General features: G+C 72.3%; 73 protein-coding genes and 7 pseudogenes. 47 read left to right on the top strand and 33 right to left on the bottom strand.

All coding sequences use genetic code 11. From position 1 onward, the window contains the following. The 3 genes and pseudogenes from ACWC0C_RS37510 to ACWC0C_RS37500 form a co-directional block, all read left to right on the top strand. Positions 1-117, top strand: a pseudogene (locus ACWC0C_RS37510) (dihydrolipoamide succinyltransferase); the annotation flags it as partial. Positions 118-175: 58 nt separating this feature from the next. After that, positions 176-874: a hypothetical protein gene (locus ACWC0C_RS37505; RefSeq protein WP_450868811.1), complete on the top strand. Its 699-nt coding sequence runs from the start codon at positions 176-178 to the stop codon at positions 872-874. Positions 875-1,087: 213 nt separating this feature from the next. Next, the gene (locus ACWC0C_RS37500; protein ID WP_450868800.1) at positions 1,088-3,340 is read left to right on the top strand and encodes a DEAD/DEAH box helicase; all 2,253 of its coding nucleotides are present in this window, start codon (positions 1,088-1,090) and stop codon (positions 3,338-3,340) included. 70 nt (positions 3,341-3,410) lie between these two features. On the opposite strand, the gene ACWC0C_RS37495 is transcribed toward ACWC0C_RS37500, so the two are convergent. Further along, entirely contained in the window at positions 3,411-3,821 is a 411-nt protein-coding gene (locus ACWC0C_RS37495) for a DUF6221 family protein (RefSeq protein ID WP_450868798.1), read from the bottom strand. Beyond that, positions 3,818-4,576, bottom strand: a complete 759-nt coding sequence (locus ACWC0C_RS37490) for a PaaX family transcriptional regulator C-terminal domain-containing protein (RefSeq protein WP_450868797.1) — start codon at positions 4,574-4,576, stop codon at positions 3,818-3,820. The genes ACWC0C_RS37495 and ACWC0C_RS37490 overlap by 4 nt, the downstream gene beginning before the upstream one ends. A gap of 63 nt (positions 4,577-4,639) precedes the next feature. Here ACWC0C_RS37490 and ACWC0C_RS37485 point away from each other — a divergent pair, with 63 nt between their 5' ends. After that, positions 4,640-6,340 carry a DNA alkylation response protein gene (locus tag ACWC0C_RS37485; protein ID WP_450868796.1) on the top strand — a complete coding sequence of 567 codons (1,701 nt, stop codon included), beginning with the start codon at positions 4,640-4,642 and terminating at the stop codon, positions 6,338-6,340. A 178-nt stretch (positions 6,341-6,518) separates the two neighbouring features. Then, positions 6,519-8,504, top strand: a complete 1,986-nt coding sequence (locus ACWC0C_RS37480) for a HEAT repeat domain-containing protein (RefSeq protein WP_450868794.1) — start codon at positions 6,519-6,521, stop codon at positions 8,502-8,504. 252 nt (positions 8,505-8,756) lie between these two features. Here ACWC0C_RS37480 and ACWC0C_RS37475 read toward each other — a convergent pair whose 3' ends face one another. Continuing rightward, positions 8,757-9,347 carry an Rv1733c family protein gene (locus tag ACWC0C_RS37475; RefSeq protein WP_450868793.1) on the bottom strand — a complete coding sequence of 197 codons (591 nt, stop codon included), beginning with the start codon at positions 9,345-9,347 and terminating at the stop codon, positions 8,757-8,759. Between the two features lie 306 nt (positions 9,348-9,653). Here ACWC0C_RS37475 and ACWC0C_RS37470 point away from each other — a divergent pair, with 306 nt between their 5' ends. The 4 genes from ACWC0C_RS37470 (at position 9,654) to ACWC0C_RS37455 (ending at position 13,581) form a co-directional block, all read left to right on the top strand. After that, positions 9,654-10,742 (top strand): WD40/YVTN/BNR-like repeat-containing protein, encoded by a 1,089-nt coding sequence (locus tag ACWC0C_RS37470; protein ID WP_450868808.1) that lies wholly within the window; start codon positions 9,654-9,656, stop codon positions 10,740-10,742. 87 nt (positions 10,743-10,829) lie between these two features. Beyond that, positions 10,830-11,507: a uracil-DNA glycosylase gene (locus tag ACWC0C_RS37465; RefSeq protein WP_449199632.1), complete on the top strand. Its 678-nt coding sequence runs from the start codon at positions 10,830-10,832 to the stop codon at positions 11,505-11,507. After that, entirely contained in the window at positions 11,504-12,478 is a 975-nt protein-coding gene (locus ACWC0C_RS37460; RefSeq protein ID WP_450868791.1) for an N-acetylglucosamine kinase, read from the top strand. Before ACWC0C_RS37465 ends, ACWC0C_RS37460 begins: the two co-directional genes overlap by 4 nt. Positions 12,479-12,654: 176 nt before the next feature. Next, positions 12,655-13,581: a sirohydrochlorin chelatase gene (locus tag ACWC0C_RS37455; RefSeq protein ID WP_449199630.1), complete on the top strand. Its 927-nt coding sequence runs from the start codon at positions 12,655-12,657 to the stop codon at positions 13,579-13,581. A 106-nt stretch (positions 13,582-13,687) separates the two neighbouring features. On the opposite strand, the gene ACWC0C_RS37450 is transcribed toward ACWC0C_RS37455, so the two are convergent. Further along, positions 13,688-14,716, bottom strand: coding sequence for a lactonase family protein (locus ACWC0C_RS37450; protein ID WP_450868806.1), 1,029 nt, complete (start codon positions 14,714-14,716; stop codon positions 13,688-13,690). A gap of 147 nt (positions 14,717-14,863) precedes the next feature. On the opposite strand from ACWC0C_RS37450, the pseudogene ACWC0C_RS37445 reads away from it, so the two are divergent. After that, positions 14,864-15,178: pseudogene (locus ACWC0C_RS37445) on the top strand (HoxN/HupN/NixA family nickel/cobalt transporter); the annotation flags it as partial. On the opposite strand, the gene ACWC0C_RS37440 reads toward ACWC0C_RS37445, so the two are convergent. From ACWC0C_RS37440 to ACWC0C_RS37425, 4 genes are all read right to left on the bottom strand, one after another. Continuing rightward, complete coding sequence (locus ACWC0C_RS37440) at positions 15,179-16,117, bottom strand: L-tyrosine/L-tryptophan isonitrile synthase family protein (protein ID WP_450868790.1); 939 nt, start codon at positions 16,115-16,117, stop codon at positions 15,179-15,181. Positions 16,118-16,257: 140 nt separating this feature from the next. Next, positions 16,258-17,520 (bottom strand): cytochrome P450 family protein, encoded by a 1,263-nt coding sequence (locus ACWC0C_RS37435; RefSeq protein WP_450868788.1) that lies wholly within the window; start codon positions 17,518-17,520, stop codon positions 16,258-16,260. Positions 17,521-17,531: 11 nt separating this feature from the next. Beyond that, positions 17,532-19,358, bottom strand: coding sequence for an asparagine synthase (glutamine-hydrolyzing) (asnB, locus tag ACWC0C_RS37430; RefSeq protein WP_450868787.1), 1,827 nt, complete (start codon positions 19,356-19,358; stop codon positions 17,532-17,534). A 17-nt stretch (positions 19,359-19,375) separates the two neighbouring features. Continuing rightward, on the bottom strand, positions 19,376-20,830 hold the full coding sequence (locus ACWC0C_RS37425; RefSeq protein WP_450868786.1) for an MFS transporter: 1,455 nt from the start codon (positions 20,828-20,830) through the stop codon (positions 19,376-19,378). A 290-nt stretch (positions 20,831-21,120) separates the two neighbouring features. On the opposite strand from ACWC0C_RS37425, the gene ACWC0C_RS37420 reads away from it, so the two are divergent. Then, positions 21,121-21,336 (top strand): heavy-metal-associated domain-containing protein, encoded by a 216-nt coding sequence (locus ACWC0C_RS37420; RefSeq protein ID WP_450868785.1) that lies wholly within the window; start codon positions 21,121-21,123, stop codon positions 21,334-21,336. 56 nt (positions 21,337-21,392) lie between these two features. On the opposite strand, the gene ACWC0C_RS37415 is transcribed toward ACWC0C_RS37420, so the two are convergent. The 10 genes from ACWC0C_RS37415 to ACWC0C_RS37370 all read right to left on the bottom strand — a co-directional run bounded on the left by ACWC0C_RS37415 (position 21,393) and on the right by ACWC0C_RS37370 (position 30,836). Further along, the gene (locus tag ACWC0C_RS37415) at positions 21,393-22,208 is read right to left on the bottom strand and encodes an ABC transporter ATP-binding protein (protein ID WP_450868783.1); all 816 of its coding nucleotides are present in this window, start codon (positions 22,206-22,208) and stop codon (positions 21,393-21,395) included. After that, on the bottom strand, positions 22,205-23,275 hold the full coding sequence (locus ACWC0C_RS37410; protein ID WP_450868782.1) for a FecCD family ABC transporter permease: 1,071 nt from the start codon (positions 23,273-23,275) through the stop codon (positions 22,205-22,207). The genes ACWC0C_RS37415 and ACWC0C_RS37410 overlap by 4 nt, the downstream gene beginning before the upstream one ends. 2 nt (positions 23,276-23,277) lie before the next feature. After that, complete coding sequence (locus tag ACWC0C_RS37405) at positions 23,278-24,357, bottom strand: ABC transporter substrate-binding protein (protein ID WP_450868781.1); 1,080 nt, start codon at positions 24,355-24,357, stop codon at positions 23,278-23,280. A 193-nt stretch (positions 24,358-24,550) separates the two neighbouring features. Next, the gene (locus ACWC0C_RS37400; RefSeq protein ID WP_450868780.1) at positions 24,551-25,165 is read right to left on the bottom strand and encodes a sigma-70 family RNA polymerase sigma factor; all 615 of its coding nucleotides are present in this window, start codon (positions 25,163-25,165) and stop codon (positions 24,551-24,553) included. A 167-nt stretch (positions 25,166-25,332) separates the two neighbouring features. Next, positions 25,333-26,022, bottom strand: a complete 690-nt coding sequence (locus tag ACWC0C_RS37395; protein WP_450868778.1) for a hypothetical protein — start codon at positions 26,020-26,022, stop codon at positions 25,333-25,335. A 216-nt stretch (positions 26,023-26,238) separates the two neighbouring features. Continuing rightward, positions 26,239-26,760, bottom strand: coding sequence for a copper chaperone PCu(A)C (locus tag ACWC0C_RS37390; RefSeq protein WP_450868776.1), 522 nt, complete (start codon positions 26,758-26,760; stop codon positions 26,239-26,241). Next, positions 26,757-29,012, bottom strand: coding sequence for a heavy metal translocating P-type ATPase (locus ACWC0C_RS37385; RefSeq protein WP_450868775.1), 2,256 nt, complete (start codon positions 29,010-29,012; stop codon positions 26,757-26,759). Before ACWC0C_RS37385 ends, ACWC0C_RS37390 begins: the two co-directional genes overlap by 4 nt. Then, positions 29,012-29,254 (bottom strand): hypothetical protein, encoded by a 243-nt coding sequence (locus ACWC0C_RS37380; RefSeq protein WP_228617538.1) that lies wholly within the window; start codon positions 29,252-29,254, stop codon positions 29,012-29,014. The genes ACWC0C_RS37385 and ACWC0C_RS37380 overlap by 1 nt, the downstream gene beginning before the upstream one ends. A 202-nt stretch (positions 29,255-29,456) precedes the next feature. Then, the gene (locus tag ACWC0C_RS37375; RefSeq protein WP_450868772.1) at positions 29,457-30,197 is read right to left on the bottom strand and encodes a YcnI family copper-binding membrane protein; all 741 of its coding nucleotides are present in this window, start codon (positions 30,195-30,197) and stop codon (positions 29,457-29,459) included. Positions 30,198-30,236: 39 nt separating this feature from the next. Next, positions 30,237-30,836, bottom strand: a complete 600-nt coding sequence (locus tag ACWC0C_RS37370; protein ID WP_450868770.1) for a hypothetical protein — start codon at positions 30,834-30,836, stop codon at positions 30,237-30,239. 351 nt (positions 30,837-31,187) lie between these two features. On the opposite strand from ACWC0C_RS37370, the gene ACWC0C_RS37365 reads away from it, so the two are divergent. Next, positions 31,188-31,397 carry a hypothetical protein gene (locus ACWC0C_RS37365; protein WP_228617533.1) on the top strand — a complete coding sequence of 70 codons (210 nt, stop codon included), beginning with the start codon at positions 31,188-31,190 and terminating at the stop codon, positions 31,395-31,397. Positions 31,398-31,585: 188 nt separating this feature from the next. Next, complete coding sequence (locus ACWC0C_RS37360; protein ID WP_450868768.1) at positions 31,586-33,028, top strand: PepSY-associated TM helix domain-containing protein; 1,443 nt, start codon at positions 31,586-31,588, stop codon at positions 33,026-33,028. A 90-nt stretch (positions 33,029-33,118) separates the two neighbouring features. Here ACWC0C_RS37360 and ACWC0C_RS37355 read toward each other — a convergent pair whose 3' ends face one another. Beyond that, positions 33,119-33,349, bottom strand: coding sequence for an ArsR/SmtB family transcription factor (locus ACWC0C_RS37355; protein WP_450868809.1), 231 nt, complete (start codon positions 33,347-33,349; stop codon positions 33,119-33,121). On the opposite strand from ACWC0C_RS37355, the pseudogene ACWC0C_RS37350 reads away from it, so the two are divergent. From ACWC0C_RS37350 to ACWC0C_RS37315, 8 genes and pseudogenes are all read left to right on the top strand, one after another. Then, positions 33,267-33,553: pseudogene (locus ACWC0C_RS37350) on the top strand (HoxN/HupN/NixA family nickel/cobalt transporter); the annotation flags it as partial. The gene ACWC0C_RS37355 and the pseudogene ACWC0C_RS37350 overlap by 83 nt on opposite strands. A 236-nt stretch (positions 33,554-33,789) precedes the next feature. Continuing rightward, positions 33,790-34,266: a Fur family transcriptional regulator gene (locus ACWC0C_RS37345; RefSeq protein ID WP_450868767.1), complete on the top strand. Its 477-nt coding sequence runs from the start codon at positions 33,790-33,792 to the stop codon at positions 34,264-34,266. Positions 34,267-34,274: 8 nt separating this feature from the next. Then, the gene (locus ACWC0C_RS37340; RefSeq protein ID WP_450868766.1) at positions 34,275-34,484 is read left to right on the top strand and encodes a hypothetical protein; all 210 of its coding nucleotides are present in this window, start codon (positions 34,275-34,277) and stop codon (positions 34,482-34,484) included. Between the two features lie 44 nt (positions 34,485-34,528). After that, on the top strand, positions 34,529-35,545 hold the full coding sequence (locus ACWC0C_RS37335) for a CobW family GTP-binding protein (RefSeq protein ID WP_450868765.1): 1,017 nt from the start codon (positions 34,529-34,531) through the stop codon (positions 35,543-35,545). Beyond that, entirely contained in the window at positions 35,542-36,429 is an 888-nt protein-coding gene (locus ACWC0C_RS37330; RefSeq protein ID WP_450868763.1) for a WD40 repeat domain-containing protein, read from the top strand. Before ACWC0C_RS37335 ends, ACWC0C_RS37330 begins: the two co-directional genes overlap by 4 nt. Then, positions 36,422-36,550, top strand: a complete 129-nt coding sequence (locus ACWC0C_RS37325) for a hypothetical protein (RefSeq protein ID WP_450868761.1) — start codon at positions 36,422-36,424, stop codon at positions 36,548-36,550. Before ACWC0C_RS37330 ends, ACWC0C_RS37325 begins: the two co-directional genes overlap by 8 nt. Then, on the top strand, positions 36,547-36,948 hold the full coding sequence (locus ACWC0C_RS37320) for a (2Fe-2S) ferredoxin domain-containing protein (protein ID WP_450868760.1): 402 nt from the start codon (positions 36,547-36,549) through the stop codon (positions 36,946-36,948). Before ACWC0C_RS37325 ends, ACWC0C_RS37320 begins: the two co-directional genes overlap by 4 nt. After that, positions 36,935-37,297 carry an ArsR/SmtB family transcription factor gene (locus ACWC0C_RS37315; protein WP_450868758.1) on the top strand — a complete coding sequence of 121 codons (363 nt, stop codon included), beginning with the start codon at positions 36,935-36,937 and terminating at the stop codon, positions 37,295-37,297. Before ACWC0C_RS37320 ends, ACWC0C_RS37315 begins: the two co-directional genes overlap by 14 nt. A gap of 24 nt (positions 37,298-37,321) precedes the next feature. On the opposite strand, the gene ACWC0C_RS37310 is transcribed toward ACWC0C_RS37315, so the two are convergent. Continuing rightward, positions 37,322-37,615 carry a hypothetical protein gene (locus tag ACWC0C_RS37310; protein WP_449201815.1) on the bottom strand — a complete coding sequence of 98 codons (294 nt, stop codon included), beginning with the start codon at positions 37,613-37,615 and terminating at the stop codon, positions 37,322-37,324. Positions 37,616-37,870: 255 nt separating this feature from the next. Between ACWC0C_RS37310 and ACWC0C_RS37305 the strand changes: the two genes are divergently transcribed. The 7 genes from ACWC0C_RS37305 (at position 37,871) to ACWC0C_RS37275 (ending at position 43,740) form a co-directional block, all read left to right on the top strand. After that, the gene (locus ACWC0C_RS37305; RefSeq protein ID WP_450868756.1) at positions 37,871-38,830 is read left to right on the top strand and encodes an ATP-binding protein; all 960 of its coding nucleotides are present in this window, start codon (positions 37,871-37,873) and stop codon (positions 38,828-38,830) included. Positions 38,831-38,869: 39 nt separating this feature from the next. Beyond that, on the top strand, positions 38,870-39,262 hold the full coding sequence (locus ACWC0C_RS37300) for an SCO5389 family protein (RefSeq protein WP_450868755.1): 393 nt from the start codon (positions 38,870-38,872) through the stop codon (positions 39,260-39,262). A 313-nt stretch (positions 39,263-39,575) separates the two neighbouring features. Next, entirely contained in the window at positions 39,576-40,553 is a 978-nt protein-coding gene (locus ACWC0C_RS37295; protein WP_450868753.1) for a metal ABC transporter solute-binding protein, Zn/Mn family, read from the top strand. Positions 40,554-40,562: 9 nt separating this feature from the next. Next, positions 40,563-41,504, top strand: coding sequence for a metal ABC transporter ATP-binding protein (locus ACWC0C_RS37290; protein ID WP_450868752.1), 942 nt, complete (start codon positions 40,563-40,565; stop codon positions 41,502-41,504). Further along, on the top strand, positions 41,491-42,402 hold the full coding sequence (locus ACWC0C_RS37285; protein ID WP_450868751.1) for a metal ABC transporter permease: 912 nt from the start codon (positions 41,491-41,493) through the stop codon (positions 42,400-42,402). Before ACWC0C_RS37290 ends, ACWC0C_RS37285 begins: the two co-directional genes overlap by 14 nt. After that, on the top strand, positions 42,399-43,268 hold the full coding sequence (locus ACWC0C_RS37280; RefSeq protein ID WP_450868749.1) for a metal ABC transporter permease: 870 nt from the start codon (positions 42,399-42,401) through the stop codon (positions 43,266-43,268). The genes ACWC0C_RS37285 and ACWC0C_RS37280 overlap by 4 nt, the downstream gene beginning before the upstream one ends. 13 nt (positions 43,269-43,281) lie before the next feature. Beyond that, positions 43,282-43,740, top strand: a complete 459-nt coding sequence (locus ACWC0C_RS37275; protein ID WP_450868747.1) for a Fur family transcriptional regulator — start codon at positions 43,282-43,284, stop codon at positions 43,738-43,740. Positions 43,741-43,775: 35 nt separating this feature from the next. Here the strand turns inward: ACWC0C_RS37275 and ACWC0C_RS37270 are convergent, their stop codons facing one another. After that, complete coding sequence (locus ACWC0C_RS37270; protein ID WP_450868804.1) at positions 43,776-44,486, bottom strand: cation transporter; 711 nt, start codon at positions 44,484-44,486, stop codon at positions 43,776-43,778. Positions 44,487-44,500: 14 nt separating this feature from the next. After that, positions 44,501-44,701: pseudogene (locus tag ACWC0C_RS37265) on the bottom strand (helix-turn-helix domain-containing protein); the annotation flags it as partial. Between the two features lie 64 nt (positions 44,702-44,765). Between ACWC0C_RS37265 and rpmF the strand changes: the two are divergent. The 4 genes from rpmF to infA all read left to right on the top strand — a co-directional run bounded on the left by rpmF (position 44,766) and on the right by infA (position 47,312). Then, positions 44,766-44,936, top strand: a complete 171-nt coding sequence (rpmF, locus tag ACWC0C_RS37260) for a 50S ribosomal protein L32 (protein ID WP_369394388.1) — start codon at positions 44,766-44,768, stop codon at positions 44,934-44,936. Between the two features lie 6 nt (positions 44,937-44,942). After that, on the top strand, positions 44,943-46,124 hold the full coding sequence (locus ACWC0C_RS37255) for a GTP-binding protein (protein ID WP_450868745.1): 1,182 nt from the start codon (positions 44,943-44,945) through the stop codon (positions 46,122-46,124). A gap of 175 nt (positions 46,125-46,299) precedes the next feature. Next, positions 46,300-47,022 (top strand): GNAT family N-acetyltransferase, encoded by a 723-nt coding sequence (locus tag ACWC0C_RS37250; protein ID WP_450868744.1) that lies wholly within the window; start codon positions 46,300-46,302, stop codon positions 47,020-47,022. A 65-nt stretch (positions 47,023-47,087) separates the two neighbouring features. Next, on the top strand, positions 47,088-47,312 hold the full coding sequence (gene infA / locus ACWC0C_RS37245) for a translation initiation factor IF-1 (protein ID WP_450868743.1): 225 nt from the start codon (positions 47,088-47,090) through the stop codon (positions 47,310-47,312). Between the two features lie 104 nt (positions 47,313-47,416). On the opposite strand, the gene ACWC0C_RS37240 is transcribed toward infA, so the two are convergent. Beyond that, positions 47,417-49,486 (bottom strand): putative Ig domain-containing protein, encoded by a 2,070-nt coding sequence (locus ACWC0C_RS37240; protein ID WP_450868741.1) that lies wholly within the window; start codon positions 49,484-49,486, stop codon positions 47,417-47,419. Between the two features lie 487 nt (positions 49,487-49,973). On the opposite strand from ACWC0C_RS37240, the gene ACWC0C_RS37235 reads away from it, so the two are divergent. Next, positions 49,974-51,548, top strand: coding sequence for a YibE/F family protein (locus tag ACWC0C_RS37235; RefSeq protein WP_450868739.1), 1,575 nt, complete (start codon positions 49,974-49,976; stop codon positions 51,546-51,548). 331 nt (positions 51,549-51,879) lie between these two features. Here ACWC0C_RS37235 and ACWC0C_RS37230 read toward each other — a convergent pair whose 3' ends face one another. Together ACWC0C_RS37230 and ACWC0C_RS37225 are read right to left on the bottom strand one after the other, a co-directional pair. Continuing rightward, entirely contained in the window at positions 51,880-53,373 is a 1,494-nt protein-coding gene (locus ACWC0C_RS37230; RefSeq protein ID WP_450868738.1) for an FUSC family protein, read from the bottom strand. Between the two features lie 202 nt (positions 53,374-53,575). Continuing rightward, a pseudogene (locus ACWC0C_RS37225) lies at positions 53,576-54,259 on the bottom strand (FUSC family protein); the annotation flags it as partial. A gap of 228 nt (positions 54,260-54,487) precedes the next feature. Between ACWC0C_RS37225 and ACWC0C_RS37220 the strand changes: the two are divergent. The 3 genes from ACWC0C_RS37220 to ACWC0C_RS37210 all read left to right on the top strand — a co-directional run bounded on the left by ACWC0C_RS37220 (position 54,488) and on the right by ACWC0C_RS37210 (position 57,234). Next, complete coding sequence (locus ACWC0C_RS37220; RefSeq protein WP_449201714.1) at positions 54,488-54,964, top strand: Lrp/AsnC family transcriptional regulator; 477 nt, start codon at positions 54,488-54,490, stop codon at positions 54,962-54,964. A gap of 20 nt (positions 54,965-54,984) precedes the next feature. Further along, complete coding sequence (locus tag ACWC0C_RS37215; RefSeq protein ID WP_450868737.1) at positions 54,985-55,680, top strand: HAD family hydrolase; 696 nt, start codon at positions 54,985-54,987, stop codon at positions 55,678-55,680. A 90-nt stretch (positions 55,681-55,770) separates the two neighbouring features. Beyond that, positions 55,771-57,234 (top strand): MFS transporter, encoded by a 1,464-nt coding sequence (locus ACWC0C_RS37210; RefSeq protein WP_450868735.1) that lies wholly within the window; start codon positions 55,771-55,773, stop codon positions 57,232-57,234. A gap of 466 nt (positions 57,235-57,700) precedes the next feature. Here the strand turns inward: ACWC0C_RS37210 and ACWC0C_RS37205 are convergent, their stop codons facing one another. Beyond that, positions 57,701-58,474: a LysR substrate-binding domain-containing protein gene (locus ACWC0C_RS37205; RefSeq protein ID WP_449201717.1), complete on the bottom strand. Its 774-nt coding sequence runs from the start codon at positions 58,472-58,474 to the stop codon at positions 57,701-57,703. Positions 58,475-58,556: 82 nt separating this feature from the next. Between ACWC0C_RS37205 and ACWC0C_RS37200 the strand changes: the two genes are divergently transcribed. The 8 genes from ACWC0C_RS37200 (at position 58,557) to ACWC0C_RS37165 (ending at position 75,651) form a co-directional block, all read left to right on the top strand. Further along, positions 58,557-58,958 (top strand): DUF5997 family protein, encoded by a 402-nt coding sequence (locus ACWC0C_RS37200; RefSeq protein WP_450868733.1) that lies wholly within the window; start codon positions 58,557-58,559, stop codon positions 58,956-58,958. Between the two features lie 121 nt (positions 58,959-59,079). Further along, positions 59,080-59,934 (top strand): DUF4132 domain-containing protein, encoded by an 855-nt coding sequence (locus ACWC0C_RS37195; protein WP_450868731.1) that lies wholly within the window; start codon positions 59,080-59,082, stop codon positions 59,932-59,934. Next, positions 59,931-64,931, top strand: coding sequence for a hypothetical protein (locus ACWC0C_RS37190; protein ID WP_450868729.1), 5,001 nt, complete (start codon positions 59,931-59,933; stop codon positions 64,929-64,931). Before ACWC0C_RS37195 ends, ACWC0C_RS37190 begins: the two co-directional genes overlap by 4 nt. Positions 64,932-65,562: 631 nt before the next feature. Beyond that, a complete protein-coding gene (locus ACWC0C_RS37185; RefSeq protein ID WP_450868728.1) occupies positions 65,563-66,732 on the top strand; it encodes an AAA family ATPase in 1,170 nt (389 codons plus the stop codon). 164 nt (positions 66,733-66,896) lie between these two features. After that, positions 66,897-70,838, top strand: coding sequence for a DUF5682 family protein (locus ACWC0C_RS37180; RefSeq protein WP_450868802.1), 3,942 nt, complete (start codon positions 66,897-66,899; stop codon positions 70,836-70,838). Continuing rightward, a complete protein-coding gene (locus ACWC0C_RS37175) occupies positions 70,835-72,733 on the top strand; it encodes a hypothetical protein (protein WP_450868726.1) in 1,899 nt (632 codons plus the stop codon). The genes ACWC0C_RS37180 and ACWC0C_RS37175 overlap by 4 nt, the downstream gene beginning before the upstream one ends. A gap of 531 nt (positions 72,734-73,264) precedes the next feature. Then, positions 73,265-73,750 (top strand): response regulator transcription factor, encoded by a 486-nt coding sequence (locus tag ACWC0C_RS37170; RefSeq protein WP_450868725.1) that lies wholly within the window; start codon positions 73,265-73,267, stop codon positions 73,748-73,750. 281 nt (positions 73,751-74,031) lie between these two features. Then, positions 74,032-75,651, top strand: a complete 1,620-nt coding sequence (locus ACWC0C_RS37165) for a hypothetical protein (protein WP_450868724.1) — start codon at positions 74,032-74,034, stop codon at positions 75,649-75,651. Here ACWC0C_RS37165 and ACWC0C_RS37160 read toward each other — a convergent pair. The 3 genes from ACWC0C_RS37160 to ACWC0C_RS37150 all read right to left on the bottom strand — a co-directional run bounded on the left by ACWC0C_RS37160 (position 75,644) and on the right by ACWC0C_RS37150 (position 81,211). After that, positions 75,644-78,073 (bottom strand): NB-ARC domain-containing protein, encoded by a 2,430-nt coding sequence (locus tag ACWC0C_RS37160; protein ID WP_450868722.1) that lies wholly within the window; start codon positions 78,071-78,073, stop codon positions 75,644-75,646. The two genes, ACWC0C_RS37165 and ACWC0C_RS37160, sit on opposite strands and share 8 nt — an antisense overlap. Positions 78,074-78,268: 195 nt before the next feature. Beyond that, a complete protein-coding gene (locus ACWC0C_RS37155) occupies positions 78,269-79,720 on the bottom strand; it encodes an amidase (protein ID WP_450868720.1) in 1,452 nt (483 codons plus the stop codon). 474 nt (positions 79,721-80,194) lie between these two features. Next, complete coding sequence (locus ACWC0C_RS37150) at positions 80,195-81,211, bottom strand: DNA-directed RNA polymerase subunit alpha (protein ID WP_450868718.1); 1,017 nt, start codon at positions 81,209-81,211, stop codon at positions 80,195-80,197. Between the two features lie 218 nt (positions 81,212-81,429). Here ACWC0C_RS37150 and ACWC0C_RS37145 point away from each other — a divergent pair, with 218 nt between their 5' ends. Beyond that, complete coding sequence (locus ACWC0C_RS37145; RefSeq protein ID WP_067316111.1) at positions 81,430-81,651, top strand: hypothetical protein; 222 nt, start codon at positions 81,430-81,432, stop codon at positions 81,649-81,651. An 845-nt stretch (positions 81,652-82,496) separates the two neighbouring features. Beyond that, positions 82,497-83,681, top strand: a complete 1,185-nt coding sequence (locus tag ACWC0C_RS37140) for a type III polyketide synthase (protein WP_450868716.1) — start codon at positions 82,497-82,499, stop codon at positions 83,679-83,681. A gap of 131 nt (positions 83,682-83,812) precedes the next feature. On the opposite strand, the gene ACWC0C_RS37135 is transcribed toward ACWC0C_RS37140, so the two are convergent. Then, complete coding sequence (locus ACWC0C_RS37135) at positions 83,813-85,975, bottom strand: SpoIIE family protein phosphatase (RefSeq protein ID WP_450868715.1); 2,163 nt, start codon at positions 85,973-85,975, stop codon at positions 83,813-83,815. 183 nt (positions 85,976-86,158) lie between these two features. On the opposite strand from ACWC0C_RS37135, the pseudogene ACWC0C_RS37130 reads away from it, so the two are divergent. Further along, positions 86,159-86,242: pseudogene (locus ACWC0C_RS37130) on the top strand (chloride channel protein); the annotation flags it as partial. 64 nt (positions 86,243-86,306) lie between these two features. Here ACWC0C_RS37130 and ACWC0C_RS37125 read toward each other — a convergent pair. The 3 genes and pseudogenes from ACWC0C_RS37125 to hisC all read right to left on the bottom strand — a co-directional run bounded on the left by ACWC0C_RS37125 (position 86,307) and on the right by hisC (position 88,749). Further along, positions 86,307-87,173: a polysaccharide deacetylase family protein gene (locus ACWC0C_RS37125; RefSeq protein WP_450868713.1), complete on the bottom strand. Its 867-nt coding sequence runs from the start codon at positions 87,171-87,173 to the stop codon at positions 86,307-86,309. Positions 87,174-87,256: 83 nt separating this feature from the next. Further along, positions 87,257-87,349, bottom strand: a pseudogene (locus ACWC0C_RS37120) (YjbQ family protein); the annotation flags it as partial. A 278-nt stretch (positions 87,350-87,627) separates the two neighbouring features. Continuing rightward, the gene (hisC, locus tag ACWC0C_RS37115; protein WP_450868711.1) at positions 87,628-88,749 is read right to left on the bottom strand and encodes a histidinol-phosphate transaminase; all 1,122 of its coding nucleotides are present in this window, start codon (positions 88,747-88,749) and stop codon (positions 87,628-87,630) included. Positions 88,750-89,062: the final 313 nt, after the last annotated feature.

Raw genomic sequence — 89,062 nt, 5'->3', positions numbered from 1 at the left:
CGCCTGATGCGGCTGCGCGCCCAGGCCAAGGACTCCTTCGCCGCGCGCGAGGGCGTCAAGCTCTCCCCGATGCCGTTCTTCGTGAAGGCGGCGGCAGCCGCGGAGCGGCGGCCACCGACCGCACGGCCGCCACGGGCGCCGTCAGCAGTCCGACCACCACGGCCCTCCTCAGAGCGTGGTCCGGGCGGGTCGCGCGGTGGGCCCCAGCGGACCGGTGTGCGCCCTGCCCGCCGAGGCTTTGGTGCCGCGCGTGGTCCGGGCGGTACCGGATGACCTGGTGCTACCGGATGACCGGCTGCTCGCGGGGGACGTGCCGCTGCTGGACTTCCGGGTGCCCCTCGTCGTCCTCGTGCTGCCGGATGAGGTGCTGCCGCTGGATGACCGGCTGCTCGCGGGGGACGTGCCGCTGCTGGTCTTCCGGGTGCTTCTGGCCGTCCCGGTGCTGCGGGAGGTCCCGCTGCCGCCGGACGCCTTGCTTCCGCCGGACGTCTCGGCGCTTGCGGATGTCCTGCTGCTGCCGGATGTCCGCGCGCGTCCGGATGCCTTGCTGCCGGACGGGGCATGGGCGGGTTCGGAACCAGCCTTCCCGCTGTCGGCCGGATGCGGGGGCCGGGGCTGGGTGAGCCAGGCCACGGCCGCGCCGGTGAGGGCGACGGGCCACTCCACCACGCCGGCGGCACCGAGCATTCCGGCCCCGGCGTACACCGCGATGCGCCGTCCGCGGGGCGAGACCACGCCGACCTTGTCCAGTGTTTCCTCCGCGGCCCTGGTCACCGTCCCGGCGCCGGGCACCCTGCGCAGCGCCGAAGCCGCCCCGCGCAGGGGCGCCGTGAGGGCCGACGACTTCTGCTCAGCCATGACTCTCCTCGGATGAGATCCCTCAACGTGCCTCACCGAGTGCCCGCCATCGCGCAGGTCATCCCCCGTTTGTCCCATTAGTCCCCGGCTTGGTCCCCTGCTTGGTCCCCGGCTTTCCGGGTAGTCCCCTCTGCCCCGCGCGAGGACCCCGTCGCCTCGTGCGGGGGCGCCGCACGACGGGCGGGAGTCCGGCCCGGCGATGGGAGGATGTGGCGCTAGGGAGGGGCGGATGGGGCGCAGGGAGCGGGAGGCGGTCGCGCAGGCGGCCCGGCTGTACGAGGCAGCACGGTCGCTGGCCGAGGACCACGGCAAGGCCGTCGAGGCGGTACGGGCGGCGCTGCAGCCGATCCAGGACGCGGCGGTGGAGCAGGCCCTCGACGCCATCCCCGTGACCCGGCTGCAGGACGCCACGGGCGGACGGCTGCGGCTGGGCGGTGTCGACAAGAGCGGACTGCACACGGTCCGGCAGGTACTCGACGCCGGTCCGTACCGGTTGCGGCAGATCCCCGGGGTGGGCCGGCGGACCGCGGACCAGATCGTCGCGGCCGCACGACAGCTGTCCGACGCCGTGCACGACAACGTCGCCGTACACATCGACGTCGACCGGCCGGAGCCGCGGACGAGCGCGCTCGTCATGGCCCTGCAGGTGCTCGTGGAGGCGGGGCCGCAGGCGCGGCGCGCCGTCGACGCGGCCGCCGCGCTGACGAACCGGCTCGGACCGCTGCTGGCCGACGCCCGGCCCGCCGCCGGGCGCCTGAGCATGCTGGTGGCCGGGCGGGACAGGAAGGCCCGCGCGCTGGAGGCGGTCGAGGAGCTGCGGACGCTGCTTGCGGAGGCGGCGCAGGCCGGCACCCCCGAGGCTCTCGCGCAGGCGTCGGTGGACCTGCTGCGCAGGACGTCGACGGACCTCGCCGCCTGGGTGGACTTCGAGCTGCGCTCCGCCGAGTACTACGGCCTGCTCACCGAGATCTCCGGGCGCGCCCCGGACACGGCCGCCGCCGAGGGGTTCCTGCCCGACGGCATCGCCGAGCGGGTGCGGGGCCAGCAGCTCGACGACTCCCGGCTGCGGGTGTCGCTGCGCGGCTATCAGGCGTTCGGCGCCCGCTTCGCCCTGGCGCAGCGCCGGGTGATCCTCGGCGACGAGATGGGGCTCGGCAAGACCGTCCAGGCCATGGCCGCGCTGACGCATCTGGTCGCCGAGGGGCAGAGCCACTTCATGGTCGTCTGCCCGGCGAGCGTCCTGGTCAACTGGACGCGGGAGATCGAGGCCCGCACCTCGCTCCACGTCACTCCGCTGCACGGACCGGACCGGCACGACGCGTTCGCCTACTGGAAGGGGCGGGGCGGCGTCGCCGTGACGACCTTCGACACCCTGCGCGGGTTCCCGCTCCCGGGCGGAGGGGAGATCGGCATGCTGGTGGTCGACGAGGCGCACGCCGTGAAGAACCCCAAGACCCTGCGTTCCCAGGCCGTCACCCAGTGGGCCGGGCACTGCGCACGGGTCCTCTTCATGACGGGCACGCCGATGGAGAACCGGGTCGCCGAGTTCCGCAATCTGGTCCGGATGCTCGACCAGGCGGTGGCGGACCGCATCGGCGACCATGCCGGAGTGCCCGGCTCGGTGGCCTTCCGGAAGGCGGTCGCGCCCGTCTACCTGCGCCGGAACCAGGAGGATGTGCTCGCCGAACTGCCCGCCCTGCAGCAGACGGACGAGTGGGAGGAGCCGAGCGCCTCGGACGAGGAGGCGTACCGGGAGGCGGTGCACTCCGGCAACTTCATGGCGATGCGCAGGGCCGCGTACGCCCGCCCCGAGAAGTCCGCCAAGCTCGTCCGGCTCCGCGAGATCGTGCAGGAGGCGGGGGAGAACGGGCTGAAGGTGGTGGTCTTCTCCAACTTCCGTGACGTCCTGGGCGTGGTGGGGAACGCGCTCGACGCCGGTGAACGGGCCGGCGGCCCTGTTGTCGGCCCGCTCACCGGGAGCGTGCCGCCCGAGCGGCGTCAGCTGCTCGTCGACGAGTTCACCGCCGTGTCCGGTCCGGCGGTGCTGCTGGCGCAGATCCAGGCGGGGGGCGTCGGACTCAACCTCCAGGCCGCCTCCGTCGTGATCATCTGCGAGCCCCAGATCAAGCCGACCATCGAACAGCAGGCGGTGGCGCGGGCCCACCGCATGGGCCAGGTACGGCCGGTCCGGGTGCACCGTCTCCTGGCTCCGGGCGGCGTGGACGAGCAGATGGTGGAGATGCTGAAGCGGAAGGCCCGCCTGTTCGACGCCTATGCCCGCCGCAGCGAGACGGCCGAGGCGACCCCGGACGCCGTCGACGTGTCGGACACGGAGATGGCGCGCCGGATCGTCGCGGAGGAACAGGCACGCCTGGGCTTCGCGACCGGAGACCTCGGTGACGAGTCCGCCGAGCCGCCCCCGGACGACCTCCCCGCTGCCGAAACCGGCGAAGTCGCCGACAGCGGCTCTTCCCCGCCGTAGCCCTCGCAGACCGCCTCGCCCTCGGAGACCGCCTCGGCCCCCTGCGGGGACCACCGGTCGACGACAGGGCCTAGGGGCGCCAGGAGTCGTCGTATCCGGGATCGGCGGCGAAAGGCAGGGCGAGCAGGCGCAGCGTGATGCAGGGCGAACGGGGGCTCGCTTCCTCGCGGCAGGTGCGGCACCGGCCGTCGTCCTGCATCCGGTGCTCCTCCAACAGCGCCCGTTTCGCCTCGAGTTCGCGCAGCACCCGGGCCGGATCGTGCCGGGCCACATGGGTGAGCAGCCGCACGGGGTCGTCGGCGCCGAACTGCACCATCGGCGTGTGCGTGACCCGGCCGTCCCAGGAGGTGAGCACCTGCTCGATCTCGTCCGCCATGACGCCCCAGGCCGCGCCGGGCGCACCGGTGATCGCGTCCCGAGCCACCCGCTCCTCCTCCTGGAACCGGTCGCGCAGGAACCGTTCGAGGGCCGTCGCCGTCATGCGGCGCGCTCCCTTCGCCCCACCGACGCGGCCAACTCCCGCTGGTATCCGGCGTAGTCCGTGCGCAGGGCCTCCCCCGGCCAGTCGGCGGGGAGGAGTCCGGGTGGCAGGACGGGGTCGGTCAGCAGGTGGCGTACGGCCGCGGCGTAGGCGGTGAGGCGTTCCGCGGGGCTGCGGGCAGCGGCCGTGTGAGCGAGCAGCGTCCGCGCGGTGGCCGCCCAGGTGTCCAGTTGCCAGAGCCGGGCCGCGAGATCGGGCGCGGGCTCATCGGGTCGCGCCGTGTACGTCCGGGCGACGGGGGCCAGCGCGCCGGGCAGGGCGCGGTCCAGGTTGGCCGGGCGCAGCCACACGCCCTCGCGGAGTTCGGCCAGGCGCAGGGTGGTCAACCGGGCGCGCAGGTCGGCGCGTTCGGCCGGGCCGCGGCCGGTCGCCGTGACCACCACCATCTCCCAGTCGCCGTCCCACGCGCGCGTGCCGGGCCGCAGCGCCTCGTCCTGGCGCCGCTGGCGGGCCAGCAGCCGGTCGCTGAGCCGGTAGACGCCGTCGGTGCGGCGCAGGTCCCCCGCGGTCACCATCCGGCTCAGCGCGGCCCGCAGCGTGGAGCCGCCGACGCCGAACGGCTCCACCAGCCGGACCAGGTCCTTCACCGGGAGTTCTGCCGGGTGCGCGCCGAGGAGCAGGCTGAGCACGACCGACCGCGCGGACAGCGGCCGCAGACCCGCCTCCTCCGGTTCGGGCAAGACGTTCATGCGCATGGGCACGTACTGTACGTGCACCTCCTTGTTGCATTCTTGCTACGACCGCAGCGAGAGTGCAACATGCTTCCTATGGTCTCGATTTCCGCGCAGTCACCATCACCGTCGCCATCGCAGCCGCTGCCGCAGCCGCCGTACGCCACCCACGACGTCACCAACCAGCCCCCGCCCCTGGCTCCGTACGACGCCTCCGACGACCCGGCGCTGCTGGAGGGGCTGCGCCGGGAGGGCGCCGAGTGGGCCGAGGACGGCATCCGGCGCCTGGGGGTGCGCGCCGGCAGCGCGGAGGCGCAGGAATGGGGTGAGCTGGCCAACCGGTACGAGCCGGTCCTGCGCACCCACGACCGCTACGGCAACCGCGTCGACGAGGTGGACTTCCACCCCAGCTGGCACCACCTGATGCGCACGGCGGTCGGCGAGGGCCTGGCCGGCGCGCCCTGGGCGGACGACCGTCTTGGCGCCCATGTGGCCCGTACCGCGGGCGGACTGGTGTGGGGGCACACGGAGGCGGGGCACGGCTGCCCGACCTCGATGACGTACGCCGCCGTACCCGCGCTGCGGGCACAGCCGGATCTGGCCAAGGTCTACGAACCACTGCTCACCAGCCGGGAGTACGACCCTGAACTGCGCGTGCCCACCGGGAAGCCGGGACTGCTCGCGGGCATGGGCATGACCGAGAAGCAGGGCGGCTCGGACGTCCGGACGAACACCACCGTGGCCACGCCCACCGGGGAGGCCGGGGTGTACACGCTGCGCGGGCACAAGTGGTTCACCTCGGCGCCGATGTGCGACGTCTTCCTGGTGCTCGCGCAGGCCCCGGCCGGGCTCTCCTGCTTCCTGGTGCCGCGCGTGCTGCCGGACGGCAGCCGCAACACCTTCCGCATCCAGCGGCTGAAGGACAAGCTGGGCAACCGCTCCAACGCGTCCTCCGAGCCGGAGTTCGAGCGGACCGTGGCCTGGCTGGTGGGGCCGGAGGGGCGCGGCGTGAAGACCATCATCGAGATGGTCAACTGCACCCGTCTCGACTGTGTGATGTCCACGGCGACCCTGATGCGCAAGACCCTGGTCGAGGCGGGCCACCACGCCCGGCACCGCAGCGCGTTCGGCGCCCGGCTCCTCGACCAGCCGCTGATGCGCAACGTCCTGGCCGACCTCGCGCTGGAGTCGGAGGCGGCGACGACGCTCACGCTGCGGCTGGCCGGCGCGGCCGACCGGGCGGTGCGCGGGGACGCCGGGGAGCGGGCCTTCCGGCGGATCGCCACCGCCGTCGGCAAGTACTGGGTCACCAAGCGGGGCCCCGCGTTCACCGCCGAGGCCCTGGAGTGCCTGGGCGGCAACGGCTATGTCGAGGACTCCGGCATGCCCCGGCACTACCGGGAAGCTCCGCTGCTGTCGATCTGGGAGGGCTCGGGCAACGTCAACGCCCTCGACGTGCTGCGCGCCCTGGGCCGCGAACCGGACACCGCCGAGGCCCTGTTCACCGAACTCGCCCTCGCGCGCGGGGCGGACGCCCGCCTGGACGCGGCCGTCGCCGGGCTGAAGGACCAGTTGGCCGAAACGGACCAGGTAGGCGCCCGCAGGCTGGTCGAGCGGATGGCGCTCGCCCTGCAGGCCTCCCTGCTGGTCCGGCACGCCCCGCACCCGGTCGCGGACGCCTTCTGCGCGAGCCGGCTGGGCGGCGACTGGGGGCACGCGTTCGGCACGCTGCCCGCCGGGACCGGCCTCGACGTCATCCTGGAGCGGGCCCTGCCCGGCCTGAACTGACCCCTCCCGCCGGGCGGGTACGGTCCACGCGCGCCGCTCCGGCCGGGCGTGCGCGGGCCGCTCGCACCCTGGCCGGTGAGAGCCGACGGATCGCACACAGTCAGCGCGTGGTTCCGTACCGTTGTCAGTGCCGTGGTGCACACTCGCGATCAGGTGGCACTCGTCTGGGGAGGACAACGTGTTCACGGGGATCGACGAGGTCGACTGGGCCTCGCTGCGGCACGCGTACGGCAGCGCGGAGGACGTGCCCGGATGGTTACGGGCGCTAGCCTCCGCGGACACCGTCGAGCGGGCGACCGCGCTCGACGGGATGTACGGCGCACTGCACCACCAGGGGAATGTGTACGACTCGACGCTGGCCTGCGTCCCGTTCCTGCTCTCGCTCGTGGCCTGCGAGGAACTGCCGGACCGTGGCGGCATCGTGGAACTGCTGGTCGGCATAGGCGCGGAGAGCGCGCACGGGGACCGGCGGGCGCGGGAGGCGGTGTGCGCGGGCGCCGAGGTCTTCGTCCGGCTCGCCGGGGACCCGGACCCGGCGGTGCGCCGGGCGGGCGCCGGGGCCCTGGTGCACTTCCTGGCCGGGCCCGAGCGGGTCCTGGACGTGTTGCGGCAGCGGCTGCGGGCCGAGCGGGACGACCGTGTCCTGCGCGCCCTCACGGAGGCGCTCGGTCTGTTCGTCCGCCGGTATCCCGCGCACGCCGCCGCCGCGGTGGAGCTCCTGACCGAGCAGAGCTTGCCGCCGTACGCCCCGGAGCTGCGGCTCGCCGCGCTCGGCCAGCTCGCCCTCGTCGCACCCGCCCGGCTGCCCGCCGACCTGGTGCCGACGGCGGTCCGGCTGCTGCGGGAGCGCTCCGCGCAGCGCACCCGGGTGCGCGAGCCCTGCGCCGCCGACACCCTCGTCGGGCGGCTACGGCGGCTGCGCCCGTCGGATGAGGAGGGCTCCCGTCTGCTGGGCACCCTGCACAGCGCGCTGGGCGACCGCGTGGACGACCGGAGCGCGCTCCTCGGCGGGCAGTTGACCAGCCCGGACCCGGTGGACCGGTGCAACGCCGTGTGGCTGGCGGCGGCGTTGCTGCGCGGCTGGCGCGGAGACCACAGCGCGACCGTCGGGCTGCTCGGTGCCCAACTGGACGCCGAGCAGGACCGGTTGCGGGACGCGGCTGTCACCGTCCTGTCCGAGCTGTTCACGCTGGCCGCGCCCGCCGCGGACGACCTGTACGCACTGGTGTGGGCCCGGCCCGACCTGTGGACGCACCGCCTCGAGCGCGGCTCCCCCACGCTGGGCGGTCCGCTCAAGGCGCTGGCCAGGAGCGGCGATCCGCGCACGGTCCCGCCCCTGGCCCAGCTGCTGGCCGGTCCGGCCACGCCGGCGGACCTGGGGTTCGAACTGGCCCACCTGGGCGCCGCCGCGGCCCCGCTCGCGCCCGCGATACGGCACCGGCTCGGCCGGATCCCGCTCGACTCCCCCTCAGCCGCCCGGCTCGCCGCCCCGCTGCTGGCCGCGGTCGGCGCCGTGGGGGACGAGGAGGCGGTGCCCGAGGTGCTGCGGCTGCTGTCGGGCGCTCCCGGCGGACTGGGGGCGCGCGACGCGATCGTGGCCCAGGTCGTCGGGACGCTGGAGGCCCTGGGCGCCGCTGCTCATGCGGCACCCGTCCTGCGCACGCTCCTGCACACCCGGCACGCCGCCGCCGCGGCCGGCGCGCTGTGGTCGGCACGGGAGGACGCCTCCGCCGTACTGCCCGTGCTGCTGCAGGAGTTGACCCAGGGTGATCCGGCGAGCCGGTGCCTGGCCGCCGGGCAGCTCGGCAGACTGGGTCCGGCCGCACGCGCCGCGCTGCCCGCCCTGCGCCGGATGGCCTGCTCGTGGCCGGCGCAGGGGCGGGTGTCGGCCGCGTGCGCGCTGTGGCGCATCGACGCGGATCCGGATCCGGTCCTGCCCGTGTTCCGGACGGCCTGGGCCCAGGACCCGCACACCCGCCGCCCGATCGCCCACTGCCTCACCACGATGGGCCCGGCGGCCGCGCCGTTACGGCCCCTGGTGGCGGCGGAACTGGCCGCGCCGCGCCGCCATCTGCCCCACGCGAGCGGATTCGGCGGCCGCCGCGCCGTACCGGAGGACGAAGAGCTGCTGAGAGCGTGCCGGGAGGTGCTGGCGGTGCTGTAGGGGCGTCACGGCGGGCACTTGCCGGAGCCGGTGAGTTCGGGGGCGAGACGGTCCTGAGACCTGGTCCTGGGAGTCGGCCCGCTGGATACCGCCGACGAGGGCCTGGCCGGCGGCGTCCAAGGCCCGAACACGGGCGACCTCCTGGACGGGGTCGAAGCCCGGGCCGGCGGGGCCGGCGTGCCGGAGGGGCGCGTCGCCGTACGACAGCGGCCCGCTCCCTGGGCCGGACGGGCGCCGGGCCGCCGGCCGTGGTCAGACCATGCGTCCCCACTGTGGTCCGAGCCGTGCCCATTCCGTGTCCCAGGCGTCCATGCGGCGGCGTTCCAGGCGGCCGCGCAGGGCGAGGCCGCTGACGAAGGGAACGGCTGCCGCGGTCACGCCCACCAGGCAGCCGATCAGGCTGCCGCGCAAGGCGGCCTGGGAGGCGGAGGCGGGTCGGTTGGCGAGGTGGCCCTGGGGGTCGGTCCAGACGGTGACCGGCGTGCCGGCCTTGCTGCCGGGCTCCACCCGGACCTGACCGGTGTGGGTCGAGCCGTCGGCCACGGTCCAGCGCACCTTGGCCCAGACCCGTTCACCGGCGGAGGCGTGGTGGTGCAGGGGGGTGGTTCCCGGGGCCCGTCCGACGACGCGGGCCACGACGGGGCGCCAGTCCGCCCGCTCCCGCGCGAGTCCGTGCTCCACCGACCGGGCCGCCAACAGGCCGGCCGTGACCCCCGCCAGGACGGTCAGCAGCCAGGCGCCGAGCACCACCCAGGCCTCCACCACATCGGCCCGGCGTTTGAGCGGGTTGCGCCGCCAGCGCCACAGCCACACCTTCGGACCACGGAACGCCTTCAAAGGCATCCTCCTCACGAGCGCACCGACCGGCCGGACCGCCCTCCCATACGCGGGAGATCGCTCCGCTGCTCACGACGAGCCGTCTGACCGACGGTCGCACGAGACACCCCTCTCGCGCAGGCGCATGCCCCAACGGGCCCCGGCCGATCTTCGTCACCTGCCGACGACACCGCCGTGACCTGCGAGAACGTGCACTCCAGGGGAGAGTGTCAGTGGTGGGGTGCAGACTGGCCGATAACTGACGACTACCTGTCTCACGACTACCTGGACGAACACGACTACCTGGACGAAGGCGTCCCGGAGGTGATCGGCATGACCGAGGTACTGCTGGCGGTGGGCACCCGCAAAGGCCTGTTCATCGGGCGGCGGAGGGGCCACGGCTCCTGGGAGTTCGACGACAGCCCGTATTTCAACGCACAGGCGGTCTACTCGGTCGCGATCGACACCCGCGAGAACCGGCCACGGCTGCTCGCGGGCGGCGACAGCGCGCACTGGGGACCGTCGGTCTTCCACTCCGACGACCTCGGCCGCACCTGGACCGAACCGCCGCAGCCGGCCGTCAAGTTCCCCAAGGACACCGGCGCTTCCCTGGAGCGCGTCTGGCAGCTGCACCCGGCCGCCGCCGAGCCCGGCGTGGTCTACGCGGGCACGGAACCGGCGGCGCTGTACCGCTCGGAGGACCGCGGCGAGAGCTTCGAGCTGGTCCGGCCGCTGTGGGAGCATCCGACGCGCTCGAAGTGGGTGCCGGGCGGCGGTGGTGAGGGCCTGCACACGGTGCTCACCGACGCCCGCGACCCCAAGACGGTGACCGTCGCCGTCTCGACGGCCGGGGTGTTCCGCTCCACCGACGGCGGCGCGAGCTGGGTGCCGTCCAACTCCGGTGTGTCCGCGGTGTTCCTGCCGGATCCGAACCCGGAGTTCGGCCAGTGCGTGCACAAGATCGCCAAGGACGCGGGCGACCCGGACCGGCTGTACCTGCAGAACCACTGGGGGGTGTACAGAAGCGACGACGCGGGCGCGCACTGGACCGACATCGGCGCGGACCTGCCGTCCACGTTCGGCTTCGCGGTGGCCGCCCATCCGCACCGGGCGGACACGGCGTACGTCTTCCCGATCAACGCCGACGCGGACCGGGTGCCCGCCGAGCACCGCTGCCGGGTCTTCCGCACCACGGACGCCGGCCGGACCTGGGAGCCGCTGTCCGCCGGGCTGCCGGAGGAGGACCACTACGGCACGGTCCTGCGGGACGCCCTGTGCACGGACGACGCCGACCCGGCGGGTGTGTACTTCGGCAACCGCAACGGCGAGGTGTTCGCCTCGGCCGACGACGGCGACAGCTGGCAGGAGCTGGCGGCGCATCTGCCGGACGTGCTGTGCGTACGGGCGGCGGTGATCGGCTGAGCCGCATGGCCGGGCCGCAGGGTCGTCCGGGTCGGGCTTCGGCCATGGGTTGATCACCCGCCTGTGTACGGCAGTAGGGTTTCGCCCGTGGCACCACGACCCTTGCATGAAATCGTCGAAGCAGGCTGGGCGAAGGCCCTGGAACCCGTCGCCGGACGGATCGCCGGGATGGGCGACTTCCTGCGCACGGAGATCGCCGCGGGACGCACCTACCTCCCGGCCGGACCCAACGTCCTGCGGGCCTTCCAGCAATCCTTCGACGACGTACGGGTCCTGATCGTCGGTCAGGACCCGTATCCGACCCCGGGACACGCGGTGGGCCTGTCGTTCTCGGTCGCGCCCGAGGTACGCCCGCTGCCGCCCAGCCTGATCAACATCTTCCGCGAGCTGAACAGCGACCTGGGACTGCCCCAGCCGGCCAACGGCGACCTCACGCCGTGGACCCAGCAGGGCGTCCTGCTGCTCAACAGGGCGCTGACCACGGCTCCGCGCAGCCCGGGCGCCCACCGCGGCAAGGGCTGGGAGGAGGTCACCGAGCAGGCGATCCGGGCCCTGGCGGCGCGCGGCAAGCCGCTGGTGTCCATCCTGTGGGGCCGGGACGCCCGCAATCTGCGTCCGCTGCTGGGCAGCCTGCCGGCGGTGGAGTCCGCGCACCCCTCGCCGATGTCGGCCGACCGCGGTTTCTTCGGCTCGCGTCCGTTCAGCCGAGCCAACGACCTGCTGATCCAGCAGGGCGGCCAGCCCGTGGACTGGCGTCTGCCGTGACCATCCCCGGTTATCTGGCGGTGGACTCGGGAGGCTCGGGTCTGCGGGTCGCCGTCGGTGTGCCGGGCCGGGCGCCCACCGCACGGCGGGAGTCACGGGAACCGGTCCGCACGGGTGCGCGGGGCATCGATCCCGCCCATCTGATGGCCCAACTCGTCCCGCTGGCCCGTGCGTCCGCCGCCGAGGCCGGTGTGGCGGAGCTGGGCACCGCGGTCGTCGGCGCCGCCGGATTCGCCTCCCTGGGCGACGCCCTGCGTGCCGAACTGCCGGGCGCACTCGCCCGCGAACTGGGCGTACGGCGCGTGGCGCTCGCCGCCGACGCCGTCACCGCGTACGTCGGCGCCCTGGGGCCGTGTCCGGGCGCGGTGCTCGCCGCGGGCACCGGCCTGATCGCGGTCGGCACCGATCTGAAGGCGTGGCGGCGGGCCGACGGCTGGGGTCATCTGCTCGGTGACTGCGGCAGCGGCGCCTGGATCGGACGGGCCGGTCTGGAGGCGGCGCTACGCGCCCACGACGGCCGGGACGGCGGCTCGGCAGCGCTGCTGGCCTCGGCGGAAGAGCAGTTCGGCCCCGTGGGTGGTCTGCCGGGGCAGCTCTACCCCCGCTCCGACCGGCCCGCCGTACTGGCCTCCTTCGCGCCCCGGGTGGCCGCGTGCGCCGCGCACGACCAGGTCGCCGAGGGCATCCTGCACACCGCGGCCCGGCACATGGCCGAGTCCGCCGCGGCCGTCTGCCCGGCCGACGGGGCGCCCCGAGTGGCGCTCACCGGCGGCCTGTTCCGCCTGGGCGACCCCCTCCTCGTGCCGCTGGGCGAGGAGCTGGCGGCTCGGCTGCCGCACGCGGTGCAGGTGCCGGCCGAGGGCGATCCCCTGCACGGCTCGGTACGGATCGCGAGCGACCTGGCGGCCGGCTCGTTCACCCTGCCGGGTGAACCGACCATGCTTCACGTGGTCCCCGCGGCGAGCGAATGAGACACCCGCAAAAGCGGATAGTTCCCCCTTGTGGCCCCTTTGTCAGCCCATGTTCCCGGCACATGACCACAACACGTGTCGCGGTCGCGTAACTCATCAGACAAATCCGGACGGATACCGCTCACCTGCACCCTCCCCGAACGGAGTAACCCGCAAAGCCAGTAACATGCGGCGCCATGAGCTCCCCCACTGGACCCGAGTCCGGCCTGCCAGTACGAATGCCGCGACCCCGCCAGCCCGGACGGCACCGCCGACCGGAACCGCTGGTGGCTCCCGAGGGCGCGCCCGCGCTCGCCCTCGCGGTGCCCGGTGCGCCCAGCGCCGCCGCGCGCGGCCTCGCCGAGGAGGTCGTGAGCATCGCCCGCTCCGAGCTGCCCGGCCTGGACGTCCGGATCGGGTACCTGGACGGGGACGACGCCGAGTTCCCCTCGCTCCGGTCCGTGCTGGTGCGCGCGGCCGAGGAGCGCACGGCCCGCTACGAGCAGGCCGTCGCCGCCGGGGTCGAAGGGGTCAAGGAGCCCGACGGCCCGGTCGCCGTCGTCGTCCCGCTGCTGGCCGGTCCGGACAGCGCCCTGCTGCGCCAGATCCGCCAGTCCGTGATGGACAGCCGGGTCGCCGCCGATCTGACCGATGCCCTCGGCCCCCACCCGCTGCTCGCCGAGGCGCTGCACGTGCGGCTGTCCGAGGCGAGCCTGGCCCGTGCCGACCGTGCGCGCCTGTTCACGGTGGCCACCGCCGCCGACGGCATCATCCTGGCCTCCGTGGGCGGCGAGGAGGCCGTACAGGCGGCCGGGATCACCGGCATGCTGCTCGCCGCGCGCCTGGCGGTACCGGTGATGGCGGCGGCGCTGGACCAGGAGGGCTCGATCGCCTCCGTCGCCGAGCAGCTGCGTGCCTCGGGCTCGCAGCAGCTGGCCCTGGCGCCGTATCTGATCGGCCCGGAGATCGACCCGGCGCTGCTGGCGGCGGCCGCCCAGGAGGCGGGCTGCGCCACGGCCGAGGCGCTCGGCGCCTACCCGGCGATCGGCAAGCTCGCCCTCGCCAAGTACACGACGGCACTGGGCATCGCCCCGCAGCAGCCGCAGGGCATGCCCGTCCGCTGACCCACGCCGGCACCCCAGGCACCCGTACGACACAGGGCCCGCTCCACACCCCGGAGCGGGCCCTTCGCCCTTCGTACGCCCTTTGTGCGCCCTTCGTGCGGAGCACTCAGCCGAAGACGACACACGAGGCCGCAGGGACCGGCACGGAGCCGTCGTAGCGGGGCAGTCCTGTCGCCTCGTCCACGGTGAACCAGGTCACGTCGCCGGAGCGCTCGTTGGCCACGTACAGGTAGCCGTCGTGCTCGGCGAGCGCGCGCGGCCAGTTTCCCCCGCAGGTCACCGCGCCGATGAGCCGGAGTCCGTCGCCGACGACGGCGAGGACCGACAGGATGTCCTCGCCGCGGGTGGCGGTCCACACGAAGCGGCCGTCGGGCGAGACCACGATCCCGGACGGATAGGCGTCGCCGGCCGGCGCGCCCGGCAGCACAGGGACCTCCGTCAGCGGCTTCAGGAAGGCGCCGGCGGCGTCCCAGCGGCAGACGGTCACCGTCGGGGTGAGTTCGTTGACGACGTAGGCGTGCTCGCCGTCGGGGTGGAAGGCCAGGTGGCGGGGGCCGGAGCCGGGACGCAGGGCGATCTCGCGGTGCAGGACGGGGACACCGTCCGCGAGGGAGCACACCCGTACCGAGTCGGTGCCGAGATCGACACTGACGGCCCACCGGCCGCTCGGGTCGGGCTGCACCTGGTGGGCGTGCGGGCCGCGCTGGCGCCGGTCGTGCGGGCCGGAGCCGGTGTGCTGGAGCCGTCCGGAGGGCTTGGCGGCGAGCGTGCCGTCCGGGCGCAGGGGTACGGCGGTGACGCTGCCGCAGCCGTAGTTGGCGGTCAGCACATGCCCGGCGTACAGGCCGAGGTGGGTCGGGCCGCTGCCGTCCACGGGCACGGGCGGACCGGCGAGCTCGGGGTGGTCACCGGCGACGCGGTAGGCGGCGACGGCGCCCGCGGCCGTCTCGCTGACGGCGTAGAGCATGCCGCCGTCCGGGGCCAGGGCGAGATACGAGGGGTCGGGGACGTCGTCCGCGGCGGCGCGCAGGGTGAGGGCGCCGTCCGGCGCGACCTCCGCGGACACCAGACCGGGTCCGCCCGCCGCCGTGAACGAGCCGATGAAGGCCCGGCGCCTGCCCGGCGCGTCGTCCAGTGCCACCGCTGTCCCCTCTCGGTCGAGGCCGTCCGGGCCCGACGGTAGCAGCCGATCAACAGCGGTCTAGACCAAGAGGGGGGTGTGGAGGGGCGGTTCTTTCCCACACACCCTCCCGCCCCGGCACCGCGGCCCCGGCACCGCCCCGCGTTCTCCAACCCGGTGCGCAAGGTGTTCTACAACCTCACGATCACCGGCCTGTCCATCGCCGTCGCCTTCTTCGTCGGCACGATCGAGCTGGTCGGCGTCCTGCACGACAAGCTCGGCCTCGACGACGACGTCACCGGCTGGATCTCGGGCCTGGACCTGGACAACGTCGGCTACGTCATCGTCGGTCTGTTCGTGGTCGTCTGGGCCGTGGCCATCGCCTACTGGCGCCTGGCCAAGGTCGAGGAGCGCTGGAGCACCCGTACCGCGGACACCGGCGACGGCACAGTGGCCGTCGCCGTGACCCCGGCCTGATCAGTTGTGCTCGAAGTGGCTGGGCCTGCCGTCGCGTTGGATCAGCCGGCCCAGTCGAGCCGCCGTCGCTCGGGGCATGAGCGTCCAGGTGCCGTCGGCGCGGTGGAGTGCGGCGGAGTGCCAGGGGGTGGTCCAGGCGTCGGGGGCGTCAAGGAGGCGGATGCCGAATTTCGGCGCGCCGACGGGTTGCGGGTGGATCGAGAGGCGTACGGCGTGGGTGTGGTGCTCGGCGATCAGGTCGCCCCAGGCACGGCTGCGCTGGATGACGCCGTAGGCGCGTTGCCGGCATGCGCGTTGGAGGGCGGAGCGGGTGCCGGTCCAGTCGGCGGTGTCCTCGACGAGGAAGCGCGTGATGCCCCGGTAGAGGGCGAGGGTCTGGTCATCGGTACGGGCCTCGGCACGCAGAGCGTCCAGCGTGGGGGCGTGGCGGTCGTGGACGTGGGCGCGTTTCGTGTCGTGCGGGAGGTCGCCGAGGATGTCGCGGAGGTCGAAGACGGACAGTCTGTCCAGGCCCAGTCGGGCTATCTGTATTCGAAGGTCGTCGGCGTACGCGTCGATGTGGTGGTCGGGGACGTGGATGAGGTCGCCGAAGACGTGGCCGTCGGAGCAGATGATCACGCGCGCGCCGGGCGGATAGATCCGCTCGATCTCGGTGCACAGGGTGTTCAGGAACGTCAGGGAGAGGCGTTCGCCCTGGTCGGGGAGGTGGCCGAGGACCTTGGCCGGGTTGGGGGACTTGCAGGGGAAGGCGGGCAGGGTGAAGACGATGGGCGCGCCCTCGCGTACGAAGTCGGCGATGCGGCGCAGCTGATGGGGGAATGCTTCCGCAGGGACGGGAACGGGAGCGGGATCGGTCGTGCGGTGATGCGGCAGGAGCAGGTTGAGGATCTCGGTGCCGATGCGGGTGGGGAGGGCGTCTGACGCAGTCGTCAGGGGCATGTCGTTCCTCCTGCAGTACGAGGGCATGTCGATATGGCGCCGTGGCGGGAATGCACGCCAGGCGCCAGTGGTCAGCGGGTTTGGGTCAGCCGAGACCGGTCCGGCCGGTGTGGCCGGACACGGTCAGCGTTACGTCGGTGTCAGAGGCGTCGGTCGTAGCCGACGGGCAGGCTGTTGGTGCCGCGACCGAGGACGGCGGGGATCCACTCGATGTCCTCGGCCTTGATGGCGAGATGCAGGCCGGGCAGCCGGGTGAGCAGGGCGCCCAGGGCGATCTGGAGTTCGGCGCGGGCGAGGGCGGCGCCGGGGCAGAAGTGGATGCCGTGGCCGAAGGCGAGGTGGGGGTTGGGGGTGCGGTCGAGGTCGAGGGTGTCGGGGTCGGGGAAGCGGCGCGGGTCGCGGTTGGCGGCGCACAGGGACACGATCACGGAGTCGCCGGCCGGTACCTCGGTGCCGTGCAGGTCGCTGTCCTTGTCGAAGAAGCGCCAGGTGGTCAGTTCGAAGGCACTGTCGTAACGGAGGAGTTCCTCGACCGCGCGCGGCAGCAGGTCCGGTTCGTCGCGGAGCCGGGCCAGTTGGTCCGGGTTGCGGAAGAGGGCGATCAGGGCCGTGGTGATCTGGTTGGTGACCGGTTCCTGGCCGGCGACGAGGAGCTGGAAGATCATGGAGTCCAGCTCTTCCTGGGACAGTTCACGGCGGTCGCGTGCCACGACCAGGCGGCTGAGCAGGTCGTCGTCCCAGTGTTCGCGCTTGTGGGCAACGACGTCGGCGATGTAGCTCTGCAGGCCGTGCAGACGCGCCTCGTACAGCGGGCGTCCGGGGTCGGTGGGGCCGACCGGCTGGACGACCTTGCCCCAGTCGCGGTCGAAGTGGGCCGCCAAATCCTGTGGAAGCCCGATGACTTCGGCGAGGACCTGGAAGGGGAAGTGGGCGGCGAAGCCGGTGACGAGGTCGGCGGGGCCGGTTTCGGGCAGGGCGTCGATCAGGGCGTCCGCCAGTTCCTGGAAGCGGGGGCGCAGGCTCTCGATCCGGCGTGGGGTGAAGGCGTCGGTGACGAAGCGGCGCATGCGCGTGTGCTTGGGCGGGTCCTGGTGGAGGAGGTGGACCTGGAGCTGGGAGTGCTGGGGCTCGGGCATGATCGAGGCGCGGGCGCGCCAGCGGTCGTTGCCGCGGTCGTGGTTCTTGCCCAGGCGGTCGTCGTTCAGCGCGGCGTGGGCGGCGTCGTAGCCGGTGACGAGCCAGGCTTGCACTCCGCTGGGGAAGAGGACGCGGTGGACCGGGCCGGCCTCGCGCATCTGCTCGTACAGGGGGTAGGGGTCGGCCTTGTAGGGGCAGCCCATCAGCGGGACCGGGTCGGGCAGGACGTCCGGATCGGTGCCGGGCATCGGTTCCTGGAGGGTCATGCGGAGGCTCCTCAGAGGGCGAGTTCGGGGCGGTGGTGGTCCAGCCACAGGGCAAGGTCGACGACGCGTTCCAGGCGCAGGCGGTGGCCCCACTCCAGTCGGTCGGACGGGGTGTCGAGGCAGGGCTTGATCCGGGTCTCGTCGGCCAGCGCCCGGACCTGTTCGATGGCCAGCGCGTCGCGGGCCATGTCCTGCAGGCCGCGGTTGTAGTCGGGGTGGTGGGTCGCCGGGTAGTGGTTCTTGGGCCGGTACAGCACCGAGTCCGGGGCAAGGCCGGTGCCGACGGCACGCAACAGGCTCTTCTCGCGGCCGTCGAAGCTCTTCAGTGCCCAGGGCGTGGAGAAGGCGTACTCGACGAGCCGGTGGTCGCAGTACGGGACGCGCACCTCCAGTCCCTGGGCCATGCTCAGCCGGTCCTTGCGGTGGAGGAGTTGGCGCAGCCAGCGGGTGAGGGATAGGTACTGCATCTCGCGTTGCCGGTGTTCGGCGGGGCTCTCGCCGTCGAGGTGCGGTACGGCGGCCAGCGCGCTGCGGTAGGTGTCGTCGCGGAACTCGCCGATGCGCAGGTCCAGTTCGGGATTAAGCGGCATTGCGGCCTCGTCGCCCGTCACCAGCAGCCAGGGGAAGGTCTCGGCCGCCAGAGCCTTCGGATTGTGGAACCAGGGGTAGCCGCCGAAGACCTCGTCGGCCGCCTCGCCGGACAAGGCGACGGTGGAGTGCTGCCGTATCTCGCCGAAGAGCAGGTACAGAGAGGTGTCCATGTCGCCCACCCCGATCGGCGAGTCACGCGCCACGACGACCGCCTTGCGGTGCTCGGGGTCGAGCAGGGCTCGCGGGTCGAGGACGACGGTGCTGTGGTCGGTGCCGATGAAGGCGCCGGCCTCGGTGGCGAACGGGGTGTCGTGGCCGGTGCGCAGGACGTCGCCCGTGAATTGTTCGGCCTGGTCGCTGTAGTCGACGGCGTAGGAGCGGATCCTCGCCTCCGTCCCCTCTCGCAGTCGTAGTTCGTCGGCGAGCAGCGCGGTCAGGACGGTGGAGTCGATGCCGCCGGAGAGCAGGCTGCACAGGGGGACGTCGGCCTCCAGTTGGCTGCGGGCCGCCGCGCCGACCAGCGTACGGATCCGCTCCACCGTCATTTCCTGATCGTCGGCGTGGTCCCTGGCCTCGAGCTGCCAGTAGCGGCGTTCGCGGATGCCGTCCCGGTCAAGGACCAGCAGGCCCCCGGGTTCGACCTCCCGGACCCCGGACCACACGGTCGGCCCGGTGTTGAACAGCAGGCTGTACGCCTCCCGCAGCCCGTCGGCGTCCACGCGGGGCTGGATCTCGGGGTGGGCGAACAGGGCCTTGGGTTCGGAGGCGAAGGCGAGGCCGCCGTCGACGGCGGCCCAGAACAGCGGCTTCACGCCGAGCCGGTCACGCACCAGCAGCAGCCGTTGCGCCCGCTCGTCCCAGACGGCGAAGGCGAACATGCCCTCCAGGTGCTCGGCCACCGCCTCGCCCCATTCGGCGTAGGCCCGCAGGACCACCTCGGTGTCGCTGCGCGTGCGGAACACATGGCCCCGGCCACGCAGCTCGGCCCGGAGTGCGTGGTGGTTGTAGACCTCGCCGCTGTAGGTGAGCACGATGTCCGGCTGCTCGGGGCGATCGGGCATCGGCTGTACGCCGCCTTCGAGGTCGATGACGGCCAGGCGGCGATGGCCGATCGCTGCGCGTTCGCCGAGCCAGATCCCTCCGGCGTCGGGGCCGCGGGGCGTGAGGGTGGCGGTCATGGCCTCGATGACCGGGGCTTGGGTGCGGGCGTCGTGGTGGAAGGACGCCCAGCCGGTGATTCCGCACATACGGGTGACTCCTTGGCTCAGGGACGGGCGGCGGAAGCCGCGTCGGTGGTCTTCTCCGGCACAGCGGCCGGGCGTCGGGCGGGCAGTGCCAGCAGAGGTACGGCGAGGCAAGCGGCGGTGGCGGCCACGACGAGTCCGGCGTGCACGCCGTTGGCAGCTCCGGCAAGGCCCCAGGCGGCGGTGGCCAGGGCTGGGCCCAGGGTGAAACCGAGGCTGCGGGCGAGCTGGACGGTCGAGCCGACGGTCGCGGTCCGCTCCGGCGGGGCGGCACCCATGACCAGGGCCTGGGTCGGGCCGCCGTTCAGCCCCATGCCGATGCCGGCCAACGCCAGCCGCCAGGCGACGTCCAGCGGTGACCAGTCGCCGCCCAGCGGAACGAGGAGGAGCAGGCCGGCGGCGGTGAGCGCGGCGCCGGTGACCGCTGTCGGGCGGGCGCCGATGGGGGTCCCCCCGCTCGAGCGGAGCCGAGAGTGGGGGAGGTCGGCGAGGCGTCCGCCGAGTGGTCCGGCCAAGCCCATGCCGAGCGGGAAGGCGAGCACGGTGAGCCCGGTGGTCGTGGCGCTGACGCCGTCGTCGCGTTGGAGATGCAGGGCGACGACGTAGTGCATGGCGGCGAAGCCGGCCGCGAGCGCCAGTACCGCCCCGTGTGCCCGGAACAGCCCCGAGACACCCAGCACGCCGGTCACCGGACGGCCGCCCGGACCACGCAGCCACCACCACAGCGGCGGGGCTGCTGCGAGCGCGAGTACCAGCCACGCCGGACGGTCCGAGGCCAGGGTCAGCGCCAGCAGCAGCGCCGCCACACCGGCGGCCACCAGGAGGGCGTCTGCTGCCGAGCGCCGGTCGGGCCGGCGCAGGGCGCCGTCCGGCGGCATCGCGCGCCAGGCCACCACCAGGGCGAGGACACAGAAGGGGATCTTGACGAGGAAGACGGAGTGCCAGCCCAGATGGTCCAGGAGCAGCCCGCCCACGGCCGGCCCGGTCACCGCCCCCAGCGGGCCCAGGGTCGCGGGCACGCTCATCGCCCGCCCTCGCTTTTCGGGCCGTACGGAGCGGAGCGCGAGGACCGGCATCAGCACGAACAGCACTGCCCCGAACGCGCCCTGCGCAATGCGGGCGGCGATCAGCCAGGCAGCCCAGGGAGCGGCGGCCGCCAGCGCGCTGCACAGGGCGAAGCCGGCGGTCGCGGCGAGTACGGCGGAGCGCATCCCCACGCCGTCCAGCCAGCGGCCGACGGGCAACAGCAGTGCGACGACGGAAAGCTGGTATCCGAGCACGGCCCACTGGGCGGTCGCTGCAGAGACGTGTAGGCCATCGGCGATGTCCGCGAGAGCCACGTTGACGATGTTCATGTCGAGCATCGCCACGAACGAGAGCATGCCCGCCACGGCCACCAGCAGCCAGCGGTCCTCGCCGGCAGAGCCGTCGGGTATGTGCCCGGGCTGTTCCGATCCGGGTCTGTGGTCTGTCACCTTTCCGCCCCTCACCTTCGTGGGCGGGCTGCCGGAAGGCAGCCTCGTCCCACATGTCGGGAGGGATCGCACGTGAGTTCCCGGACCTGTCCCAAAAAATGTGGCGGGAAGGCTGGAAGTAGCCCCGTCGGCCAGTTGAGCCCCCCGAGGACCATCGGAATCAGCTTGCTCACGGCGGAACTTCAGGCTCCGCTCATCCGACTACTGAGGTGACGGCGACAGCCTGAACCTCCGCGTTCGCGCGAACGTACGTCACGCCAAACCCCCCATCAGCTTCCAGGAGTTGCGCCATGGCCCAGAAGCAGTACAACGTCACCGGAATGAGCTGCGAGCACTGCGCGGCGAGCATCAGGGAAGAGGTCTCCGAGGTACCCGGGGTGAGCGAGATCGTGGTCGACCTCTCCGCCAACGCCGTCACCGTGCACGGCACGGACCTCGACGACGAACGGCTGCGCGCCGCGATCGTCGAGGCCGGTTACGGCGTCGCGGACTCGGTGGCCGCCTGACCGGACCCGCAGAGCAGGAAGGACGGCACCACCCCCGCCGTCCTTCCCCGCCGTGTTCACGCGCCGGTGTGCGTCTCCACTGCCACAGCCGGCTCCGCGTCGGCGGGTGCCCGGTGGTCGAAGGCGATCAGCGGGTCGCCGGTGAGGGGATGGTCGACCACGGCCGCCCGCACCCCGAACACCTCCGCCAGCAGGGCGGGCGTGAGGACCTCGCGGGGCGGGCCGGAGGCGACGACCGATCCGGTGTGCAGGACGTGGAGGCGGTCGCAGACGGAGGCGGCGACGTTGAGATCGTGCAGCGACACCAGGGTCGTACGGCGCTGGGCGCGGAGCAAGGCGAGCAGTTCGACCTGGTGGCGGATGTCGAGGTGGTTGGTCGGCTCGTCGAGGACCAGGACGTCGGGGTCCTGGGCGAAGGCGCGGGCCAGCAGGACGCGTTGGCGTTCCCCGCCGGACAGGGCTGTGAACCGGCGACCCGCCTGTTCGTCCATGCCGACGTCGGCCAAGGCGCGGGCGACGATGTCCCGGTCGCCGGCGTCCTCACCGGCGAAGGCTCGCTTGTAGGGGGTCCGGCCCATGGCGACGACCTCACGCACGCTCAGCTCGAAGTCGCTGCCCCGCTCCTGCGGGAGGGCCGCCACGTGTCGCGCCGAGCGGACCGGGCTCAGCTCGCGCAGGTCGGTGCCGGCCAGCAGTACCCGACCGGCGGTGGGCTTCAGGTGCCGGTAGACGGTGCGCAGGAGCGTGGACTTGCCGCTGCCGTTCGGCCCGACCAGGCCGGTGATCTGGCCCTCGGCGGCGATGAGGTGGGCGCCCGCGACGACCGTACGGCCGGCGTAGGCGACGTGCAGGTCCTCGATGTCGATCCTCAACTACCGCTCCCCAGACGCCGGTCCAGCAGATACAGCAGGGCCGGGGCCCCGAGCAGCGAAGTGACCACGCCCACCGGCAGCTCCTGCGCGTCCATGGCCGTACGGCAGACGACGTCGACCACCACCAGCAGCACCGCGCCGAACAGGGCGGAGACCGGAAGCAGGCGCCGGTGGTCACCGCCGACGACCAGGCGGCAGACGTGCGGCACCATCAGGGCGACGAAGGCGATCGCGCCGGAGACCGCGACCAGGACGCCGGTCAGCACGCTGGTGACGGTGAACAGTTCGCGGCGCAGACGGGTGACGTCGATGCCGAGGCCAGCCGCCGTCTCGTCGCCCATCAGCAAGGCGTTCAGTGCGCGGGCGCGCGCCTGCAGCCAGAGCAGGGTGGCGGGTACGGCGACGGCGGGGACCGCGAGCAGCTGCCAGGTCGCTCCGCTGAGGCTGCCCATGAGCCAGAACAGCACGCTGTGGGTCTGCTGCTCGTCCCCGGCCTGCAACACCAGGTAGCTGGTGAAGCCGGACAGGAACTGACCGATCGCCACTCCGGCGAGCACCAGGCGCAGCGGCGCGAATCCGCCGCCGCGCCGGGCCACCGCCCACACCAGCGCGAAGGTGGCCAGCGCACCGGCGAAGGCCGCGCCGGACAGGCCAAGGCCCAGTGCCCCTCCCGCGCTGGCGCCCAGCACGATCGCGGCGACCGCGCCCAGGGAGGCTCCGTTGGAGATGCCCAGCAGGTAGGGGTCGGCCAGCGGGTTGCGCACCAGCGCCTGTACGGCCGTACCGACGACACCGAGCCCGGCGCCGACCAGAGCGGCGAGCAGGGCGCGCGGAACGCGCAGCTGCCAGACGATCAGGTCGTCCGTGCCGGGCCGCGGCGCCGCACCGGACAGTCTTCGCCCCACCACGCCCCACACCTCGCCGGGCGGGATGGATGTCGAACCCCAGGACACGGCCGCCGTCAGCGCGGCCAGCAGCGCCACCGCGAGGACCAGCGCCAGTGGTCCTGCGCGCAGACCGCGTCCTTCCGAAGCCGTGGCTTTCCGGCGCACCGGCGTGAAGACCATGGTCAGCCGACCCTGCCCGGGTAGAGGGCCTTGGCGATCTCCTCGACCGTGCCGGCGTTCTCCACTCCCGCGATGGTCGTCCGTTCCGACCCGATGCGCAGGAGGTGGCCTTCCTGGACCGCCTTGAGGCCCTTGGTCGCCGGATTGGACCTCAACCACTGCTCGGCCTCGTCGAACGCCTTCTTGTTCGCCGCCTCGCTGCCCCGGTTGCGGATCCCGAGCTGGATCCAGTCGGGGTTCTTGGCGATCACGTCCTCCCAGCCGACCTGCTTGTAGTCGCCGTCGCAGTCGGCGAAGACGTTGCGGGCCCCGGCCAGGGTGATCACCGCGTTGGCGACCTGGCGGTTGCAGGTGACGGAGGGCTGCTTGGTGCCGGCGTCGTAGTCGAAGAAGAAGTACGTCGGCCGGTTCTTCTCCGCCGTGCCTCCGACCGCCTTCTGGACGGCGCCGATCTTCTCCTTCATCCCGGCGACGAGTTCCTTCGCCCGTGCGCCGGTTCCGGTGACCGCGCCGAGGGAGGTGATGTCGGCCTCCACCGCGGACAGGTCGGTCACGGGGGTCTTGCTCTGCGCCGCGCAGGCGGTGGACTTCAGGTAGATGTGCTTGATCCCGGCCGCCTCGAACTCCTCCGGCGTCGGCGCGTCCCCCATACCTCCGCCGCCCATGCTGCCCATGGAGGCGAAGGTGTCGATGTACAGGTCGGCGCCGGAGCCGAGCAGCTTCTCCTTGGGGATGACGCTCTGGCTGAGCACCTTCACCTTCTGCGCCTGCGCGTCGAGCGCGCCGGGCAGCGTGCCCTTGCCGGGCGGGAAGCCGGTGCCGATCACCTTGTCGCCGGCGCCGAGGCGCAGCAGCAGCTCCAGGCTGGAGGCGTTGCTGGTGACGATCTTCTTCGGAGCGGCGGAGAACGTGGTCTTGGCGCCCATGCAGTCGGTGACGGACACCGGGTGGGCGCCCGAGACGGTGTCCTCGGCCTTCCCCGCGCCCTCGCTCCCCGTGCTCTTCTCCCCGCCGCCGCAGCCCGCCGCCAGCAGGCCGCCGAGCACGACGGCCGCCGCAGAGCCCCACACTCGAGAACGCATCGAACAACTCCCGGATTCACTCGGTACACGGGCGAACCTCCGTCACCCGCTCCAGAAGTCGGAGCGAACGCCACGCGAGTTCCCGTGAGTTCCCGGAAAGTTGGCGACGCGAAGCAGGAGAACCGTTCTCAGATGCTGACGAGGGTGTCGGTGCCGGGGTTTTCCCGGTCGGCACCGGCACCCTCCCTGAGCATCAGGCCGCCGGCGCGACGGGCCTCTCCGCCTCGTCGAGCAGGTCCATCAGGGTCGCCCGGGCGCGGGCCACGCGGGAGCGGACCGTGCCGACCGGGCAGTCGCCGACCTCCGCGGCCTCCGCATAGGGCAGGCCGAGCAGCTGCGTGAGGACGAACGCCTCCCGCCGGTCATCGGGCAGCGAAGCCAGCAGATCCAGCAGGGCGACGCCGTCGTCGAAACCGGGCAGATCGCACGACTGAGCCAGCTCGATGGCTGCACACCAGTCCGGTACGTCGGACAGGCGCGGGCGGGCGGCGGCGTACCGGTAGCTGTCGATCACCGCGCGGCGGGCGATGGACAGCAGCCAGGACCGGGCCGAGGAACGCCCCTCGAACCGGTGCAGACTGCCGAGCGCCCGCAGGAACGTGTCCTGGGCCAGATCGTCCGCAGCCTGGGGATCGCCGCAAAGGTGGGCGACGTAGCGCTGAACGTCGCGGTGCAGGGCGCCCACGAACTGCTCGACCGCGTCCGCGTCACCGCTTCGGGCGGCCAGCGCCCATGCGGTGATCGATTCGTCGAGTGCTGCCGCTTTGTCGCTTTTGACGCGCGACGTGGGCAGGGCAGAGGTAATCACCTGGTGTCCTTCTAGGGTCAACCGTGATCCGAACCAGCGGCCGGCAAAAGCGCGCGGTCCGGTGAAGAGGGGAGACGGCCCTACGGCGCGGTGGCGCTACAGCGCCTGCGCGGTCGTACGGCCGCGGCCCGAGGCGCAGACGGGCGGCCTCGGGAAAACAGCTGTCCTCAGACGACAGCCGTCCCCACAGGCGGACCCCGAGAAGTGATCGCGTGGCTAAGAAGGAGCAGACGCGGCGCCCGGTCCGAGCGACGGCGCCGCAGGCGGACGCGCGGGCGGTCCGGGGTGAAGGGCGAAGCGAACAGGAGCCGCAGCGGCGCCGCCAGCCATCCGGCCACCGCCCGCAGGATCCGGAAGGCGGCCCTCTCGCCGTATGCCAGCCACAACCCGCACAGCAGCGCGGCAAGCAGGTGAGCGGCGAGCATGCCGAACGACGACGAGCCGCCGCCCATGGAGTGCCCCATGTGTCCCGCGTGGCCCATCTGACCCGCCTGGTCCATGTGACTCACGCCCATGTGCCCCATGGCCATGTGCCCCATGCCCATGGAGCCCATGCCCATGGAGCCCATGCCGCTCGCGTCCACGGGGGCCGAACCGTCGGATGCCGACTGCGCGTAGGAGAACGCCTCGTGCAGCCCGGCCTGGGCGGCGACCACGGCCGTCACGATCAACGGCAGCCCGCGCTCACGCCCCGCCAGACACCAGCCGACAGCACCGGTCACGGCCCCGCCCGCGGCCAGCGCCCACGCGGGCACGTCGGCGCCGGACATCAGGACGTGGCCCAGGGCGGCGAGCAGCACGCACATGGCCGCGAACACCGCGGCCCGTATCGTGCGAGCACACCACCCTGCTGTCATGGCGCCTCATCCTCGCATCCGGGCTTCGGCCGTCATGCGTGGGTACGGAAATCCACCGGGCACCACACTCAATACCCAGCCTGTGATCCAGACCACGACGCCACGCCGGAACTGACGAGGGTTCCTACCCGACATCTCTCTGGGAAGCACTTTCCGGCCGCGGATTTCCTGCACCAGCAAACCCGTCAAGGCCGAACTGCCCCCAGAGGCAGCTGTTCAGGAGACTCCGTCGCCGGAGCGGATCACCACCGCGATCGTCCTGACCGGCGCGCTGTGCTCGAAGTGCAGCGTGAACGGCACCAGGTCACCCGCCTGCCACCCCGCCCGCGCTCGCAGGGTCAGGTCCATGCCCTGCGGAGACATGGACAGCTCACCACCGGCAGGGACGGTCACCGAGTTCACGTCGGCCTTGTACGCGGCCCCACTGTCGGTGGTGCGGTGCCGGCTCAAGGTGATCTCTCCGCGCGTGTCGGTGGACGTCACCTTCACCAGCCGGTCGTCCGCGCCGCCGAGGTTGGAGACGTTGAAGAACGCCGCGGTCTCCGTCCTGCCGCCGTAAGGCAGGAACACCCGCCCGGACGTGACGGCGATCCGCGCCGGGCTGCCCGCCTTCCCGGCCCCGGCCCAGGTGGTCAGGCCGCCCAGGGCGAGACCGCACGCGGCCACGGGCACGGCCGCGGCGAGCAGTGTGTCGGTCAGCCGGCGGCGCGACGGCCGCCAGGGGTTCTGCTCGGTCATCGGGTACGCCTCCGGGCGGGCGTGGGCTGCCAGGCGCGCAGCCGCAGGCTGTTGCCGACCACCAGCAGCGAGCTGGCCGACATCACGGCCGCGGCGAGCATCGGGTTGAGCAGGCCGACCATGGCGAGCGGCACGGTCACGACGTTGTAGCCGAACGCCCAGAGGAGATTCACCCGGATCGTGCCCAGGGTGCGCCGGGCCAGCCGGACCGCGTCCGCGAGGGCCTCGATGTCGCCGCGCACCAGCGTCACGTCGGCCGCCCCGATGGCCACGTCGGTGCCGCTGCCCATGGCGATGCCGAGGTCGGCACCGGCGAGGGCGGCGGCGTCGTTGACACCGTCGCCGATCACCGCGACCCGGTAGCCCTGCTCCTGCAAGTCCCGTACGAGGTCGGCCTTGCCCTCGGGGGTGCAGCGGGCGCGCACCTCGTCGATGCCCAGGGCCGACGCCACGGCCTGCGCGGGCGCTTCCCGGTCACCTGTGGCGAGCACCGGGCGGACGCCGAGCCGCCGCAGGCGGTCCACGGCACGGTAGCTTCCGGGGCGTACGACGTCCCCGACCTCGATCAGGGCCTCGGCCACGCCGTCGACGCGGACCAGGACGGGTGTGTGGGCGGCGGCCTCGGCCCTGGACATGGCGTCCGCGAGGATCGTGGGCAAGTCATCGTCCGGTACGAGGACTTCGACCAGACGGCCTTCGACCCGTCCGCGCACCCCCTGCCCCGGTGTGGCGCCGAACTTGGTCATGTCCGGCGTCGGCTGTCCCTGCGCGGCCCGTCCGGCATACGCGGCGATGGCCCGGCCCAGCGGGTGCTCCGAGCCCCGCTCGACCGCGCCCGCCAGTCGCAACACCGCCTCCTTCCCGAGCCCGCCGGGCACAGCGGTCACCCGGGCGACGCTCATATGGCCGGACGTGAGGGTGCCGGTCTTGTCCAATACGACCGCGTCGATGTGCTGCAGCCCCTCCAGAGCCTGCGGTCCACTGACCAGAACGCCCAGCTGAGCGCCCCGGCCGGTCGCGGCCATCAGCGCGGTCGGGGTCGCCAGGCCGAGTGCGCAGGGACAGGCGACGACGAGGACCGCCACGCACGCGGTGACGGCCGCCTGCGGATCGGCTCCCGCACCGAGCCAGAAGCCGAGCGCGGTGACGGCCAGCGCCAGCACGACGGGTACGAAGACACCGGCCACCGAGTCGGCCAGCCGCTGCGCCCGCGCCTTGCCCGCCTGGGCCTCGGTGACCAGGCGGGTGATCCGGGCGAGCTGGGTGTCGGCGCCGACGGCGGTGGCCCGGACGAGCAACAGGCCGCCGGCGTTGACGGCCCCGCCGACCACGGCCGAACCCGTACCCACTTCAACCGGCTCGCTCTCCCCGGTGACCAGGGACAGGTCCACGGCCGAGGCGCCCTCCACGACCTCGCCGTCGGTGGCGACCCTCTCTCCGGGCCGTACGACGAAGACCTGTCCGGCACCCAACTGCTCGATGGGAACCAGCCGTTCGGTGCCGTCCTCGCGTACGGAGACTTCCTTGGCAGCGAGCTGGGCGAGCGACCTCAGCGCCGCCCCCGTCCCGCGCCGGGCACGCGCCTCCAGGAAACGGCCCGCCAAGACGAACAGCGGTACGCCCACAGCCGCTTCGAGGTAGATGTGCGCGGCGCCCTCCGAGGCCGAGGGCACGAGGGTGAACGGCATCCGCATCCCTGGCTCGCCGGCACCGCCGAGAAAGAGCGCGTACGCCGACCAGGAGAAAGAGGCCACCACCCCCAGCGACACCAGGGTGTCCATGGTCGCCGCCGAGTGCCGCAGCCCGCGCACCGCCCGTACATGGAACGGCCAGGCTCCCCACACCGCGACGGGCGCCGCGAGCATGAAGCACAGCCACTGCCAGTTCCGGAACTGAAGACCGGGCACCATCGACAGCACCAGCACCGGCAGCGCGAGCAGCGCGGTGATCACCAGCCGGTCGCGCTCCTGCCGGGCGCCCTCGCCCTCGGCGTCGTCCCCGCGCTTCTGCTTCTTGGGCGGCTCGGGCAGGGCAGCCGTATAGCCCGCCGTCTCGACGGCCGCGACGAGTTCCGCCGGACCGATCTCCGCCGGATGACTCACCCGGGCCCGCCCGGTGGCCAGATTGACGGTCGCTGTGACCCCGTCCAGCTTGCCGAGCTTCTTCTCGACCCGCCTCACGCAGGCCGCACAGGTCATACCGCCGACGGTCAGGTCGGTCGTGACGAGGGTGCCCACGGGTTCCGTTCCCATCAGTGGCCTCCCCCGTGCATGTCACCCATGTCGTCCGTGCCTCCGCCTGCACTGCCGTCGCCGCCAGGGCGTACGCCGGTGCCGTGCATACCCGGGGCGACGGGTCCGGCGGCGGAACCGACGGCGTACGACACCGCGAACATCAGCGCCAGCAGGAGAAGGAACCCGCACAGGGCAGGCGGTGGGACCAGCTTCCGCAGTACCGCACCCGCGTTGGAGGAGGATTGCCGGGATTCGTCCATCAACCGCGTCTCCGATCACGTCGTACGGCGCCGTTCGGATCGAGCCGTACCGCTTCAGGAGTCGGGCCACCGGACGCCAGAGTTCCGGAGCACACCCATGGCGCACATCACATAACGAACAACCGTGCTCTGGCGTCGCGCGTCGAAGGACGCGTGCCCTGCCGACGGTTTCCGGGTTCCGGCTGTCGGCAGGGCACCTGCGCTATTCGGCCCGGGATCCCGTGGAGCGGCCGCGCAGGACGGCGAACACAGCCGCTGCCAGGCCCAGCACGCCCACGACCAGCCCGCCGACGCCAAGGCCCCGGGCCGTCGAGTCGCTGCTCGAAGCGGTCGACTTGGCGCTCGCGGAGCTCTTCGAGTTCGCCGGCGAGCCGGTCGAGGTGCTGCCGCTCTCGTCCGCGCCCTTGGCGGTGAGCTCGAGCACGGGCGCCGGGTTCTCCGGCTCCTGGCCGCCCTGTGCCTCCTCGATCCAGCGGACGATCTTGCCGTCGGAGTACGTCTGCAGGGTCTTGAAGGTCAGCTGGTCGGTGTCGTCGGGCAGCTGCCCGAAGGCGACGTTGAAGTCCTCGTACTGACCCGGCGCGATCTTTCCGCCGCTGAAGGTGATCTCGGAGGCGGCGTCGGTGATGGTGCCGTCGTCGGTCTTGACGGGCGTCTTGAGCTTGGTGTTGGTGACCTGGGCGGTCCAGCCGTCCTGCGGGTGGACCAGCATGCCGAGGACGGGGTGGTCGGTGGGAAGGAAGACCTGGACCTTGGTGGTGGAGGCGTTGTCCTCCTCGTTGGGGACGCGGAAGGTCAGCACGCCGTCGGTGGCGCCCTTGGCGTAGCTGTCGGGGTGGACGGTGACGTGCGCCGAGGCCACGCCCGCGGCGGCGAGAAGTCCGGCGGCGGTCAGGGCCGTGACGGCGCCGGCGCGGCGCAGGATGGTGCGGGTCCTGGACATGAGGTGAGGGATCTCCGTACGGAAGAAGGGATGTCGGGTTCAGATCGCGTACGACAGCGCGTACGACATCCCGGGCGGCGGCCCTCGTCGGTGAACGGCGTACCTCAGCCGTGCCTGCCGCAACGCCCAGGGCTCACCGGCGGCCCGACGCACCTGCCCTGGCCCGGCCGGTGCGCTCCACGCCCCGCCGGCCACCTGCCACCAGGCGGCCAGCCCCGGCACGAACGCGACCGCCCACCGCAGCAGCGACCACAGTGCCACCTCACCGCGCCGCAGCCACCAGGTCAGCAGCAGGGCCGCCCCGGCATGCGCGGCGGTGGCGTGCGGTGTCAGTGCATGGGGCGCTTGGACCATCCGCATGCCGTGCATGACCATCGCGGCGTGATGGGGCTCGGCGGCGTGGAAACCCATGTGCAACCCGCCCTGGGCGGCCAGAGTCCCCCTGCCGATGGCGGCCAGCGACCGCTCACGCCCGCCCAGCAGACAGCCGACCGCGAAGACCGGCACGAACCCAGCGGCCTGCACCCACACCGGCGGCGCCATGCCCGTGGCCATGGCATGCCCTCCGGCAGCGAGCAGCACGCACAGCACGGCGAACACCGCCGCGCGCACGCTCCGCACCGCCAGGGACACACTCACGGCACCTGATGCTGCCACGCGCCCAAAGGATCTCTCCCCCGGCCCAGGCACACGCATCACCGACCACGGACTCATACCTGGTCGACCTGCCTCCTCCTTACTAGTCGGACACGAGTGCCGTTCAGTTCCCAGCCACCTTGGCGAAATCGAAGCACCGGCAGCACTCCAAGGAGCACGGGCGCACACCCGCCACCTCCGCGCCCCCTGCACACGACGGGGTCGCGCATCCGCCGCATCCGCGCCGGGTATCCCCGGGGCAGTCCCCCGCGGCCACCCACCGGTGCGTCCGTTCCATCAGTTCCGTCCGGACACCGGAGTGCCGCAAATCCCATGCCACGGAGGTGGATCAGCATGACCGACACGAGCGGGCTTGAACCCGTCGCCACGTTCTGCGGCGAGTGCGACTGCGGCTGTCCCCAGCTGTTCGTCGACCCGGCCGCCCCCACCGACCGCCGCATCGTCCTCACCGACGACTTCGGTCAGCAGGTCCAGATGAGTGCCGACCAGTTCTCCTCGATCGTCGCCGACGCCAAGGCAGGCAAGCTGGACGGCATCGCCTGACCGACCGCCGCAGGGCAACGCGAAGGCGGCCCGCACGGGCGACTCCCTGCTCCCGTCGCTGCACGACGCCGGGCCGCCCGACCCTCGCGACCGACCGGGTGTTCCACATCACACCAACGGCACGGAACTCACCGTTCCGATCGGCCGACAGCTGACATGACACCCGTACGCCGCAGGAGCAGCCCCCCATGTCCGTCGAACCGCCCACCACCGCCCCACCCCGCACCGCCGGCGACGCCGGTGAGCCGACCTTGGGCCCCGCTTCCGCGGCGGCTCTTTCGGCCCTGCGCGCGCTACGCCCGCTGGTGCTGCGCCTGCACTTCTACGCGGGCGTGTTCGTCGCGCCGTTCCTGCTCGTCGCGGCGGTCACCGGACTGCTGTACGCGGGCTCGTTCCAGGCCGAGAAGATCGTGTACGCCCACGAACTGACCGTCCCGGTCGGCGACCACAAGCTGCCGATCTCCCAGCAGGTGGCCGCCGCCCGCAAGGCCCACCCCGAGGGCACCATCTCCGCCGTGCGGCCGTCACCGCAGCCCGATGCGACCACACGCGTACTGCTGTCCGGGGTGAAGGGCGTAGGCGCCGACCACACGCTCGCCGTGTTCGTGGACCCCTACACCGGCAAGGTGCGCGGCGTGCTGGAGCAGTACGGCTCCACCGGCGCCCTGCCGCTGCGCACCTGGATCGACGAACTCCACCGCGACCTGCACCTCGGCGAAACCGGCCGCCTGTACAGCGAGTTCGCCGCGAGCTGGCTGTGGGTGATCACGGGTGGCGGGCTGGTGCTGTGGTTCGGCCGGCGCCGCGCCCGCCGCAAGGTGCGCGGCGCCACGGGGCGGCGGCGCTCCCTGACCCTGCACGGCACGGTGGGCGTGTGGGCGGCCGGCGGCCTGTTCTTCCTGTCGGCGACCGGCCTGACCTGGTCCACCTACTCCGGAGCGAACATCGGCGACCTCCGCGAAGCCCTCGGCCAGTCCACACCGTCCGTCACCGCGACGGTGAGCAGCGGGCACGAGGGACACGGCTCCATGGCGGGCATGGACATGAACGGCATGGACATGGGCTCGCACTCCGGCGCACGGTCCGACGTGGGTCTCGACGCCGTCCTGAAGACGGCCCGTGCCAAGGGCCTGTCCGACCCAGTCGAAATCGTGCCGCCCGCGGACTCCTCCTCCGCCTATGTCGTACGGCAGATCCAGCGCAGCTGGCCGGAGAAGCAGGACTCGATCGCCGTCGACCCGGCCACCGGCAAGGTCACCGACGTGCTGCGCTTCGCCGACTACCCGGTGCTGGCCAAACTGACCCGGTGGGGCATCGACGCCCACACCGGCACCCTGTTCGGCCTCGCCAACCAGATCGCGCTGGCCGGCCTCGCCCTGGCCCTGATCCTCCTCATCCTCTGGGGCTACCGCATGTGGTGGCAGCGCGGCCGCGGCTCCGCCTTCGGCCGCCCGATTCCCCGCGGCGCCTGGCGGCAGGTGCCGGTATACGTGCTGGTGCCCTGCGTCGCGATGGTCGCCGTCGTCGGCTACTACGTCCCGCTGCTCGCGATCCCGCTCGCCGGCTTCCTCGCGGTGGACATCGTCCTCGGCCGGGTCACACGCCGTCGTACCGGACACGCACACGCCTGAACCGAGCGGCCGCACCTGCGCGGGGCGTTGTACGACGCCTGCCGCGATCGCCTGCGGCCGCGGGTCTCGTCATGCTTCTCCCGGGTCTCGTCATGCTTCTCGGGACACGCAGTGTTCGAGCAGCGCGGCCATCGGGCCCTCGACGAGCCGGTAGCGCACGATTCGGCCGTCCTTCTCGCCGTGGACGATGCCCGCGGTTCGCAGCAGGCGCAGGGCCTGGGACACCGCGGTGGCCCTCATGCCGGTGGCGACGGCAAGGTCGGAGCCCGAAACCGCCGCCCCCTCTTCCTTCCGCTGGCGGCGCGAGGACACCGTCCGCACCGCGGGCCTCCTGGCCGTGATCGTCGCCTTGCACGTGGTCGCCTTCGGGATCCTTTTCCTGCTCGTGGTCCCGCGCCACTACGAGTCGGAACCATGGCGTTCGGGGTGGGCCTCGGCATCACGGCCTACACCCTCGGCATGCGGCACGCCTTCGACGCCGACCACATCGCCGCGATCGACCACACCACCCGCAAGCTGATGGCCTCGTCCGGGACCTCAGCGCCACCCTCCCCCTGACCCTCCAGGCCCACGGCCCGCCGCACCGGCACGGGTGCAGCGGGCCGTTGCCGTCCGACTGCTTCGGCGGCCCTGCTGCCACGGTGGCGTCGGTCGGCCAACACATGACCGATCACTCATATGGACATGGATTTCATTTCCATCTACGGTGGAGCGTGCCGACCCGCACAAGCCATAGGGGGTGATGCGCCATGGGCGGCCGGATGACCCGACAACGCAAGGCCGTCATGCGCGCACTCGCGGGCTGCCAGGACTTCGTCTCGGCCCAGGAGTTGTACGCCTTTCTGATGTCCGGCGATCACGCGATCGGACTGACCACCGTCTACCGCGCCCTGAGCGAGCTGGAGGCGGACGGCGGCGTCGATGTCGTACGCGACGAGGCCGGCGGGCGGCTCTACCGGCTGCGCCCCGCCGACGGACACCGCCACTACCTGATGTGCCGCGACTGCGGCCGCAGCCGGCCGGTGGACTCCGAGGTCGTCGAGGAGTGGGCGGGCCGGATCGCCGCCGACACCGGCTTCACCGCGGTCGAGCACACCGTCGAACTCACCGGCGTCTGCGCCGACTGCCTGGCCCGCACAGACGGAGGCCGGCCGTCCGGGAACGAAGGAGAGGAACCGCCATGCCACTGGGATCGCGCCCCGGGCCCCCGGGGCCCAGTCCACAGTTGCGCGGGCTGAAGGAGACCGTGCGCACTCTCCTCGATCTCGACGACGACACCGCCGTCCTGATCCGCCAGCTCGCCTGCACCGAACCGGGCTGCCCGCCGCTGGAAACGGTCGTCGTCGTGCTGCCGATGGAGGGCGACGCCCGCCGCTGGACCCTGCACCGCCCCGCCGACCAGATCACCGAGGACGACTTGCGGGCCGCCCTGCTCGCCGCCGAACAGCACGACTAGGAGACCGACTTGACCACCTCCCCGTAACCGAAGAGCCGCGTGACGTGGGGGCACCCCCGGACGAAGTCTGGGGGAGGGTCCCCGTCACCGTCCTGACCGGCTTCCTCGGCTCCGGCAAGACCACCCTCCTCAACCGCATCCTCACCGAGAACCACGGCCTGAGGATCGCCGTCATCGAGAACGAGTTCGGCGAGGTCGGCATCGACGACGCCCTCGTTCTCGACGCCGAGGAAGAGATCTTCGAGATGAACAACGGCTGCATCTGCTGCACCGTGCGCGGAGATCTGATCCGCATCCTGGGTGCGCTGATGCGGCGCCGCGAGAAGTTCGACCACATCCTCATCGAGACCACCGGCCTCGCCGGCCCCGCGCCCGTCGCACAGACCTTCTTCATGGACGACGAGATCGCCGCCCAGCTGCGGCTGGACGCCATCGTCACCCTCGTCGACGCCGCCCACGTGCTCCAGCACCTGGACGAGATCAAGCCGGAGGGCGTGGAGAACGAGGCCGTCGAACAGATCGCCTTCGCCGACCGCGTCGTCCTCAACAAGACCGAACTGGCCGACGAGGAAACCATCGGACAGGTCGTGCGCCGCATCCGGGCCATCAACGGCGGAGTGCGGATCATCCCCGCCAAGCACGCGCGCATCAATCTGCACGAAGTGCTGGACGTGGGCGCGTTCGACCTCGAGCGGGTGCTCGCCGACGATCCCGCCTTCCTCACCGAGACCGAGCACCAGCACGACACCACCGTCACCTCGGTCGGCATCGAGCTGGCGGGCGAGCTCGACGAGGACCGTCTCAACACCTGGCTCGGCACCCTGCTGCGCACCAAGGGCGTCGACCTCTTCCGCTCCAAGGGCATCCTCGCCATCGCCGGAGCGCCCAAGCAGTACGTCTTCCAGGGCGTGCACATGCTGCTCGACGGCACCTTCGGACGCGACTGGCAGGAGGGCGAACCCCGCACGAACAAGCTGGTGTTCATCGGCCGCGACCTCGACCGCGAGGCCCTCGAACTCGGCTTCGCAGGCTGCCTGGCCACAGCGGGAGCCGCCGCGTGACTACGACGGTTCAGTCCCCGCTCGCCTGGGAGGCCGGCGTCGACGACGCACCCGTCGCGCTCAGCGCGCGGGGCGATCTGGTCGCCGTCGCCGGAGCCGAGGGGACCGTGAAGGTACTCGACGCGGCGATGGGCGCCGAGATCGGGGCGTTCGAGCTTCCCGGAGGCGCACTCACGGTCGCGCTCTCCCCGGATGCCGGGCACGTCCTGGCGACCGGCCCCATGGGATACGCGCTGTGGCGCCGCTCCGACGGGCGCACGACGGTGCGGGAGTCCGGCGCCTGGTCGGCGGCCGCCGCCTGGGCCGACGGCACCCGGGTCGCGGTCGCCTCTGGCCGTCGCGCGCTCGTACTCGACGCGGACGGCGGCGAGTTGTGGCGTACGGAGCCCGCCGCGTCCACCGTCACCTACGTCGCCTGGATGCGGCAGGGGCGCCGCCTGACCGTGGCCGCGTACGGGGCCGTGCGCTGCCACGAGCGGCACACCGAGAAACCGGTCGCCACCTACCCCTACGTGGGCTCCCACCTCGCACTCGCCGTCGCACCCACCGGGAGGTGGATCTGCAGCGGCAACCAGGACGCCTCCATCCATATCTGGAGGGCGCGAGACGGCGGCGAACTCACCATGTCCGGCTACCCGGAGAAGGTCTCCCGGCTCGCCTTCAACGACACCGGCTTCTGGCTGGCCGCCGACGGCGCACCCGACGTGACCGTGTGGGACTTCTCCGGCAAGGGTCCGGAGGGCACCGCACCGCGCTCGCTGCGCTGCCACGAGACGGCGGCCGGGCGCGGCCGGGCATCTGGCCAGCGGCGGCGCCGACGGCACCGTAGCCCTGTGGCACGCCACGGCCGGGCGGCCCCAGGCGCGCCTGCGGCCCGTGCGTGAACTGGACGGCACGGGCGCGGCGGTCGCAGCGCTGACCTGGGCAGGCCCCCACCTGCTGGCCGTCGCGTGGCGGGACGGCCGGATCCGGACGTACGGCGTGCCGTCCCGGACCGCGCTGTGAACCGCTCCGTGATCCGGGCGGCCGCTCCCCGCCCCTGCACGCTCGTCGTGTGCCGGGGCTGCTGCTGCGGCAACCCGCGCAAACACCCCGGCACCGACCACGCCTGGCAACTGGACCGACTGCGCGCCGGCGCGGCAGCGCACGGCTTCCAGGTCCGTACGACGGACTGCCTCGGCCCTTGTGACCAGGCGAACGTCATCGTCGTCCAGCCCTCCACCGCCGGGCGCCGGGCCGGGGGCCGCGCCGTCTGGGTCGGCTTCGCCATGGACGACGACAGCACCGACGACCTGCTGCGCTGGGCGCAGGCGGGCGGACCCGGCATCGCCGAACCGCCGCCAGCCCTGGCGCTGCAGCTGATCCGCCCGCCGCGCGAGGCCCGCGCCCGTGCACGCCGATGACCTCGACGCCGGCGGCCGCGACACCCTCGCGGCCGCCCGGCTCGACGAGGCCACCGCCACCTCCGTCGCCACGACACTCCAGGCTCTCGCCACACCGTCCCGCCTGCTGATCCTCACCGCCCTGCGGCAGCGTCCGTACCCCGTCGGCGAACTCGCCTGCGCCGTCGGCATGGAACAGTCCGCCGTCTCCCACCAACTGCGCCTGCTGCGCGCCCTCGGCCTGGTCACCGGCTGCCGCGACGGCCGCCGCATCGTCTACAGCCTCTACGACGACCACGTCGCCCAGCTCCTCGACCAGGCCGTCCACCACATCGAGCACCTGCGCCTCGGCGTCCGTGACATCGGCTGACGCACAGCATCCAGGAGCAGTGCGTCAGTTGAGGTGTGCCACCTGCTGCGGCGCCGGGGCCGCGCGCAGCCGGTAGGGCAGCGTGCCGTCGTCGGGCATTCCGGCCCGAAGCCACGCCCCGACCGCCTCGGCGTCGGCTTCCGTCACCAGCGGACCGAGGCGTACGACGACACCACTCGGCCTGCGGTCGGCCCCGCACGGCTGCACGGCGGCGTGCAGCCCGCGGCGCCTGCGGCAGTGCAGCACCCTCGCGAGGCAACCGGTGGAGACCATCACCCCATGCGGGCACTCCCGGACCGCACGGCGCAGTACGTCCATCACCCGCCCCCCTCGCGGCGGCACGGCATGAGCCGCAGACCACGAGGGTGAAAGGGCGGCTCTGACGGCCGCCTGCTGTATCGCTCATCTCTGAGTCGCCTCCGTATGAGTGAAAGGGATCCCCTGTTTGCCGCCGGGGAAGCCCCAACCCGCTGTGGGCATCAGCTAGTTGCAGCTCTGGTGATTTGACAGCACCCGGCCGCACCATCAGCCTATGCGCATGACATCCATTTTCAATAAGGAGGGTGGCTAGCCATGCGCGTTGCCTTCGTCGGCAAGGGCGGCAGCGGCAAGACGACCCTGTCGGCCCTCTTCTCCCGTCACCTGGCGCACTCGGGAGCGCCGGTCGTCGCGATCGACGGCGACATCAACCAGCACCTGGCGTACGCCCTCGGCCTCGACGAGGACGAGGTCTTCGCCGCGCCGCCGCTCAGTGCCCGCACCGGTGAGATCAAGGAGTACCTGCGGGGCACGAACCCGCGGATCCCTTCCATCGAAGCCATGGTGAAGACGACCCCGCCCGGACGCGGGTCCCGGCTGCTGCGGCTGCTCGGCGACGACGAGGTGCACAGCCACCACGCCCAGAAGGTCGGCGGCGTACCGCTCATGGTCACCGGCGCCTTCAAGGAGAGCGACCTGGGAGTGGCCTGCTACCACTCCAAGCTGGGCGCGGTCGAGCTGTACCTCAACCACCTCGTCGACGGCCCCGGCGAGTACGTCGTCGTCGACATGACCGCCGGCGCCGACGCCTTCGCCTCCGGCCTGTTCACCCGCTTCGACATGACGTTCCTGGTCGTCGAACCGACCCGCAAGAGCGTCTCCGTGTACCGCCAGTACCGCGCCCACGCGGCCGAGTTCGGCGTCCCGGTCGCCGTCGTCGGAAACAAGGTCACCGGCGAGGACGACCTGCTCTTCCTCAAGGAGCACGTCGGCGACGATCTGCTCGCGCACTTCGCGCAGTCCTTCTACGTACGCGCCCAGGAACAGGGCCGCGGCCACGGCGAGTTGGAGCCGCACAACACTCGCACCCTGGACCTGCTGCGCGCGGCCGTGGACACCCGCCCCAAGGACTGGGCCGCCTTCCAGAAGCACGCCGTGGAGTTCCACCTGCGCAACGCCGCCGCCTGGGCCAACGAGGCCACCGGCCAGGACCTCGCCACCCAGGTCGACCCGGACTTCCGGCACGGCCCCGCAGCACTAACCGCCTTCGCCTGATCCCCTCAAGAACAGAACCACAGAACAGGACAGCCTTTCATGTCACTCGACGTCTCCCCGCAGCTGCTCGCCGAAGCCGAGAACGGTGAGGTGCGGGAGCAGGACTTCGTGGAAACGGTGCGCACCTCCCTGCCGTACGCCTACGACCTCATCGCCCACCTGGCTGAGGAACTGCGGTCCGGCACGACGGAGTTCGCCGACAACCAGACCCCGCCGCCCTCCGAGAAGGAGCGCGGCCAGCTGCTGCGCGCCCTGTCCAGCGACGCGATCCGGGGCAGCCTGGAACGGCACTTCGGCATCGCCCTCGCCTTCCAGAACTGCCACCGCGTCGCCGCCTTCCGCCCCGAGGCACGCGGCGGCGAGACCTACACCCGCTTCACCTCCCTGCGGGCTCAGATCCTCAACCAGTCGCCGGAGTTCCGCGACTGCTGAACCACTGCCGGTCGCGACAGCCGACTGCCGGAGGCGGCGTTCGGCAGTAAGGCCGGCCACTTCGCCCCCCCCGGCGGCCGTCGCCCACCAGGACACCCGGTCTCGTGAGCGACGGCCGCCCGCGCTTGCCCCGGCGGCATCCAGCCGCACCCCCCACCTGCGCAGCCCCGAGCAGTCGTACACCCGGTCAAAAGATGGCAACGGTTTTCATCTTGAATTGATCTGAAAATCATTTCCATCTAGCGTCGAAGGTGTCGCCACACGGCCGGCGCGTGTCCGCCGCGCGCCCGGCATCGCCCGAAGGAGCTCCCGCATGTCCACCGCCCCCGCCTCCCGCTTCGCCCGCCCGTCCACGAGAATCGCGCTCGTCACGGCGACGGCCGCCCTGACGGCCGTGACGGCGACCGGCTGCTCGACCTCCTCCTCGCACACCGGCAACACCGCCGCGACCGGCAGCGCAAGTGGGTCGGGCAAGACGATCCAGGTGGTGGCGGCGGAGAACTTCTGGGGCAGCATCGCCTCCCAGCTCGGCGGCAGCCACGTGAAGGTGACCAGCGTCATCAACAACCCGGATGCCGACCCGCACGACTACGAGCCGACCGCCGCCGACGCCCGTACCGTGGCCGGCGCCCAGTACACGATCGTCAACGGCATCGGCTACGACGCCTGGGCCGACAAGCTGCTGGCCGCCAACCCCGGCAGCGGGCGCACCCAGCTCAAGGTCGGCGACCTGGTCGGCATCAAGCCGGGCGGCAACCCGCACCGCTGGTACTCCCCCGACAACGTCCACCAGGTCATCGAGAAGATCACCGCCGACTACAAGAAGATCGACCCGGCCGACGCGGCCTACTTCGACCAGCAGAAGACGACCTTCGAGGCAAAGACGCTCGCCGGCTACAACAAGCTCATAGACGACATCAAGGCGAAGTACGCGGGCACGCCGATCGGTGCTTCCGAGTCCATCGTCACGCCGCTCTCCGAGGGCCTGGGGCTGAAGATGCTCACCCCGGAGACGTTCCTGGACGCGATGAGTGAGGGCTCCGACCCCACGGCCAAGGACAAGGCCACCATCGACCAGCAGATCAAGAACAAGAAGATCAAGATCTACGTCTACAACTCCCAGAACTCCACGCCGGACGTGCAGGCGCAGGTCAAGGAGGCCAAGGCGCAGGGCATCCCGGTCGCTACCGTCACCGAGACCCTCACCCCCGCCGGGGCCACCTTCCAGCAGTGGCAGACCGCCCAGCTGCAGGGCATCGAGCAGGCCCTGGCCAAGGCCACCGGGAAGTGAACTGAAGCCATGAACCCGATAGCGAAGGCCCGCGAAGCCGTCACACACACCAGCAGTCAGACCGTCCCCGGCCGCCGAGGCGGGGGGCACGACACGGCCGCAGGAACAGGAAGCGATCCGGTGGTCGCCCTGCGCGGGGCCGCGGTGCGGGTCGGCGGCCGGACGTTGTGGTCGGGGGTGGACCTTCGCATCGGGGCCGGCGAGTTCACCGCCGTGCTCGGCCCCAACGGCGTCGGCAAGTCCACCATGATCAAGGTTCTGCTGGGTGCCCTGCCCGCGGCGGCCGGCGAGGTTCGGGTGCTCGGCGCCCGGCCCGGGCAGGCCAACGACCGCATCGGCTACCTGCCGCAGCGGCGCAGCTTCGACGCCAATCTGCGCATCCGCGGTGTCGATGTGGTGCGCATGGGCCTGGACGGTGACCGGTGGGGGGTGCCGCTGCCGTTCCCGAGTGCGCGTCGGCGGGCCGCCCGTGCGCGGGTGGACGAGGTGATCGAGCTGGTCGGGGCGTCGGCGTACGCGCACCGGCCCATCGGGCAATGTTCCGGCGGCGAGCAGCAGCGGCTGCTGATCGCCCAGGCACTGGTCCGCCGACCCGAACTGCTCCTGCTCGACGAGCCGTTGGACAGCCTCGACCTGCCCAACCAGAGCGCCGTCGCCGCGCTGATCGGGCGCATCTGCCACCACGAGGGCGTCTCGGTGGTCATGGTCGCCCATGACGTGAACCCGATACTCCACCACCTGGACCGGGTGGTGTACCTGGCCGAGGGCGGCGCCGCCGCAGGCACACCGACCGAGGTCATCACCTCCGAGACGCTGACCCGGCTGTACGGCACACCGGTCGAGGTGCTGCGGACCTCGGACGGGAGGCTGGTCGTCGTGGGCCAGCCGGAGCCACCGGCCGTGCACACCGACCGGCACGACACCCCGGGGAGCGGTCATGCTGCTGGCTGAGACTGGGGCACCAACCTGGTCGTGGAACCTCCTGACCGACTTCCAGGACATGTGGTCCTACCCCTTCATGGTCAACGCGTTCCGCGCCGGCGCGGTCGTGGCCGTGGTCTCGGCGGTCGTGGGCTGGTTCGTGGTGCTGCGGCGGCAGACGTTCGCCGCGCACACCGTCTCCGCCGTCGCCTTCCCCGGCGCCGCCGGAGCGCTCCTGCTCGGGTTCAGCGCGGTCTACGGCTACTTCACGCTGTGTGTGGCCGCCGCGCTGGTCATCGCGGCCCTGCGGGGTGGCGGTGAGCACGAGGAGTCGGCGCTGACCGGGACGGTGCAGGCGTTCCTGCTCGCGTCCGGGTTCCTGTTCACCGCCCTGTACAGAGGGCTGCTGGAGGGGCCGCAGACCATCCTCTTCGGCACCTTCCTGGGAATCACCTCCTCCCAGGTGACCGTGCTGACGGTGGTCGGTGCGGTGGTGCTCGCGGTGCTGGCGCTGATCGGACGGCCGCTGCTGTTCGCGTCCGTGGACCCGCAGGTCGCCGGCGGGCGCGGGGTGCCGGTCCGCGCCCTGTCGGTGGTCTTCCTCGTCCTGCTCGGTGCGGCCACCGCCGAGGCGAGCCAGATCACCGGGACCCTCCTGGTCTTCGCCCTCATGGTGATTCCGGCCGCCACCGCGCAAGTCCTCACCGCCCGCCCGGCGTTGAGCCTGGCCCTGGCCGTCCTGCTGGCCTTCGCCGCGACCTGGCTGGGGCTGACCGCCGCCTACTACTGGCCCTACCCTCTGGGCTTCTTCGTGACGACCATCGCCTTCGCCGGATACCTGCTCGCGCTGGGCCGGCGTTCGCTGCGCGAGGTACCCGCTCGCACCCGGGCCGGGGCCACACCCGGTGCCAAGGAGGTGGCCGCATGACCGTCCTGCTCGCCGCGTCCCCGTTTTCCCACCCGTTCTTCCTGCACGCCTTCCTCGCCGGTACCGCCATCGCCGCGGCCTGCGGGCTGGTCGGCTACTTCCTGGTGCTGCGGGCCCAGGTCTTCACCGGCGACGCGCTCAGCCATGTCGCCTTCACCGGTGCGATGGCCGCCCTCGCCTTCGGCGCCGACCTTCGCCTCGGGCTGTTCGCCGCCACCATCGCCATGGCGCTGCTCTTCGGCACCCTCGGCCGCAAGGCGCGGCCCGACGACGTGGTCATCGGGAGCGTCTTCTCCTGGATCCTGGGCCTGGGCGCCTTCTTCATCACGCTCTACACGACCTCGCGCAGCACCACCAACGGCACCGCCGGCGTCAGCGTCCTGTTCGGCTCCATCTTCGGCATCTCCTCCAGCAGCGCGGCCGTCGCCGCCGTGGTGGCAGCCGGGGTCGGCCTGCTGGTGGTCCTCATCGCCCGGCCGCTGCTGTTCGCCACGCTCGACGAGGCCGTGGCCGCCGCCCGCGGGGTACCGGTCCGGCTGCTCGGCTACGGCTTCCTCGCCCTGGCCGGGATCAGCGCCGCCGAGGCCACCCAGGCGGTCGGTTCACTGCTCCTGCTCGGTCTGCTCGCCGCCCCGGCGGGCGCCGCGATCCGGGTCACCGATCGCCCCTACCGTGCGCTCGCCCTCTCCGCAGGGCTGGCGGTGCTGGAGATGTGGGCGGGGCTTTTCGCCTCGTACGCGGTGCCGAAGATGCCGCCGAGCTTCGCCATCATGGCCGCCGCCACGGCCGTCTACGCCGCGACCTTCCTGATACGACGCCCGGTCCCCCGTCCTCGTACGCGCACCGCCGTCCCCACCGGCACATGAGCGAAGGCACCCGATGGCACCCGACCGCCGGCGCACCCCCGCCCCCTCGCACGACGTCACGTTGATCGGCCGCCTCACCCAGCAACGCACCACCGTGGTCGAGGCGCTCATCCGGGCCGACGGCTTCGTCGGCGCCCAAGCCCTCCACAACCAGCTCGCCGCCGCCGGCTCACCGGTCGGCCTCTCCACGGTCTACCGCACGCCGGCCGGCCTGGCCGGCGTCGGCCGGGCCGACATGGTGCGCGACACCAGCGGTGAACGCCTCTTCCGCTACCGCCCGGGACCCGAACACCGCCACTACCTCATCTGCACCGAATGCGGCCTGAGCCGACCCGTCGACTCCGGCCCGGTGGAGGAATGGGCCGACACTGTCGCGCAGAGCTCCGGGTTCGCGAACGTCCGGCACACGGTGGAGCTGTCCGGGGTGTGCCCGGACTGCGGCCGACGGCCGACGGCGGACGAGCGCCGGTGAACTCCGGCGCCACTCCCTTTCCGGAGTGGTCACCGTCAAGGGCGGCAGTCGCATCCCGGAGCACAGCCGCAGGCATCCGCCTCCCGCCAGCCGTCGTCCGGCACGACGGCCGACGGCGTTGCGCAGCGCACCTGCCCACGCCACGCGTCGCGCCCCTCCTTCACCGCGACCGCGGCGATGACCAGGGCCGCGAGCGGATCGGCCCACGACCAGCCGAACACGGCATTGACGACCAGGCCCACCAGCAGCACCGCCGACAAATAGGTGCACAGCAGGGTCTGCTTGGAGTCGGCCACGGCAGAGGCGGAGCCGAGTTCCCGTCCGGCACGGCGCTGGGCCGCCGACAGGACCGGCATGACCACGAGCGAGAGGGCAGCCAGCACGATCCCGGGCAGGGAGCGCGTGGCCTCACCTGTGCCGGTCAGGGCCCGTACGGCATCAACGGTGACGTAGGCGGCGAGCGCGAAGAACGACAGCGCGATGATCCGCAACGCGGTCTTCTCCCGGGCCTCACGCACCGCGTGCTCGCGGGCGGAGAACTGCCAGGCGACAGTGGCGGCCGAGGAGACCTCGATGACTGAGTCGAGGCCGAAGCCGATCAGCGCGGTGGACGAAGCCAGGGTCCCGGCCGTGAGGGCGACGGCCGCCTCGACGGCGTTGTAGGTGAGGGTCGCGGCGACCAGCAGCCGTATCTGCCGGGCAAGCGCGCCGCGCCTGGCCGGGTCGGGGCCGAGGGACATGAACATCTCCGCGCTCACGGTCAGCAGCACCCCTTGTCGTCGGCGTCGACACACGTCCGGTCGCCCTCGACGGCGACCACGGCGGTGCGCAGATCGTCGAGCGCGTGGCCGAGGCGTTCGTCGGCGAGTTCGTAGCGCGTGCGACGGCCGTCGGGGACGGTGACGACCAGGCCGCAGTCACGCAGGCACGCCAGGTGGTTCGACAGCCTGGTGCGGGAGACGCAGTTCATAATGATGTTCATTTTCATGTAGCCTCTAGTCGCTACCCGATCCAGGAGGACCCCCATGGCCGTTCCCAAGCGGAAAATGTCCCGCAGCAACACCCGCCACCGCCGCGCCCAGTGGAAGGCAACCACGCCCGCGCTCGTGCCGGTCACCGTCGACGGCGTCCAACACCTGGTGCCGCAGCGGCTGGTGAAGGCGTACGAGCGCGGCCTGCTGCGACCCGAGGGCTGAGCGTTGATGCCGTCCGATCCCTCCGGCCGACTGCCCGTCACCGTCCTGTCCGGATTCCTCGGCGCGGGCAAGACCAGCCTCCTCAACCATGTCCTCGGCAACCGCGAGGGCCTGCGTGTCGCGGTCATCGTCAACGACATGAGCGAGGTCAACATCGACGCCGCCCTGGTGCGCGGCGGCGAGGCGGCCCTGTCGCGCACCGAGGAACGCCTGGTCGAGATGACCAACGGCTGCATCTGCTGCACCCTGCGCGACGACCTGCTCCAGGAGGTCGACCGGCTGGCACGCGAGGGCCGCTTCGACTATCTGCTCATCGAGTCGTCCGGCATCTCCGAACCCATGCCGGTCGCCGCGACCTTCGCCTTCGCCCGCGACGACGGGGCCACCCTCGGTGACCTCGCCTGCCTGGACACCATGGTCACGGTCGTGGACGCCGCGAGCTTCCTGCCCGAGCTGGCAAGCGGCGACGAACTCGTCGAGCGGGGCCTGGACCAGTACGAGGACGACGAACGCACCGTCAGCGACCTGCTGATGGACCAGATCGAGTTCGCCGACGTCATCGTCCTGAACAAGCTCGACCTGGTCGACGACACCGCCGCCGAGCGGCTGCGGGCGACGCTCATCCGCCTGAACCCGGCCGCACGTGTCGTCCCGGCCGTCCACGGCCGGGTGAAGGTGAGCGACGTACTGGGCACGAGCCTGTTCGACCTGGAACGCGCACAGCAGGCCCCCGGCTGGGTGAGGGAGCTCAACGGCGACCACGTCCCCGAGACGGAGGAGTACGGGATCTCCTCAACCGTCTTCCGCTCCGAACTTCCCTTCCATCCAGGCAGGTTGTGGACGTTCGTGACCGAGGGACTCGACAGCGGCGCGTACGGGCAGATCCTGCGCTCCAAGGGCTTCTTCACCCTCGCCAGCCGCCCGCACGTGACGGGTCTGTGGTCACAGGCCGGCTCCGTCGCACGCTTCGAGCCCTCCGCCGCACGCGACACCGACGGCGCCCAGTGCCAGGAACTGGTCTTCATCGGCACGCACCTGCACGCGGACGCACTGCGCACGGCACTGACCGACTGCCTCATGGCCGACGACGAGAGCCTGCCGCCCACGGACCCGTTCCCCACCTGGGACACCTACGGTATCGACGACAGCTGCGAGCACGAGCATCCCGAGCTCGTGGCGGGACCCTGAGGACCCCGGGCCGGGCGGCGAACACAGCCACGGCGCCGCCCGGCCCGGCACGGGCACCACGAGTTCCGGATAAATGCGTTGGGCCGACCGACCCCGGCTGATACCGTCTGGGCAGCCGTGAGAGAACGCGAGGAGGTGAGACCCATGAAGGCTGTATCCATGTGGGTGCTCCCCCATGTCGTCACGGCGGGCGACTGACATAGGTGTCGCCGGGAGCGCCTCAGACAAGGCACTCCTGAGAGGCAACACAATCGACGCCTGGCACGGCGCGGTCTTCGACCGCATCGCCGACGCGATGCTCGCGGACCTGCCGACACCGCTGTACACCGTCGTCGACGAGACCGGCCACGACTCGAGATCCGCCTGGGAGCGGGCCGGCTTCGCCACCGCACGCCGCGAGTGGGGCTATCTCGTACCCACCGACCCACAGATCACCGGGCTCGGCTCGGTCCGGCCCCCGTCGGGCGTGACGATCGTGCCCGCCGGTGAGGCGGAGGAGGGCCCGCTGCGCGCCCTCGACCGTCTCATCCGCGACGAGGTCGAGGCCGCCGTCGGATGGCAGACGATGCCCGCCGAGGTGCTGCCCCGCCCGGCGGGGACCACCCTGCTCGACCCGTCGAAGTACGCGGTGGCGCGGCACTTGGACCAGTACGTGGGACTGATCCGGGTGGCCCCGCTGACCCGGCAGCCACGGATCGGGCTGATCGCCGTCCGGACCGACAGGCACCGCCGCGGCATCGCCCGGACGCTGCTGGCCCACGCGCTGGGTTCACTGCACCGCTCCGGGACCGCTTCGGCATGGGCCGAGGTGAACGAGTCCAACGCGGCGGCTACCGCCCTGTTCGAGAGCATCGGCGCCCGGCGCACGGTCGGCACCCTGGAGCTCGTCCGCCACTGACGCTCCGTCACGCCGCACCAAACGAAGCTGAATACACCGTCGCAGAACGAATGAAGTGAGAGACCATGACCAAAACAGCAGGCGGCGTAGAAGCCGAAGGCACCGTCATCGAGTGCCTGCGCAATGCCACCTTCAAGGTGGAGCTGCAGAACGGGCACACGGTGCTCGCCCACATCAGCGGGAAGATCCGGAAGAACCGCATCAGGATCCTCCCCTACGACCGGGTGCTCGTGGAACTCAGCCCCTACGACCTCACCCGCGGCCGGATCCGCTACCGGTACAGGGCGTAGCGGAAAGTGCCGGTGCTGCCGCCGGATGCTCGTGCGTCGGGACATGGCGTGTCCCGCACGCGGACGGATTCCGCGTGCGGGATCGCATGCTCACAGGGTGCGGATCAGCTGGTCGTCAGGGCGGTGTCGTCCACGACGAAGCTGGTCTGGAGGGAGGAGTCCTCCACGCCGTTGAACTTCAGGGTGACCGTCGAGCCCGCCAGCGAGGACAGGTCGAAGGTCTTCTGCGCGTACCCGGAGTTGTGGTTGAGGTTCGAGTAGGTCGCCAGGGTGGTCGAACCGGCGGTCACCGTCAGCTTGTCGTACTGGGTGCTGGTGGTGGTCTCCGAGGTGTCGATGTGCAGGTAGAAGGTGAGCGTGGCCTTGCAGCCGGCCGGGATCGTCACCGACTGGGACAGCGTGTCCGTGTGCGAGGAGCCGTAGCCGTCGAGCCAGGCGTAGTACGAGCCGCCGTGCGCCGCCTCACCCGTGTCGTTGACGATGACGCCGCTGGTGGCGGTCCAGCCGGTGCTGCCCGACTCGAAGCCCGGGTTGGCCAGCAACTGGGAAGAGGAGCAGCCGCCCCCGCCGGAACCGACCGTCCAGGTGAAGGACGTCGAGCCGGAGGCGCCGGTGGAGTCCTTCGCGGTGACCGTGACCTGGTAGGTGCCCGCGGTGGACGCCGTACCCGAGATCAGGCCGGTGGAGCTGTTGATGGACAGCCCGGTCGGCAGCCCGCTCGCGCTGTAGGTGAGGGAGGCGCCGCCGCTGTCGGTGGCCTTGATCTGCAGGCTGACCGAGCTTCCGGTGGTGGTGGACTGGCTGCCGGGGTTGGTGACGGTCACCGTGTTGCCACCGGTGGAGCCGGCGGTGAAGGCGGCGGTGCCGTTCGGGGTGCCCCAGCCGGTCGGGCCGTCGTAGCCGGTGCCCGCGGTGCAGAAGTACGACGGGGAACAGCTGCCGTTGTTGCCGCTGGTGACGTCGTACAGGTTGCTCGTGTGGGAGTACGGGTACTTCGCCGGGTAGTCACTCGCGCCCGGGGTGCCCGCGAGGGCGTAGACCGAGGCGATGATCGGCGAGGAGGCGCTGGTGCCGCCGTAGACCGCCCAGCCGGTGCCGCCGTAGGTGTCGTAGACCGCGACGCCGGTGGCCGGGTCGGCGACGGCGGAGACGTCGGCCTCCATGCGCTTGGAGCAGCCGGAGTCGGTCTGCCAGCTCGGCTTCGGGTCGTAGGCCGAGCAGCCGGAGCCGGTGCCCTCGGTGGAGTTGGTGTGCCACACCGACTCGCTCCAGCCGCGGGAGTTGGAGGCGGTGGTAAGGGCCGTACCGCCGACGGCGGTCACGTACTGGGAGGTGGCCGGGTACTCGGCGCCGTAGGCGGAGTCACCCGAGGAGACGGTGATGGCGACGCCCGGGTGCTTGAAGTAGGAGGTGTCGTCGCTGGTCTGGGAGGAGTCCTCGGAGCCGCCCCAGCTGTTGGAGATGAACTTGGCGCCCAGTGCCGCGGCCTCGTTCTCGGCGGTGCCGAGGTCGGCCATGCTCGCGGAGTTGGCCTCGACCAGGATGATGCTGCAGTTCGGGCAGACCGCGCTGACCATGTCGATGTCGAGCATCTCTTCACCGGCCCAGCCGGTGTCGTTGGTCGGCAGCGAGGTGGTGGAACCGGTCTGGCTGACCTGCTTGAAGCAGCCGTTGGCCTTGGTGCAGGCGGACAGGCCGTAGGTGGAGCGGTACGTGCCCAGATCCGACTCGGCGTTGGGGTCGTTGTAGGCGTCCACGATGCCCACCGTCATGCCCGAACCGGCCGCGGTGGGCAGGTTGTAGGCGCTGTGCAGGTTGGCCGGGGAAAGACCCGAGGGTGCCGCGGCGGCGAGCGCCGAGGCGAGGCGCTGCTTGATGTCGGTGCGGCGCTGGGCGAAACAGGACGCATGACCCGGCTCGGCGGTGGCGCACAGGTGCTGGGTCGGCACCTTCTGACCGGCCTTGCCGGTCGAATGGTAGGTCTGCCGCTCGGGGGCGGTCAGCGCCTTGTTGTTCTGCGTGACCTTGGAGATCTGCGGGTGGGCCGCGGCGGGCTGGGCGCCGGCCGTCGGTGCGGCGGTGAATCCGGCGACGGTGAGAGTGAGGGCGGGGAAGGCGACGGCGACGAGTCTTCGCAGACTCCGTCTCCGCCCGCTCGGGTGTGACTCACGCATGGGTACTGCCTCCGGTTGACGTGGGGTATCGCACTGGATGGGCAGGCCCGTGATTGCGCGTAGCGGCGGCGGAACCGCGCAGTCAGGAGCATGACACTCACAGCGCCCCGCCACACCGGGTGAGCGTGACATGACAGGGCGCGGGGGGAACGTAGACCGGAACGAGTCCTACCGGGCAGCACCGGGTCGAATTCTTTGCTTCTCCATAGGAGGCGGTTGGCCCCCTCATGGGGGCCGGAGCGTGCCGGCCCGGCATTGGAGCCGTGCTCCTCCTATGGCGACGGGCGTTTCGCGGCACGCACCCCGGGGGCGGCGCGGAAACTGCGGCCGGTGAAGAGGTTCATGATCCAAGCATGGGGAGCGGAGCGCTCGATCTCCTGGCGATGCTCGGGCTGAGTCCACGCCACAGCCGTTCCCGTACTCTTCCTCAGAGCCGCCGCGCAGGACCAGCTCCGGAGGGGGCACGGACAACCGCGAGGGAGACGGCATGGGAACCGCTGACCGGCACAGTGCCGGAGACTGGAACCGGGTCGGTGACCCGCCCCGACCCAGAGGTGGTCGTGCGAGCGAGTACGGCCACGGGTACGGGAATCCTCCCGAGTCGACACCTCACCCCGGCTACGGACCCGATGCCGGCGCGGGCCAGCTCCCCTCCCAGGCGGTAGGCCACGGGCACGCACCAGTGACCGGCGCCGAACATGGCTCCGGTCACGGCCCCGAAGCGGGAGCCGGCGGTCACGGACGCGCGCACACTCACGGCCACGGTCACAGCCACGGGCCCGCGGCGCCGGTCTCCCAGCACCTGCGCAAGGTCATCGCGGCGATCCTGATCCCCTTCACCGCCGCGGTCGTGGTGGGGCTCGTCGTGCTGTGGCCGGGAGGAGCCCCGCCACACAAGCGCACCGGTGTCGGCTTCGACCAGCAGACCCAGCAGGCGACGGTCACCAGGGTCGTCGAGGTGAGCTGCAAGTCGGTGAACGCCTCCGGCGAGGCCCCCACCGGTGACACCTCCACCGCCGAGGGCACCTCGGCGCAGCAGGAGGCGAGCGGCACCTGCCACAAGGCCACGATCCGCGTCGACACCGGCAAGGACAAGGGACGCACCTTCACCGAGATCGTGCAGCCCGACCAGGCGCGACAACTGCATCAGGGCGAGCAGGTCGTCACCGCCTACGAACCCTCCGCACCCAAGGACCTGCAGTACTCGGTCACCGACGTCAACCGCCGCTTTCCCATGGGCCTGCTGGCCGGGATCTTCGCCCTCGCCGTCGTGGTGGTGGGCCGACTGCGCGGCGTGATGGCACTCGTGGCGCTGGCCATCAGCTTCATGGTGCTCAACTTCTTCATCCTGCCCGCGATCCTCCAGGGCTCCAACCCGCTGCTCGTGGCCGTGATCGGGTCGAGCGCGATCATGCTGATCGCCCTCTACATGTGCCACGGCCTGTCCGCCCGCACGTCGGTGGCGGTACTCGGCACGCTGGCCTCACTGGCGCTGATCGGCATCCTCGGCTCCCAGTTCATCGACTGGGCCGCGCTCACCGGCAACACCGACGACCAAACCGGCCTGATCCACGGCCTCTACCCGAAGCTCGACATGAGCGGCCTGCTGCTCGCCGGCGTCATCATCGGCTCGCTAGGGGTACTTGATGACGTGACCGTGACCCAGACGTCCGCCGTCTGGGAGCTGCACGACGCCAACCCGGCAATGGGCTGGCGCGGACTGTACCGGGCAGGCATCCGCATCGGCCGCGACCACATCGCCTCCGTGGTCAACACCCTCGTCCTCGCCTACGCCGGCGCCGCGCTGCCCCTGTTGCTCCTCTTCTCCATCGCGCAGAGCGGCGTTGCCACGGTCGCCAACAGCGAGCTGGTGGCCGAAGAGATCGTGCGCACGCTGGTCGGGTCGATCGGCCTGGTCGCCTCAGTCCCGGTCACCACGCTCCTCGCCGCCCTGGTCGTCTCGGCAGACCGGCCCGGTCCGCAGACGGACACGGCCACAGCGGGCACGCCGGCTACTGGCCGAGCACCTGCCGGCCGGGGCGGACGTCGGCGGAAGCGTTAGGAACGAACTCCGCAAGGCCAGAGGCCCTTTGTAGCGGGCTCCAGAATGGCGACACACTCCAGGTGCGAGGTCATCGGAACACGTAGAGACAACGCCGAGCAAAGCAGGGTACGCGCGAATCACAGACCCACGTCAGCTCTGCCCGCCAGTCAGCTCCGCACTCGCCACACAGCCGGACCCGAAGCGGATCAAGCCCATTGAGTACACGCACACCCCTGGCAGGCACCGCATGTTCCAGGCCCCTGGCCGACCACCCACTCGGCGAATCGCCATCGCGTAATGGACGCCGTCACGGAGCACGAGCCTCGTAGCCCTCCCGGGGCGGCGGCCGTCAGGCCGCGATGGGGCCTTGCAACGGGACTGCGAGTTCTTTCAGTGCCTGTTCCAGGCCATGCAGATGAGCCAAGGCCAGTTCGCCACCAGAAGGATGCGGTGCTGCAACCGCCGCATGATCGCTTGGCGTGGCACCGGGCGTGATGAGTGCCTCCACTGCTGCCTCCACCCGCCAGCACGCTGCCGCAAGCCGCGCGTCGTGGGAAGCATCCGGATCCGCCGCGACCGATGCCAGGCCACGCACCTCCCGGGCACACCGGTCCAGCAGCTCGATCACCTGACGGGCCCGCGCTTTACGCGCCCGCAGCGGAGTGAACGGGTGCACCAGGGGCGCCAGCGACAGCCTCACCCTGCCCAACAGCAGCTCCAGTTCAGCGACATACCGGGCCGGATCCGCAGCCGGAGAGCCGGCCAGGCGGGCCGCGGCCTCAGAAGTGCACGCATGGACACAGTGCAGCGCTCGCTGGATCCACGCGTCAGTGGTGGCGTGCGTGGTCACCGGCAGTACCAACAACACCGCGAGCCCCGCGCCGAGCGCCCCCACCCCCGTCTCCATCACACGCAGAGCAAGCAGCCCCGGATTCAGCACCCCCAACAGGCCATACAACAGCCCGGCCATCACCGTCACCGCCAGCATCATCCACGTATACGACACCGCCGCCGTATAGAAAATGCCGAACACGCAGACCGCGACAAGCGCCGCGGTGGGAGCACCAGCCCCATCCAGCGGCACAGCGATCACCAGGCCAATGGCGATACCGATCACCGTGCCCAAAACCCTGCGAAAGCCCCGCACCAGGGTCTCGCCCCGCGAGGTGGTGTTCACGAAAATCCACCACACCGCACCCACAGCCCAATACCAGCGCTCGTGCGACACCAGCTGCCCCACCAACAGAGCGAAAGCGCCGCCCGCCATCCCTTGGATCGCGTGGCGCGTGGTCACTCGGGCAAAACCCGTACCGCCCGGCGCCACCACCGCAACAGCAGGCGGCGACAGCCGCCGCTCGTAACACCACAGGCCAAAGCGCACCGCTGAGGACGCCAGCAGGGCAAGGGCCACCGCCGCATAAAGCTCCGGCAACTGGCCCGGCACCGCACGCAGGAACTGCGCCGCGAAAAACATCATGAACGCGAAAGTCCCCAGAGCGTGGCCCCGCGGCCCCCACCGGCGCGCATACATCCCCGCGCCGAGGACGGCAACAAAGGCCACGTCCCGTATCCACGCGTATTCGTGCAACACCGCCGCGAGAGCCAGCACCGGAAAACCCGCCACCGGCAAGAGCACCGTCGTGACCGCCTGCCCCCGCACCGACCCGTCGGCCACCGTGAACAAGGCCAGCAGCGCGGCAAGCCCACCAGCGATCGCCGCCGGCAGCGACTGCATCGCCAGATCCGACACCGTCACCGCCAGACCGACACCCAGGACACCCCGCGCAGCACTGCGCAACCTCAGCCGCCCCGGATCCGGCGCGACGAACACCCGCTTCAACACGACATCTCCCTGACACCCAAAACGATCAATCCCCGAAACTGACACACAGTCAGGAAAGTCAGCAAAAGGTCAGCACCCGTCCACCCACAGACTGCCGAAGATGCCCACACCCGCACATCAAGCGACGCCAAGAAAACTGTGCCTGGTCTGCGAAAACACGCCCCAGGCCCGCTATCCTCGCGACCCGCCTGGTTGACACTTCGAAGAGCATCATCCAGGTGTAGGAGACGGCGGCCGTGTAGAAGATGCCGAAGACGGCGGCGGCGAGGACGGCCGTCGGGAGCGGCGCGCCGTGCACGGGGACGGCGACGAGGAAGCCCAGGCAGATGCCGATCACCGTGCCGAGGACCCGGCGGAAGCCGCGGACCGACGTCTCGCCGCGCGAGGCGGTGTTGACGAAGATCCACCAGGTCACCCGGGCGAGGCCGCGTGGGGCGGGCGGGGCCGGTACGACGGCCGGAGGCAGCCGGCGCTCGTAGCACCACACGCCGAAGCGCACCGCGGCCGCGCTGAACACGGACAGCAGGACGGCGGTGTACAGCCCGGGCAGCTGCGCCGGGGTGGCGTGCAGGACCCGGGCCACGAAGAAGGTCATGAAGGCGAGGTCGCGCGCGACGGGCACGGCGTGCAGCCCGGCCGCGGCGGCGAGCACCGGCACCCCCACGGCGGGCAGCAGCGCGGTGGTGGCCGCCTGCCCGCGCACGGTCGCATCGGCGACGGTGAACAGGGCGAGCAGCGCGGCGAGGCCGCCGGTGACCACACCGGGGAGGGAGAGACCGGCGAGGAAGCAGACGACGACCGCCAGCCCGATGCCGAGGACGGCCCGTGCGGCGAAGCGCAACCGCGCCCCTCCCGGGTCCGGAGCCACGAACATCCTCTTCAGCACTGCTGCCCTCCCCAGGGAACACGGCACAGAAAAGGCGCCGCGGGGTCCGCAGCGCCATCGACGTGTCCATGAGAGCATCACCGAGGTCACTGGCTCAAGTGTGATTCGAATCGCTGAGCCATTGGCCCATCACCGTATCCACATCTGCGCCGACCGGAATGCCAACGGACCAGGTCGGACGGCATGCGCGGAGGTGCGGCCGCTGAGCCATTGGTACAGTCGTGCATCATGGCCGTGGACGAACTCGACACCCGCATCCTGCGGCTGCTCCTGGAGCAGCCGCGCACCAGCGTGCGTGAGTACGCCCGCATCCTCGGCATCGCCCGCGGCACACTCCAGGCTCGGCTGGAGCGTATGGAACGGGACGGTGTGATCACCGGCACCGGCCCGTCCCTCTCCCCCGCCGCTCTGGGCCATCCGGTCCTGGCGTTCGTCCACATCGAGGTCACCCAGGGCCACCTGGACGACGTCGGGGAGGCGCTGGCCGCCGTACCGGAGATCGTGGAGGCGTTCTCGATCACGGGCGGCGGGGACCTGCTCGCCCGGGTGGTGGGACGGGACAACGCCCATCTGGAGGACGTCATCCAGAAGCTGATCAGCATGCCGGGCGTGGTGCGCACCCGCACGGAAGTGGCGCTGCGCGAGCGCGTCCCGTACCGGCTGCTGCCCCTGGTGGAGTCGGTGGGCCGGGCGGCCCGCCCCTGAGGGTGGGCATGCTGGACCGCATGAGCGATCTCGGCGCCCTCTCGGTCATCTTCGATCTCGACGGAACGCTGGTGGACAGCGAGCCGAACTACTACGAGGCGAGCCGGCAGACCCTGGCCGAGCACGGCGTCACGGGCTTCACCTGGGCGGACCACGAGAGCTACGTCGGCATCAGCACCCTGGAGACGGTGACCCTCTGGCGGGAACGCTACGGCCTGCGCGCCCGCGTGGACGAGCTGCTGGACGCGACCAACCGCCGCTACCTGGAACTGGCCCGCACCCGCACGCGCGCGTACCCGGAGATGCGCAAGTTCGTGGAGCTGCTGGCCGCCGAGGGCGTGCCGACGGCGGTCGCGTCGGGCGCCTCCCCTGAGGCCATCGAGACGATCCTGGCAGGCACGGGCCTGGACGCGTTCTTGCGCACGGTGGTCTCGACCGAGGAGGTTCCGCGCGGCAAGCCCGCCCCCGACGTCTTCCTGGAGGCGGCCCGGCGGCTCGGCGCGCACCCCGCGGACTGTGTGGTCCTGGAGGACGCGGCACCGGGCGCGGCGGCCGCCCACGCGGCCGGCATGCGGTGCATCGCGATCCCGTACGTGGCCGCACAGGCCGACACACCCGGCTTCGCCAAGGCGACGTTGCTGCTGCGCGGCGGCCAGGCGGAGTTCACGGCGCAGTCGGCGTACGCGTGGCTCCGGGCCACGGCCCGGATCCCCTGAGCAACGCCCGCACCAGGCGTGAGGGCGTCCCGTTCGGCCGGGAGGTGCTCCTGCCGTGCGCGGGGCGCGGTGGCTGCCTAGCGTGATCCCATGACCACAGAGCGGGCCGGGCCGGCCCAGCACGACCAGCGGTGGAAAGCGCTCGCCGTCTGTCTGACCGCGGCCTTCATGACCTTGCTGGACACGTCGATCGTGAACGTGGCACTGCCCTCGGTGGAGCGCGGACTGCGCGCCAGCACGGCCGAGCTGTCCTGGGTGATGTCCGGCTACGCCCTCACCCTCGGTCTGACCCTGGTCCCGGCGGGACGGCTCGGTGACATGCGCGGGCGGCGCCAGACCTTCCTGACCGGGCTCGCGCTGTTCACGCTCGCCTCGTTGGCCTGCGGGCTGTCCACCGGTGCCGCCTGGCTGGTGCTGTTCCGGCTGGTCCAGGGAGCGTCGGCAGGCCTGATCGCGCCGCAGACCTCGGCGCTCATCCAGCAGATGTTCCAGGGCGCCGAACGGGCCCGCGCGTTCGGCCTGATGGGCAGCACCATCGGCATCTCCACGGCCGTCGGGCCCCTCGCGGGCGGCCTGCTCATCCAGGCGGCCGGCGGTCCCGACGGCTGGCGCTGGGTGTTCTACGTCAACCTGCCCATCGGGGTGGCCGTCTTCTGCGCGGCGCTGCGGCTGCTGCCCCGCTCCCCCGGCTCGCCGGGCAGGCGCGAGGGCTTCGACGTACCGGGCGTCCTGCTGCTCGGCTCGGGTGTGCTCTGCCTGATGCTGCCCTTGGTGCAGGAACAGCAGTGGCACGGGCGGCTGAAGTGGGCCCTGCTCCCGATCGGCGCCGGTCTGCTGACCTCGTTCTGGACGTGGGAGCGGCGCCAGGGGCGGCACGACCGGGCCCCGCTGGTCGACCTGCGGCTCTTCTCGTTGCGTTCCTTCTCGCTGGGCGTGCTGCTGAGCCTGGTGTACTTCGGTGGCTTCACGACGCTGTTCTTCGTCTACACGCTGTTCCTGCAGAACGGCATGGGCTACGGCGCACTGGCGGCGGGCCTGTCGTCCATGCCCTTCGCGGCGGGCTCGGCAGCGGGTGCCGCGGTGGGCGGCCGCCTGGTGGTGCGCTTCGGACGCAAGCTGGTCATCGCCGGGCTCTGCACGGTGGCCGTGGGCATGCTCGGCGTCGTCGCGGCCGTGCACTGGGTACCGGGGCGGGGTGTGGCCTGGGCGGCCGCGCTCCCGCTGCTCGTCGCCGGCCTCGGCTCCGGCCTGACCATCTCCCCCAACACCACCCTCACCCTGTCCCTCGTGCCCGTGCGGCGGGGCGGGGCGGCGGGCGGGGTACTGCAGACCGCGCAACGCATCGGCTCTGCCGCCGGTGTCGCCGTGGTGGGCTCGGTGTACTTCGCCCAGCTGGCCAACCATGCCAAACCGGCCACCGCGCTCCAGTACGGCCTGCTCACGTCCGTCGGCATCATCCTGCTGGCCCTGGTCCTGGCCTTCGCCGACCTGCGGGAACGCCGGGTCCGTCCCGAGCCGGAGCAGAAGAGGGAGGCGGCGCGGCAGAAGGTGTAGCGGGCGCTCGCGGCCCGGCATCGGTCGCACGGCGCACCGGGCGGTGTGCGGGGGCGCGCGGCGCGAAGCGCAGGGCATCGGCAGGGGCGGCTCGCCCCCGCTGCGTGGCGGAGCGGCGGAAGGGTCCGCTGGACAGATGCGCGGTGGACCGGCGCCGCACCGGCACGAGGCGCAGTAGACCCCGCCGAGCGATACCGCCGGGCATCGCGCCGTCGGCACCATCGATGAGCGCGCCGTCGGCACCATCGGTGAGCGCCGACTGCGCTGTCAGGAATCGCGCCGCCGGCGCCGCCGGAGCGGCCCAGCGGGAGCGCCGCACCGCGCGCCCGGCAATCCGGCAATGCGGGGAGCCGGCACGCCGAATCCGCGCCTGCCACGGCCCTGCGGGGCGCGAGCCGCCTCGACCCATGCCGCAAGGCGTCGTCGGTCTCGCGCAACCGGCGCGGCGGAAGCCGCCGCCCAGCCCTCACGACCTCCGGCGCGGCTTGCCCCGCTTGGGGGTCTGCTTGGTTCCCGCCGCGCGGGCGCGTGGGTTGCGGCCCGCCGGCTTCGGCGCCGGCTTCTGGCGGGTGCCGGCCGGTTCGGAACGCTTCCGCTTCTGGTCGTCCGGTGGCGCGGCCGCAGACTTCGTACGGCCCCGGGTGCTGTTGACGGTGCGGCCCCGGACGATGCCGATGAAGTCCTCCACCAGGTCCGTGGTGGCCTCCTCCGGCCAGGACAGGGCGACGCTCGACTGGGGCGCGTCGGTGACCGTGCGGTAGGTGAGGTCCTTGCGGTGGTAGAGGCGGGCCAGGGACTGCGGGACGACCAGGAGGCCCACGTTCGCGGCCACCAGCTCGATCGCGTCCGGGGTCGTCGCGGGTCGCTCAAAGGCGGGTTCGCCCGGCGGGCTGTCCCAGTCGAAGACGTCGTCCAGGGGGTGGAAGAGCACCTCGTCGGCGAGATCGGCGAGGGTCACCTCGTCCGCGGCCGTGATCAGGTGATCCTTGGGGACGACGACCACCGTGGTCTCGGTGTAGAGGGGGATGGCGCTGAAGAACGCACGGTCCACAGGGAGCCGTACGAGACCCGCGTCGGCCTCACCCGCGCGCAGCACGTCGGCTGCCTCGGCGGCGGGGACCTGGACGAGGGTGAGCGCGATGTCCGGCAGCCGCTCCTTCCAGATGCTCACCCATTTGGCGGGCGTCACTCCGGGTACGTACGCGAGCCGGAACGACGTTGATTCCTCCGAGCCTGTCACCAGGCCAGGTTACCGGCCGTGGCCTGCCCTCCGTCACCGGCCGTGGTCGGCGGCCGGGCACGCGGCCGATACCCTTGACGTCATGAGTTCGCAGCAGAGCACCCAGACGATGAAGCCCGCGACCGCGGCGAAGAAGCTGGGTGTGTACCTCCCCGCCACCCCCGCCTCGTTCCAGGAGGGCGTCGTCACGCGCGCCGAGCTGAACGAGCTGCAGGCGAACCCGCCGGAGTGGCTGAGCGAGCTGCGGCGCACCGGCCCCCACCCGCGCCCGGTGGTCGCCGCGAAGCTCGGCGTGTCCATCGCCGGCCTCGCGCGCGGCGGGGTCACCGAACCGCTGACCACGGAGCAGATCGAGGCGCTCAAGCAGGAGCGGCCCGAGTGGCTGGAGAAGGAGCGGGCCACGCAGGCGGAGGTCCGCAAGGAGACCGCGCGGATCAAGAACCTGAAGAAGGAGAAGCAGGAGCGCGCCGCCGGGCGCGACTGATCCTCCCCTTTTCCCTCCAAAAACCGTTTTTCCACAACGCCCTCCGGCCTCCGGAGGGCGTTGTCAGTGGCCTGCCCTACAGTTCCCGTCACTTGATCGATTGCGGGTGCGGGAGGCACGTATGGGGTGGGTGTCGGCCGGTGACTACGAGGTCACCCTCGACGACGGGAAGGTGGTGTGCCGCAACGCCTCCGGGCGGCGGCTGAAGTCGGTGCCACCGAAGATCGCCGACGATCCGGCGGTCGTGGGCCTCAGGCAGCTGGTCGAGTGGCTGGAGCGGCATGAGCGGCAGTGCCTGGCCACGGCCGAGCGGTGGATGGTCCGCTCGCTGCCGGTGCCGCTCGCCGTCGTCACGCGCGTGTGGCCCGACCCGGCCTGGCGGGCCGCGCTGCGCGACCTCGTCGTCACCGGTGCCGACGGGCGGGTCGCCGGCTTCCTGCGGGACGCCGGTCCCGAGCGCGGCCTGGGCCTGGTCGACCTCGACGGCGACACCGTCCGCATCGCCCCCGACCTCGTCCGCATTCCGCATCCGGTCCTCCTCGACGACCTGGAGGAGCTGCGGGAGTTCGCCGTCGAGCTGGGCGTGCAGCAGGGCGCGCAGCAGCTCTTCCGCGAGGTCTGGCGCCGCCCGGCCGCGCTCGATGCCGACGCGACCCAGGTCGAGGAGTACGCCGGCGGCTCGTTCAAGGAGCTGCGCTTTCTGCACGGCCGGGCGGCCCAGCTCGGGTACCGGGTGCGGGGCGGATATGCCGTGTGCCCGGTCCTGGAGGACGGTCGCGGTACCGAGGCCCGCGTGTGGGTCGGCGACTACGACGGCTACATGGAGACCGAGACCGGCCCGCTGGTCTGGTCCGACCCCGCCGGGCGGGTGCTGAGGCTCGGTCAGATCGGGCCGGTGGCCTGGTCGGAGGGGATGCGCATGGCGGCCGCGCTGTACGCGGGGCGGGACATCGAGGACGAGGAGCGGGCGGCATGACGTACGACGAGACCACGCTGACCGCGCTGCTGGACGCCGGCGCCGTCCTGCCCCCGGGCAGCACCGCGCGCGAGGACGCCGACACCCTCACCGTGCGCACGTACACGCATCCGGCCCTCGACGGCCGGCAGGTGGTCCGGCTGGTGCCGGGCACGCTGGGCGAGGCGGAGGACCTGGCGCTGGAGTTCCTGGGCCTCGCCCGGGAGCCGGAGGCGCCGGAGGCCGGGCAGGTGCGCCGCGAGACGTTGGGCTTCCCGGCCTGGGCGCTGGTCAACGACCCGGCCAACGGGCATCACGCGCTCGCTCTGGTGAAGGACGTCGAGCGGCTGGCCCGGCAGGCCAAGTCCCGCCCGGGCGCGGCCAAGGAGGGATTCGAGGCGCTGGGCGAGCGGCTGGGCCGGGCCGTGCCGCACTTCCTGCCGACGTTCTACGAACAGGCCGCGCGGGTCTTCCTGGAGCACGAGAACACCACCTACGCCGCCGCGTTCTTCGGCAAGGCCCGCGAGGCCGAGCGGGTGCACGCGCTCGAGGTCGACGAAGAGCGGCAGCGCGCGGTCTTCCTGGAGTTCGCCTTCGCCGGTGCGCTGACCGTGAAGGCCCTCAAGGAGCATGTGCGGGACCTCTCCGGGCGGCTCGAACCGGCCGCGGCCTGGTCGCAGTTCCGTCAGTTGATCGTGGAACGCTGTGCGGCCGGGATGCCGCCGTACGCCTCGCTGCCGCAGGACGCGCGCGGACTGATCAAGGCGGCGGGCCTGCCTCGGGTTACCGAGGAGTGCGCGCTGGTCGCCGACCTGATCGCCTCCCCCGCCGCGGTCCGCGCGCCCCGGTCCTTCTGGACCGCGTACCGATCCGTACTCACTGTCCTCACCGCGGAACGGTCGGAGATCCGCCTCCGGCTGCTGGAGATCATGCCCGCCGGTCTCGGCCGGGACACCGAGGACGATGAGTTCTGGCTGGCCCTGCTCGCGGAGACCGGGGCCGACCGGCTGCTGACGGACGAGTCGGCGGCGGCCGAGCACGGCGCCGATCCGGCGGACTGGCTGACCCGCTGGGCGTCCTTCCGCAAGCACGGCGGCTCGTACTCCCTCCGCTGCCCGGCCACGCTCGCGCTGGTCAAGCGCATGGCCCCGCTGCTGCGGGCCGCCGGCCGCCCGGTGGACCTGTGCACCGGCCGCTGGCATGCCGGCGCCGACCTCGATCTGCTGGATCTGTGCGCGGCCGAGCGCGTCCCGCTGACGCTGCCGGGCGCCGACGTCCCCGTGTATCTGCCGCTGCCCGAGTGGCTGCTGGACACCCGCGCGGGCCGGCGTGATCTGGCGGCGGTCGCGGCCGACCCGCGGCTGCGGCGTCTGCTGCACCAGGCCGTGGGCAAGGCCGGCAGCCATCAGCGCAGCGGCGAGCTGCTGAAGTCGATCGCCGCCCATCCTGTCCTCTCCGAGGTGCTGCGGGAGTGGCTGGACGAGGCCGCCGACGACTTCACGCGCGCGGCGGGTCTGCCCGGCGCCCGTGCGGCGCTCGACCGGCTGCGCCCCTTCCGGGTGATCGCCGCCGAGGTCGCACCGGACACGGCGGCCCGGGTCGCCGCCCGCGAGGTGGCGCCACTGCTCGGCCGTACCCTGCGGGCCGGCCTCCTCGACGAGCTCGGCTGGCCCGCTCTCGACGAGGCGCTGACGCTGCTCGACGGCCAGACCAGGAAGGACGCGGACAACTCGCTGACGGTTCACGAGGCCTGGCCCGCGCTGATCCTCTGCCGCGGCCAGAAGGCGGTCGTCGTGGGCCCGGAGCGGATCCTGCTCGACCACGACCTGCGGCTGCCCCATGACCTGGACCGCTGGCAGCGCCCCCGCTTCCGGTACGTGGACGGGGAACTGCTCGTGATGTGGCGGCACGGCGGCAAGCAGTACGGCTACTGGTCGGCCCGGCCCGCCGAGGTGTTCGAGCTCGGCGGCGAGCAGCTGCCCACCTGGTGGTCCGGTCAGGAGGCGGTCGTCCCCTCGATCCCCCTGGCCGGCGACGGACGGGCCACGGGTGGCCGCACCCTGCACGCGGGCGACACGGACCTGCCGCCGTGTCGCGCGGTCATCGGCGATGGCACCACCCTGTGGCGCCAGGGCCGGCAGGGCCGCCGGACGGTGTGGTTGGAGTACGACCCGGCCACCGGGACGCACGGCCGCGCTTCCCTGCCCGCGCTGCTCCGCTCGGCCGTCCGTGAGGACGCCGAGCTGCTGCCCGGCCTGTGCGAGGTCCTGCCGCTGCAACCGGGCCTGGAGCACAGCCCGTTCGGCACCGACGGCACGGTACTGGGCCGCTGGGTGCGCAAGGAGGGCGAGGGCGACCAGCAGTGCCGCACGGCGGGAACGCCGGACGGACGGACCGTGTCGATCGCGGTGGGCCAGGGCCACCGGGCGGGCGTTCCCCTCGGTGCGTTGCGGCTGCCCGGCGGTGCCGAGCCGGTCGTCGCCCGGCTGGGCGATCACAGGATGGGCGGCGCGATCGGGCTGTACGCGGGCGAGGACACCTCGGACACCGGCCTGCTGGGACGGCTCACGCCGAACGACCGGGGCGGTGAATACGCCGCCGGCACCCGGCTCGTGCCCCCGCTGCCCTTCTGGCACGCGCTGCGTCCGCGCGACGAACAGGGCTCGGCGGTGCTGCGCGCCCTGTCCGACGAGCAGGCCGCGCAGCTGCTGCGCCTGACGTCCGAGGCGTTGACGATCCGTCAGGAAGCGCTGACGGCGGCCGGTTCGGACGAGACGGCCAAGGCCGCCGTGCCGACCGCGGACGCCGTCGCCCTGGAGGCCGTCGCGCACCTCCTTGCGGACGTGACCGACGAACGGCTGCTCATCGGCGTCGCCGCGCTGGTCCGATCGGCGTTGCGCATCACCGACTCGGCCACCACGTTCGCGACTCCCCCGAAGGAGAGGCCGCGACAGCCGCGCAACCGGACCGAGGGCATGTTCGCCGACTACAGCCCCGTACACGGCGACGACCGCACCCTGTACGACGCCCTGGCCGGAGTGGTCGGGCTGAACGGCTGGTGGTACCGCGGGGGGTGGAGCGTGCTCCGCCAGGCCCGCGCGGTGAACCATGTGCTGTCCGGCAAGCCCGCCGACGGCAAGCCGCTGCCCGGCCTGGCCCGCATCGGCGCCCTCACGGACGGCTGGACCAGTGAGGAGTACACCGTCCCGGCGATCGGCATGGTGTGGCCGCCCGTCCTGGGGGCCCTGCGAGCCCTGCTGTACCGGGCGGCCTCGCCCGCCTTGACCGACGCCCAGCGGGAGCCGCTGCTGTTGCTGGCCGAGGCGCTCGCCGAGGGGCCGCTCGTCTCGGCCGGCGGCATGCTGCGGGAGATCGTGCTGAGCGAACCGCAGGAGCAGGAGCAGCAGCGCACCGGGCAGGTGCTGCGCCGGGCCGGGCGCACGGTGGTGATCCTCGGCTCCCAGGGTGTCGACACCCAGCGGGAGCGGGTCAAGTGGCTGGCGCTGGACCACGATCCGTCCGGGGCGTTCGGCCGGATCGCGCACTTCACCCTGGAGCAGGAGACCCGGTACGCCCCGACGATCTCCGCCGAGGATCTGACCTGCGTCATCCGTCTCATCCGTGACAAGGGCGCCGCGCCCTGGCAGCCCTCGGCGCCGGAGGCGCTGGTGGCGGCGACCGGCGGCGCGCTGGGCCCGCTGCAGTCCACCGTGCTCCTCGCCGGGCTGCCGCAGAACCCCGAAGCCGAGGGCATCGCCACCATGGGGCTGAAGTCCCGGCAGCGGGAGTTCGGCGCCGCACGGCTGCAAGGGCTGGGCATGAAGCCGGTTTCGGCCCTCATGGGCGCGCTCCTGCCGGAGGACCCGGCGGCGCTGTGGACGACCGGACCGGACACTCAGGCCGCGGGCCGGGTGTGGGCCGAGCAGTTCGGCTCGCTGGTCCGGCTGCCGGAGGAACTGGGTGCCGAACTGTCCGGGATGGGCGCCTCCGGTGCCGAGGACGTGCTCAACCCGTCCCGCACACCGTGGCTGAGCCGCACCACGGTCCTGCGTCCGGACAAGGACGGCAACCTCGTCCCGGAGGACCCACAGGCGATCCCGAACGGCTACGACCTGACAGGGGCCGTGGGCGCGCTGTCCGCACTGGCCTACGTCCTGCCGTACGGCAACCCGCTGCGTGCCGCGCTGCCCGAGGGGCTCGCCGCGATGCGCCGCCGGATGTCCGACCCGGAACTGACGCTCGATCTGGACGTGGAGTGGACGGAGAAGGGCAGCCCCACCGCCGTGGAGCTGCGCAAGGCGTACGGACTGCCCGCGACCGGCGGTGCCGACGCGTACGGCACGACCCGGGTCGGCGAGGCGCTCACCCTGCGCCCCTGGTACCAGGACACCGAGACGGTCCTGGTCCGTCCGGCCGGCCTCAGCGGGCCCGACGACGCGGTGTTCGGGCTGCTGGAAGGCCTCGTGGGAGCCCAGCGCGGCCACGGCCTGCGCACGCTCCGCACCCTTCTCGGGGAGGAGTTGGGGCGCGCGGTCGCGGCCGGCACCGAGGGATTCACGGGGTACGCCCAGGACCCGGGCGTCAGCGTGCCGGCGCTCGTCACCGAGGTGGCCGCCGCGCACGACCTGAGCGAGGACGCGGCCACGCTCTACCTCCAGCTGCTGGCCCTGCCGGATCCGACGGACCGCAACTGCGCCCGCTGGACCGGCTGGAAACCCGCGCGCCTGAAGAAGGCCCGCGCCGAACTGACCGCCACGGACCTGGTGGTGGAGGCCAAGCGGCCGCGCGCCGGCCGTTCCCTGTTCCTGCCGTGCGGCTGGCGCGACCTGAAGTCGCCCGCGCTGCCGGTGGAGACCTGGAAGGAGGGTCTGTATCCGATTCCGGGCCACCAGCGCGCGATACCGCTGGTCCCGGTACCGGAGCTGTTCCAGCGCGCCTGGAACCGCGTCCGCACAGGCGACGCACCGGCGTACGAGCAACTGACCACCCGCGCGAGCCGACGGGGGCGGCGCCGATGACGTCCACCGCACTGGGCTCCACAGCGTCGGCGTACGACTTGGCGACGCCGGCCTTGATCGCCGCGGCCGGGGTGACACCGGCCCGAAGCGCGTCGGCCCGGATGACAACGGCCCGCGTGACGATAGCCCGGATGCCATCGGTCGGCGCGGCGCCAGCCTCGCGGACCGCTGTTGGCCCCACACGGCCGACTCCTGTCCGCCCCGCCCGACCGACTCCGGTCCACGCCTCCCGACCGACCCCTGCGCACCCCGCCTGGCCGACCCCTACGCGCCCCGCCCGACCGACCCCTGTGCGCCCCGCCTGGCCGACCCCTGTGCGCCCCGCCTGGCCGACCCCTGTCCACACCGCCCCACCGACCCCTGCGCGCCCCGCCTGGCCGACCCCTGTCCACGCCTCCCAGCCGACCCCTGTCCATACCGCCCCACCGACCGCTGTCCGCCCCACCCGACCGACCGCCGCGCGCCCCACCCGGCCGACCCGTGCCTGCGCCGCCCCACCGATCTTTGCCTGCGCCGCACGGCCGATCCCTGCCTGCGCCGCCCCACCGATCCCTGCCTGCGCCGCACAGCCGGGCTCTGCTCGCGCCCTCGCCCCGACCTCCGTCCGCACCGTCGCGAAGGACTCCCGCCGATGACCACCGCCCTCGCGCCCGACGCGACCCGTCAGATCGTCCCGCCCGAGGACCGGTACGCCGTCGAGCTGGCCTTCCTCGCCGCCCATGACCCCGGTCCGCGGCCGACCGCCTGGCGGCTCACACCCCGGGCCGTCGTCACATTTGTCATGGGCAGCGGCGGCCGGGCGCTGCGGGTGCCCGATGAAGCGGAGGCACCGGACGGCGTGCCGCGCCGGCTGGAGATCAGCGGCAAGTTCGTCGGCGACCGCGCGCTGGTCGAGCGGTGTGTCGTCACGCTCGCCGGAGAGCGGGGCCTGCTGCTCGTCGGCGAGCCCGGCACCGCCAAGTCCATGCTCTCGGAGCTGCTGTCGGCCGCGGTGTGCGGCACCAGCGGGCTGGTCGTGCAGGGGACGGCCGGTACGACCGAGGATCAGCTCAAGTACGGCTGGAACTACGCCCTGTTGCTGGCGCAGGGGCCGAGCCGGCAAGCGCTCGTTCCGTCGCCCGTGCTCACCGCGATGACCCGGGGTGCGATCGCCCGGGTCGAGGAGGTCACCCGCTGTCTGCCCGAAGTGCAGGACTCCCTGGTGTCGTTGCTGTCGGAGCGGCGCATCGCCATACCCGAACTGGCGGGCGGAGCGGACGCGTTGGCGCACGCGGCGCCGGGTTTCAACCTCATCGCCACCGCCAACCTGCGGGACAAGGGTGTCTCGGAGATGTCGGCCGCGCTCAAGCGGCGCTTCAACTTCGAGACGGTGGGCCCCATTTCGGATCTCGACGCCGAGACGGCGCTGGTGCGCGGTCAAGCCAGGGCGTCGGTGGAACGGGCGGGCGCGCCCTTCCAGGTCGATGACGCCGTCCTGGAGGCCCTGGTCACCGTCTTCCGTGATCTGCGGGAGGGCCGGTCGGCGGAGGGCTGGGAGGTGGAGCGGCCGTCCACGGTGATGAGCACGGCGGAGGCGGTGTCCGTGGCGGGCGCGCTGGGGCTGGCCGCGGCGTACTTCCCGGGCGACCGGGACGTCCTCGGGCTGCTGCCCGGCCATCTCCTGGGTGTCGTACGCAAGGACGACCCGGCGGACGCGGCGCGGCTGCGCGGCTACTGGGACGGCCCGGTCCGGCGCCGCGCCGAACAGGGCTCGGCCACCTGGCGCACGCTGTGGGACCTGCGCACGGTCCTGGAGGGCTGACGGCCGTGTCCCCTGCCTCTCCACTCCACACGTCGGCCGCGACCGACCCCGGTGCCGCCGCAGGCCCTGCGGTTCCCGCCCCTACCGACGCGGGTTGCGCGGTCCTCGCCGATCCCGACGCGGGCTCCCCGGTCCCCGCCGGCTCCGACGCAGACTCCGCGGTCCTGGCCGATCCCGAAGCTGCCGTTGCGGCCCTGACCGGCCCGTCGGTGCCCTACCTCATCGGCGTACGGCACCATGCGCCCTCCCTCGCCGCTGCCGTACCGGCGCTGCTGGACGCGGCCGAGCCGGACGTGCTGCTGGTCGAGCTACCCGCCGAGATGCAGGACTGGCTGCCGTGGCTCGCCCACGAGGAGACCAGCGCCCCGGTCGCCCTCGCCGCCGCGCCCGAGGGTGGGGCGGGGGGCCCGGCGTTCTATCCCTTCGCCGACTTCTCGCCGGAGCTGGCCGCCGTGCGCTGGGCCGCGCGGCACGGGGTACCGGTGATCGCGTGCGATCTGCCGCTGGCGGACCGGGCGTGGGCGGGAGAGGCCGGCCCGGAGGGGGAGGCCGAGGCTCGGGAGCCGGCCGCGAAGGCAGGGGGGACGGGATCGCCCCAGGTCCCGGCCCCCGCCCCGGCCCCGGCCCCAGGGGACGAGGGGAAGCCGGGAACGGAGCGATCAGCCCAAGCCCCCGCGTGCGGGGTCGGCGGGGAAGTCAGGGTGGTGGCGCCATCGCCCCACGCCTCAGCACCAAAGTGCAGCGGGCAAGCAGGCGCAGGTCGGGAGACCGGAACGCCCACTGGTCCGGCGGCCCAGGAAGGCGAGGCCGGCACACCCGGCGCCCCGGCACCGCAGACGGCCCAGCAGCGCGGAACTCCCGGCGCCCAGCCGGGGAAAGCCGACGGGCAAGTCGAGGTTTCTGCCGTGGCCGGGCTCACCTCGGTGCTGCGTTCTCGACTCACCGGCCGCCCCGGTGACGATCTGTGGGACCGGCTGGTCGAGGCCGCCGCTCCCGGTTCGCCGCCGGAGGCGCTGCGGCGGGCCGCGCTGCTGACGGGCTGGGCGCTGCGGGAGGAGGCGGCGGCGTCGGGCGGGGTGCCGGAGCTGGATCTGCGGCGCGAGCGGTGGATGCGGTCGCAATTCGCCGCGGCCACGGCGAACGGCGAGCGAGCCGCGGTGCTCGTCGGCGCCTTTCACGCCCCGGCGTTCCTGACGCCGGCCGCCGACGACACCGCCGGCCCGGTGGCGTCCCCCGCTTCCGGGAAAGGCCAGGCCCCTGTCCCGGCCTGGACGACCTCCCTCATCCCTTACAGCTACGCCCTGCTCGACGAACGCTCCGGCTACCCGGCCGGCATCCGTGACCCGGAGTGGCAGCACATGGTGCTGGCCGCGGCCGGTGAACCGGCAGCGCTGGAGGACGCGTTGACGCGGGCCGCCGTGCGGGTGTGTGCCGAGCTGCGGGCGCTGGGCCATCCGTCCGGGCCCGCCGACGCACGGGAGATCACACGCCTGGCCGGTGATCTCGCCCGGCTGCGGGGGCTGCCCGCGGCGGGTCGGGGCGAGCTGGTCGAGGCGGTGCAGACGGTGCTCGCGCAGGGGGAGCCGTACGGGCGTGGGCGGGCCGTGGCCCGGGCGATGGAGAAGGTGCTCGTCGGGACGCGCACCGGCCGCCCGACCCCGGACGCGCCGCGCAGCGGGCTCGCCCCGGCGGTCGAGGCGGAACTCGCCGAGCTGGGGCTGCCGGGCCCGGCGGACTCGAGCCGGCGCGCCGCGCGGGACCTGCGTCTGGACCCGCTCCGCTCGGAGCTGGACCGCCGCCGTGAACTCCTGCTGCGGCGCCTTGCCGTGTGTGCGGTGCCGTACGGCGAGCCCAAGGCTGTCGTCGGCACGGGTGGCGCTGACGCACTCACCTCGCGCTGGGAGGTGCGCTGGACTCCGGCGACGGCGGCCATGCTGACCGCGGCCGGCGTGCGGGGGGTCACGCCGGCGCAGGCCGCCGAGGGTGTGCTGCGCGAACGCCTCCGCGCGGAGCGGGACGAGGGCGGCCCCACGGCGGCGCAGGCCCTGCGGGGGCTGGAACAGGCGGCGGAGTGCGGACTGCCCGGGCTCGCCGAGGAGCGGCTGGCCGGGACCGCCGAGGTGCTGCCGGCCTCCGGCACACTGCCGGAACTCCTCGCGGGGCTTGCTCTGTTGGACCGGCTGCGGGCGGGTCACATCGCCGGACTCGGCAGCGACGGGGAACGTACGGCGCGCGCGGCGGCCGTCGCCGAACTGCTGACCGCCGCCGCGGTGCGCCAGGTCGACGGGCTCACCGGCTCCGAGGACCCGGCCGACGCACACGCCCTGCTGGAACTCGCCCATCGCGCCGACGCGCTGGGCGGGATACGGCTCACCGACGCGCTCGCCCGGCTGGCGGCCGACGGTTCCCCGCTGATGCGGGGCGCCGCCGGAGCCGTACGCGTGCTGCTGGGGCAGGAGGAGGCCGGGGCGTTCGGTGATCGGGTGGCCTCCTGGGTGGACGGTGCCTGCGACGCCGGGTCCCGGGCGGTGCTCACCGCACGCCTGACGGGTCTCCTGAGTGCGGCCGGACCCCTGCTGGAGTCGGCGGCACCCGCGCTGGAACCTCTGCTGAACCGGATCGCGGAGCTGTCCGACCGGGACTTCGTCGACCGGCTTCCGGCGCTGCGCGGCGGCTTCGACACGCTCAGCCCGGCCGCCCGCGACCGGCTGCTGGCCGCTGTCGAACAGCGCCTGGACGGGGAGCGTCCGGACGACACCGGCGGCGTGGACCCCGCGGCTCTCGCCCTGTGGACCGGCGCCGACCTCGCGGCCCGCGAGACGCTGGCCGCCCTGGACCTCCTGCCACCTCACCGGCCCACCAGGGCAACCGTCGCGCCGAACGCCGACGGCACCGCGACCCCGGCGCCCCTCGACACCCCCGACGACGCCGCGTCCTCCGCCCCGGCCCACGGCACCGGCACGCCCGCCGTCTCCCCATCGGGCCGTCAGCATCAGCTCACCCCGGCCGACCGGTGGCGGCTGCTGCTGGGCCGCAGAAGTGGCCAACTGTCCGCCGCCGCCCGGCCCTTGGCCACCGCTTTGGACGAGTTGTACGGCAGTGGACGCGGTGAGGGGAGCCGTGGAGATCTCTCGGGCCCGGGTGGTGGGGCCGGTGGCGGTCGTGCGGCGCCGTATCCCGGGGTTCGGGAGTGGTCCGAGGAGCTGGCGGCCCTGTTCGGCCCCGGGATCCGGGAGGAGGTGCTGGCCGCGGCTGCCGCCGCCGGCCGCCGGGATGTGTTCCCGGAACTGGACCCGGACACCGTACGGCCCTCCGTCGACCTGCTGCGCTCGGTGCTGCGGCACGCCGGCGGCCTGCCGGAGGCTCGGCTGGCCGCGCTGCGCCCGCTGGTCCGGCGCCTGGTGGACGCGCTGACCCGGCAGTTGGCGACCCGGCTGCGCCCCGCGTTGCACGGCACCGCCCTGCCGCGCCCCAGCCGCCGCCCCGGCGGTGGCCTGGACCTGGCCCGCACCCTGCGGGCGAACCTGGCCACGGCTCGCCGCATGCCGGACGGCTCGGTGCGGGTCGTACCCGAGCGGCCGGTGTTCCGCAGTCGCGCCCGGCGCTCGGCCGACTGGCGGCTGATCCTGGTCACCGACGTGTCGGGGTCCATGGAGGCGTCCACGATCTGGGCGGCGCTCACGGCCTCGGTGCTGGCGGGGGTACCCACGCTGTCCACGCACTTCCTGGCGTTCTCCACCGAGGTGATCGACCTGACCGACCACGTCGAGGACCCGCTCTCCCTCCTGCTGGAGGTCAGGGTCGGCGGCGGCACCCACATCGCCGCCGGACTGCGGCACGCGCGCGAACTGGTCACGGTGCCCTCACGCACGCTGGTCGTGGTGGTCAGCGACTTCGAGGAGGGCTACCCGGTCGGCGGACTGCTCGCCGAGGTCCGCGCCCTGGTCGGCGCCGGCTGCCATGTGCTGGGCTGCGCGAGCCTCGACGACGCGGGCCGCCCCCGCTACTCGACCGGGGTGGCAGGGCAGTTGGTGTCAGCGGGCATGCCGGTGGCCGCTCTCAGTCCGCTCGAACTGGCCCGCTGGGTAGGGGAGAAGATCGCATGAGCCAGGATCTGCCGCCGGTCGCTCCGGCCGTGACCGCCGAACTCGTCGCGGCGCTCTCACCCCGGCTGCGCAAGCGACTCGACGCGGGCATCGCCAAGCTGGCGGACCGGCCGGCCGTCCGCGACGGCGACACGGTGCGCATCTTCGTCGACGACGACACCGATCTCGAACTGCACGCCCCGAACGGCACGGTGACCAGCCCGGACGCCATCCGCTGCGGCTGTCTGCTGGCCCCGGACTGCCTCCACCGCGCCGCGGCCGCCTCGGCGGCCCCGATCGCCGAGGACACCGGCTCCCCGGCACATGAGGGCAGTTCGGGAGAGCCGCCCGCCACCGGGGAGGCGGTGACCGGACCGGAAACGTCCGGCCGCGCGGAGGAGTTGGGCGAGCCGAAGGTGACCGGCGGCGCGAAGGACGTGGCCGAGCCGAAGGCGACCGGCCGCGCGAAGGAGGTGACGGAGCCGAAGGTGACCGGCGCCGCGCAGGAGGTGGTCCAGCCGGAAACCGCGGGCGTCGCAGAGGCGTTGGTCCAGGCGGAGACGGCCGGCGCCCGGCAGTGCTCCGCCGCCCGCGCGCTCCGCTCGGCCGCGGCCGCCGTACTCGAGGCCGGTACGGACGGGGCGGGCGCGGTGCTCCAGGCGGAGTTGCTGCGGGCCGCGCACACGGCACGGCTCGCGGGCCTGCACCGGGCCGCCGCCTCGGCCGTCTCCGTGGTCACCGCGCTGCGCGCGGCCCGCGCGGCCGACCCCTCCTACCGCCTGGCGGACCTGGCCGCCGGCCTGCGTGACGTCCTGTCCGTGGCCCACCGCGTCCCGCACGCCACCGGCGCGGAACTGGCCGCGCTGCGCGGCACCGCACGGCAGCCGTACCGCCCGGACGGCTCGCTGCGGCTGTACGGCCTCTTCTCCGAGCCGGTGCTCACCGCGAGCGGCTACGCGGGCGCCGTCACCTGGACCGCCGACGCCGACGGCCGGCTGTACCAGGTGTCCGATGTGGCTCCGGGCGGTGCCGGGAGGGCGGTGGGCGCGGCCGACCGTGCGGTCCGGCTCGGCGATACGGCCCTGACCCACCGGGAGCTGTCCCGTGCGGGACTCGCGGTGTCGGGGGCCACCGTGTCCCCCACCGGGCGGCTCGGGGCGGGCGCCGGAGTGCGGGCGGTCGGGGCGTCGGGTGCCGGCTGGCGCGAGGAGCCGCTGGACCGGCTCTGGACGGCCCCGGTGGCCGAGCAGCTCACCCGCGCGCTGAACGGCGGCCACGACCTGCTGTTCCTGGAGGTCACCCTGCTCGGTACGGCCGCGGAGGCGGCGGGTGACTGTCTGCTCGCCGGATGCGAGGACGTCGTACTGCGGCTGACCACCGCCCACGACCATCCAGCCCTTCCCCACCGGGACAACCTGCGGCTGCTGGCCGCCGCCCGGGGCGCCAGACTCCGGATCGTCGCCCGGCTCACCCCGGCCCCGCACCCACGGGCCCGGCTCCTGGCCACCGAGCATCCGGCGCTGTCCGGCACGCGGGTCGACATGGGCCTGGACCGGCTCCAGCGCGCCGACCTGCCCGCCGCACCGGCGGCCGCGGTGCGGACGGCACCGAGCGCCGAGGAGGCTCCCGTCCATCTGCTGGGCCGACGCGTCCAGCAAGCGGTCTCGGGCGGCAGACGTGTGCTGTCCTTCCCCGGTGACACGGGCGCCGACGCCCGCCGACTGCACCGGTCCGGGCTGGCGACCGCGGGCGCCCTACTGGAGGAACTGCACGCGGCCGCGGCGGAGCGCTCCCGTGACGTCTTCGGCCGCCTCCTCCCGGCCGACCCGGAACGCTTCGCCCGCGCATGGCTGGCGGCCGCCCGCTACACCGAGGAGGTCGATCGCGCGCTCTGCGTCGCGGCCTGGTCGGGATGACGGGAGCGGCCCGGTCGGGGGGAGGGAGGCGCAGGGCTACGACACCGGACGGGCCGCCGTTCCCCCGTGCCGGCGGCCCGTCGGGCACAGGTCCGCGCAGGCCGGTGCCGCAGGGTTGAAGTGTGCGGCAGCCGGGGGCCGCGGGGGTATGCGTACAAGTACGTACGGGGGCGGGGCGGACGGGCCGCGACGCAAACCGAGACCAAGAGCAGGCGGAGAGGAACAGGTGGGGCTGGACAGAGCCTACGAACGTATGACGGCGGTCGCCGTGGCGGCGCTGCACGAACGGGAACCCGCGCGCCTGTGGCCGATGCTCGCCGACGCCCTGGTGGACCTGTGCGGTGGCGAGGCGGCCATCCACAAACCGGACGACTGGACCGAGCGCGCGGGCACGATCGGCGCGGCGCCGGGCGCTGCCGCGGCCGAGCTGCAGCGGCTCGGGGAAGCGGATCTGGCCCTGCTCCGCGCGGGCTTTCCCTCGCCCACCACTACGCGAGCAGCACCGACCGCAGGCCGGTCACCGCCCAGCGGGTGGCGGGCCGCGGCTGGCCGGACAGCCCGACGGCGCGTCTGCTCGGCGAGACCCTGGACGTGGACCACGTGCTGGGCGTGCCGCTCCCCGAAAGCACCGCCCCGGTCACCGGGTGCCTCGTCTACCGCGCCGGTAGGGACTTCACCGACGACCATCTCGCCATGGCGGAGCGCGCTCAGCCGCTGCTCGCGGCCGTCGAGCGGCAGCGGCGGCTGCTGCAGGAGTGGCGGCGCGCCCTCGGCCCGGCCGGGGCACCGGACGAGCGGGCGGCGGACTGCGCGCTGACGCCGCGCGAGACGACTGTCCTGCTGCTGCTCACCGACGCGCTCACCGCCGACGCCATCGGCCGCCGCCTCGGCATCTCGGTCCGCACGGTGCACAAGCACGTCGAGAACATCTACCGCAAGCTGGGCACGCGCGACCGCCTGGGCACCGTGCTGCGGGCCCAGCAACTCGGTCTGGTGCCGTCGCCCGGCCCACCCTGAGCCTGGGCTCGCCCGTCGTGATTGGTTACGGTGGACCGGTCCGCCGGAGCCGAGCCGTCCTGAAGGGTTGTCAGCCAACTTGTCACGTGATAAGGCGACGCGAACAGCGAACAGCGAACAGCGAACAGCGAACAGCGAACAGCGAACAGCGAACAGCGAACAGCCTGACAGCTGAAAGCTTTCTGCGAGTTCCGGTAGGCCCCGACGCCCACCGCTGGCGCACCTTCCCCGCCCAGCGGACGCTCGTCGTCGCCGCGCGTACCGTCACGTCCACCGTACGCGTGCTCGAGGTGCTGCCCGCGCTGTTGCGCGACGACCCACGGGTGAGCGTCGTCTTCGCCCACGACCCCACCTCCGCGTTCGCCGCCGGGGTGCGGGATCTCCTCCAGGCGTCCGGATGCCGGGTCATGCCGTGGGAGCAGCTGGCGTGGATCCGCGCCGATCTCATCGTCACGGCCAGCGAGAACGTGGACATACCGGAGGGCGACTGCCCGGTACTCGTGCTGCCGCACGGGGTTGGCTTCCAAAAGCGCGTCCCGGACGCGCGCGGGCCGCACGACCGGCTGTCCGGCCTGGTCCCCGACGCCCTGCTGGAGTCCGGCCGCGCCTGGCTCGCCGTCTCGCACCCCGACCAGGAACAACAGCTCCTCGCAGCCCACCCCAAGACCGCGGGCCGCACCCTGCTGCTGGGCGACCCCTGCTACGACGAGCTGCTCACCGCCCGCGCCCGCAGGGACGCGTACCGGCAGGCCCTCGGTGTCGCGGGGGGCCGGCGGCTCGTCGTCGTCAGCTCCACCTGGGGACCCACCTCCCTGCTCGGCCGGCACCCCGATCTGCCGGTCCGCCTGCTGGGCGCGCTCCCCCACGACGTCTACCGGGTCGCGGCCGTCGTCCACCCCAACGTCTGGTCGGCACACGGGTCCTGGCAGATCCGCGCGCTCCAGGCCTCGGCGCTCGACGGGGGCCTGATGCTGATGCCGCCCCTGCACGCCTGGCGGCCTGCCCTCGTCGCGGCGGACGTGGTGATCGGCGACCACGGCTCGGTGACCCTGTACGGTGCCGCCCTCGGTCACCCGGTGCTGCTCGGTGCGTTCGGCGCCGACGCGGTTCCGGGGACGGCGGCGCACGATCTGGCCGCCGCGGCCCCGCGGCTGGATCCGGGCGGTGATCTGGCGGCTCAGGTCGAGGACGTCGTACGCGACCACACCCCCGAGCGGTACGCCCATGTGGCGCGGCGGGCGTTCGCCGACTCGGGCCAGGCTCTGGCGCGGCTCCGCACAGCCGTCTACGAGCTGCTGGATCTTCCCGAACCCGCCTCGGCTCCCCCGCCGGACCTGCTGCTTCCCGCGCCGGAAGAGGCCGCCGAGCCCGTCACCTCATGGCTGGTCGTCACCGAGGTGGGCGAGGAGACGGCCGGTCCGGTCGTGTCGGTGCGACGGTATCCGGCCGAGGCGCGGGCGTACGCGCACGGAGGACCGGAGGCCGAGGAGGACGGCCCGGGCGCATCGCCGCACCGCTTCGCCCATCTCGCCTGCTCGGAGGCGGAACGCGACCGCCGGCTGCTGGAGAGTGCCTCGGTGATCGAGCGGACCGACCGCGCCGGATCGGCTGCCGAGGCGCTGCGCTGGATCCGGGACACCCTGGCGCGGCTGCCCGGCAGTCTGCTGGCGGCCTGCGCGGTGCGGGGCGGTGGCCATCTGGTGGGGCTGCGGGACGGCCGGGTGGTCGAGGCGGCGGTGACCGGGCCGGCGACGTCTCCCGGGCTCGCGGCGGCGGTCGTCTACGCCCGGCTGCGGCAAGGTCTTCCGCCGGGCGAGGCGCAGCTGACGCTGCGGATCGCCGGGGTGCGGGACGAGGACGTCGTAGTGTGCCCGCGCCCCGCGGCTCCGTTCGTCAGCTGAGGTCCCCCAGCCGCCGGCGCACGTCGTCCGCGCGCCGGTTGCCGTTCGCCTCGTGGATCTCGAGGGCGCGGGTCAGCCACTCGCGCACCCGGTCCAGGTGGCGGCCCGTCCGCTCGGCGAGGTCGGCGAGGTCCTCCCGCGCATCGGCCTCATAGCTGTACGCGCGCCGCTGCTTGAGCGTGTCGGCCGCCGTTTCCAGGGCGTGGAAGGCCTCGTCGAACTCGTCGCGGTGGGCGTGGGCCCGGCCGAGGGCGAGGAGGGCGCGAGCCGCCATCCGCGCGTCGGGTTCGGGAAGGTTCAGCAGGTCCGCGCGTGCCTGGCCGAGCAGGGTGAGGGCCTGCTCGTGCTCCCCCTCGGCGTCCAGCGCCGAGCCCAGGAAGAGCAGGGCCAGGGCCTCGCCGCGCCGGTCCTGGGCGCGGCGGTTGAGGTCGAGGCAGTAGCGGTACGTCTCCACCGCCCGGGCCGGTTCGAAGAGGTCGAGGTGACGGCCGTAGAACTCCTGGACGGAGGCGCGCAGCAGCAGCCGGTCGGTGGGCTCGGCGAGGGCGATGGCCCGCTCCAGTTCGGTGCGGGCGCGACCGTGTTCGCCGAGGTCCGTGAGCGGGCGCGAGAGCAGGCTGCGCAAACGTGCCTCGCCGGCCAGGGCCTGGGTCGCGATGTCGGCGGGGGTGGCCGGATCGGCGGCGAGCGTGGCGGCGGCCTCGCTGCCCAGGCTCAGGGACTCCTTCCAGGCGCCGAGGTAGCGGTGGTGCAGGAACAGCACGGTGAACGCCTCGGCCAGGGGCCAGGCCAGGGCGTACAGGCGGTGGCGTACGGCCGCGCGCAGGACGGCGAGGATCGCGGTGCACTCGGTGTCGAGCCAGGTCAGCGGGGTGGGGCCGGCGGGGGCGGAGAAGGGGTCGGTGGCCCCTTCCAGCAGCTCGGTCAGATCGGCGACGCGCAGCCGGTCCGCGCGCTGCGCCCGGTCGGCGAAGGCGGCGAGGACGAGGTAGTGCCGGGTCACCCGCTCGATGAGGGCGGTCTCCTCGGCGGGCCGCTCCTCCGCCTCGGCGCGCTCGCGGGCGTAGAGGCGGACGAGGTCGTGGACGCGGTAGCGGCCGTCCCGGTCGAGCTCCAGCAGGCTCGCGGCGGCCAGTTCGCGCAGCAGGCGCCTGGCCGTGCGCCGGTCGACGCCCGTGGCGGCGGCCGCGACCGACTCGTCGAACAGTCCGGTGGGCAGCCAGCCCAGCAGCCGGAACATCCGGGCCGGTCCGGGCGCCAGCAGCCGGTAGGACGGGCCGAGGACGGCCGAGAGCGAGTAGCCGCCGCCGGGCAGCGAGATGCCCTCCAGCCGCTCGGCCTCGTCCTCCAGCTCCTGGGCCAGATACGCCAGGCTCGGCGCGTCACCGGTGGCCAGCCGGGTCGCCACGATGCGCAGGGCCACGGGCAGTCCGCCACACAGCTCCACGAGGCGCTCGGCCGCGGCGGGTTCGGCCGCGACCGCGCCCTCTCGGCACTGGTCGGTCAGCAGCTTCAGGCCGCCCTCCGCGTCGAGGGGTTTCAGGTCGACGAGCTGGGCCCCGTTCTGCGCGACGAGCTCGCCGAGCTTGTGGTGGCTGGTGACCATGACGCTGCTGCCGCGGCCCGCGGGGATCAGCGCGCGCACCTGGGCGGCCATGGTCACGTTGTCGATGAGGACGAGCATGCGCCGGTCGCGGGAGTGGAACTCGTACTGCCGCTTCAGCTCCTCGAACTGTTCGGAGACGTGTGCGTCGCTGCCCAGCAGCGCCCGCAGGATCGAGGCGAGTGCCTGGGAGGTCATGGCGTGGCCCATGGCGGCGCCCACGGCGGACTCGTCGCGCAGGGCGGCGTAGTCGACGTAGAAGAGGCCGTCGGGGAAGTGCTCGCGCATCTCCTGCGCCCATCGGCAGGCGAGCGCCGTCTTGCCGACCCCCGGCAGCCCGGCGAGGACGGCCAGCCTCACCTCGTCGGGCCCGCCGCACAGGGCATCCATCTGGCCGAGTTCGACGACCCGGTTGCTGAACGTGCCGGTCAGGGCGGGGAGATGGTCGGGCTGGACGCCGGGCGACACCGGTGCGGTCGCACGGACGTCGAACCCGATGTCGTACGACGTCCCGGGCAGCAGCTCGGCCAGGAGGCGCCGCAACTCCCCGGCCGCCTCGGGGTCGTCCTCGAGGATGCGGAGCAGGCGCCGCTCCCAGTCGGCGGCGACGCGGTCGGCCGCGCTCTCCTCGTCGCCGCTGTCCCGTGCCGCCGCCAACTCCGCACGCGAGGTGTCCAGTTCGTCGTCCGCTCCGCGCCCGGAGAGCCAGCCGGTGAACCGTCGGCTCCCCTGCTTCATCCTCAGCCAGGCGTCCGCGACCATGAGCCCGACGAGAGCCGTGGCCCCTTGCGCGGCGAGCGTCCCCAACTCGGCTTCCACCAAGCCCCCTTACGTCGTCCAGCGGCACCGGGACAGGAGGACCCCACGGTAGAAGGATCTTCGCCGGATTCCCAGTCGGCACCACGGGAGCGGCCCCGGCTTCCGCATGGCCTTCGGGTGATCGAGGATCCCGTCGTGATCCCCGCCCGTCCTCGTCGGACACCCAGGAGCACGCCCTACTTGGGTGCCTGGAAGCTACTTGGGTGCCTGGAAGCCGCCGATCTCCGGCTCGAGGAGTTCGGCCAGCCGCAGCGGGGTGCGGTCCTCGAACATCGGACCTATGAGCTGCACTCCCACCGGCAGACCCTCCGGGGACCTGCCCGCTGGGATGGCGGTGGCGGGTAGGCCGGGCATGGTGGCCACACCGGCCCAGACCAGTTGGTCGAAGTACGGGTACTCGGCGCCGTCGATGTCGATCCGGCGTTCCAGCGGATCGGGGTTGTGGTCGTGCGGGAACGCGGGAGTGGGCGTGATGGGACACACCACGGCGTCGAACTCGGCGAAGAGCTGCCGCCAGCCGTGGCGGTGCAGCTCGCGACGGCTGTTCGCCTCGATCCAGTCGCGGTGGCTGAGCACCACGCCGCGCAGCCGCGCCGCATCGAGACTCCGGTCGTCTGCGCTCAGTCCGGCGGCGAGGGTCCGCAGCTGCTCGTACGCTTCGACGGGAAAACGCGCAGCGGAGTTCGCAACCAGCAACTGCATGTAGAGCTCCGCGGCTTCGGTCGGATCGGGCAGCAGCGGACTGTGCCGTTCGACGCGGGCACCGCCGTCGGCAAGCGCGTCGGCCACCCGGTTCACGCCCGCCCGCACAGCGGACCCGGTCGGAATGAGCGGATGCTGGTCGAGGACGAGGACCCGGAAGTCGCCGAGCCGCTCGTGGCGCGCGGGCGGCAGCGTCAAGTCGTACGCCATACCGAGCGTCAGCGGGTCGGGTCCGGCCATGACGTCGAGCAGGAGCGTGAGGTCGCGGGCGGTGCGCGCCATCGGACCGACGACGGCGAGGTCGAGGTCGACCGGCAATGCCGGCGCGGGCGGCGGGACCATACCGCGGTTCGCCGCCAGCCCGAGTGTCGGCTTGTGTGCGTAGACACCGCAGAAATGTGCGGGGGTGCGCAACGAACCGCCGATGTCGGAACCGATGGACAGCGCGCCGAATCCGGACGCCAGGGCCGCCGCTGATCCGCCGGAGGATCCACCCGCCGTGCGGCCGTGATCCCACGGGTTGTTGGTGGTGCCGTAGATCTCGTTGAAGCTCTGGATATCCTGCAGCCCCAAGGGCACATTGGTCTTACCGAGCACCACCGCGCCTGCGGCCTTGAGTCGCGACACCTGTACCGCGTCCTCGGCCTGCATGTAGTCCCGGTGTTGCGGCATGCCCCAGGTCGTGGGCAGCCCGGCGATGTTGTAGGACTCCTTGACCGTCACCGGAATGCCGAGCAGCGGCCGGTCCTCACCGCGGGCGCGCGCCTGGTCGGCATCGCGCGCGGCGGTCCGTGCACGGTCGAAGTCCGGTACACAGATGGCGTTGATCGCCTTGTCGTCCCGCTCGATACGGGCGATCGCCTCGTCGGTCAGTTCCGCCGAGGTCACTTCACCGGCACGCAGAGCGGCCGCGAGTCTCTCGGCTGCCTGAAAGCTCCACTCCATGAATCAGACCGTACTGGCCCCTGGAACAGGTCATGAAATGCCGCTTCGCACAAGGGGGTAGATGGCTCCACGGCATCATGTTCGTTTCCGGCCATAGTTATTCGCCCGACCGCCGGCGTTGGCGACGCACGGCGGGACCGGTGCGGAACGAGGCTCCGCCGGGGCGGAAGTGCCCGCTCGACGAACGCGGCGTCATCGGCCGGCTCGGGGCGCATGATCTTGACCCCTGCCTGCTGTTCCTCGGCATCCCGGCCCAGGTACACGCCCCCCACCCGCCGGGGCCGTGCCGTACCGGAGCGCTAGCTCGCGGCGCGGCACGCGCAACGGGTGTCTCGGATACGAATGCTACCGGGCGCACCGTGTCTGACCAGGCAATATGCCTGACTTCCTCGGGGAGCCAGGTGGCGTCGGCGGGGCCGGTGCTCATCACCGGCTCCGCCCCCTTCCTGACTCCCCCACGGCCTGACGCGGCGTTCAGTACTGCTCGGTCTCCATGAAACCCGTGTTCCCGTTGTCGTCCGCGTCGAAGGCTGCGGCGGTCGGGTCGAATCCGGGCGGGCTGTCCTTCAGGGCCAGGCCCATGCCGGCCAGCTTCGCCTTGACCTCGTCGATGGACTTCGCACCGAAGTTACGGATGTCCAGGAGGTCGGCCTCGGAGCGCGCCAGGAGCTCACCCACGGAGTGGACGCCCTCACGCTTGAGGCAGTTGTAGGAGCGGACCGTGAGCTCCAGCTCCTCGATCGGCAGCGCGAGGTCGGCAGCAAGGGCGGCGTCCGTCGGGGACGGGCCCATGTCGATGCCCTCGGCGTCGATGTTCAGCTCGCGAGCCAGACCGAACAGCTCGACCAGGGTCTTACCGGCCGACGCCATGGCATCCCGCGGACGCATGGCCTGCTTGGTCTCGACGTCGACGATCAGCTTGTCGAAGTCGGTGCGCTGCTCGACACGCGTGGCCTCGACCTTGTACGTGACCTTCAGAACCGGCGAGTAGATCGAGTCGACCGGGATACGGCCGATCTCCTGGCCCACCTGCTTGTTCTGCACGGCGGAGACATAACCGCGGCCACGCTCGACCGTCAGCTCCATCTCCAGCTTGCCCTTGCCGTTGAGCGTGGCGAGGACCAGGTCGGGGTTGTGCACCTCGACACCGGCCGGGGGCGCGATGTCGGCGGCGGTGACCAGACCCGGGCCCTGCTTGCGCAGGTACATCACGACCGGCTCGTCGTGCTCCGAGGAGACGACCAGCTGCTTGATGTTGAGGATCAGGTCGGTGACGTCCTCCTTGACGCCCGGCACGGTGGTGAACTCGTGCAGCACGCCATCGACGCGGATGCTGGTGACAGCAGCGCCGGGGATCGACGACAGGAGGGTACGGCGCAGGGAGTTGCCGAGGGTGTAGCCGAAGCCCGGCTCCAGCGGCTCGATCACGAACCGGGAGCGGAACTCGTCGACGACCTCTTCGGTCAATGACGGACGCTGAGCAATCAGCACGAGGTATTGCCTCCAGTGTGTGGCGCCCGCTATGTGACGCCGTAGACACCACGAAGAGTACGGGCGGTTCAGCCTCCCATGAAGTCGAACCGCCCGACTCCGTCCGTCTGCCGACCGGTCGGCAGACACGGTGCATACTGGAGTGGAGTCCAACGTTCAACTACTCCCGTCCCGGAGAGCCGACCACCAGAGCGGTTCGTAGGCGCATACTGGGGGCAATGACAAAGCCTGCTGCACCGAAGCGCCACTTGCCCACCAGCCCCTTCAAGGCCCCCGTCACGCCCGCTCCCAAGCACTTCGCCGTGGGCGACCAGGTCACACACGACGTGTACGGCCTCGGCCGAGTGATCGGCATCGAGGATGGAATCGCGGCCCTCGTCGATTTCGGCTCGGCACAAATGCGGATCTTGAGCCCGTACGCCAAGATGACCAAGCTCTAGGACCGAAAGGGAGACCTCTCATCGATCTGACGTCACTGTTCTCCGCCCTGGAAGGGCAACCGCGCCGTTCCGCAGCAGCATCGCCGCCTCCGACGACCAACCCCTTCCAGGCCCCGGACTTCGGGGAAGAGGAAACCTTCCTGCTCGAGGAGGCACAGGAGCCCGCCTCGGGCACGCGTGCGGCGCGATCCAAGGCGGCCTAGCTCCCACGTTCGGATGGTGTCCAGCCGGGTCCATGCGCCGAGCCCATCCCGTTGGCAAGCCACCCGCGAACGCAGGTCGACGCCCTGCACACCCGGCACCCCACCAACGCAGCTGGAAAGCGTGTTGCCCCTGAACCGCCCCCGGGCCGTCCAAGGCCAGCCAACACCAACCAACAACGCCAGAAGCCCACGGCATCCGAGCAGTTCAGAGCCGTGGGCTTCTTCAGTTGCTCCTTACGGGCGCGCGGCCCGGACAACGTCCAGCCGGTGATCCCCGAGAGGCACGGCGGGCCGGCCGGCTCGATCCGCACCCTTTTCCTCGGCGTGACGCCAACCACTGTCGCCCATCGCGTCGGACAGCTTGCCGATCGCGGCGCACGTCCTGGCTGACGGTAAATCAGGCAAGACCTGCGGAACCGCCTCTGAGGGCCCTGTTTCAGCGGTGTGTGCTGTGTCACGTAATCCAAGGGCCGCCTAAGTTGCCCACATCACAGCAGAAATGCCCCTTTAGCGTCCATGCTCAAAACGGACACAGCCCCCGAAGTGGGACTGAATGGCAATCTCCTGGTCGCGAAGTCCAAAGTGACCCATGACACAGCATTCGCGACATTCCTGCCTGTTTCCCCGGAAAGGTGCCCCATTATGGCCGCTTACCTCTGTCCTCCTGCCGTGATACACGGCGAACACGCAGTGGAGACCAGCCAGATCGCGGCGGAGGTGCGCGACCGGCATCCGCACGCGGCGTGGGCGCCAAGGATCGATGGAATCGCGGCCAGCACGGGCATCGAGACACGCGGGTGGATGCTGCCGCTGGAGGCCGCCGTCGCGCCCGGCAATGGCGGCGGCCTGCGAGCTGTGGGCATCGGGTCGGCCCAAGAGGCGTTGGCACGCGACGGGTTCACCCAGCAGGACGTGGACCGCGTGATCGCCGCGCTCGAGGCGATACCCGGGCCGCAGACCGTCCAGGAGCGCACCGCGCCGGCCTGGGAGGCCGTGCAGTCCTACGGGGAGCGTGCGGCGCGCGGGGCCCTGCAGATCGCCGGGCTGGACGCCGCGGACATCGACTGCCTGATCACCAGTCACTCCACCACTCCGGCGCTGCCGGGTCTGGACATCGCCCTGGCCAACAAGCTTCCGCTCCGCAACGACGTGATGCTGCTGCCGGCCACGCAGTGGGCCTGTATCGCGGGGACCCGCTCCCTGGCGCTGGCGGCGGATCTCGTGGCCGCGGACCCCGACCGGGTGGTCCTGGTCGTGATCGCCGAGGCGCTGAGCACGACCTACCAGCCCGCGGACGACACGCTCGAGTCCCTGATCGTCCGGTTGCTGTTTGCGGACACCGCGGTCGCCGCGGTGGTCACGGGCCGCCCGAGGCGCGAGTCGGTGCTGCGGCTGGACGCCGCCTGGCACCACACCCTGCCCGGCACCCAAGACCTGCACCGCCTGGATACGCGGGCGGACGGCACCCACTTCGTGATGGACCGGGGCGGGCCACGCGCCGTCCAGGAGACGGTCACCGCGATGTGGGAGTGGCTGCGCGTCCGTTACCAGGACCACCCCGACTCCTGGCACCCCGACGTGCTGCTCGCGCACCCTGGCGGGACCCGCGTGCTGGAGTACATGGAGCAGACGATGCCCGACGCGTGGCCGTCGGGGCTGCTGGACTACAGCCGGGACAGCTACACCAGCGGCAACCGCGGGGGCGCCGCCGTGTTCGACATCATGCGGCGGGCGCACGACGCCGGGCAGAAGCCGGGCAGTCGCGCCGTCCTGTACGCGGCGGCACCGGGCCTCACCGCCACCGCCCTGGAAGGCGAGTGGCTGTAGTACGAGCCCGCGCCACCGCTGAGGGTACCGACCGTACCGTCGGTGGCGTCGGTGACGCAGGGTGACGCGTACGCCGCCCGTACCCTCGCCGCGCTCCCATACGTCGGCCGCGCCCCCGCCCCGCAGCCGCGTCACCTCGTAACTTCCGCCCAGACCACCTTGCCGGTGTCCGTCCACCGCACCCCCCAGCGGGTGGTGATCCTGTGCACGACGTGCAGGCCACGACCGCCGTCGTCGAGGAGGCCGCCCCGGCTCAGACGTGGCCTGCCGTTGCCGGTGTCGCCCACCTCGCACAGCAGGCCGTGACCGGCTCTGATCAGCCGTACCGTGATGGGACCGGTGGCGAAGCGCACCGCGTTCGTGACCAGCTCGCTGACCAGCAGCAGCACGTTGTCCCGGGTGTCGTCCCTGGTGTGCCATCGCCGCAGCAGCTCGGAGACCTGCGCGCGGGCCCGGGCGGGGGCGTCGTCGCGGGCGGGCAGCCGCCAGGTCGCGGTGTCCCCCTTGCGGTAGCCGATCATCCGCGCGAGCAGGAGGGTCACGTCGTCGCGCTGGCGCACAGGTGCCAGCGCGGAGACGACGTGCCGTGCGGCCTGCTGCAGGGCGTCCCAGGGGTGCACCCTGGACACGGCGTCCGCCAGCCTGCCGATGCCCTCGTCGATCGACTCTGCCGGATCCTCCACCAGGCCGTCGGTGTAGAGGGCGAGGAGGGAGCCTGGGGGTGCGCCGAACGTGTGCACGTCGAACGGCTCCCGCAGCGCGAACTCGGCGCCCAGGCCGGGGTGAGGGCGGACCGCGAGCGGGCCCGCGTGCCCGTCCGGGGAGACCAGGACCGGGGGGAGGTGACCGGCGCTGGACAGCGCCACATGCTGGCTGACCGGGTCATAGAGGGCGATGCAGCAGGTCGACCCGAGGGCGCTGTAGCCGGCCGCCAGCCCGGACTCCGCGTCGTCGAGCAGCGTCACGGTTTCGTCCAGGTGCTCCAGTACCTCGTCGGGCGCGAGCCCCGCGGACAGCAGCGCGCGGGCCTCCATGCTCAGCTGGCCCATGGTTGCCGCGGCTCCCAGGCCGTGCCCGACGACGTCACCGACCACCAGCGCGGTACGGCCGTCCGGCAGCGGAAAGCTGTTCACCCAGTCGCCGCCGACGCCCGCGCTGTCGGGCGTGGCGGGCTGGTAGACGCTGGCGATCTCGATGGTGTCGCCGCCGGTCCGGGGCAGCAGCCGGCGCTGCAGCGCCAGCACCTGTGTGTGCTCGCGCTGGTGCTGACGGGCCAGGTCGACGTGATGGGCGGTCCTGGCAACCAGTTCCTGCAGGTCGAACAGCTCGCTGTCGAGGAAGGGGCAGTCCGCGCGCCGCCAGACCTCCGCCACGCCCAGCACGACGGGCGGCACGCCGTCCAGGACCAGCGGTATACACGCCACACCCGCCGACCGGTCGCCGGGGACCAGGGCACGCATCAGGCGCGGATTGCCGAGTACCCGCTCGACCGCCTCCCGGTCGGGTATGACGATGGCCTGCGGGGCGTCGTCGCGTCGTACCGCCTGCGCCAGCAGGCGACTCGCGTCGCCGGGAAGATCGTCGCCCGGAGTCACGTAGCCCTCGGGCCACGCCCGGTCCGGCACCAGGGCCGCCCGCCGCAGGCGGATGCGCCCCTGCCCCTGCCCGGTGACGCCCTCGCCCGTCCACACGGCAAAGTCGAGGTCGACGGCGGCCACGTCTCCCCAGGCCAGCAGGGACTGCGCCAGCGACTGCGCGGTGTCGCCGATGTCCAGCGAGGTGCCGATCGCGGTCTCGGCGGCGTACAGGTGCAGCCTCCTGGCCATGGCGATCACGGAGACGGTCAGGCCCTCCTGAGGCACCGCGGCGGGCAGGATGCTCATCGAGACCACCAGCTCCGACCCGTCGCCGCGCCGCAGGCGCTGGATCCGGGCGACGTGCGCCTCACCGGTCTCCAGGACCTGCCGCAACCGCCGTGTGACCGTCGGTACGTCCCCGGGGGGCAGGAAATCGACGAAGGAGCTCCCGGCCACCGCGTCCAGACCCTCGAATACCGGGGCGTCCAGATTGCAGCGGGTGATCCTCAGGTCCCTGTCCAGGTTGACCACGCCGAGAATCTGATCCTGACGGCCGGCTGCCGGGTTGTCGGGTACGCATTGGCGGGTGGTCCGGTCGCCCTGCGCGTCGGCGGGACCGGCGGCCGCTGCCGCTCCGCCGCGCGGGATGCACCGCCCCAGGGCGCTGCTGACCAGGTCGAACGCTGAAGGGGACGAGGGGGAGGGTGTGGAGTCCATGCGGCTCTCTCGGCAATCCCCGGCGCGGCGCCGGGGCCGTACTCGAACCCGTGCGACGGGGCCCCGAGATCCCTGACCGCACACCTCATTGAATAACACCGGGGGTCGCTTCGCCCACACCGGTGAATCACGCGGTGAATGCGGGCAGTGAGGGAATACCGCGGCCGGTTGGGCCGTGCTCACGGCATGGGCGCCACCTTCGCCGGTGCTGCCCGGGCACCGATCACCGCCGTGGTCATCCTCTTCGAGCTGACCGGCGAGCACTCGACGGAGGACACGGGAGGCGGGGGGCCGTTCCGCGCCCCGCCGCGGAGAGGGGCGGCCTCTCGCCTCAGCGCACGGGAAAGCCAAACGTGTACCCCTGGCTCTTCAGCCGGGGCAGCAGCACGGCGAGCGCCGCGACGGTCTGGGAGCGGTCGCCGCCGCCGTCGTGGAACAGGACGGTCGGGCCGCCTCGCAGTTCGCGCTCGGTGGTGTTCAGGATCGTCTGCGTGCCGGGCCGCTGGTAGTCCTCGGTGTCGACGTTCCAGCCGAGCGGGCGCATCCCCATCGAGGCGGCGATCTGCCGGCTGTAGGGGGTGAAGGCGCCGCCTGGCGCACGGTAGTACAGCGGCTTCACGCCGCCGGATGCCCGCTCGATCATCTGGGCCGCTCCGGCGATCTCGGAGTGCTGGAAGGAGCGGGACTTGTGATCCATCGTCGTGTCGTGGTGGACGCTGTGGTCGCACAACCGGTGTCCCTCGGCGACGACCTGCCGCACCACGGCGGGATGTTCGGCCGCCTTCGTCCCGATCATGCAGAAGACAGCCTTGACTCCGTTGTCCCTGAGCACCTTCAGGACGCGCGGTGTCCACACCGGATCAGGGCCGTCGTCGATGGTGATGTTGACGGCGCGCGGGCCCTTGTCCGAGGCGTGGGCGAGGTCCATGCTCACGACGGGCGCGGGCAGTCTCGGGTCGGGCACGGAGGTCTGGGCCGGGCTCGGCTGCGGCGAGGGGTGGTGGTCTGGCGATGCGGGCGAGGCCGTCGCCCGCGCCCGGCCGTCGGGGCGGCTCCCGGCCGCGCCGCCCGTGCTGGTACCGCTCACTGCCCCCAGCACCGAGGCTCCCACCACGGTGGCGACTGCTGCCGCCACCGCCACCCAGCCCATCCCACCCCGCCGCACCCCGCGCCGCATCAAGCCCCCTGGCCCTCTCATGTTCTTGCGGTCCTCGCACAGGGCAAGACGGGTAAAACCGCGTGCGGGATCCGCCAGTTACGAACTCGGTACTGGCACGAGCATCAGCCCAGGAAGCTCAGCCGGACTTGGCGGTTGGGATTGTCTTTGTTCGCGTCCGCCAAACTCCGTTGAGACAACCCCGATGAGAGCCGTCCGTTCGACGGTCGGCAGGATGCCAAGCGGTCTGCGATGGCCATCTCCGGACCGTAGTCGCGGGAGCGAGCGGCCGCGCTTGCCGCGTCGGCGCCGACTGGCCGCCGGATTGGGGAAGATCAGACCCTCATCCTCTCGTACGTCCCCAGGTCCGGGTGTGCGGCGCCGTTCCCCGCCCGGCCGTAGGCGGGGAGGTAGGCCACCTCGGAGGGTCCGCCGCCTCGGCGCGCCTTCTCGAGCCTCTCGCTGTAAGGCGCAGGCTCCTACACCGTCGAGCCCATCACTGAGGGTGGCTGGGCGTGGTGGGGAAGGTAGCTGACGCCGCGAGGAAGGCGTCGTTCTCCGCGGGAGAGCCGATCGAGACGCGGACTCCCTCGCCCGCGAACGGGCGAATCGCCACTCCCCTCGCCGCGCAGTGACCGGCGAAGGCGAGAGCCTGGTCGCCGAGCTGGAGCCAGAGAAAGTTGGCGCTGCTGGGGGTGACACGCCAGCCCTGTTCGGTCAGGGTGTGGTGGACTCGCTCGCGTTCCTTGACCGTGGTCTCCACGCGGTCCATCAGGGCCTCCTCCGAGCGGAGAGCGGCGATCGCAGCGGCCTGCGCGACGCCGTTCACGCTGAAGGGCAGGAAGGCCTTGCGAAGGGCTTCGACCACGGTGGGGTGTCCAACCACGAAGCCGATCCTGAGCCCGGCCAGGCCATATGCCTTGGAGAAGGTGCGGAGGACCACCACGTTGGGGCGCCCGGGCCGGAGAGTGAGGCCGTCGGGGGTGTCGTCGTCGCGCACGTACTCGATGTATGCCTCGTCGATGACCACCAGGCAATCGGCGGGGACCCGGTCGAGGAATGTCTCCATGTCGGATCGGGAAATCACCGTTCCCGTGGGGTTGTTGGGGTTGCAGATGAAGATGAGCCGCGTCCGGTCGGTGATCGCGGCGGCCATCGCGTCGAGGTCGTGAGCCCCGTCCTTGAGCGGGACCTCGACCGGCGTGGCACCGGAGAGCCTGGTCAAGATCGGGTAGGCCTCGAACGAGCGCCAGGCGTAGAGGACCTCCCCGCCGGGCTCCGCGACCGCCTCCAGAAGCATCTGGGAGACACCGACAGAGCCACAGCCGACGGCGATGGTGTCCTCGGGCACGGCGAAGCGTGCGGATATCTCGGAGATCAGGTCCGCGCAGCTGTTGTCCGGGTAGCGGTTGATGCCCAGCGCTGCCTCTTGGATCGCCTGCACCACCGCGGGGATCGGCTCGTACGGGGATTCGTTGGCGGACAGTGGGAAGGTATGCCCCTCGGGTGAGCGTACGGACTTGCCCTGCTTGTAGCTCACGAGCTTGTCGAGCGCGGCACGGATACGGGGCAACTGCTCGGCGGCGTCGGAAGGTACGGAAGCGGGGGGAGTAGACATGCTTGTTCTCCTCTTTGGCTGCCGACCTCATTGCGGAGCGGTACGTCCGGGTCGGTGGCCAGGGTGAGTTCCAGCGGGGTGACGTCGGCGATGAGACGGCGCGCTCGACGCCCCGCCACCCCGCCAGCGGAACCAGCGGAACCAGCGGGATGAATTCACCACCTCATGAACCGGCGATCACCGCTGATGAATCGAGGGCCCACTATTCCGCAGTGGAAGCTTCTTGTGTCGCTTCTCGAATGGAGCGGTTGCTGAGTGCGGGCAGGCTGGCCAGGGCGACGAGGATCATCAGGAGGCCGCCTGTGATGAATGG

This window comes from Streptomyces sp. NPDC001709, from assembly GCF_053596375.1.
This window is presented reverse-complemented; position numbering and strand designations above follow the sequence as displayed.

What these genes read in the sequence shown, in the direction of transcription:
- ACWC0C_RS37500 (WP_450868800.1), top strand. Translation starts at nt 1,088, where the DNA reads ATGGGGCGCAGGGAGCGGGAGGCGGTCGCGCAGGCGGCCCGGCTGTAC.
- ACWC0C_RS37495 (WP_450868798.1), bottom strand. Translation starts at nt 3,821, where the DNA reads ATGACGGCGACGGCCCTCGAACGGTTCCTGCGCGACCGGTTCCAGGAG.
- ACWC0C_RS37490 (WP_450868797.1), bottom strand. Translation starts at nt 4,576, where the DNA reads ATGCGCATGAACGTCTTGCCCGAACCGGAGGAGGCGGGTCTGCGGCCG.
- ACWC0C_RS37485 (WP_450868796.1), top strand. Translation starts at nt 4,640, where the DNA reads ATGCTTCCTATGGTCTCGATTTCCGCGCAGTCACCATCACCGTCGCCA.
- ACWC0C_RS37475 (WP_450868793.1), bottom strand. Translation starts at nt 9,347, where the DNA reads ATGCCTTTGAAGGCGTTCCGTGGTCCGAAGGTGTGGCTGTGGCGCTGG.
- ACWC0C_RS37470 (WP_450868808.1), top strand. Translation starts at nt 9,654, where the DNA reads ATGACCGAGGTACTGCTGGCGGTGGGCACCCGCAAAGGCCTGTTCATC.
- ACWC0C_RS37455 (WP_449199630.1), top strand. Translation starts at nt 12,655, where the DNA reads ATGAGCTCCCCCACTGGACCCGAGTCCGGCCTGCCAGTACGAATGCCG.
- ACWC0C_RS37440 (WP_450868790.1), bottom strand. Translation starts at nt 16,117, where the DNA reads ATGCCCCTGACGACTGCGTCAGACGCCCTCCCCACCCGCATCGGCACC.
- ACWC0C_RS37435 (WP_450868788.1), bottom strand. Translation starts at nt 17,520, where the DNA reads ATGACCCTCCAGGAACCGATGCCCGGCACCGATCCGGACGTCCTGCCC.
- asnB (WP_450868787.1), bottom strand. Translation starts at nt 19,358, where the DNA reads ATGTGCGGAATCACCGGCTGGGCGTCCTTCCACCACGACGCCCGCACC.
- ACWC0C_RS37420 (WP_450868785.1), top strand. Translation starts at nt 21,121, where the DNA reads ATGGCCCAGAAGCAGTACAACGTCACCGGAATGAGCTGCGAGCACTGC.
- ACWC0C_RS37410 (WP_450868782.1), bottom strand. Translation starts at nt 23,275, where the DNA reads ATGGTCTTCACGCCGGTGCGCCGGAAAGCCACGGCTTCGGAAGGACGC.
- ACWC0C_RS37405 (WP_450868781.1), bottom strand. Translation starts at nt 24,357, where the DNA reads ATGCGTTCTCGAGTGTGGGGCTCTGCGGCGGCCGTCGTGCTCGGCGGC.
- ACWC0C_RS37395 (WP_450868778.1), bottom strand. Translation starts at nt 26,022, where the DNA reads ATGACAGCAGGGTGGTGTGCTCGCACGATACGGGCCGCGGTGTTCGCG.
- ACWC0C_RS37390 (WP_450868776.1), bottom strand. Translation starts at nt 26,760, where the DNA reads ATGACCGAGCAGAACCCCTGGCGGCCGTCGCGCCGCCGGCTGACCGAC.
- ACWC0C_RS37385 (WP_450868775.1), bottom strand. Translation starts at nt 29,012, where the DNA reads ATGGGAACGGAACCCGTGGGCACCCTCGTCACGACCGACCTGACCGTC.
- ACWC0C_RS37380 (WP_228617538.1), bottom strand. Translation starts at nt 29,254, where the DNA reads ATGGACGAATCCCGGCAATCCTCCTCCAACGCGGGTGCGGTACTGCGG.
- ACWC0C_RS37375 (WP_450868772.1), bottom strand. Translation starts at nt 30,197, where the DNA reads ATGTCCAGGACCCGCACCATCCTGCGCCGCGCCGGCGCCGTCACGGCC.
- ACWC0C_RS37365 (WP_228617533.1), top strand. Translation starts at nt 31,188, where the DNA reads ATGACCGACACGAGCGGGCTTGAACCCGTCGCCACGTTCTGCGGCGAG.
- ACWC0C_RS37360 (WP_450868768.1), top strand. Translation starts at nt 31,586, where the DNA reads ATGTCCGTCGAACCGCCCACCACCGCCCCACCCCGCACCGCCGGCGAC.
- ACWC0C_RS37345 (WP_450868767.1), top strand. Translation starts at nt 33,790, where the DNA reads ATGACCCGACAACGCAAGGCCGTCATGCGCGCACTCGCGGGCTGCCAG.
- ACWC0C_RS37310 (WP_449201815.1), bottom strand. Translation starts at nt 37,615, where the DNA reads ATGGACGTACTGCGCCGTGCGGTCCGGGAGTGCCCGCATGGGGTGATG.
- ACWC0C_RS37305 (WP_450868756.1), top strand. Translation starts at nt 37,871, where the DNA reads ATGCGCGTTGCCTTCGTCGGCAAGGGCGGCAGCGGCAAGACGACCCTG.
- ACWC0C_RS37300 (WP_450868755.1), top strand. Translation starts at nt 38,870, where the DNA reads ATGTCACTCGACGTCTCCCCGCAGCTGCTCGCCGAAGCCGAGAACGGT.
- ACWC0C_RS37295 (WP_450868753.1), top strand. Translation starts at nt 39,576, where the DNA reads ATGTCCACCGCCCCCGCCTCCCGCTTCGCCCGCCCGTCCACGAGAATC.
- ACWC0C_RS37290 (WP_450868752.1), top strand. Translation starts at nt 40,563, where the DNA reads ATGAACCCGATAGCGAAGGCCCGCGAAGCCGTCACACACACCAGCAGT.
- ACWC0C_RS37285 (WP_450868751.1), top strand. Translation starts at nt 41,491, where the DNA reads ATGCTGCTGGCTGAGACTGGGGCACCAACCTGGTCGTGGAACCTCCTG.
- ACWC0C_RS37280 (WP_450868749.1), top strand. Translation starts at nt 42,399, where the DNA reads ATGACCGTCCTGCTCGCCGCGTCCCCGTTTTCCCACCCGTTCTTCCTG.
- ACWC0C_RS37275 (WP_450868747.1), top strand. Translation starts at nt 43,282, where the DNA reads ATGGCACCCGACCGCCGGCGCACCCCCGCCCCCTCGCACGACGTCACG.
- ACWC0C_RS37270 (WP_450868804.1), bottom strand. Translation starts at nt 44,486, where the DNA reads ATGTTCATGTCCCTCGGCCCCGACCCGGCCAGGCGCGGCGCGCTTGCC.
- rpmF (WP_369394388.1), top strand. Translation starts at nt 44,766, where the DNA reads ATGGCCGTTCCCAAGCGGAAAATGTCCCGCAGCAACACCCGCCACCGC.
- ACWC0C_RS37255 (WP_450868745.1), top strand. Translation starts at nt 44,943, where the DNA reads ATGCCGTCCGATCCCTCCGGCCGACTGCCCGTCACCGTCCTGTCCGGA.
- ACWC0C_RS37250 (WP_450868744.1), top strand. Translation starts at nt 46,300, where the DNA reads ATGTCGTCACGGCGGGCGACTGACATAGGTGTCGCCGGGAGCGCCTCA.
- infA (WP_450868743.1), top strand. Translation starts at nt 47,088, where the DNA reads ATGACCAAAACAGCAGGCGGCGTAGAAGCCGAAGGCACCGTCATCGAG.
- ACWC0C_RS37240 (WP_450868741.1), bottom strand. Translation starts at nt 49,486, where the DNA reads ATGCGTGAGTCACACCCGAGCGGGCGGAGACGGAGTCTGCGAAGACTC.
- ACWC0C_RS37235 (WP_450868739.1), top strand. Translation starts at nt 49,974, where the DNA reads ATGGGAACCGCTGACCGGCACAGTGCCGGAGACTGGAACCGGGTCGGT.
- ACWC0C_RS37220 (WP_449201714.1), top strand. Translation starts at nt 54,488, where the DNA reads ATGGCCGTGGACGAACTCGACACCCGCATCCTGCGGCTGCTCCTGGAG.
- ACWC0C_RS37215 (WP_450868737.1), top strand. Translation starts at nt 54,985, where the DNA reads ATGAGCGATCTCGGCGCCCTCTCGGTCATCTTCGATCTCGACGGAACG.
- ACWC0C_RS37210 (WP_450868735.1), top strand. Translation starts at nt 55,771, where the DNA reads ATGACCACAGAGCGGGCCGGGCCGGCCCAGCACGACCAGCGGTGGAAA.
- ACWC0C_RS37200 (WP_450868733.1), top strand. Translation starts at nt 58,557, where the DNA reads ATGAGTTCGCAGCAGAGCACCCAGACGATGAAGCCCGCGACCGCGGCG.
- ACWC0C_RS37195 (WP_450868731.1), top strand. Translation starts at nt 59,080, where the DNA reads ATGGGGTGGGTGTCGGCCGGTGACTACGAGGTCACCCTCGACGACGGG.
- ACWC0C_RS37190 (WP_450868729.1), top strand. Translation starts at nt 59,931, where the DNA reads ATGACGTACGACGAGACCACGCTGACCGCGCTGCTGGACGCCGGCGCC.
- ACWC0C_RS37185 (WP_450868728.1), top strand. Translation starts at nt 65,563, where the DNA reads ATGACCACCGCCCTCGCGCCCGACGCGACCCGTCAGATCGTCCCGCCC.
- ACWC0C_RS37175 (WP_450868726.1), top strand. Translation starts at nt 70,835, where the DNA reads ATGAGCCAGGATCTGCCGCCGGTCGCTCCGGCCGTGACCGCCGAACTC.
- ACWC0C_RS37155 (WP_450868720.1), bottom strand. Translation starts at nt 79,720, where the DNA reads ATGGAGTGGAGCTTTCAGGCAGCCGAGAGACTCGCGGCCGCTCTGCGT.
- ACWC0C_RS37145 (WP_067316111.1), top strand. Translation starts at nt 81,430, where the DNA reads ATGACAAAGCCTGCTGCACCGAAGCGCCACTTGCCCACCAGCCCCTTC.
- ACWC0C_RS37140 (WP_450868716.1), top strand. Translation starts at nt 82,497, where the DNA reads ATGGCCGCTTACCTCTGTCCTCCTGCCGTGATACACGGCGAACACGCA.
- ACWC0C_RS37135 (WP_450868715.1), bottom strand. Translation starts at nt 85,975, where the DNA reads ATGGACTCCACACCCTCCCCCTCGTCCCCTTCAGCGTTCGACCTGGTC.
- ACWC0C_RS37125 (WP_450868713.1), bottom strand. Translation starts at nt 87,173, where the DNA reads ATGAGAGGGCCAGGGGGCTTGATGCGGCGCGGGGTGCGGCGGGGTGGG.
- hisC (WP_450868711.1), bottom strand. Translation starts at nt 88,749, where the DNA reads ATGTCTACTCCCCCCGCTTCCGTACCTTCCGACGCCGCCGAGCAGTTG.